General features: G+C 45.2%; 104 protein-coding genes, 1 pseudogene and 1 riboswitch (1 of these 106 running past the window's edge). Of the genes and pseudogenes, 90 read left to right on the forward strand and 15 right to left on the reverse strand.

The window, feature by feature from the left end:
• The first annotated feature begins 266 nt into the window (after positions 1-266).
• From LRL21_RS26405 to LRL21_RS26425, 5 genes are all read left to right on the forward strand, one after another.
• Positions 267-1,076, forward strand: coding sequence for a helix-turn-helix domain-containing protein (locus LRL21_RS26405; protein WP_240418766.1), 810 nt, complete (start codon positions 267-269; stop codon positions 1,074-1,076).
• 144 nt (positions 1,077-1,220) lie between these two features.
• Positions 1,221-2,051, forward strand: a complete 831-nt coding sequence (locus tag LRL21_RS26410; RefSeq protein WP_240418767.1) for a sugar phosphate isomerase/epimerase family protein — start codon at positions 1,221-1,223, stop codon at positions 2,049-2,051.
• Between the two features lie 47 nt (positions 2,052-2,098).
• Complete coding sequence (locus LRL21_RS26415) at positions 2,099-3,058, forward strand: Gfo/Idh/MocA family protein (RefSeq protein ID WP_240418768.1); 960 nt, start codon at positions 2,099-2,101, stop codon at positions 3,056-3,058.
• Positions 3,059-3,126: 68 nt separating this feature from the next.
• Positions 3,127-3,960: a LamG domain-containing protein gene (locus tag LRL21_RS26420; RefSeq protein ID WP_240418769.1), complete on the forward strand. Its 834-nt coding sequence runs from the start codon at positions 3,127-3,129 to the stop codon at positions 3,958-3,960.
• Positions 3,961-4,016: 56 nt separating this feature from the next.
• Positions 4,017-4,472 carry a hypothetical protein gene (locus LRL21_RS26425; RefSeq protein WP_240418770.1) on the forward strand — a complete coding sequence of 152 codons (456 nt, stop codon included), beginning with the start codon at positions 4,017-4,019 and terminating at the stop codon, positions 4,470-4,472.
• Positions 4,473-4,765: 293 nt separating this feature from the next.
• On the opposite strand, the gene LRL21_RS26430 is transcribed toward LRL21_RS26425, so the two are convergent.
• Positions 4,766-5,542 carry a helix-turn-helix domain-containing protein gene (locus LRL21_RS26430; RefSeq protein WP_240418771.1) on the reverse strand — a complete coding sequence of 259 codons (777 nt, stop codon included), beginning with the start codon at positions 5,540-5,542 and terminating at the stop codon, positions 4,766-4,768.
• A 239-nt stretch (positions 5,543-5,781) separates the two neighbouring features.
• Between LRL21_RS26430 and LRL21_RS26435 the strand changes: the two genes are divergently transcribed.
• The 8 genes from LRL21_RS26435 (at position 5,782) to LRL21_RS26470 (ending at position 14,758) form a co-directional block, all read left to right on the forward strand.
• Positions 5,782-6,921, forward strand: coding sequence for an amidohydrolase family protein (locus LRL21_RS26435; protein WP_240418772.1), 1,140 nt, complete (start codon positions 5,782-5,784; stop codon positions 6,919-6,921).
• Positions 6,918-7,289, forward strand: a complete 372-nt coding sequence (locus tag LRL21_RS26440; protein ID WP_240418773.1) for a Rieske (2Fe-2S) protein — start codon at positions 6,918-6,920, stop codon at positions 7,287-7,289. The genes LRL21_RS26435 and LRL21_RS26440 overlap by 4 nt, the downstream gene beginning before the upstream one ends.
• Positions 7,290-7,333: 44 nt before the next feature.
• Positions 7,334-8,263: an ABC transporter permease gene (locus LRL21_RS26445; RefSeq protein ID WP_240418774.1), complete on the forward strand. Its 930-nt coding sequence runs from the start codon at positions 7,334-7,336 to the stop codon at positions 8,261-8,263.
• Positions 8,264-8,416: 153 nt separating this feature from the next.
• Complete coding sequence (locus LRL21_RS26450) at positions 8,417-9,295, forward strand: carbohydrate ABC transporter permease (RefSeq protein WP_240418775.1); 879 nt, start codon at positions 8,417-8,419, stop codon at positions 9,293-9,295.
• A gap of 38 nt (positions 9,296-9,333) precedes the next feature.
• Positions 9,334-10,860: an extracellular solute-binding protein gene (locus LRL21_RS26455; RefSeq protein WP_240418776.1), complete on the forward strand. Its 1,527-nt coding sequence runs from the start codon at positions 9,334-9,336 to the stop codon at positions 10,858-10,860.
• Between the two features lie 178 nt (positions 10,861-11,038).
• Complete coding sequence (locus LRL21_RS26460) at positions 11,039-12,133, forward strand: endospore germination permease (RefSeq protein ID WP_240418777.1); 1,095 nt, start codon at positions 11,039-11,041, stop codon at positions 12,131-12,133.
• Entirely contained in the window at positions 12,130-13,605 is a 1,476-nt protein-coding gene (locus LRL21_RS26465) for a spore germination protein (RefSeq protein WP_240418778.1), read from the forward strand. Before LRL21_RS26460 ends, LRL21_RS26465 begins: the two co-directional genes overlap by 4 nt.
• A gap of 1 nt (position 13,606) precedes the next feature.
• Positions 13,607-14,758 (forward strand): Ger(x)C family spore germination protein, encoded by a 1,152-nt coding sequence (locus LRL21_RS26470; RefSeq protein WP_240418779.1) that lies wholly within the window; start codon positions 13,607-13,609, stop codon positions 14,756-14,758.
• 203 nt (positions 14,759-14,961) lie between these two features.
• Here LRL21_RS26470 and LRL21_RS26475 read toward each other — a convergent pair whose 3' ends face one another.
• On the reverse strand, positions 14,962-16,011 hold the full coding sequence (locus LRL21_RS26475) for a hypothetical protein (protein ID WP_240418780.1): 1,050 nt from the start codon (positions 16,009-16,011) through the stop codon (positions 14,962-14,964).
• Between the two features lie 409 nt (positions 16,012-16,420).
• On the opposite strand from LRL21_RS26475, the gene LRL21_RS26480 reads away from it, so the two are divergent.
• The 8 genes from LRL21_RS26480 (at position 16,421) to LRL21_RS26515 (ending at position 22,754) form a co-directional block, all read left to right on the forward strand.
• A complete protein-coding gene (locus LRL21_RS26480) occupies positions 16,421-17,281 on the forward strand; it encodes a cache domain-containing protein (RefSeq protein WP_240418781.1) in 861 nt (286 codons plus the stop codon).
• Between the two features lie 283 nt (positions 17,282-17,564).
• Positions 17,565-18,467 (forward strand): ABC transporter permease, encoded by a 903-nt coding sequence (locus LRL21_RS26485; RefSeq protein WP_420832488.1) that lies wholly within the window; start codon positions 17,565-17,567, stop codon positions 18,465-18,467.
• A 323-nt stretch (positions 18,468-18,790) separates the two neighbouring features.
• The gene (locus LRL21_RS26490) at positions 18,791-19,468 is read left to right on the forward strand and encodes a hypothetical protein (protein WP_240418783.1); all 678 of its coding nucleotides are present in this window, start codon (positions 18,791-18,793) and stop codon (positions 19,466-19,468) included.
• A 3-nt stretch (positions 19,469-19,471) separates the two neighbouring features.
• Positions 19,472-19,897: a type 2 periplasmic-binding domain-containing protein gene (locus tag LRL21_RS26495; protein WP_240418784.1), complete on the forward strand. Its 426-nt coding sequence runs from the start codon at positions 19,472-19,474 to the stop codon at positions 19,895-19,897.
• 42 nt (positions 19,898-19,939) lie between these two features.
• Positions 19,940-20,953: a response regulator transcription factor gene (locus tag LRL21_RS26500; protein ID WP_240418785.1), complete on the forward strand. Its 1,014-nt coding sequence runs from the start codon at positions 19,940-19,942 to the stop codon at positions 20,951-20,953.
• On the forward strand, positions 20,953-21,420 hold the full coding sequence (locus LRL21_RS26505; protein ID WP_240418786.1) for a hypothetical protein: 468 nt from the start codon (positions 20,953-20,955) through the stop codon (positions 21,418-21,420). The genes LRL21_RS26500 and LRL21_RS26505 overlap by 1 nt, the downstream gene beginning before the upstream one ends.
• A 50-nt stretch (positions 21,421-21,470) precedes the next feature.
• Positions 21,471-22,409, forward strand: coding sequence for a sensor histidine kinase (locus tag LRL21_RS26510; protein WP_240418787.1), 939 nt, complete (start codon positions 21,471-21,473; stop codon positions 22,407-22,409).
• A 42-nt stretch (positions 22,410-22,451) separates the two neighbouring features.
• Positions 22,452-22,754, forward strand: a complete 303-nt coding sequence (locus LRL21_RS26515; RefSeq protein ID WP_240418788.1) for a sensor histidine kinase — start codon at positions 22,452-22,454, stop codon at positions 22,752-22,754.
• Between the two features lie 484 nt (positions 22,755-23,238).
• Here LRL21_RS26515 and LRL21_RS26520 read toward each other — a convergent pair whose 3' ends face one another.
• From LRL21_RS26520 to LRL21_RS26535, 4 genes are all read right to left on the reverse strand, one after another.
• The gene (locus LRL21_RS26520) at positions 23,239-25,476 is read right to left on the reverse strand and encodes a M56 family metallopeptidase (RefSeq protein WP_240418789.1); all 2,238 of its coding nucleotides are present in this window, start codon (positions 25,474-25,476) and stop codon (positions 23,239-23,241) included.
• A gap of 35 nt (positions 25,477-25,511) precedes the next feature.
• Positions 25,512-25,910 (reverse strand): BlaI/MecI/CopY family transcriptional regulator, encoded by a 399-nt coding sequence (locus tag LRL21_RS26525; RefSeq protein ID WP_076228944.1) that lies wholly within the window; start codon positions 25,908-25,910, stop codon positions 25,512-25,514.
• Between the two features lie 159 nt (positions 25,911-26,069).
• Positions 26,070-27,173 (reverse strand): NAD(P)H-binding protein, encoded by a 1,104-nt coding sequence (locus LRL21_RS26530; RefSeq protein ID WP_240418790.1) that lies wholly within the window; start codon positions 27,171-27,173, stop codon positions 26,070-26,072.
• A 111-nt stretch (positions 27,174-27,284) separates the two neighbouring features.
• Complete coding sequence (locus LRL21_RS26535) at positions 27,285-28,175, reverse strand: AraC family transcriptional regulator (protein ID WP_240418791.1); 891 nt, start codon at positions 28,173-28,175, stop codon at positions 27,285-27,287.
• A 223-nt stretch (positions 28,176-28,398) separates the two neighbouring features.
• Here LRL21_RS26535 and LRL21_RS26540 point away from each other — a divergent pair, with 223 nt between their 5' ends.
• Complete coding sequence (locus LRL21_RS26540) at positions 28,399-28,671, forward strand: hypothetical protein (protein WP_240418792.1); 273 nt, start codon at positions 28,399-28,401, stop codon at positions 28,669-28,671.
• A 652-nt stretch (positions 28,672-29,323) separates the two neighbouring features.
• Here LRL21_RS26540 and LRL21_RS26545 read toward each other — a convergent pair.
• Complete coding sequence (locus tag LRL21_RS26545) at positions 29,324-30,175, reverse strand: aldo/keto reductase (protein WP_240418793.1); 852 nt, start codon at positions 30,173-30,175, stop codon at positions 29,324-29,326.
• 172 nt (positions 30,176-30,347) lie between these two features.
• On the opposite strand from LRL21_RS26545, the gene LRL21_RS26550 reads away from it, so the two are divergent.
• From LRL21_RS26550 to LRL21_RS26625, 16 genes and pseudogenes are all read left to right on the forward strand, one after another.
• Positions 30,348-30,863: a MerR family transcriptional regulator gene (locus LRL21_RS26550; protein ID WP_240418794.1), complete on the forward strand. Its 516-nt coding sequence runs from the start codon at positions 30,348-30,350 to the stop codon at positions 30,861-30,863.
• Between the two features lie 354 nt (positions 30,864-31,217).
• Positions 31,218-32,141 (forward strand): N-acetylneuraminate lyase, encoded by a 924-nt coding sequence (locus tag LRL21_RS26555; RefSeq protein WP_240418795.1) that lies wholly within the window; start codon positions 31,218-31,220, stop codon positions 32,139-32,141.
• 117 nt (positions 32,142-32,258) lie between these two features.
• The gene (locus LRL21_RS26560) at positions 32,259-32,645 is read left to right on the forward strand and encodes a VOC family protein (RefSeq protein WP_240418796.1); all 387 of its coding nucleotides are present in this window, start codon (positions 32,259-32,261) and stop codon (positions 32,643-32,645) included.
• A 374-nt stretch (positions 32,646-33,019) separates the two neighbouring features.
• Positions 33,020-34,174, forward strand: coding sequence for a mannitol-1-phosphate 5-dehydrogenase (locus LRL21_RS26565; RefSeq protein ID WP_240418797.1), 1,155 nt, complete (start codon positions 33,020-33,022; stop codon positions 34,172-34,174).
• Positions 34,175-34,365: 191 nt separating this feature from the next.
• The gene (locus LRL21_RS26570) at positions 34,366-35,361 is read left to right on the forward strand and encodes a sugar-binding transcriptional regulator (protein ID WP_240418798.1); all 996 of its coding nucleotides are present in this window, start codon (positions 34,366-34,368) and stop codon (positions 35,359-35,361) included.
• Between the two features lie 33 nt (positions 35,362-35,394).
• Positions 35,395-36,123: a glycerophosphodiester phosphodiesterase gene (locus LRL21_RS26575; RefSeq protein ID WP_240418799.1), complete on the forward strand. Its 729-nt coding sequence runs from the start codon at positions 35,395-35,397 to the stop codon at positions 36,121-36,123.
• A gap of 462 nt (positions 36,124-36,585) precedes the next feature.
• On the forward strand, positions 36,586-37,380 hold the full coding sequence (locus tag LRL21_RS26580; protein ID WP_240418800.1) for a DeoR/GlpR family DNA-binding transcription regulator: 795 nt from the start codon (positions 36,586-36,588) through the stop codon (positions 37,378-37,380).
• A gap of 160 nt (positions 37,381-37,540) precedes the next feature.
• Positions 37,541-38,230 carry a ribulose-phosphate 3-epimerase gene (gene rpe / locus LRL21_RS26585; RefSeq protein WP_240418801.1) on the forward strand — a complete coding sequence of 230 codons (690 nt, stop codon included), beginning with the start codon at positions 37,541-37,543 and terminating at the stop codon, positions 38,228-38,230.
• A 136-nt stretch (positions 38,231-38,366) separates the two neighbouring features.
• Positions 38,367-38,561 (forward strand): annotated as a pseudogene (locus LRL21_RS26590) (PfkB family carbohydrate kinase); the annotation flags it as partial.
• A gap of 51 nt (positions 38,562-38,612) precedes the next feature.
• Positions 38,613-39,653 (forward strand): ABC transporter ATP-binding protein, encoded by a 1,041-nt coding sequence (locus tag LRL21_RS26595; protein WP_240418803.1) that lies wholly within the window; start codon positions 38,613-38,615, stop codon positions 39,651-39,653.
• Between the two features lie 4 nt (positions 39,654-39,657).
• Complete coding sequence (locus LRL21_RS26600) at positions 39,658-40,536, forward strand: carbohydrate ABC transporter permease (RefSeq protein WP_240418804.1); 879 nt, start codon at positions 39,658-39,660, stop codon at positions 40,534-40,536.
• Between the two features lie 36 nt (positions 40,537-40,572).
• Positions 40,573-41,403, forward strand: coding sequence for a carbohydrate ABC transporter permease (locus LRL21_RS26605; RefSeq protein WP_240418805.1), 831 nt, complete (start codon positions 40,573-40,575; stop codon positions 41,401-41,403).
• Between the two features lie 50 nt (positions 41,404-41,453).
• Positions 41,454-42,791 carry an ABC transporter substrate-binding protein gene (locus tag LRL21_RS26610; RefSeq protein WP_240418806.1) on the forward strand — a complete coding sequence of 446 codons (1,338 nt, stop codon included), beginning with the start codon at positions 41,454-41,456 and terminating at the stop codon, positions 42,789-42,791.
• 123 nt (positions 42,792-42,914) lie between these two features.
• Positions 42,915-43,682, forward strand: a complete 768-nt coding sequence (locus LRL21_RS26615) for a glycerophosphodiester phosphodiesterase family protein (RefSeq protein WP_240418807.1) — start codon at positions 42,915-42,917, stop codon at positions 43,680-43,682.
• A 22-nt stretch (positions 43,683-43,704) separates the two neighbouring features.
• Positions 43,705-44,748, forward strand: coding sequence for a galactitol-1-phosphate 5-dehydrogenase (locus tag LRL21_RS26620; protein ID WP_240418808.1), 1,044 nt, complete (start codon positions 43,705-43,707; stop codon positions 44,746-44,748).
• 65 nt (positions 44,749-44,813) lie between these two features.
• Positions 44,814-45,029, forward strand: a complete 216-nt coding sequence (locus LRL21_RS26625) for a hypothetical protein (protein WP_240418809.1) — start codon at positions 44,814-44,816, stop codon at positions 45,027-45,029.
• On the opposite strand, the gene LRL21_RS26630 is transcribed toward LRL21_RS26625, so the two are convergent.
• Positions 45,026-45,838: a helix-turn-helix domain-containing protein gene (locus tag LRL21_RS26630; RefSeq protein WP_240418810.1), complete on the reverse strand. Its 813-nt coding sequence runs from the start codon at positions 45,836-45,838 to the stop codon at positions 45,026-45,028. The genes LRL21_RS26625 and LRL21_RS26630 overlap by 4 nt on opposite strands.
• 220 nt (positions 45,839-46,058) lie before the next feature.
• Here LRL21_RS26630 and LRL21_RS26635 point away from each other — a divergent pair, with 220 nt between their 5' ends.
• From LRL21_RS26635 to LRL21_RS26675, 9 genes are all read left to right on the forward strand, one after another.
• Positions 46,059-46,868, forward strand: coding sequence for a phytanoyl-CoA dioxygenase family protein (locus LRL21_RS26635; RefSeq protein ID WP_240418811.1), 810 nt, complete (start codon positions 46,059-46,061; stop codon positions 46,866-46,868).
• Positions 46,869-47,003: 135 nt separating this feature from the next.
• Positions 47,004-47,699 carry an SDR family oxidoreductase gene (locus LRL21_RS26640; RefSeq protein WP_240418812.1) on the forward strand — a complete coding sequence of 232 codons (696 nt, stop codon included), beginning with the start codon at positions 47,004-47,006 and terminating at the stop codon, positions 47,697-47,699.
• A gap of 224 nt (positions 47,700-47,923) precedes the next feature.
• Positions 47,924-48,889, forward strand: coding sequence for a thioredoxin-disulfide reductase (trxB, locus tag LRL21_RS26645; RefSeq protein ID WP_240418813.1), 966 nt, complete (start codon positions 47,924-47,926; stop codon positions 48,887-48,889).
• Between the two features lie 173 nt (positions 48,890-49,062).
• Positions 49,063-49,863 (forward strand): polysaccharide deacetylase family protein, encoded by an 801-nt coding sequence (locus LRL21_RS26650; RefSeq protein ID WP_420832492.1) that lies wholly within the window; start codon positions 49,063-49,065, stop codon positions 49,861-49,863.
• 51 nt (positions 49,864-49,914) lie between these two features.
• On the forward strand, positions 49,915-51,123 hold the full coding sequence (locus LRL21_RS26655; protein WP_240418815.1) for a multidrug effflux MFS transporter: 1,209 nt from the start codon (positions 49,915-49,917) through the stop codon (positions 51,121-51,123).
• A 362-nt stretch (positions 51,124-51,485) separates the two neighbouring features.
• Positions 51,486-52,379, forward strand: coding sequence for a peptidylprolyl isomerase (locus tag LRL21_RS26660; RefSeq protein ID WP_240418816.1), 894 nt, complete (start codon positions 51,486-51,488; stop codon positions 52,377-52,379).
• Positions 52,380-52,585: 206 nt separating this feature from the next.
• A complete protein-coding gene (locus LRL21_RS26665) occupies positions 52,586-52,789 on the forward strand; it encodes a hypothetical protein (RefSeq protein WP_240418817.1) in 204 nt (67 codons plus the stop codon).
• A gap of 166 nt (positions 52,790-52,955) precedes the next feature.
• Positions 52,956-53,222 carry a YkgJ family cysteine cluster protein gene (locus LRL21_RS26670; RefSeq protein ID WP_240418818.1) on the forward strand — a complete coding sequence of 89 codons (267 nt, stop codon included), beginning with the start codon at positions 52,956-52,958 and terminating at the stop codon, positions 53,220-53,222.
• A gap of 49 nt (positions 53,223-53,271) precedes the next feature.
• Positions 53,272-54,423 (forward strand): serine hydrolase domain-containing protein, encoded by a 1,152-nt coding sequence (locus tag LRL21_RS26675; protein WP_240418819.1) that lies wholly within the window; start codon positions 53,272-53,274, stop codon positions 54,421-54,423.
• A gap of 15 nt (positions 54,424-54,438) precedes the next feature.
• On the opposite strand, the gene LRL21_RS26680 is transcribed toward LRL21_RS26675, so the two are convergent.
• The gene (locus LRL21_RS26680) at positions 54,439-56,193 is read right to left on the reverse strand and encodes a sulfatase family protein (protein WP_240418828.1); all 1,755 of its coding nucleotides are present in this window, start codon (positions 56,191-56,193) and stop codon (positions 54,439-54,441) included.
• Between the two features lie 118 nt (positions 56,194-56,311).
• On the opposite strand from LRL21_RS26680, the gene LRL21_RS26685 reads away from it, so the two are divergent.
• The 13 genes from LRL21_RS26685 (at position 56,312) to LRL21_RS26740 (ending at position 72,317) form a co-directional block, all read left to right on the forward strand.
• Positions 56,312-57,853: a response regulator transcription factor gene (locus tag LRL21_RS26685; RefSeq protein ID WP_240418829.1), complete on the forward strand. Its 1,542-nt coding sequence runs from the start codon at positions 56,312-56,314 to the stop codon at positions 57,851-57,853.
• A 14-nt stretch (positions 57,854-57,867) separates the two neighbouring features.
• A complete protein-coding gene (locus LRL21_RS26690; RefSeq protein ID WP_240418830.1) occupies positions 57,868-59,568 on the forward strand; it encodes a sensor histidine kinase in 1,701 nt (566 codons plus the stop codon).
• A 215-nt stretch (positions 59,569-59,783) separates the two neighbouring features.
• Entirely contained in the window at positions 59,784-60,644 is an 861-nt protein-coding gene (locus tag LRL21_RS26695) for an ABC transporter permease (RefSeq protein ID WP_083689074.1), read from the forward strand.
• 30 nt (positions 60,645-60,674) lie between these two features.
• A complete protein-coding gene (locus tag LRL21_RS26700; protein ID WP_240418831.1) occupies positions 60,675-61,562 on the forward strand; it encodes a carbohydrate ABC transporter permease in 888 nt (295 codons plus the stop codon).
• 39 nt (positions 61,563-61,601) lie between these two features.
• Entirely contained in the window at positions 61,602-63,185 is a 1,584-nt protein-coding gene (locus LRL21_RS26705) for a type 2 periplasmic-binding domain-containing protein (protein ID WP_240418832.1), read from the forward strand.
• 27 nt (positions 63,186-63,212) lie between these two features.
• Entirely contained in the window at positions 63,213-64,232 is a 1,020-nt protein-coding gene (locus LRL21_RS26710; RefSeq protein ID WP_240418833.1) for a Gfo/Idh/MocA family protein, read from the forward strand.
• Between the two features lie 18 nt (positions 64,233-64,250).
• Positions 64,251-64,442: a glycoside hydrolase family 97 C-terminal domain-containing protein gene (locus tag LRL21_RS46840; protein ID WP_420832489.1), complete on the forward strand. Its 192-nt coding sequence runs from the start codon at positions 64,251-64,253 to the stop codon at positions 64,440-64,442.
• Positions 64,443-64,782: 340 nt separating this feature from the next.
• Positions 64,783-66,537: a sensor histidine kinase gene (locus tag LRL21_RS26715; RefSeq protein ID WP_240418834.1), complete on the forward strand. Its 1,755-nt coding sequence runs from the start codon at positions 64,783-64,785 to the stop codon at positions 66,535-66,537.
• Positions 66,515-68,137, forward strand: coding sequence for a response regulator (locus tag LRL21_RS26720; RefSeq protein ID WP_240418835.1), 1,623 nt, complete (start codon positions 66,515-66,517; stop codon positions 68,135-68,137). The genes LRL21_RS26715 and LRL21_RS26720 overlap by 23 nt, the downstream gene beginning before the upstream one ends.
• A gap of 121 nt (positions 68,138-68,258) precedes the next feature.
• A complete protein-coding gene (locus tag LRL21_RS26725; protein WP_240418836.1) occupies positions 68,259-69,155 on the forward strand; it encodes a nucleoside hydrolase in 897 nt (298 codons plus the stop codon).
• Between the two features lie 55 nt (positions 69,156-69,210).
• Positions 69,211-70,518: an extracellular solute-binding protein gene (locus LRL21_RS26730; RefSeq protein WP_240418837.1), complete on the forward strand. Its 1,308-nt coding sequence runs from the start codon at positions 69,211-69,213 to the stop codon at positions 70,516-70,518.
• Between the two features lie 74 nt (positions 70,519-70,592).
• Positions 70,593-71,462, forward strand: a complete 870-nt coding sequence (locus LRL21_RS26735) for a carbohydrate ABC transporter permease (RefSeq protein ID WP_240418838.1) — start codon at positions 70,593-70,595, stop codon at positions 71,460-71,462.
• A gap of 15 nt (positions 71,463-71,477) precedes the next feature.
• A complete protein-coding gene (locus LRL21_RS26740) occupies positions 71,478-72,317 on the forward strand; it encodes a carbohydrate ABC transporter permease (protein WP_240418839.1) in 840 nt (279 codons plus the stop codon).
• A 273-nt stretch (positions 72,318-72,590) separates the two neighbouring features.
• On the opposite strand, the gene LRL21_RS26745 is transcribed toward LRL21_RS26740, so the two are convergent.
• A complete protein-coding gene (locus tag LRL21_RS26745; protein ID WP_240418840.1) occupies positions 72,591-73,481 on the reverse strand; it encodes a helix-turn-helix transcriptional regulator in 891 nt (296 codons plus the stop codon).
• A 136-nt stretch (positions 73,482-73,617) separates the two neighbouring features.
• Here LRL21_RS26745 and LRL21_RS26750 point away from each other — a divergent pair, with 136 nt between their 5' ends.
• The 4 genes from LRL21_RS26750 to LRL21_RS26765 all read left to right on the forward strand — a co-directional run bounded on the left by LRL21_RS26750 (position 73,618) and on the right by LRL21_RS26765 (position 78,942).
• On the forward strand, positions 73,618-75,591 hold the full coding sequence (locus LRL21_RS26750) for a glycoside hydrolase family 127 protein (RefSeq protein ID WP_240418841.1): 1,974 nt from the start codon (positions 73,618-73,620) through the stop codon (positions 75,589-75,591).
• 47 nt (positions 75,592-75,638) lie between these two features.
• Complete coding sequence (locus LRL21_RS26755) at positions 75,639-77,042, forward strand: ABC transporter substrate-binding protein (protein ID WP_240418842.1); 1,404 nt, start codon at positions 75,639-75,641, stop codon at positions 77,040-77,042.
• A gap of 110 nt (positions 77,043-77,152) precedes the next feature.
• Positions 77,153-78,112 carry a carbohydrate ABC transporter permease gene (locus tag LRL21_RS26760; RefSeq protein WP_240418843.1) on the forward strand — a complete coding sequence of 320 codons (960 nt, stop codon included), beginning with the start codon at positions 77,153-77,155 and terminating at the stop codon, positions 78,110-78,112.
• Positions 78,112-78,942 (forward strand): carbohydrate ABC transporter permease, encoded by an 831-nt coding sequence (locus LRL21_RS26765; protein ID WP_076229002.1) that lies wholly within the window; start codon positions 78,112-78,114, stop codon positions 78,940-78,942. The genes LRL21_RS26760 and LRL21_RS26765 overlap by 1 nt, the downstream gene beginning before the upstream one ends.
• A 109-nt stretch (positions 78,943-79,051) precedes the next feature.
• On the opposite strand, the gene LRL21_RS26770 is transcribed toward LRL21_RS26765, so the two are convergent.
• Complete coding sequence (locus LRL21_RS26770) at positions 79,052-79,474, reverse strand: sensor histidine kinase (protein ID WP_240418844.1); 423 nt, start codon at positions 79,472-79,474, stop codon at positions 79,052-79,054.
• Between the two features lie 254 nt (positions 79,475-79,728).
• Between LRL21_RS26770 and LRL21_RS26775 the strand changes: the two genes are divergently transcribed.
• The 5 genes from LRL21_RS26775 to LRL21_RS26795 all read left to right on the forward strand — a co-directional run bounded on the left by LRL21_RS26775 (position 79,729) and on the right by LRL21_RS26795 (position 85,334).
• Positions 79,729-80,388 (forward strand): FadR/GntR family transcriptional regulator, encoded by a 660-nt coding sequence (locus tag LRL21_RS26775; protein WP_240418845.1) that lies wholly within the window; start codon positions 79,729-79,731, stop codon positions 80,386-80,388.
• Positions 80,389-80,452: 64 nt separating this feature from the next.
• Complete coding sequence (locus LRL21_RS26780) at positions 80,453-82,645, forward strand: dihydroxy-acid dehydratase domain-containing protein (protein WP_240418846.1); 2,193 nt, start codon at positions 80,453-80,455, stop codon at positions 82,643-82,645.
• A gap of 62 nt (positions 82,646-82,707) precedes the next feature.
• Positions 82,708-83,646, forward strand: a complete 939-nt coding sequence (locus tag LRL21_RS26785) for a U32 family peptidase (RefSeq protein ID WP_240418847.1) — start codon at positions 82,708-82,710, stop codon at positions 83,644-83,646.
• A gap of 110 nt (positions 83,647-83,756) precedes the next feature.
• Complete coding sequence (locus LRL21_RS26790) at positions 83,757-84,311, forward strand: SLOG family protein (protein WP_240418848.1); 555 nt, start codon at positions 83,757-83,759, stop codon at positions 84,309-84,311.
• A gap of 132 nt (positions 84,312-84,443) precedes the next feature.
• The gene (locus LRL21_RS26795) at positions 84,444-85,334 is read left to right on the forward strand and encodes an amidoligase family protein (protein WP_240418849.1); all 891 of its coding nucleotides are present in this window, start codon (positions 84,444-84,446) and stop codon (positions 85,332-85,334) included.
• An 80-nt stretch (positions 85,335-85,414) separates the two neighbouring features.
• Here the strand turns inward: LRL21_RS26795 and LRL21_RS26800 are convergent, their stop codons facing one another.
• Together LRL21_RS26800 and LRL21_RS26805 are read right to left on the reverse strand one after the other, a co-directional pair.
• On the reverse strand, positions 85,415-86,695 hold the full coding sequence (locus tag LRL21_RS26800; protein ID WP_240418979.1) for an MFS transporter: 1,281 nt from the start codon (positions 86,693-86,695) through the stop codon (positions 85,415-85,417).
• A 21-nt stretch (positions 86,696-86,716) separates the two neighbouring features.
• Positions 86,717-87,571: a polysaccharide deacetylase family protein gene (locus LRL21_RS26805; RefSeq protein ID WP_240418850.1), complete on the reverse strand. Its 855-nt coding sequence runs from the start codon at positions 87,569-87,571 to the stop codon at positions 86,717-86,719.
• Positions 87,572-87,753: 182 nt separating this feature from the next.
• On the opposite strand from LRL21_RS26805, the gene LRL21_RS26810 reads away from it, so the two are divergent.
• From LRL21_RS26810 to LRL21_RS26890, 17 genes are all read left to right on the forward strand, one after another.
• On the forward strand, positions 87,754-88,947 hold the full coding sequence (locus LRL21_RS26810; protein WP_240418851.1) for an MFS transporter: 1,194 nt from the start codon (positions 87,754-87,756) through the stop codon (positions 88,945-88,947).
• Positions 88,948-89,077: 130 nt separating this feature from the next.
• On the forward strand, positions 89,078-90,070 hold the full coding sequence (locus LRL21_RS26815; RefSeq protein ID WP_240418852.1) for a metallophosphoesterase family protein: 993 nt from the start codon (positions 89,078-89,080) through the stop codon (positions 90,068-90,070).
• Between the two features lie 213 nt (positions 90,071-90,283).
• Complete coding sequence (locus LRL21_RS26820) at positions 90,284-91,645, forward strand: sulfatase family protein (protein WP_240418853.1); 1,362 nt, start codon at positions 90,284-90,286, stop codon at positions 91,643-91,645.
• Positions 91,646-91,775: 130 nt separating this feature from the next.
• The gene (locus LRL21_RS26825; protein WP_240418854.1) at positions 91,776-92,801 is read left to right on the forward strand and encodes a LacI family DNA-binding transcriptional regulator; all 1,026 of its coding nucleotides are present in this window, start codon (positions 91,776-91,778) and stop codon (positions 92,799-92,801) included.
• A gap of 103 nt (positions 92,802-92,904) precedes the next feature.
• Complete coding sequence (locus tag LRL21_RS26830) at positions 92,905-93,786, forward strand: protein-tyrosine phosphatase family protein (protein WP_240418855.1); 882 nt, start codon at positions 92,905-92,907, stop codon at positions 93,784-93,786.
• Positions 93,787-93,857: 71 nt separating this feature from the next.
• Entirely contained in the window at positions 93,858-95,084 is a 1,227-nt protein-coding gene (locus tag LRL21_RS26835; protein ID WP_240418856.1) for an ABC transporter substrate-binding protein, read from the forward strand.
• Positions 95,085-95,118: 34 nt separating this feature from the next.
• Positions 95,119-96,336: an ABC transporter substrate-binding protein gene (locus LRL21_RS26840; protein WP_240418857.1), complete on the forward strand. Its 1,218-nt coding sequence runs from the start codon at positions 95,119-95,121 to the stop codon at positions 96,334-96,336.
• A gap of 39 nt (positions 96,337-96,375) precedes the next feature.
• Positions 96,376-97,602 carry an ABC transporter substrate-binding protein gene (locus LRL21_RS26845; RefSeq protein WP_240418858.1) on the forward strand — a complete coding sequence of 409 codons (1,227 nt, stop codon included), beginning with the start codon at positions 96,376-96,378 and terminating at the stop codon, positions 97,600-97,602.
• Between the two features lie 36 nt (positions 97,603-97,638).
• On the forward strand, positions 97,639-98,523 hold the full coding sequence (locus tag LRL21_RS26850; protein WP_240418859.1) for a sugar phosphate isomerase/epimerase family protein: 885 nt from the start codon (positions 97,639-97,641) through the stop codon (positions 98,521-98,523).
• Between the two features lie 44 nt (positions 98,524-98,567).
• Positions 98,568-100,403 carry an ABC transporter permease gene (locus LRL21_RS26855; protein WP_240418860.1) on the forward strand — a complete coding sequence of 612 codons (1,836 nt, stop codon included), beginning with the start codon at positions 98,568-98,570 and terminating at the stop codon, positions 100,401-100,403.
• Positions 100,404-100,407: 4 nt separating this feature from the next.
• Positions 100,408-101,547 (forward strand): ABC transporter ATP-binding protein, encoded by a 1,140-nt coding sequence (locus tag LRL21_RS26860; RefSeq protein WP_240418861.1) that lies wholly within the window; start codon positions 100,408-100,410, stop codon positions 101,545-101,547.
• Positions 101,547-102,344, forward strand: coding sequence for an MgtC/SapB family protein (locus LRL21_RS26865; RefSeq protein ID WP_420832493.1), 798 nt, complete (start codon positions 101,547-101,549; stop codon positions 102,342-102,344). Before LRL21_RS26860 ends, LRL21_RS26865 begins: the two co-directional genes overlap by 1 nt.
• A gap of 27 nt (positions 102,345-102,371) precedes the next feature.
• On the forward strand, positions 102,372-103,181 hold the full coding sequence (locus LRL21_RS26870) for an HAD family hydrolase (protein WP_240418863.1): 810 nt from the start codon (positions 102,372-102,374) through the stop codon (positions 103,179-103,181).
• A complete protein-coding gene (locus tag LRL21_RS26875) occupies positions 103,178-103,987 on the forward strand; it encodes an inositol monophosphatase family protein (protein ID WP_240418864.1) in 810 nt (269 codons plus the stop codon). The genes LRL21_RS26870 and LRL21_RS26875 overlap by 4 nt, the downstream gene beginning before the upstream one ends.
• A gap of 186 nt (positions 103,988-104,173) precedes the next feature.
• Positions 104,174-105,346: an asparaginase gene (locus tag LRL21_RS26880; RefSeq protein ID WP_240418865.1), complete on the forward strand. Its 1,173-nt coding sequence runs from the start codon at positions 104,174-104,176 to the stop codon at positions 105,344-105,346.
• Positions 105,347-105,591: 245 nt separating this feature from the next.
• Entirely contained in the window at positions 105,592-106,497 is a 906-nt protein-coding gene (locus LRL21_RS26885) for an aldo/keto reductase (protein WP_240418866.1), read from the forward strand.
• A 538-nt stretch (positions 106,498-107,035) separates the two neighbouring features.
• Positions 107,036-109,108, forward strand: coding sequence for a discoidin domain-containing protein (locus tag LRL21_RS26890; protein WP_240418867.1), 2,073 nt, complete (start codon positions 107,036-107,038; stop codon positions 109,106-109,108).
• A gap of 94 nt (positions 109,109-109,202) precedes the next feature.
• On the opposite strand, the gene LRL21_RS26895 is transcribed toward LRL21_RS26890, so the two are convergent.
• Positions 109,203-109,313 carry a sporulation protein YjcZ gene (locus LRL21_RS26895; RefSeq protein ID WP_240418868.1) on the reverse strand — a complete coding sequence of 37 codons (111 nt, stop codon included), beginning with the start codon at positions 109,311-109,313 and terminating at the stop codon, positions 109,203-109,205.
• A gap of 230 nt (positions 109,314-109,543) precedes the next feature.
• Positions 109,544-109,630: riboswitch (cyclic di-GMP riboswitch) on the forward strand.
• A 32-nt stretch (positions 109,631-109,662) separates the two neighbouring features.
• Here LRL21_RS26895 and LRL21_RS26900 point away from each other — a divergent pair.
• Together LRL21_RS26900 and LRL21_RS26905 are read left to right on the forward strand one after the other, a co-directional pair.
• The gene (locus LRL21_RS26900; RefSeq protein ID WP_240418869.1) at positions 109,663-109,851 is read left to right on the forward strand and encodes a Spo0E family sporulation regulatory protein-aspartic acid phosphatase; all 189 of its coding nucleotides are present in this window, start codon (positions 109,663-109,665) and stop codon (positions 109,849-109,851) included.
• Positions 109,852-110,043: 192 nt separating this feature from the next.
• Positions 110,044-111,330, forward strand: coding sequence for a voltage-gated chloride channel family protein (locus LRL21_RS26905; RefSeq protein ID WP_240418870.1), 1,287 nt, complete (start codon positions 110,044-110,046; stop codon positions 111,328-111,330).
• A gap of 85 nt (positions 111,331-111,415) precedes the next feature.
• On the opposite strand, the gene LRL21_RS26910 is transcribed toward LRL21_RS26905, so the two are convergent.
• Positions 111,416-113,455: a methyl-accepting chemotaxis protein gene (locus LRL21_RS26910; protein WP_240418871.1), complete on the reverse strand. Its 2,040-nt coding sequence runs from the start codon at positions 113,453-113,455 to the stop codon at positions 111,416-111,418.
• A gap of 250 nt (positions 113,456-113,705) precedes the next feature.
• Between LRL21_RS26910 and LRL21_RS26915 the strand changes: the two genes are divergently transcribed.
• Positions 113,706-114,626, forward strand: a complete 921-nt coding sequence (locus LRL21_RS26915; RefSeq protein ID WP_240418872.1) for a phosphate ABC transporter substrate-binding protein — start codon at positions 113,706-113,708, stop codon at positions 114,624-114,626.
• Between the two features lie 457 nt (positions 114,627-115,083).
• Positions 115,084-115,343: the 5' end (the start) of a phosphate ABC transporter permease subunit PstC gene (gene pstC / locus LRL21_RS26920; RefSeq protein WP_240418873.1), read on the forward strand. Its footprint extends 673 nt past the window's final position; only the first 260 of its 933 coding nucleotides appear in the window; its start codon is at positions 115,084-115,086; the stop codon falls past the right edge of the window.

Below are 115,343 nucleotides of genomic sequence, written 5' to 3' on the forward strand. Positions count from 1 at the left end.
ATAACTCTCAGAATTGCTTAAATAACGTTGAACAGCTGATAATTTTTCGTCTGAAGTATACTTAGCCATTAAAAAACTGCACCTCCAACTGTTAGATGATGTCTAACAATTGGGGTGCAGTTCAAAGCCGAACGGTTTTTTACTATTTTTGCGTTGATTTTATCCATATGTTCCGGTTACAGTGATATCATGAAGGATTGTTGCCAGTTAATTGCAGGGGGAAGCCGTATAAGATAAGGGGCGTGAACAAGTTGGGTGGAGGCGAGATGTTAACCAAACCGGGGTTTCATGTCCGGAGTTTTGTGGCTACTACGAATACAGATTGGGCGGATGACGGCTTTCACCAGCACCGCACCTTGGAAATCAGTATTTTGCTGGAAGGTAGAGGCGTATTCGAATGGAATGACAGTAAGCTTAATCTGGAGGCAGGGCAAGTGATTATCATCCCGCCTGCCCTGCCGCACCGGTTTGAAGGGAAGCAGTGGAATCGCTATGGGGTCATGCATCTGGAAAACATACCGGCTCGGATTATGGAGCATTTATCTGATTTTGGAAGCGGATCCAAGCCAGTCATCATAGCACTATCCCGTCTCGATAAAGAACGCTTGGAATGGCTTTTTCGCGAATTTTTGCGCATATTATCCACTCCGCTTAAGAAGCAAATGAGAACATACAGCGCATGGGTAGAGGTCATTGTTCTATTCCTGCTTGAGCATTCGCAATCGGTTCAGCATGCATTAACGATCACCAAGGCGGCGGATTATATCCGTGAAAATTTGAGTCGAGGTGTGCAAATCGCTGACTTGGCCGCATTGGCAGGACTGACCGAGGCTGGTTTTCGCCGTTTGTTCGATGAAATCTATGATATGAGCCCCAAGCAGTATTTGCAGCAATGTCGTATGGTCGAGGCCAAATGGCTGCTCAGCTCCTCTAATAAAGAATTGAATGAAATCGCCGAGCAGATCGGATTTGCCAGATTGCATTCGTTCTCGTTATGGTTCAAAAAAGTGGAAGGAATCCCCCCATCGGAGTGGCGTAAAATGCAGCAAAGAAAGACTGATGAATTTTCTATTTAAGCGGATGGCGTTTTGTGTAAATTGTGTTTCGATTTCAATAAATACAAGCGGTTCGAAAACCATTATTCTTCTAGTGTACCTAGAAAAACGATAGCATGCGTTAAGTCATGCGTCATAAGCAGGGCGGGAAGGAAGAAAAAGTGGATGCGCAAAGGAATTAATCAATGGTGTTTTCCAAAAGGTACTTCATTAGCGAATGTGTTTGAAACGAGTCGTCAAGCGGGCTTCGATGAAGTTGAACTGAATCTGTATGCACCTGGTGGTGTGGGACTGACCATGGACACCACGGAGGAGGAGGCCAAAGCCATTGGGCGGCTCGCTGAGCAACATGGGATCCAGCTGCGCTCACTTTCCTCAGAAATCATGGGACATTATCCGCTGTCTTCTCCGGATCAGGAAGTTCGCAATCTCGGAATTAAGGCCATGCATAAGCAAATACAAATTGCTGCGTGGCTCGGTATGGATACGATTCTTGTTGTTCCCGGCAGAGTGAACGAGGAAGTATCGTATGAGCAGTGTTATGAACGCAGCCGGACAGAGTTAGCCAAGCTGCTGCCGGCTCTGGAGGCCAGTCATATCCATATGGGCATAGAAAACGTGTGGAATAAGTTCATGTGGTCGCCAATTGAAATGGCCAAGTACATTGATGACTTCGGGTCATCTTTGGTATGCGCTTATTTTGATGTAGGCAATACACTGTTATTTGGTTATCCACAGCAATGGATTCGTATACTGGGTCACCGAATTCGCAAGGTGCATGTCAAGGATTTTAAGCTGGCTATAGGTAACATGAATGGCTTTGTCCCGCTGCTGGCAGGTGATGTCGATTGGAAGGAAGTACGAATAGCATTGAACGAGATCGGTTATAACGATGTGCTGACTGCGGAATTGACGGCTTACACAAGTGCTCCGGAGCAGCTCATCTTCGATACCGCTAGGCATCTTGGTGTGATCATGGGCGACAAACCGAATTAACTAAGCCTGCTTGTACAATCAAATTCCGAAGGAGTGCTGTATATATTATGGTGAAAATCGCTGTTATGGGTGCAGGCGGTATTGCTGCGGAGCATATGAAAGCTTTGAAGCCTCATCCAAAGGTAGAGATTGTAGGGATCTGTGACGTAATTCTGGAGAACGCACAAAAAATGGTTAACAAAAATGGGGGGCGAGCCTACACTGATTATGAGGAAATGCTGGATAGGGAGCAGCCGGACGGCTTGATCATCAGTGTCCCTCCTTTTGCTCATGGTGATGTGGAAGAGGCCGCAGCGAGTCGTGGTATTCATTTGTTAGTCGAGAAACCGATTGGCCTCAATATGGATGCAGTCAGGAAAAAAGCTGAGGTGATGCAGGAGGCAGGAATTATCGTCAGCACCGGATATTGCTTGCGTTATATGGAAGCCTTGCAAAAAGCACGGGTGTATTTGTCAGATAAGCCAATAGCGATGGTGCGGGCACTGCGCATAAGCGGCATACCCAAAATGCCCTGGTGGCCGATCATGGACAAATCCGGCGGGCAGCTGGTTGAAATGACTACACATAATGTAGACATGATGCGCTGCCTGGCTGGAGATATCACGAAGGTATCGGCTGATATGAATTTGCTTGTGATGAAGGATGGCGGCTTTGATATCCCCGATGTCACTTCCGCGAACTTCGTTTTTGCTAATGGGGCCGTCGGACATATCGACACTACGTTTTTTCCGCAGCCTGTCGAACGAGCTTATCTGGAGGTGATGGGACCGGGATATTTTCTGACAATTGAAGGTAAAACCTTGACCATTGTGGAGGGTAAACAAACGACGGTGTATAAAGGTGATGATGATTACTATAAAGCTCAGGACGAGGCGTTCATTGAAGCGATTGATACTGGCGACCGCAGCCTGATCCTTGCTGATTACAGCGAGGCCGTGAAAACGCTGGAGGTCACACTGGCGGCGAATGCTTCTGCTACGTCAGGACAAACGGTTTACCTAGCTTGATAAAAGGCTCTCATGACATTAGTGATATTGCGATTTACATTGTATAATAAGCAAAGTACAGGAAGAATATGTCTATCGATGCAAATCATACTTTATTCATGGGAGATGGTAATGTGACACAAGCAGGAGATCGTGCGGCTAGCGCCGTGCTAAATACGCCGGGATTGGTCAGTTTTTGGGATTTTCAGGAGCCCTCAGGAGAATCGCCAACCTCCCAGGGAAAAGAGCGGTATGTGCTGCAGGATGGGAACGGTGCTGTTGCCAAGGCCAACGAAGGTGTGTTCGGGCCAGCTGCTGCAGACATTCGCAACGGTCAATGGTATCGGATTGCTCGTGCGGATTGTCCGTCCTTGGATTTCCACGGAGAGACAGCGTTTACATTGTGTGCATGGCTGAAGCGATTCGGTCAGCAGGAGTCAACAAAATGCGAAGCGGTCGTTGGCATGTGGGACGAAACGTATAAGCATCGGCAATATTGCATGTTTCTCAATCTGCGGATTTGGGACAGCGCTCAGCAGCTATGTGGACATGTATCAGCTGAAGGCGGTCCGACTCCGGAATATAAGTATTGTATGACATCGGCTATCGGTCAAACAGAGGTTTCCTTTGAAGAATGGCATTTTGCTGTGTTCACTTTCGATGGCGAATACGCCAAAGTATTTCTGGACGGGCAGCTGGATGAAAGGGAAACGTTCAACCCCTATTTGTACCCGAAGGCACTGCACAACGGTGGTAGTGAGGGATCGGACTTTACGATTGCCGGTGTGAACCGGTCTGGAGAAATGGGTAACTTCTATGAAGGCCTGCTCGGTGGGCTGGCGGTATATGACAGGTGTTTGTCTGCAGATGAAATTACTGCGCTGTATCAAGCAACCCGGTCAATCGAGATGGATGCTTCATGATGTAGGGCCCCGAAGTACATCACCGATTGGGCGGAACGGCTGCTTCTCACACCGATGTGGAGGAGCGGCCTTTTCAGGTGAAGACTGCAGGTAAAGTATGGTGTTATAACAGATTGGAGATTGCTTGTATGGATATGAAGGATTTCATGAACAATGACAAGCTTCAATGGCTCGTGGATATCGAGAAAACTTTAAATCGGTTTCCTATTCTGCTGCGATTTAATGAGTGGACGAAAGGGACTAACTTTCATTACCAGCCTGGTGTGGAGATACATATTACTCAAGAGGGAGAGGGAACGATGGTTGTAGGCAGGCAAATCTTGCTGCAAACCCCCCGTTCTGTCCTGGTATTTCGTGGAACCGTGCCGCACCAGATGATATCCAGATCGTCTTATAAACGTGCGGTGATCTGTGTCAACTTCAGTAATGAGGATGAGGGTGTGCTTTCAAACCTGCACCGTCTCATTGATTACCTCTTACACGAACAAAAGAAGAAGTCTTCGGTTCACTAACTCAGTGAGCCGAAGACTTCTTTGTCCATATATAAAGGATTCTCAGTTATGAATACCTGAGGCAGATCGGCTTGGGTGTAAGAAGTGGAAGTCCAAACCAAAGAAGGGGCGAGGACAGGTTTTAGAAGTAGAAGACAGCACAATTGTAGGATGGAGGACATGGGTATGGGTGGAAAGTTTACGGGCCGTCTTTGAAGTCGTGTTCCCACCGCTTAGTCTCATCCATGGAACACGACTTCAACAACGGCTGCAACCCCATACCCATGTCCTCGCCAACGCACCAACGTTTGGGTTTAGACACGATAATGCTGTCTGAACGACGAAGGATTCGTCCCGATCTTGGAGCTGAAGATTCGGCTCAGGTAAGAGCCGTTCTCATATCCACATTGGATCGCAATCGATTCCATGGTATCATCCGTTTCCAGCAGCAGTCGCTTGGCCTCGTCCAATCGCAGACGAGTAACAAATTCCAAAGGAGCGACACCATAGGCTGCCTGAAACCGTCTTGTAAACTGAGGCTGCTTGATTCCGAGACTGGACGCAATTTCGTGCATGCTAAGCTCGCCGAACACATTTTTGTGAATGATTCCCGCTGCTTTTTGCATGCTGGGGTCAATCTGCTTTTTACGATTAAAAGTAGATTTTTTTTCCACATCACACAGAAATAAAAGGTCCGCAACCAGATGATTAAGAATAGGAGAGGAGACGCCGTATTTGAGCTCTGTCTTACGCAAATAAGTATAAGTGGAAGAGAGCCGGGCCACATCGTGAATCGTTATTTTGCCAACAGGTGGCCGCAGAAAAGAATCCTCTACTTCCTCGGGTACGGTAAACCGAATCATGTGAAAAGTAATTTCATTGGGTGTCCTGCGCTTTAACACGACATTCGGAGGACAAATCACGATATCCCCAAAGACCGCATGTCCGTTCAACTCCCCGACATCAAAGTCAAAAGCGCCTTTTTCAACGCCTAGGATAACATGGTTACTGTATATATCCTCGGGCAGCTGGAAGCCAGGTTGGGGTCCCGCATAGACATATCCATCTACATTTATCATGTTTTGAAGCATGGCACATTCCCCTCCTGCCACCAGATTAACCAAGCTGGCTTATTAATTTGAGAATATCATATTTCATGTATTTATTAAAGATTGGGATCAGATTGTTAGTTCTCTCCAACTACGCAAAAAAGTACAAGAGAAATGGCAAAAGCGTGTATTACAATCCGTATTTTACGATGATATGATAATAATGAAATTAGAACAAAACGTAGTTCTAAGATGACATTTGCGATAAAGGGGTGGTTCAAATGGAGACAACACAAATCAAAGGATCAGAAAGCAAGTCCAAGTTGAAGCGTTCCATTATTGACACGGATATTCATGGAAGAGCTCCACGAGAAGGTATGCTGAAGTATATGCCGCGTATTTATCGGGAACAGATTGCTACCTTTGGTTGGCGTCTGCCTGCACAAGGCGGAATGTTTTTGAATGGTGGAACCAACGGAAGTATGCAGGATGTAAATATCCCTGAGGACAGCGAAAATGAAGATACTTATCTCGATTATTTACGGAAAAACCACCTGGACACCTACAATATCGAGTATGGTATATTGACTGGGGGAGGTTATGAGGTACATGCAGCGGTCGACACCGATTTTGCGGCGGCGGTGTGTTCAGCACACAATGATTATTATTTAGAACGATATTTGTCGAGAGAAAGCAGATTGAAAGGCTCAATCCTGATTCCTAAGCAGGATCCCATCCTGTCCGCCAAAGAAATCGATCGAGTTGGGTCCAATCCCGATATGATTCAGGTCGTGGTCTCCAATGGAGCACAGAAGCCTTACGGGCACCGATTTTATCATCCTATTTATGAAGCTTGTGTTCGCCATAACCTGCCTTTTACCATTCACGTCAGTATGGAGGGTATTGGTATCAACAATCCGACAACGGGGGCCGGGCATGTTACCAGCTACATTGAATACCGCGCAGCTCGTGCTCATATTATGGCGGCCCACATGGCAAGCTTTATTTTCGAAGGGGTATTTGAGAAGTTCCCAACACTTAAAGTAGTGATGATGGAAGCGGGAATGCTGTGGATCGCTCCGCTGATCTGGAGATTGGATCAGGATTGGAAAGCTTTGCGTCACCAGACACCGTGGGTCAAGGAACCGCCAAGCGAATATTACCGTAAATTTTTTAGGGTCACCTCGCAGCCGTTAGAGCTTCCTCCGACAACTGATATGATCAAGCCAATGATGAATGCCATCCATTGCGAGACGAATCTGATGTTTGCAAGCGATTTCCCGCACTGGGATTTTGATTCCCCAACACACGCCTTCCCGAAATTGGATGAGAATATGTGGGATCGAATCTTCTACCAGAATGCAGCGGAGCTGTATGGCTTGCCGCAAAGAAAAGCGTCGAAGGGAGTGGCTTTGGCATGACCCGGTATTTGGTAGGCAGCATCTCGGAATTAACACCAGGAACCAAAAAAATTATTCAAGCCGGCGGGCGGAGTGTCGGTGTGTACAACCTGGGCGGTGAATTGTATGCGATTCGGAATTTATGTCCGCATCAAAGTGCAGGGTTATGCGAAGGAATTACGAGCTCGTTTGTTACATCCACGGGACCTGGGGAATTTTGCTTTGAGCATGAGGGTGAGATTGCGCGATGTCCGTGGCATTTTTGGGAATTCAACATTAAGACAGGTCAAATGATGGTGGACCCGAAGGTAAGAACCAAAACGTATGATGTAGAAGTAGAGCGGTTTGATGTTTCTGTAGATGAACAGCAGGTCTTCGTCCACATGTAACATCCAGAAGCTAACAGCAGGAGATTAGGGGTATCCCTACAGAAATGGCGGTGGTAGGAATTAAAGCAACATTGACTCTGCTAAAAAAAGACAAGCATCTGTATTTATTAGCGATGCCCGGCATCTTATTCTTTATTGTGTTTCATTATGTTCCGATGTATGGCATATTGATTGCTTTCAAAAAGTACAACGTATACCAAGGCTTTGCCGGCAGCCCTTGGATAGGCTTCGATAATTTTATCAAGCTTTTTCAAATGAGCGGTTTTGTGAGAGCGCTTAACAATACGATGATTATCAGCCTGTACCAATTGGTGTTCGCTTTTCCTGCTCCTATTATCCTTGCCATTATGCTAAATGAAGTCAGGCACATGCTGTATAGGAAATTTGTGCAAACCGTCATTTATTTACCCCATTTTGTCTCATGGATTATCATTACAGGCATATTATATGCCTTTTTTTCCCCGTCTACGGGCGTTATCAAGGAGATCTCCATATGGCTTGGATACGAAGGAACGGTGATCAATTTTATGAGCAGTAAGGAGTACTTCAGATCTTTGCTGGTCGTCTCGAATATATGGAAGGAAGCCGGGTTTGGAACTGTACTCTACTTGGCGACTATCGTATCGATTGATCCTCAGTTATATGAAGCAGCGAAGGTCGACGGAGCGAAAAAATGGCACCAAATTTGGCATATCACGCTTCCGGGGCTGCGCACAACGATTGTTATTTTGCTGATCTTCCGGGTAGGCCATATCCTCAACGCCGGGCTCGATCAAGTGTATGCGCTATATAATCCGCAGGTATATGAAGTTAGCGAAATATTGGATACCTTTATTTACAAGCTGGCTTTCGAAGAGGCCAAATATGATTTGTCGACAGCTACGGGTGTGTTCAAGTCAGTCATTGGCTTGATACTCGTATTGTTCACTAACTATATTGCCAAAAAAATCGACCGGGACAGCGGGATTATTTAAGCTTACGAAGTAAGTTTTGTACCAAAACGGAGTAGATGCTTACGATGCGAGTTTTGTACCAAACAGAGTAGATGCTTACGAAGTAAGTTTTGCTCCAAAACAGAGTAGATGCTTACGAAGAGAGTTTTGTACCGAAACTTTTAGGAGGCCAACATGAAGGAGACGTTCGGGGAGAAGTTCATTTATTGGCTGTTAAACGGTTTATTATTACTACTGTCCCTATGCACGCTGTATCCTTTCTGGCATGTTCTGATGTATGCCTTAAGTGATCCCAAGCTATCGATGGGTGGAGGCATATTCCTTCTTCCACGGGGATGGTCGCTATCATCTTTTGAAATTTTATTGAACAGTAAGGGGATCTATACCGCCTACGGAAACTCCTTGATCAGGCTGGTTGTGGGAACCTGTGTGAATCTGTTATTTACGGCGATGCTTGCTTATCCGCTGTCGCTGAAGCGTTTTATCGGCAGAAATGCGATCACACTGATGATCTTTTTTACGATGCTGTTCAGCGGCGGCATGATTCCCAGCTATTTGCTTGTTAAAGAATTGGGACTATTGGATAGTATCTGGGCGCTCATTATTCCAGGTACGATCAGTGCTTGGAATTTGCTGATTATGAAAACGTATTTTCAGAACATTCCTCCTGAGCTCGAAGAATCTGCGAGCATAGACGGAGCTTCGCCCATGAGGGTGTTAATTTCCGTTATACTGCCTGTCTCCATGCCGGTGATTGCTGCGATCGGTTTGTTTTACGGAGTCGCGCATTGGAACTCCTATTTTGACGCTATCCTTTATATCAACTCACAGAGCCAACAAGTATTGCAGGTGTTCCTGCGGACGATGCTCAACAGCAGTTCTTTGCAGCAGATACAGGGCTCGGAGGCTTTTGCCAGCAATATCGGGATGGTAACCGAGGAATCGGTCAAGATGGCAACGGTCATTTCATCGGTACTGCCTATGCTTCTCATCTATCCATTTTTGCAAAAGTATTATGTAAAAGGAGTACTAATCGGTTCAGTGAAAGGATAATGAAATGTGAATTCGGACAAATAATTAGGGGGCTGGCTATGATTAATAAATCTTGGAAATCCATCGTATGGGCAACAACAACAATAATTGCGGTTGGAAGTTTAAGCGCTTGCAGTGGAGGCGCGCAGGGAACGGGTACCAGCTCATCGGGACAACAGCAAACCAAGCCTGGAGAAACGCCAACCGTTACGATTCTTATGAGCAAGGGCACCAATTTCCCTGAAGCCAATCCGGTTATAGATCAAATCAGAAAAAAGACAGGCGCCAACGTGCAGGTCATTGCGGTGGATCTTGGGGATTACGAAAATAAATTGAATGCGATGATCGCTTCCGGCAGCCCACCCGATATATTCAACAGCTACAGCAAGCCCAAGATCAAAGATCTGGTGGACAATAAAGCCATTCTTGAGCTTGATTCCTTATTAGAGAAATCAGGAAAAAACATTAGTGAGAACAAAGGCAAATATTTAAAGGGCATTGGCTATATTGACGGGAAAACATATGCGATCCCGAATGCCTACGGACTTGGTAACGGACTTGCCATCCGGCAGGATTGGCTCGATAAGCTTGGGCTCAAGGTACCGACAACACTGGATGAATATGAAAATGTTCTGAAAGCCTTTGTCACCAAGGACCCGGATGGTAATGGCAAGAATGATACCATCGGTCTTGGATTATCCGTCTCCATTGATCAGACATTCGAGCATGTCTTCGCGGCTTATGGGGTGCCACTTAAGAGGGGTGTGCTAGTTGACGGTAAGGTGACTCCGTGGGCACTAGCCCCCGGTTATCTGGATGCTGTCAAATACTATAACAAGCTGTACAAGGAAGGGCTGCTTGAGCCTGACTTTGCAACCGTTCCAGCGATGCAGGAATATGAAAAGCTGTGGAATGGGAAGATGGGTGCCTTCCAGTTTAATCCCCCAGGTACAACGCAAAACTGGATGACCCGATATATTGAAAATCCTAAACCGAAGTTTGTGTATACTACGCTCAAGGGACCGAATGGTCAAGGCGGCAATGTTCGTTTTGTCCGTGAGGATAAGGGCCCATGGACGCACATCTCCAGTAAATCCAAAAACCCTGAAGCTGCGATGAAGGTGCTTGATTTTCTGATCAGCGAAGAAGGCGATCGTTTGACATGGGCAGGCATTGAAGGAACAACCTATACCATGAAAGACGGCAAATTCGAATGGATCAAGCCTTATGACGATGCTGTTCAGCTGAGAAATCAGGGAGGCTTCGCCTATTCTGCTATTATTCAACGCCTGGACGGTATGGAGTTTCAACTTATGAATGATACGACGCGCAAAGGGATCGAACTATCGTATAACAGCCCAATCCCCGATGCTTATCTGTTTGGGGTACCTGACATTGAAAGAGACAAAAAGAAGGTTCTTGACGATATGGAGCTCGAGTTTAGAACCTCTGCCATCGTATCGAAGGGCGATCTGGATAAGCTCTACGCAGACTTTAAGAAAAAATATTTAGCCGAAGGCGGAAGCACGTGGATTGAGCAGGCAACGGTTATCTACAACAAGGAAAAAGCGGAATTGAAAAAGTGATATTTAATCAATTATCCGTAAATTACTAAAGCATGAATAGCACACAGCACAAGCTGACAACGGTATTAGACCGGGGTCAGCTTGTTTGTATGATGGTTGTAAATTGGATAGATATGCATAATATTCGAACATCTGGATAATCTATTACCGTTATAACAGACGGATGGTGAATAGTGTCATGGATAAAGGTATAGGTAAAATTAACTTTTTGCAGGTGTGCATGATTTTGATGCTGATGAATGGACTTATGACTCATGTCGTTGTGAACCCAATGCTAATGGAGGCATCCGGCAGGGATGCCTGGATTTCTGCTTTATTGGCAGGGGTATTGTTTCTACCGTGGTGTGCCCTCCTTGTCATCTTCATGAACAAATCAGGTCAACAGAGGCTCCAACCTTGGTTGGCTAGCAAGACAAACTCCATGATCTCTTGGCTGCTTGTCATTCCGATTTGTTTGCAATTGTATCTCATCGGAGGGACGACGGTTATACACACCGCAACATGGACCATTATTAATAACCTGCCGGGTACGCCCAAGCTTGCCTTGGTTTTCACTTTATGTCTGGTCAGCTTGTATTACGCCATATCTGGTATTCGGATGATAGCGATTAGCGCGGGCATCTTATTGCCCATGGTCATTGTACTGGGGTATTTTGTGAGCTTCGCCAATATGCCCAAAAAAGATTTCACCCTCTTGCAGCCGGTTCTGGAGTATGGCTGGCAGCCTGTTATCCATGGCATGCTTTATGCGGGAGGCGGCTTCATAGAGCTGATTATGATCATAGCGATTCAGCATCGAATCAAGTCCCGTGTTCGGCCATGGCAGCTGATGATCCTTGCAGCTGTTATGGTGTACATCACGGTAGGTCCCATTATAGGTGGAATTACGGAATTTGGGCATAGGGAAGCCGCCAAGCAGATGGAATCACCCTACGAGCAATGGAGATTGGTGAAGCTTGGTAACAATATCGAGCATGTGGATTTTTTATCCGAATTCCAATGGCTCGCCGGCGCGGTGATACGAGTCAGCTTCTCACAGCTATTAATAGGAGAGCTGTTGCCTTTTCGAAGCTTGAAAAAGAAAAACCTTCTAATTTTATCCATTTCGGTCAGTTATATTGTGTTCACGCTGCTTCCATTGGAAAGCTATTCCATTTATTTATGGATGTATCAATATTATATGCCGATTTCATTCACAGTGGCTTTGTTCATATCACTCGTATGCATCGCGATTGCACTCATTTCCAGGAAGGTAAAGGAGGAAGCTGCATGAAAGGAAATAAGCTTGAACCGTCGGAAAGCTGGAGCGAATCTAAACTCAAGGCGTTATTTCCTCACTCGGCGGACGTCCAGATTCATAATTTCCAATTGGAGGATGATGCTGGTTCAAAAGTCATTCTCATTTATAGCGAGGGCTTGTGTGATACGACTCAAATTGGTAGGGTCGTTCTGCCACAGCTTAATAATATGTATCGCCAGTATGGTTTTACAGACTTGCAACGGGACAATGTATACGGTACCCTGCCTATACATCCAATAGAAGCCGAAGCCACTGCTGTAGAAATAGCCGAATTATTATTTCAGGGTGATCTCCTGCTGCTGTTTCCTCAAACCTCTGCTTTATTTAGAATGTGTATCGGTCAACGCTCTGAGCGCACCCCCGAAGAATCAAGTACAGAGATATCGATCAAGGGTCCCAAGGATGGATTCGTAGAAGATATCATGGTGAATGTGTCATTGATCCGCAAACGGATTCGCAGCAATTCTCTCTGCTATGAGACCTTTACGCTGGGAAAACGAACTAGAACAAGAGTTGGTTTGCTGTACATTGATGACATTATTTCTCCTGAAGTGTTGAATGAAGTGAAGAAAAGGCTTAACAAGATTGATGTGGATGGTCTTTATAGTATCAACCAGCTTGAGGAAATGCTTGTTGACGCCAAATATTCGATGTTTCCTCTACTTGATTACAGCGGTCGACCTGACAAAGCGTTAAGCAGTCTATTGGCGGGGAGATTTGTCATCATCGTGGATGGGAATCCCATGGTATTAGTGGGGCCTACGACCTTTTTGCTTCTGATAAAATCACCTGAAGATCTATATTTGAATTTCCAAAATGTATCGTTCGCACGTTTGATACGATTGTTCAGCTTTTGTATATCTATTTTGCTGCCTGGTATTTGGGTGTCGTTGTCTTCCTTTCACCAGGACCAAATTCCCTTTCGACTGATGGCAACCATTGCATCAGCACGTATTGGTTTGCCCTTTACCGCACAAGCAGAATTGTTAATTTTACTGGTGCTATTAGAGATATTTAGAGAAGCGGGTCTTCGACTACCGAATTCAATTGGACAGACATTGACCGTTGTTGGCGGATTAATTATTGGTGATGCATCTATTCGAGCCGGCTTGGTTTCTCCAAGCGTTGTTGTCGTTGGTGCCATTACAGTAGTTGCAGGAACTACTTTAGTCAATCAATCGTTAAGTTCAACCGTCAGTTTCATGCGATTTTTGATGTTTATGATTTCTTCTTTTCTTGGCATGTACGGACTCATCCTTGGGATGCTGCTGATTATAGGTTATATGAGCCAGCTTCGTTCCTTCGGTGTGCCCTATATGGCACCGATTTCCCCTCCGCATTTTAAAGAAATGTTAGGCGCGATTCTTCGACTTCCCTGGAGCAAATATAAAAAAAGACCTCAATCATTACACACCATAGATTCGGACCGACAAGGGGAGGATTAGCGTGGCTGTAAGCATAAAATGGGTTCTCATACTGGCTGTACTCCTATTGGAGTCAGGCTGCTGGGATTCCAAGCCTATTCAAAATATGGTCTATGTAACAGCTATTGGTCTGGATTATGAGAAAGGCAATTTTATTGTCCATGTGCAGACAATAAATTTTAGTAATGTGGCCAAGAGTGAAAATTTCGAAATTGGTAAAAATGTACCTGTGTGGATAGGAAAGGGAGAGGGAAAAACGGTCAGTGAGGCTTTATCATCAATCTATGCGACCTCACAGATAAGAGTATACTGGGGACATGTCAGAGCGATCATTTTCAGTGATAGAATGCTTAATGCGACAGATTCGGTTAAGCATGCCTATGACGCCATAAACCGTTATCGTGAGGTTAGATATAACATTTTAGTGTATGGTACGAAAGAGCCCATGACCAAGATCCTTACACAAAAGTCAATTTTCAATTTTTCACCATTAGAGAGCATCATGGATACCCCGGAAGATAGCTATTCTCAAAGGTCCTTTATTCCTCCCCAGTATGGTTACAGGCTCATCGCAGAAGTGAGCGAGCCCGGAAGGACGGCCATGCTTCCATCGCTTGCCACCGTAGACAATAGCTGGACGGAGGATCAAAAGAAAAAATCAATGTTTGAGGTGGACGGAGCCTACATGGTGAACACGCAGAAAATGAAAGGTTGGTTTTCCGGTGACGATCTCAAGGGAGCCAGATGGCTATATAAAAAAATGAAACGTACGATCGTTAATATTCCCGGTAATGGGGACCCGATCGCGGCATTAGTCCTGAAGCTGCCTAAACATCGTATAGAGACATACCTTGAAAATGGGGAATTGCGCTTTAATATCACCGTCGAGGTTCAAGCTTATGTAGATGAAATGGTACAAGACGCATCTAAAAGGAAGATGGAACAGGAAGCAGAAGTGGTTGTTCGAGAAGAAATCAAATCGACCTATTTAAAGGGAGTTTCGAGGCAGACGGATATTCTGAACTTACTGGGAGAACTTTATGAAAAAAAATATAAAATATGGAAAAACTTATCTGACGAAAATCAGCTGGTATTAAAAGAAGATACCTTGAACAAAATCGATGTTCACGTAAAATTCACCAACACAGGGACCTACAAAGGCAAGGCACGTTAATTTACAATAGCACATCGTTAAAGCACGTAGAGGAGACCGTATGAAGCAGCTATGCAATTCCGACGTTCCAAAAAGCGTAGACAAATAGTTCAAAAAGCCGGAGCCCCCTTACTTTTTAAAGGATGCTTCGGCTTTTGTCAGCTTGTGGTTGCATGATGTACGTAAGGTTCTGATTGAAGTGAACTCTCATACAGGGCTTCGGATTACTTCCCGGCAGCGTTAACAGCTGCTTTAATGGCATCCGTCACTTTCTGTAGGAAATCAGTCGAATCTTGTGCAGACAGGTGATCTGAAACAGCCTGCATATCACTACTCCATAAGTTCAAAATACGGGATGCCAGCTCATCAGCTGATGTTGCAGTAAGACTTGTCAGGCTGCCACCTTGTTTATAGGCATTCTTCAGTTCATTATATTCCAGATCATCCGTGTTCACGACAAGATAAGCATCGTTAAAGATCGACGCTAGATGTTTGTTTATAAATGCTTGAATATCGAGTTTGGAATTATTTTGATTATGATCGTTGTAAGGCGTTGAAATAGCTGATGCAATAGTTTTGTTTGCCTGAACCTTCAAGTCCGCTGCTTCAGAGGCTGTTAGCAGATTTTCCTGAGCTGCCTTATCAATATCTTGTACAATCGGCGTAATCAAGGCATTAGTTAAAAATTGTTGATTCAGACGAGTCGCCTCGACAAGTGAGCCTCCTTGAATCAAACGGTCCTGGATATCCATATAATCTTCTTCTGAAAGAATTAGAGCATCTGCTTTTAATTGGCTTATATACTTATCCATAAGGGCACCGTAGTTAAAACGGTTTTGGTCACTTGGGGACTTGTAGCCGGGTGTGGATATGGCAATTTGAATACCGTTGTATAAATCAGATTTCAAAGCAATTAGCTGCTCATTAGTAACCGTATAGTTTTGCAAGGTGTTGGCTAAATCTTGATCGATTGAAGCTCCCAGCTTGGCTGCCAGCAATGAACTGTCCAGACCAGATGCTTGTGCTAAGTTCTGTCCATGTAGTAAGGCATCGTAAATATCCGTAGACTCTTTTTCCGAGAAAGAAATGGTCATATTAATCAGCTTGTTTAAACGATCTGTTATGTACTGCTGTCTATCCAATGGGGCTTTGACTCTTTCAATGGCTGGATAATCATCGTCATCCGCGAATGCTTTTGGGGCTAAAGTAAGGGCGCCACTAAATAATAATGCAGTAGAAAGTATTGCAGCCATCCATGGTTTTCTGTTATTCATTTTAACTCCACCTTATCTCTATAGTTTTTCATTAAACATTTCGCTAACGAAATGTTTCTGTACGAAATATATCACTTTATGTTTGAATTGTAAATAGTATCTAAACAATAATAAGTGAATAAAGTTTGAACAATTTTCAAGAAAAAGTTAATGCCACAATCTGGTACCAAGGATGTCTAACTAGTTATTGCTAGAGTGCTCATAATGTTCTACAATATATTGTGAAGTAACTAACTTCTATGTAACGTAAAGCGGTGTATGGTGGTGTAAAGTGCGGTGTTAGAGATCATAGAAATCGTCGTACCTCACATCCAAAGATGGCCAGCATCGTTTGATCGTGCAAGAATCAAGCTTCGTTTTGATAACGCTTTCAAAAAGGGGATCGTAAACAGGTATGCGCATGGCCAGCATGTTGTCAAACAAACCAGTAATGAAACTGATGCTGTTAGTAGGGGGATTAGGTCTAATACTACTTATCGTTAGCGGCGCGGTACACTTCGTTTCCTCTCAGATGATGCAATATGAAAAAAAAGAGAAAACGATGAGAGCGCTCAAGCAAGTGAAGCAAACCATGGACAATGAAATCAAGCAGATGAATCGGGTATACCTGCGAGTTGCTTCTGACCCGAATGTTCGTGATTATTTGTATGCTCAGGAGCCTTCACTGGTCAGCCAAAAGGCCGCCGACGAGCTTGTGATGAAAAGCTTGAACAGGTATAAAGCAGCCAATCCATCGATACTGGATGTGTACATGTACGTCAAAAACAATCATGCAATCGTAAGTACACAAGCTGTGGACACGCCTGAACAGTTCTTTTCCACCCGGTCGTACACCTCCATGAAATATTCAACATGGCATCAGCTGATCAAATCGTACCAGAACAAGAACTACCTTCATATCGGCCAGACCTCGAAGGATAGCTTTAAGGGAACCGGGCTGGCTCTTTTTCAATCGCTGCCATTGACGGACCCAACCGGACCGGATGCGACGATCGTCATTGTCTTCAAGGCGGCCCCTTTACAATCGATCTTGGATACTGTCGATCCGGCGCTGCAGGGCACTGTCATGATTACGGATAAATACGATGAGGTTTTGCTATCCTCCCAAGCAAGAAGGGCCCCTGCTCCAGAAGTGCTGGATGGAATGACCAATGATAACGGCGTTCTATACATGGACGAGAATGGTACGAAGGTTGCCGTGTTTTATATGAAATCTTCTGATCCGGAGCTGACTTATATGGCTTTTATTCCCGAGGATTTGTTGAGTTAAAGTAAGTTTTTCGTTCGGGGGTACTCCTGTACAATTGGGCATTGAACGTCCAGTTTACGAGTGGAGATGCCCCTGAATTTCGTCTACGCTTCATTCACTCATTTTACCGCCGCATGCAACTCCCCCTAATCATTGAAAGTGAAATTACTTCCAATATTGTTGTACTCTTCCATAGATTTACACCCATCTTAAAAAAAGATAAGTATGTTTAAATTACGGACTCCCTCTATTCAGACCCCTGCTGTAAGATTCACATATAACAACAACGATGGGATGTGTGAATGTGAGTTTGTTAGCCTACTACAACCGGTATAAAATTCTTTATCTGCTATCCCTACCGGGAATACTTTATTTTGTAGTTTTCAAGTATATTCCTCTGGCAGGCTCGATGATGGCGTTTCAAAATTACAGTATTTTTGAGGGCATTTGGAAAAGTGAATGGGTAGGACTGGCTAATTTCCAGCGTATGTTTGAGTTCGCAGACTTTTGGAGAATTTTGAAAAATACATTAGCTATCGGTGTTTACACGCTGGTCTTTGGGTTTCCGATTCCGATTATATTAGCTTTAATGATGAATGAGCTGCGTAATCAGCTCTATAAGCGATTTGTCCAGACAGCGGTGTATTTGCCGCATTTTTTATCATGGGTCGTTGTTGGCGGAATTGTGATAGAAATCTTGTCACCTACCCATGGTGTGGTGAACCACGTCCTTGCCTGGTTTGGACAGGAGCCGATCTACTTTATGGGTGAGGACTCCCACATTCGTACCATTATCGTAAGCTCGGGAATTTGGCGGGATGCGGGCTGGAGCACAATCATTTATTTGGCCGCCATGAGCGGCATCAACCCCGATCTGTATGAGGCTGCGCAAATGGATGGAGCGACTCGGTGGAGACAGACGATCTCCATCACGATTCCTTCGATTATGACGACAATTACAATATTATTTTTGCTGCAGATCGGGAATTTTCTGGATCTCGGCTTTGAGCGGGTATTTGTGTTTCTGAATCCGCTGACGAATTCAAATGGGGATATTCTCGATACGTACATTTACAGGGTGGGACTCATTCAACGGGAGTACAGCTATACGACGGCGATTGGGTTGTTTAAATCGGTGATTGGGTTTGTATTGATTGTTACGGCGAATACGTTTAGCAAGCGAGTAACAGGTGAGGGGTTGTATTAAAGGTTCGGTGAGCAGAGTGTGGTGAGGAGCGTGTGGTGAGAGCGTATGGTGAGGGGGACGCTGCGCGGCCGAAGTGTTCTTCCGATCGCTGTTGTTCATGGATTTCCTGATTGGATAAGAGATGTATCGGTAGAAATCCATGAACAAAGGCGAACGCTACGCTTCTGCAGAATACCACGGCCGCTCCGCTGCGTGCTCACCGAACCTTTAAGACAGAGTAGAGATTAGGGAAAAAGGAGATTGTCCTATGTCTTTTGGACAATTAACTACAATATAAAGTTCAGATCATAAATACGAAGTTAGTTTGCTAAGGAGATAAAACCATGTCACCATCCAACAAAACAAGCCGATTGGCGCTGCTCAATCCATTGATTTTATTACTGATTAGTTTGACGATGCTGCTGCCGATTCTGAATATTATCGCGCAATCACTGAGTGGTTCGGTTGCGCTTAGCACTGGCAAAGTGATTTTATGGCCAGTGGAGTTTACCATGGCGAACTACGCAACCGTGTTGCATCAGGCTGCGATATGGAGAGCTTTTGGGATCAGTGCCATGATTACCGTTTGTGGGACTTTGATCAATCTGATTGTTCCTAAGTTTTTCAAGGTCGAAGCCATGCAAAAGGCGTTGCAGGTGTACAAGACGATGTATGACGAGGGCTTAATGGCGAAGGATTTTGCCAGTCTGGACGGTAACAAATGGACAAATAATATCAATGCCGGTAAATCGGGTGTCTGGAATCATAATGCCAATCTGCTGCTCAACTGGATCAACACCACCAAGCCAGCGAATGCCAAATCCGAGGTCATCATCATACCTTCACCTGTAGGGGATGACGGCAAAGGCGGCATGATGAAATACAGCTACACAGGCGGACTTTCTTATATTAAGAGCAAGGTCAGCAAAGAAAAGGCAGCAGCCATCGTTAAATTCCACAATTATATGATTACCGAAGCGGGCGACAGATTTTTCAACTTTGGTATTGAGGGCGACACATAAACGATGAAGGATGGTAAGGTAGCTTACAAGCAGCCAACCACACCGGAGGGTACCCTGGAGGAGCAGTTCCGTTCCGTTATGCTGAGATTGGTTGAAGATACGGCCTTGAATCGGACCTTGCTCAATACGACAGAGGATGGTAAAAAGCTGGTTCAGCAGTTCGATACTATTGTAACGAAGGAAGGTCGTAACGGAATTGCATTCCAGCCTGAGCTCGCAGCGAGCGCCAAGTATACGGATGCCGGTCTTAAATTCTCGGACATGCCGCCGGTTATACTGGATCATATGCTGAAAATGGTATACGGCAAGGAGCCGATTTCCGATTGGCCGAAGGTGCTGGAGGAATGGAAATCCAAGGGTGGGAATGATATCATAAAAGAAGCAACTGACCGTTATAATCAGAAATCCGGCGTCATCATGGGAGATTAACGCATCCAGACTTTGATCCCTGGACACAATGGAGGACGGCACATGAAGCATATTCTGGTTGTAGATGATGAGCCGCTTATACTCAAAGGTCTTGTTGTTATGCTGAAGCAGCATTCGCATACCTTTGATTCCATTCGAACAGCCAGTAACGGTTTGAAAGCACTCCAAATGATTGAGGAATCGATGCCTCAGCTGCTGTTTACGGATATCCGAATGCCCAAGCTGGATGGTCTTGAGCTGTGCAAGCAGGTTCATGAGAAATACCCTTTGATTCAAAAGGTGATCATATCCGGATACAGTGATTTTGAATACGCGCAAGCCTGCATCTCGTATGGGGTTAAGGAGTACGTGCTGAAGCCGTTTATTCCCTCCAAAATTCACAGTCTGCTGGATAAGCTCGTATACGAAAGCAATCATGCTGTCTTTTCCATATCTCGTTATAAGGAATGGATCGAAAAAATTGTTGAAGCGATCTGGTCCTTGCGGATTGAGGAGGTTGAGCTGCATTTGGAGCAGTTAAGGTCATATTGCAGTACGGCCGCGACCTCCGATTCGGATTTCATTCAGCTGTTGAAGGACTGCCTGACGATGCTCAAGAAACGTTTATCCGTCAAAGGCTTTCACCCGCAGGGTGAGGAAATCCCGGACGCTGTCGATAAATTGCAATATTTTGCACGGCTTCAAATACAAATCCTGGAAATGATTGATGAGTTGGCCCTGCAGCGGGGTGGGCAGGATTTGATGCAGAAGGCCAAGTACTATATGGATTCGCATATTACGAAGGACTTGTCGCTTGAGGATGTGGCTGAATATCTCGGGATTACCCCGCCTTATCTAAGCCTGCTGTTCAAAAAGGTGCACAAGGAAAACTTCGTTCAATACCGGATTATGAAACGAATCGAGCTGGCCAAAAAGCTGCTGGAAATTCCGCACTATCGGACTAACGATATTGCCTATGAGGTCGGCTACGAGAATTATCCGCATTTTTCACGCATGTTCAAGAAGGTCACCGGATTGTCGCCCTTGGAATACCGGCATATGATGGGAATCAAATAATGAAGCCAACGCTCGCCAGAAGTATTTTTGCCTATATTGCATCCGTTGTCATCATCACCGCGGCTTCGATCGGATTTTTCTCTTATCATATTTCGTCCAAGAAGCTTAGTGAACAGAATGAGCAGCATCTTAAGGAAATCGTCTCGAATGCGGTCAATCATACCGATTTGTATTTGAAATTGTATGAGCGGGCCCATTTATCTCTGTTCACCAATACGGACGTTAAAAAATTTCTCGATGCGCCTCCACAGGGAGATTACGAGTATTATGAGTTTACGAATAAGCTGAAGGTTAATGTGATTGATCCGCTGTTTATCAAATCTCCTGAGATCATGACGGTATATTTGATCGATTACAACCATAACTGGGTGTATTATGAGAATCCGGCGCTGAAGCCGATTGCCGATCGCTGCCTGAGGTTACACTGGAGGAGCTGGATAAAGAGGCCGATGCGCAGGGAAATCTGACGATTATTAACAATAGCGTATTTGCCGGAAGCAGCAATCAGTTTATTACGTTGGCACGCAAAATCCACGGTGAGGTGTTTAACGAATTCAAAGGGATTTTGGCGATTGAGATCAAATCCAATGAATTTTCAACGCTATGGCGAGGGATCTACCTTGGACCCAACGGGTTCTTTTCCATTGTCGATAATGAGGGACGGATCGTCTATCATCCGGATAAGAAGCAGATCGGCAGCTTTGTCGACAAGCAGCTTCTGAGTAAGCTGGAGTCGAACCCGCTGGAAGCGTTCATCGATACCTCCGGTGGTGAGGAGCGAATGGTGGTCAGTCTGAAGTCTGCATACTCCGGCTGGAATCTGATGGTGTCGTTGCCGACTGCTGATATTAACGAGCCGCTTTCGAGTATTCGGATGTCTTCCATCTGGGTGGGAGGCATTACGCTGCTGATCGCTTTGCTGCTATCGTATCGATTTGGCCGCAATATTACCAAGCCGATCCAGATATTGAAAAAGGGCATGCGCCAAACTGAGCAGGGCAATTGGGTCAAGATCCCGCAGCTTCGAACTCGTAATGAGCTGGATGAGCTGATTGAACGATATAATTTGATGGTTGTGAGCTTATCCGAGCTGATGGATACGTTATACCGGACTGAATTAAGTAAAAAGGACGCCGAGCTGGAGCATCAAAAGGCGCAATTGCAATCCCTGCAGCTGCAAATCAATCCTCATTTTCTGTACAATACTTTTGAAAATATTATTTGCTACGCTGTGATCCAGCAATCCGAAGAAATCACCGAAATTGTCGATGCCATCGCCTCGATGTTTCGTTATTCCGTACAAACCGATATTGAAGAGACGGCTATCGTGAATGAGCTAAAGCATGTGCTCAATTATATGATGATCATGAAGCATCGCATCGGTCGGGAGTTTGAGCTGGATGTGCGGATACCTCCACAGTTCTTTTTGAAGAAAACGGTCAGGCTGACGCTGTAGCCTTTAATTGAAAATATTTTTCAGCATGCCTTTGCGGATGGTTTGGAGGAGCATCATTTTATTCGGCTGGATGCCTGGATTGAGGACGATGATTTGGTGATGGTAGTTGAGGATAACGGAGTGGGCATAGCTCCTGATCGTCTTGCTGTTCTGCAGAGTCAGCTGGATACGAACCAACTGGCTGAATCCAATCTGTCTGGTGGCAAGGGACATGGCGGGATTGGCATGATGAATGTGCATCGCAGAATTCAGCTGGTATTTGGAGAGAAATACGGCTTATGTATGGAGAGTGAGCAGGGTAAGGGTACCCGCTTGTTCATACGTTTTCCTGATTTGGCAACGTGAAGCGTCCAATGCTCTTGTGTAGAGCACTGGACGTTTTTTCATCCCCATAACAAAAATAGCAAAGAACGAATTTAGGACTAGGTACTCGCATAAAATGAACCGAAGTAATTATGAAGTATTATGGAGGTCATGTTAATGAGCTTTCAATATCCAGCAACACAGCATCAGGTTTTATATCAGGCAGACCCGGGCGTAGTACACACATTAAGAACAATTCGTAATCGTATACATCATATTTGCAGTTCTCATGTTAATCGTTCAGTTCGTATTCAGACAATAGACGGTCATGTTTACGAAGGTGTAATTGTAAATTGCGATTCCGCCCATATTTATTTAAGAGTTTCTAATCCCGTAGTACATCGCGCATTTTATGGGCCAAGTGACGCTGCAATCCTTACTTTAGTTCTATTCGAGTTGCTTGTCATAGTTTTGTTGTCATAAAAGGTGCAACACACCTTCATTGGTAAGGTACAGCCTTATATACCTAATTCATTTTGTTAAGGTCTGCAGCCTTTGCGTTTATCAAGTAAGCTACAATTTCATTTTGTTGTGATTCATTTTCCTTAAAATTCACTTGAAAGCACACATCATTTTCGATCCAGAAATAGCTTACAAAATCCGCCTCATTCGCACCACTTAATGGACCGTCGATTTTGTACTTCTCTGTTTTGAGCACTTCCATTCCTGCTACCTCTATGGGGCTTACCTTGACCTCATGTTTTTGCCCGTCTATACGATAGAAGTCAACATATCCGCTGTTTTTGATATCTTGATACGTATGTCCGTTTTTGATTTGCTTGAAAGAAAAACTGTTTACAGTACGATTGTTATTGTCAGTCTTTTGGTATCTAATGCTGAGAAGTCTTGTATTCTTATCCTCATCGTCTATTGGATAGCTGAAATTGACCTTTTTGGTGACAAAAGCATTCGTTGCTTGAAATTGTCCCAATAGCTGCAGCGGAAATTTAGGTGTAAATCCGATTAATTCCGGTGCCTGCTGTAAATCATCTGTATCATAGATTTGAATGTTCAACATATAGTCGCTTGTATAACGTTCGTTCATCTGTTCATCAGGATATTTCATAGAGCCTATCATCGTAAGGAAGTCTTGATTTGAAACGTTCCCGTAAAGCTGGTACTGGATATCCTGGTCCTGCCATATATAGTACAGCTTTTCTCGCTTTCCTGAACCTACTGTTACCTTTAAAACGTCCATATGCTGAATGATCAGGGGTTCTTTCTTTATTTCAAATTCACCTATTTTGAGCTGTTGCTCGGATTGCTCAATTATCGCATATGCGGCTTCCAGTCCGTTTCCACCAAACACTGCGTTTAGTTTAAAATTTCCATAATTTTTGTTTCCTTGACGAGCTTCATAAAACAAAGATGCTTTGGTTAACTTGCTTTCTTCAGGTTGTTTTGAATTCAGATGTACGCTCTCAAATTTGTAGTCCTCAGGCAATATATTTGGGACTTTAAACTTAAAATCAGCAATCCGAGCGGCCTTATCCAAACGGTTATAATCCCGGAAAGGGGAATCAAACAGAATTCGATCTTTCATTGTGGTTTCGGCTGCTGCGAGCGTGTTATCCGTACTGATGGCCAGGAGGGGATTGTGAGAATTCGTTAACGTTACAGCAGCCAGGATCGCCATGCCTATGATCGCAATCGCTGATAGTTTATACGATCCTTTTTTAAAAGACTTGATCATTGTCATCCTCCTTGCAATTTGATTATGGTTGTTCGATTCGTGAAAATATAGCAGGTTCGGCTGATTTCTTTTGGCAGAAAATCGCTTGAGAAATTCAATAATCGTCAACCCATACGGTATAGCCTCTGCTTCTCCCAGCACCTCCAATACGTAAGCATCACAGGCGAGCTCTCTGTCTGCCTTCATCATCCTGATACAAATCCAGACCAAAGGATTCATCCAGTGGATCGCAAGAATCAAGCTTCCGATTGTATTCCAGGCCATATCTTTTCTTCGATAATGGGCTAATTCATGAGACAGGACATGTGAAAGCTGAGAGGGGCTCAATTCCTTGCCGATTGCTTCCGGTAAATAGATCCACGGATGAATCACCCCTGATATATATGGACTTATACCAAAATTTCCTGTGTATACTGGGATCGGTAACGAAATGCCGAATTTCGCTCTGCATTCATCCATTACTTGCATGATCGAAGAGTCTGTGACCAATCGGAGTGTGCTGAATCTTCTTCTCATCTTTACCATGCAATATATCAAGTACGTAAGGATGGTAACTACGCCTATAAGCCATACAGGCGCCAAGATTTTTAAACCGAAGTTATGTGATTGTACAGAAGCAGGTTCAGAATCTTCCATCCTTTGTGTTGATAGAGTTGGCTCCATGTGAACGTAATCCTGACTTAACCTGCTGTTATCATTGGGAAGTAATTCATCTTGTTGGTTGATTCTTGTTCCATTGTTAGATAGATCGATTTGCACAAAAGAAACGATACCGGCAGCAGCCTTACTCAATTCGGTTGCGAACGGCACCATATTAAAAATACTGACGTCGCTGTTTGGGAAAACGGGCAGCAGCAATCGGATCAGTACAATCAACCATAACGCATGTCGAATGCGGGCATTCATATAACGGTGAAATAACTTCTGAATCGAAATCACCAACAAGGCAACAATACTTGCCGCAAAGGTCGCATACACAAACCATACAAAAATGTTATTTACAATATCCATAGGTTTACCTCTTTACATGTACTTGGGCAGCTTCATTATGCCTGTGGCTTGTTATCGGCTTTATCCTGCTTGTCCGTCAAAATCTTCTGCAGCTGCTCGATCTCCTTATCGGACAAATGCGCCTCCTCCAAAAAATTGGTAACCATACTGCCTGCGACACCACCAAAAACTCTTTTTATAAAAGACTGACTTTCCGCCTTAACGCATTCTTTTTCGGAAAATAGGGGGTGATATTTGTAACCTCTTCCTGATTTCTCAAAGCCGATTACTTTCTTTTTCAATAGCCTGTTCACAAAGGTGCGAACAGTTTGCTCGCTCCATTGAATCTCATCGGGCAGCTGAAGCAGGATTTGCTCTGAGGTGATCGGGCTGCTTTTCCAAATGACTTTCATAATTTCCCACTCGGATTCCGATATTTTGGGAATCGTGCTCATAATGGAACCATCCTTTCTGATATTTCATTTACGAATGTAAATATAACCTGTTGAATTTGATATTACAAGCATAAATGAAATTTGTCAACTATTGGAATGTGAAAGAAATGTCTGGATACGACGAAAAAAGAGCCGCAGTAGATGCGACTCTTGGGGGTGTCAAAGGTCATGCTGGAGGATGAGACGAAGCAGATTTTTCCTGAAGGCGTACATCACCCAGATATGTACCTTGGCCTGTGTGAAGCTGTATAGGAACCAAGGCAAGGAGGGCACATAATCGTGAATCGCAACGATACATTCCTGAGTGCCTGGAATTTGCATAAACTCGAGCCTACCGTGGAGTGACTCTTTGGTGTTTACGAACGTGCCGCCGGTAATCTGGTATACAGCATACGCCGATGCGCTACTTGGTGAGGAATAAGTCAGCTCCAGCAGCGGTCTTCGGTCGCATGCAATATAAACACGGCATATCCCGGAGTCATCGATTATGGTTCTCAGCAAGGGCTTGGCGAAGCTCGACAGCCAGGACAAATAATAGGCGGCAGTCCAGGTGGCGTTCTTACCTTCCGGCAACAGGATACGCTGAACAGAACGTACATCGGATTTTACCGTATGCTTCCGCATTATGCGCTCCACCTCGGCTGTTTGCTTGAGCATTTCCTCATAGGTCGTGACATCAAGCCCTCCGATATCCATCGTTTTTCCGAACAGCTCTTCATTGCCAATACTATGCTCTAATGTGTTCATTACTTCGGAGAGCGATGAGCTCTCAGGCTCATCAATCAAACCTGTACGAATCGTCGTAACTGGAATCCCAAAGGATTCAAGGATCTGCTGCACCTCAAGTCGACTGTGCAAGAAGCGGGAAAGTGCGTTCTTCTTCGTATCAGGTGGAACAAGGCCGCTCCAATACACGATTTGCTTCACGCCATTCTTTTGAGCCGCGCGTCCAAAATGCTCAGCGAGAATGACGTTTATATCCTCAAATTTGGCCTGTGTCAGCCTGGCGGTCGACAGCATGGAAGGAATTAAATATACGGCGTAATCCGTACCCTCAAGACCCTTCTCCACATCATCTATAGAGAAAAAATCGCAGGCTCGCCACTCTGCGTGCTCCCTATGCTCTCGTTTATCGACATATCTGGATAATGCGATAACCTCGGCTTGTCCTGACAATTGCTTGAGCAGGCTATATCCTATATATTCGTCCACTCCCGTTAAAGCGATCGTTGGACGTTGATGATTTTCGTTATTTTTCATCATGCATAATGCCCCCTTGTAGATGCTTAGTGCTAGACCACTGATTCCCGTGACCCGATAGTCATCTACACGACGATCAGCAATCCGACGGCTGTGCCAGCGGCATCAGCATCATCACTTTTGAGGGAGCAGCCGTTTCTGGTGCTGGCTGTCACGGTAATCTCTGGCGCCCATACCCTTTATTTTGTGGAAAATACGGCAGAAGCTCGGATACGAGCCGAAGCCCGCTTCCACCCATACCTCTGCGATCGGCATATCTGAGGAAAGCAGCAGACTGCAGGCATGTCGAACACGCAGCTCATGGAGGAAATCGACAAAGTGGATACCGTACTGTTTATGAAACAAATCGCTAAGGTAAGCTGGAGTGATGTGAAAATGCCGGGCTACCTGTGCAAGCGACAACGGCTCCATGTACTGCTGATACATATATTGAACGATGGCTGTCACGAGCTTGGCTTTTGCAGATATGCTGGAGAGAGGGGCAGCCTGATCATCTGCTGATGGTATTGAGCGATAACGAAGGAACAGTGCCAGCGCTTCAAGCAGCTTTCCTTTCAAAACCAGATGCTTATAGGGGGTATCCGCTTCAAATTCACTCAGCGCCTCATCAAGTAGACGACATATGCGGGTCCGGTCGCTTTCAGGAACCATTACAAACGAGCGAGAACTATCCTCCTGAACGGTAAGCAGATGCGCCAGACCAAGCTCGGCTTCCTTTCCTTCCGTCAGCAGGTCAATAGGAAAATTGCAGGTATACAGGGTGAGTGATTCACCAGGAGTAGATCGAAAGCTGTGTATGTGAAAAGGAAGCAGCAGGACAAAGGTTCCGGGAATCATCGCATGCTCGCTTCCATTAATGATTTCCTGACCGCTGCCTGCGGCAACGTAAGAAAGCTCAATAAAGTCGTGTCTATGCGGAGCCACCGCTTGATACGATTTTTTTTTCATGTAAAAGGGAAATAGAGTCTCACGATTCGGATATTCGAACAGGTAGTCGGGATACATGGAGCTGCCTCCTTTACTCGTAATCTCATTATAAAACAAATTCCCGGTTAAAAATATGAGAGGTTAATAATAGGCGAGTTGATGACCAAGTCAGCAAAATGTTTGACAGACCTTACAGTTACATACAAAATAAATATATCTAAAGTTAGTAAGGTTTACTTTCTGTCGATTCAATTGGTAGTTCACTAAACAGGGATATGAGATAGAGAAGGAATGAATACATATGAAATCAGAAACGGTATGGGGAATATTTGTTGCTAGTGATAGTAGTAGATTTCCTAATTTTTTTCCGATCGGGCTGTATACTACTCAAGAAAAAGCTCTTACTGCATTGAATTCTTTACCAAGGGATACAAATTACCAGCTACTTAAATTACCTCTCAATAAAAACTTTGCATATTACCATAAAAAAAGCGGCAATCTTGTAGGGATGGATGATATCTGTCACGAGCATTTTCATTACAAGGATGCTAATAACAATGAAGGTATGGTTTAGTCGATATGAAGTTTCCCTTAACGAATCAATAAGCATAACTGGCACAATTAACAAAGTCGAAACTACAACGGAGTGCACTAAAATTATTGTACAATGCTCAGATAGTGATGAATTAGAGATATGGAGCATGCTTCAGTTAAAACTTGAACAAATTGAATTTTTACGTGCCTAAAATTGAATTCAAGTAAATAGGGCGCATTCCCAATAGATGTTATTTTTCAAATACCCGGTCAATTTTACTAAAAGGTAGTGATAATATAAATGCCTCGAGAACAAGAGCTTATACATCCCTATTTTATTATTTATTGCTAGACATACGAAGTGCATCCTATGCCCGGATCAGATGGTCGAATCTTAAATCATGGGTACAAGCTAAAAAGGATATGGCTGAGATCAATATTATCGCAGATGTATTTCACAATCTACCTGATTTATTGGTAAACAGACCTAATGATTTTGATGAAATATGGTTCTGGAATTATATCAGTAAGAGACTTCCTTCTAGATATGAGTTTTACCATAAAGAGTTCATCCAAAAGATAGATGAAGATGGAGAATCCCCAGCTGACTTTACCAGATGGGGGCTATTTGACGCTTACGCATATGTGCATATGAGGATGAATCATCGATGATTTTGGGGTTCTATCAATGGTTACAGATCGACTCTCAAGGTGCCCAACGCCTTGGCGACTTCCGGGTCGTTGAGCGATAAGAAAAGACTTTCCCCCGAATCGAGGGTGGAAATCGATGCGATATCTTCCGTGCTCAACTCAAAATTGAAAATATCGAAGTTCTCGATGAGCCGCTCTTTGCGCACTGATTTGGGAATAACAACGACGTCGCGCTGAACAAGCCAGCGCAGCACAACCTGGGCGACGGATTTGTTGTGTTTTTCTGCAATTGAAGTCAGCACTTCGTTGTCGAACAAGTTGTTACGTCCTTCGGCGAACGGTGCCCATGACTGGTGTTGCACCCCCTGGTCTTTCATGAAAGCAGCGCTCACGATCTGCTGTTGAAACGGATGCGTTTCGATCTGATTGACAACGGGCACGACTTCATTATGAACGATGAGATCCATCAGACGGTCAGGCAGGAAGTTGCTGACGCCGATCGCCTTGATCCTGCCTTCGCGGTACAGTTCTTCCATCGCACGCCACGCGCCGTAGTAATCGCCGAACGGCATGTGAATCAGGTACAGATCAAGATAATCGAGCTGCAGCTTCTTCAAAGATTTGGCAAATGCCAGCTTGGCACTTTCGTAGCCGGCATCCTGAATCCAGAGCTTGGTCGTGATGAATAGATCTTCCCGAGGTACGCCGCTTCGCTTGATTGCGCGTCCAACCGCTTCTTCGTTCAGGTAACCGGCGGCGGTATCGATCAGGCGATATCCAGCCTTCAGCGCTTCAAATACAGTGTTCTCGCATTCTTCAGCATCGGGAACTTGGTAGACACCGAAGCCGATGATCGGCATTTTCACTCCATTGTTCAAGGTTACGGTTTGCATATGAATTCCTCCCATTGTTCAAATGTAAATCTGCAAACGGTCGCGTTTCCCAGAAATCGGGCACCGCAGCGGGGATTCCGCTTCCGGCCGATTTGCGTTACAATAATCCTATCGCCTTCGTGTAACACGAAGTCAAGCCGTCTTCAATATTTTTTTCCAAGGAGGATTGCACATGTATACGGTCCAAGATGCCGCTCAGATAACAGGACTTACCGAGCACGCCGTACGCTTTTACACGGATAAGGGCCTGGTGCCAAGCGTACAACGAAATAAAAACAACATTCGGCTGTTCGACGAAGAATCGATCAATTGGCTGTATGGTGTCAAATGCCTCAAGCAGACTGGGCTGCCGATTGAAAACATCAAAACGTATGTCGACCTCTGCCTCGAAGGTGATTCCACCGTTCCACAGCGCTTCGCACTTATGATGGAGTATAGGGAAGCGGCACTGGTTCAGCTCGAAGAAGCCAAGGCCCGCGTTGCCCATTTGGAAGAAAAAGCCCGCCAATATCAGGACATTCTGGTCGGGAACATCCCGGACATGACCAATCCCGGCAAATGGGAAACAAATCGGGAGGAAACGGACAATTGTCCGGCATCCAGGTTAAAAAATCCCAGTATTCCCGAAACCGGAACTTCGGTCCAATGCCCAGCAGCCGCTTTACAGAAGCCGATCGAAGCATTTTAGAATACTTGACACCAAAAAATAACCGAGCAACTTCGCGATTTATCGCTTCGTTTGTTCGGTTATTAATTTTGGGTGCAGTGGTCGATAAAAAGCCCACCTCTTCTGGTACACAGTTTCGTATGCAACAAGGCTGAGTAGTTCTGCTGCATTCCAAAAATAAATTCACTGTACATAACTCGGATTACTCGGATTATATTGGCCGTGAACGAATAAGCAAAGCTGAAAAAATGAAAACATACTATCGAAAAAATCGAATTCTTAAAAATATGAGAGGTTTATTAGAAAATATGAACACCTTGGAGGTCCCACGTCCTGTACGCTAATACCTAAGATAACGAGAGGAGCAATAACAAAATGGCGAACAGCAAACGGTTTCACGGGATTTTTACAGCGTTGGTTACCCCTATGCATGAGAACGGAGGTATTGACCTCCCCTCATTGGAACAATTGGTACAGCATCAAATCACACATGGCATTCACGGGTTTTATGTTGGAGGCAGCACTGGAGAAGGCTTCCTGATGACGCGGGAAGAGCGTAAGCAGGTACTAGAAACGGTCATTCAGGCGTCTGGCGGCAGGGCGCGTGTTGTTTCACACATCGGCAGTATGAGTACGATGGAGTCCGTTGAGCTTGCCCAGCATGCGGAAGCGGCGGGAGCAGAAGCAATCTCTGCGGTTGTGCCCTTTTACTATAAAGTAGGAGTCAGAGAAATTAAGAAGCACTATGAAACGATTATGGCGGCCACGAAGCTGCCAATGATTATTTACCATTTCCCCGGTGCCACAGGCGTTCAACTCTCACTTGATTTCTACGAAGAGATGGCGAAAAATCCGCAAATCATCGGAGTGAAGTTCACCTCGCTGAACCTGTTCGAAATGGAACAGATTCGTTCCAGGTGTGGGGACGATTTCCTGATCTGGAACGGTCATGACGAGGTTTTCGCAGGGGGGGCCTTAATCGCAGCGGATGGTGCTGTGGGCAGTACGATGAACATGATGCCCAGTCTGTATACGGACATGTATACGTCCATACAGGGTGGACTATGGGAGGAAGTCCGCTCCCTGCAAAGTAAAGCCAACGCTATTATCTCGCATCTGATGAATTTTGACGTGATACCCTACGAAAAATATGTATTATACCAGCAGGGGGTTATCAGCACACCTACAGCCAGACAGCCATTAAGACAATTTACATCGGAGGAAAACGAGCAAATCCATCGCTTTCTGCAGAGCAATGAAATATTGAGCCGTCACAGTAAAGTGAACAACCCTTCCTGATGAACCTAAGTCTAAGTTCTGGTCCGAATCACCGCAATCGATAAGAAATTCTCCCTCTTCAGTCATGCTATAATGGCAATGAACATACCCAATAACTGGTTGGAAGGATGATGGAGGATGGCAACACTTATACCATTCCTATTTTCGGAGGATTCCAGAACGCAAGCGGAGTTCTATATTGGAGCGCTTGGCGGGGAGATCCAGTCCGTTATGACGCATGGTCAGGCACCAGAGCCGAATGAGGCGATCAAAGACAAAGTCATGCACTTGTGTCTGCTTGCCGGAGGAATCAACTTTTTCATGGCCGATTCCATCGGTCCACTTACGCAGGGGAACGGCATCAGTCTGAATTTGAACTTCGAATCCGGAGCCGAAGGCCGGGAAGCGTTCGATAACCTCGCGGCAGGCGGCACAGTGAAACATCCGCTCGAGCCGGTATTCTGGGGTGGCATGTACGGGCAAGTGGAAGATAAATATGGCGTTAATTGGATGATCAGCTGCTAAGCTGAAGAAGGCTAATCCTGACCGGAACGAGGCTTCCGATAGGGCCATACCATCGAAGAATAGGGCTGATGCAGTCCTATTTTTTTTGTTTTTAGCAAAAAGTGCAATAACTGTAAAATTGTACGATTACCAACCAATGAAGAAGAAGGGCCGTGATCTTTTATCATATCAACCAAGGAGCTTTACCAATGAGAGGTTTTGGAAAGCATGGACAGCAAGATTAATCATTATACAACGGTCTCCAGCAGCTTCCAATTCGGTATTGCGGCAATTCGTTTGTGTGTGATACAATGAATTCAACTTGGTCAAATGCTATATTTTGGACATTTGCTCAAAATATGAATCGTGTTGGGAAGTGGTAATGGAGTGTGATCATGAGAGCCGTACATTTTGGTGCAGGCAATATTGGCAGAGGATTTATCGGACTGCTGCTTTCCCGTTCAGGTTATACGATCTGTTTTGTGGATGTGAATGATAAGGTAGTATCACTGCTTCGTCAAAGAGGGAGCTATACGGTTTCATTGGCAACCGAGTCTCACGATAGCATGGAGGTCAATGGTGTATCAGCGATTAATGGTAATGAGGTTGCACAGGTTATCCAGCAAATCGCCAGCGCCGATCTGATAACTACAGCGGTAGGGGTGAATTTGCTTGGATCGATTGCCGATGTCATTGCGCGAGGCATAGAACAAAGGATTAAGAACAGCTTGTCAGGTCCACTTCAGGTCATAGCCTGTGAGAATGCAATCCATGCAAGCTCTTTATTGAAGAAGCAGGTGTATGAACGGTTAAGCCGTGAAGCATGCAGCAGGGCGGATGAAGCTGTATTTTTTACTAATACGGCTGTGGATCGGATCGTGCCCATTCAAAGTCATGATGATCCGTTGGAGGTAACCGTCGAGCCCTTTTATGAGTGGCTGATCGATCGTAAAGGCATGCCGCCGGGAGCTGTCCAGATACAGGGGGCGGGTTATGTTGATCAGTTGGAGAGCTACATCGAGCGCAAGCTTTTTACCGTCAATACCGGACATTGCTGTGCCGCTTATTTGGGCTATCTGAACGGTTATGCAACGATCCATGAAACGATGGCTGATCCGGCTATCTCTATTCAAGTCAGGCAGGTGCTGGAGGAAACGGGCTCCTTGCTGGTTAAGAAGCATGGTCTGAATCTGCAAGAGCATACACAATATATCCAAAAAATTATGAGCCGTTTTGGCAATGCTTATTTATCTGATGGGGTTGTCCGTGTGGGTCGCTCACCGATCCGTAAGCTTTCCCCGAATGACCGATTGGTTCGCCCCGCGCTTCAAGCCTTTCAATTGGGGATAGAGCCTTATCATTTATCAAGGGTCATCGCGACGGCACTGCTGTTTGATTACAGTTCAGACGAGGAAGCTGTACAAATCCAAGCGAAAATTAAGGCTGTAGGGATTCATCAAGCTGCTGCCCATTTTACCGGAATACCGATTGGACATCCTGTCCACGACCTGATTATACTTCACTATGAAACATTGACACAGCCGATATAAAATGCGAAATCATATACCTTCTATGTGGTTAACACAAGGTTGTAATCGTTGTGCTGACATGATAAAATGATCGTATATTTGAGCATTTGTGCAATTATGGACGTATGATTAGGTTGATTTGGAGATCAAGGATATTCGAAAGGCATTCTGGGAATGGGAGGCGGTGCAATCGGACAATAATTATCCTATAGTTGGATATTTTGTTGAAGGATTGGGCCAATTTGAATCATATGAGCGGAAATAGTAAAAATGAGCATTTGTCAAAAGAGAGCTTTCTGGAGAGGGTAGCACGGATGTACTACGTCCTTGGCATGAGCCAGCAGGAAATCTCTGTGCAGCTAAATATCGGAAGATCTTCGGTTTCCAGATTCTTAAATGAGGCGAGGGAAAGAGGGATTGTACAAATCCAAATTCGTTCCGACCTAGACAGCTGTCGGCATGAGCCCTTGGAACGCAAACTTACCAAGCTGTACGGCTTGAAGGACTGCGTAGTGTTTCGGGGCGATCAAGGAGCAAACCCTTTTGAGGCCATGGCGACTCAATATCTGGATTCCGTACTGCCCTCACACGGGGCCATTGGGCTTGGGTGGGGGAAGACGCTGAACGCAATCGGCACCCAGCTGCATCTGTGCGATTCGCGTCCGGGGCTGAAGGTTTATCAGCTGATAGGCGGTTTTGGTGCCAAGGAAGATCAGATTCCTGCCTCCTCGATCATTCAGATGTGGGCTCAAGCGCTTCGGGGCAAAGCTCATTTGTTTCCAGCACCTGCGATTGCCGGCAGCGCTGAAAGCAAGGAAAGCTTTATGAAGGACCCGAGCATACAGGAGATCATGCTGGAAATCCGCAAAATGGAAACGATTGTGTTCAGTATTGGCCACGCTGGTGAAGATTCCACCTTATTGGCGTTAAATCTGGTATCCGGTTTAACCTATGAGGAGTTAAGTGGAGCCTCTGTAGGAGAGATTCTGTTTCATTGCTATGACAAGCAGGGCAAGTTCTCCCTTCCACGCATCAGCGAAAGGGTCGTAGGCACCTCGACGGAAGATTTGATGAATATCGAGTTGCGTATTTGTGTGGCGCAAGGCGCGCACAAGGTGCAAGCTATAAGCGGTGCTTTGCAAGGAAAGCTGCTGAATGTGCTGATTACAACGGAAGAAACGGCATTGCAGGTACTTGAACTCAAATAAATCCAATAAATTGATATTTAAGGAGATATTATTGTGAAAATTAAAGGTGTTGCTCACCGGGGCTATCCGGTCAAATATCCGGAAAATACACTATCCTCCTTTCAAGCTGCTGTTGATTTGTCTTTTACGCATCTGGAGCTTGATGTTCATTTGAGTAAAGACGGTATTCCAGTCCTTATGCATGATTATTCGATTGAGCGGATGACGGATGGTAAGGGCTTTATCCGTGATTATACCTTGGATGAGCTTAAGTATTTCCGCGTTAAGGAAGTAGAAACGATCCCGACCTTAGAAGAAGCATTGAACCTGCTTAAGGGTAAAATATCGATATTGGTAGAAGTGAAGCAATGTGGCGAATTTTATTCCGGAGTGGAAGAAAAGACACTGGAGATTATACGCAAAACGGACACATTGGACCAGTGCAGAATCATTGGTTTCGACCATTTTTCAATTGCCAAGACAAGACAGCTGGATAAAGATATTAGATTGGGCATTATCGCTAGTGGCAGTATGCCTTACGTGTTTCCGTTTATGGAAGAAGTCGACTGTGACTTTTTGGGTGTACAGCTTCGCTTCATGACACCGCAATATTCACAAATGATGCAAGAGCGGGGCATTATTTCCGGGCCTTGGCCCGTCGATACGTTAGCTGATATGGAGCTTATCGCTGCCAAATACCCAACGGATCTGATCACGACAAATGAACTGGAGCGTTGGGCCGAATTTTATCGCAACCATCCCGAGCTGCATGTAGGTGTATAGCACTTTATTCTACTTTATTTTCACATAATAGAAAAAACGGAACAACAAGCTTCTGCTTGCGGTTCCGTTTTTTTGTGTAAGTCAGGAATGAATCAGGTTCCTGTTACAAGAGCATCTTTGTAAAAGATGTTGGCGTGGCGTCAGCAGACCGTTCTTCATATCGATATTGACGGTTGTCCGGTCCGCTCCCACTACCGGGGCGTACTTGGTAATGGACGAGTCCGTATTGACCATTTTCATTTTACTTCAAACCACAAAAGATGCCCAATCAATTGTTTTCATGTGGACATATGTCCAAATTTACTAAACATTAATTTATTTCAATTGTTGCGGCATTGCCCTTCATTCAAAGATGAAGTAAAATGATTAACAATGGAGTCTGTAAAACGGACATAAAAACTCACAAAATAAAGATTCTTTGATGGGATATCACAATAATAAGCATAGGGTAAGGTGGTAAATGTGGAAAACAATACATCCAGGAGAGTGGAGACCTTAGCGGGTAATGATCGAAAAAAAGAAATTGTGAATCTGCTGGAAGAATTGGGTGTAGTCCGCGTATCTGATATGAGCAAAAGATTCGGGGTTACGGAGGAAACGATTCGCCGTGATCTGGAACGGCTTGAGAATGAAGGCTCACTGCTTCGTACACATGGCGGCGCTGTGCTTAACCGTAAAGAAGGCCCGGAGCTCCCTGTACTGCAGCGGGAATTGGTGCAAGCGGAAGAAAAAAGGGCCATAGGCGAGTACGCGGCCTCCTTGGTTAAGGACGGGGATGTGATAGCCCTTGATGCCAGTACGACCTGCCTGCAAATGGCCAGATACTTTCCAAACAAAGAGGTTACGGTTATCACCTACTCCATTCCCATAGCTTACGAGCTGATCAAAAAAACAAATATCCAAATATTTTTGATTGGTGGTTATCTGGATAGGCATTCGTTAGGCAATACCGGTACTCCAGCCGAGAAAATGCTGGATGGCTACCATGTGGACAAGTTCTTTTTCTCTTGCCAGGGCTTTGATTTGCAAAGAGGGATCAGCGAGCCCTATGAAGCACATGTACAATTAAAAAAAAGCATCGCCTCCATTTCGGACCAGCTGATTTTATTGGCAGACAGCAGTAAGTTTCAAAGAAAATCCTTAGTCCGATTAATAGGGCTGGAGGAAGTAAGCATGCTTGTCACCGACAATCATATGCCAGTTGAAGCCTTACAAGAAATGGATTCAAGTGACATCAATGTCGTAGTAGTCAGCTAAGCATCGCCTCCTTCATATAATTCTGTATTAAAAAGAAATCAATCTGTGATTGGTTTCTTTTTTGGTAATAATTATGTTGAAAACAAATAATATATAGTATATAATCTTCCTATTGAGTTGATTTCGAAGAATGATTTGTTGAAATGAATAATTATGTGCTTTGAAACAGACAAATGGGGTGTGGACGATGGCGATGATAGGACCCTCATTAATGTGTGCAGATTTGGGGCGTTTAATAGAATCTGTGCAAATTTTGAATCAGGGAAATGTTGATTTTTTTCATTTTGATATTATGGATGGAAGCTTTGTTCCTAATTTTAGCATGGGACCCGATATGCTGAAGACACTGCGTCCGCATACAAGCAAACCGTTTGATGTGCATCTGATGGTTGAGGAACCGGAACGATTTATAGACATGTTTGCAGATGCGGGGGCCAATATGATATCAGTCCATGCAGAGTCCAAAATCCATTTGCAAAGAGTGCTTCAATCCATTCGGGATCGAAACATTCAAGCAGGCATAGCCCTTAACCCGTCAACTCCCCTCTGTATTTTGGATTATGTGATGGATACTGTAGATTATGTTTGTTTAATGACCGTTAATCCGGGATTTGCAGGCCAGAAATTTATTCCAAGCACGCTCGGGAAAATCGCAGATTTGAGACAAAAAATTAATGCCTCCAGTATGGATATATCGATTCAGGTTGATGGAAATATCAGCTTGGCTGCGATTCCTCAGGTTATGGAAAAGGGGGCTGACATGCTCGTATGCGGAACATCAAGTTTATTCATGCAGGGCGTGAGATTGGAGCAAGCGGTTGCAGATTTGAGGGAGTATTGCCATAAATAGCCGTTCAGTTCTATAGGGAAAGGAAGTGTGAGGTGACGATTACTGTAGTGGGGAGCATCAATATGGATATTGTAGCTCTAACCGATCATTATCCTGGTCATGGAGATACATTATTCGGAAATGAAATCCCGTTGATACCGTGGTAGCGGGAGATGCGTTTGCAGGTGCGTTGGCTTGTGCGATTGCTGACGGTGAAGCCTTGGGTAGCGCTGCGAGGTTTGCAACGATTGTAAGCGCTTTAAAGATAACGAAATTAGACGCTCAGGACGGTATTCCAACGATGGACGAAGTCAATGAATTTTGCGCTTCAAGAAATCTGCGACAACGATAACGTAGAAAAGTAATGACGTTTAAAATTTTACTCATATAAGGAGGGGTCCAATTGGCATCTATAGAGTTTGTAAAGGTTACGAAATCATTTGATAAGCACGATGTTATTAAAGACCTGGACTTGAAAATTGAAGATGGCAAATTTACCGTTCTGGTAGGTCCGTCAGGCTGCGGGAAAACGACACTTCTAAGAATGATTGCCGGTATTGACCCCCAGACATCCGGATCGGTGCTTATTAATGGCAAGGACGTAACGAAGATTGCACCTGGTCAAAGAGGAGTTGCTATGGTGTTCCAAAACTATGCGATCTACCCTACGATGTCGGTGAGGGAGAACATTGAATTCGGCTTGAAAAATAACAAGGTGCCCAAAGAAGAGCGGACCCGTTTGGTGGAATCGATCAGCGCTACGGTGGGGTTGTCCGAATATCTGGATCGTAAGCCGTCGACATTATCTGGCGGTCAACGTCAGCGTGTCGCGCTGGCCCGGGCTATGGTCAAGCAGCCATCGGTATTCCTGATGGATGAGCCATTGTCCAATCTGGACGCCAAACTCAGGGTGCAGATGCGCATTGAGCTTATCGAGCTGCATAAGAAGCTTGGCACTACATTTGTGTATGTGACTCATGATCAGGTAGAAGCGATGTCTATGGCCGATACGATCGTCTTGATGAATAAAGGGCTTATTCAGCAGGAAGCACCGCCGGATATTATGTATCGTAAGCCGGGCAACAGGTTTGCTGCGGAGTTCATCGGAGTTCCACCGATGAATATTGATGATTTGGGTGTTGATGGAATCAAATACGGATTTCGCCCGGAAAGTGCTGTTTTGTCTAAACAACCTGGGGGACTGCACTTTTCGATCCGTGGAGTCATTGCCACCAGGGAAATGCTCGGATCTGAAACGGTTTATCAAGTAAAATATCAAAACAGCTCTTATATGATTAAATGCATTGAGGATCATTTCACCGTGGACCAAGAGGTATATCTGGAAGTGGCAGCCAACAAAATATTTTTCTTTGGGGCAGATGGAAACCGTATTGGCGAGGAAGATGGACGCTTTCATGAATACATAGAAGCATTGAGAGGTTAATCGCATGGATAAAAAACTAATATGGAGTAAACTCCGTCCTTATCTCATGGTTTTGCCTGCCATGATAGGTATTTTTACCTTTGTCATTTACCCGATGCTGCATTTGATTTATTTAAGCCTTTTTAAATATAACCTGATGAATAAAGCTAAAAGTACATTCATTGGCTTAGACAATTACAAAGAGGTCTTCCTGCGTGAAGATTTTTACAAAGCATTGGGCAATACGTTTGTTTACACCATTGGTGTTGTCGCGTTGACGATGATTGTATCACTGCTTTTTGCTGTATGGCTTAGCAAACAAAGCAAGTTTAACAGCATCGTGCAAGCTGGCTTATTCACGCCGCATATCATCTCTATTGTGTCAATTGCTCTTGTGTGGCTTTGGCTGATGGAGCCCAACCTGGGTTTTCTCAACTTTGTTTTAAAAGCCCTTGGTCTACCGACATCACAATGGCTGCAGAGCTCTAAGACAGCAATGATCTCCGTCATTATTGTATCGGTATGGCACAGTGTAGGTTATTATACTTTGATCATAGTGGCCGCTCTCCAAAGCATACCGCCAAGCATCTATGAGGCAGCCGAGCTGGATAATGCGAAAAAGTTTAAGGTATTTTACAAAATAACATTACCCTTAATTTCACCGCAGCTGTTTTTCATCTTAATCATTATGACGATTGGTTCTTTTAAGGTATTTGATACTGTTAGAATCATGACAGGCGGAGGACCTAATAACGCAACCAGTACATTGGTTTATTACATTTATAGCTTTAGAACGACGAATATTGGTTTTGCTTCCGCAACGGGAGTTGTGCTGATGGCCATTATTGGGATTCTTACATTTATCTACTTCCGCTTGCTTTCCAAAAAGGTTCATTATCAATAATACCTGGATTACCCAGAGAAAGGGGGTTGACGATTCATGACATTTGAACTAAAGCACCTGTGGTCGACATTAAATACGTTACTTAAATTAGCAGCTCTTGCGATTTTCGTTTTTCCATTCTTATGGATGATTTCCACGTCGCTACAGACTATTCAGGAGACCTTGGCGATACCTCCGACTATGATTCCGGCAATACCTCAATGGATTAATTTTGTGACGGCGATGAATTCGGGCCCATTTTTGACTTATGCCCAGAACTCGATTATCGTCACTCTTTCCATCATATTATTGCAGTTTGCTGTGATGATACCGGCTGCCTATGCTTTTGCCAAATATAAATTTGTAGGTAAAGAATTCTTGTTTGCTATGGTACTCTTGGCGTTTATGATTCCTGGTCAAGTAACCTTCATCCCTGTCTATCTGATGCTCGCTGATTGGGGAATGATCAAAACCTTATTGCCGCAAATTATTCCGTTCATGTCCAATGCATTTGGTATCTTCCTTTTACGCCAATATTTCATGCAGACTCTTGAAGAAATTATTGAATCGGCTAAATTGGACAATGCTTCCGAGTTCAAGATTATTTGGAAAATTATGATTCCGATGTCCATGCCAGCATTGGCAACGATCGCACTATTCAGTTTTGTGAGTCATTGGAATGATTACTTCTGGCCGCTCGTGATGACAGACTCAAACCCGGTTCGTCCACTGACACTCGGAATCGCGATGTTAAGAGAGACAGAAGGTATCAGTAACTGGCACACTATAATGGCGGGTAACGTTGTCTTGGTAGTCCCAATTCTGCTCGTTTATCTGATTTGTTCCAAACAGATTGTCAAGGCATTTGTTTATTCAGGGATTAAGTAAACAATTAATCTCTTCCGAATAATAGTGAACACAAAAAGGGAGGAAGAAAAATGAAGAATAAAAATATGACAATGCTTATGGCATCCACGATGCTGATTGGTGCACTTGCAGGCTGCAGCTCAGCACCTGCAGCAACTGGAACAACCGGAACAACCGGAACTACGGGAACTACTCCGGCACCTGCAGCAACGCCGGCAAAGGCAGGCAAGACGACGATTCAATATTGGCATTCCATGGGAGGGGCAAACGGTGAATTTACAGATGCGATGATCAAGCGTTTTAATGCCTCCCATCCCAATATTGAGGTTGTTGGAACCTTCCAGGGTGGGTATGATGAAGTGGTTACCAAGCTTCAACAGGCAGCAGCAGCGGGTTCAGCACCGGATGTTACTATGCTGGAGCGTTCTTTCGTACAGTTGTTTGCAGATGCGGACGTGCTGGAAGATTTAACACCGTATTTAAAAAAATCAAATTTAAGCATGGATTACTTTGTTGCCGGTCTGATGGGTCACTCCACCTTTAATAAGAAATTGGTAACACTGCCTTTGAACCGTTCCACTCCGATCATGCATGTTAACAAAACGATGCTGGATGAAATGGGACTGAAGATTCCTACCACTTGGGAGGAACTGAAAACGGTCACCAATGCGCTTGTCATTAAAGATGGCAGCGGTTATAAACGCCAAGGTATAACTATTCCGTTTGATGATTGGTATCTCCAAGGGATGATAACCCAGTCTAAGAGCAGATTCTTTAGTGAAGATGGCACTAAAATGGAATTTATTGATGCTGGAGTAGGAAACAAAGTATTTAGTTATCTGAAAGATCTTCAAAAAACAGGAGCATTGTTCTACCCTCCGACTCAGGATTCAGGAAATATTGCTAACCAGATGTTCACTGAAGGTAAGGTCGGTATTTTATACCAATCAACAGGTAGTATTGGCGGATTACAAAAAAATGTGAAATTTGATTATCAGACCGCCTTCCTACCTAAAAATGAAGTATTCGCCACTCCAACCGGTGGAGCGAACGTCGCGATGTTTGCTTCTTCCAAAAACAAAGATGCTGCATGGGAGTTCTTGAACTGGTTGATGACGGATCCTCAAGGCGGACAGCAGTTCGTAATTGACACAGGTTACCTGCCTTTCACGAAGAACATGGTAGAATCCAAAGAAATTAAAGAGTTGTTTGCGAAAGAACCGAATCGCAAGGTGGCCTATGATCAGCTTCAATACGGCATTGACACCAATAAGCACTTGGCATGGACGCCAATTATTCAAGAGTTCCGTTCTACTATGGAAGCGATTATGTATGATAACAAAGATATTAATACGACTCTGGCTACATTCAAAACAGCAGCCGAAAAACTTTTGAAGAGTACTAAGTAACCTTTTCAGAACCCACAAGGCCTTTCAGGAAAGCAGACAGACCGAGTTGGAGCTTATCCATTCGGCCGTCTGCTTTCTCTATGCTTAAATAGCTAGATCATATAAGAAAGGGATGCAGCCCACATGCTAGAACGTCTTGTAAATAGTCCTTCCATTAATATTGTCGGACATAGAGGATATAAATCTGCTTACCCGGAAAATACACTTCTTGCTTTCCAGAAGTCACTGGAGATGGGGGTAGATGTTCTTGAATTTGATCTGCGTTTTTCCAAGGATAAGGTCATCATGGTTATCCACGATGAAACACTGGATCGCACAACCAATGGCTCGGGCAAAGTGAGTGACTATACGATGGCAGAGCTTCAACAACTGGATGCTGGAGGATGGTTCGGCAAACCATTTGAGGGGCTCAAGATACCAACCTTTGAGGAGCTGTGCCAGCTGTTGGCCTCATATCCCGATACTCTGCTAAATGTAGAAATTAAACCAAGCAGTCAAGCCAAGGAAATTGCCGATCTAGCTATTGAAAAATTGGGAAAATATGGATTTTTATCACGTTGTATATTTACTTGTTTTGATGCAGAGATCATTACTTATATTTACGATACTTACGAATTGAGAACACAAGGCTTTCCTGAAGAGCTTATGTCAAACTTCGTTACAGGTAAAGAAGGTACCTACTCTAAAATGTGGTCAATAGGTATCAGTTTGAAATTGTTAACTCCTGCATTAGTTAAAGAGTTTCAGGAAATGGGTCTTCTTGTCGGTTGCTGGAGTACGGATAATGAGCAACAGGTTTACTATGCGCTGGGATGCGGTGTTACTTTGCTAACCTGCAACGATCCACAAGCAGCTATGCATGTTCGCCAGCAAATGGGTGGCATTCGGTAGCCAGTCAGAAAGGAAGATGAAGATGAAAGCTTGGCCTTTGTATGCCATCGGAGACATTCGATTGGAGAACAGAACGAAACCGCATGCGAGTTCAGGGGAGGTTCTTCTGAAGGTGCGTGCGTGCGGCATTTGCGGTTCCGATATTCCCCGAGTCTACTCGAAGGGAACGTATTCGTTTCCGACGATACCTGGACATGAATTTTCCGGTGAGATCGTAGAAGTAGGCGAAGGTGGGGATGAGTCGCTAGTTGGCCGCGGTGCCGCGGTGTTTCCATTAATGCCCTGCCGGAGCTGCAGCGCATGCGAAATTGGACAGTTTGCGTTATGCGAGAATTACAATTATATGGGCTCGCGATGCGATGGAGCTTTTGCCGAATATATCACAGTACCCTTATGGAACCTGCTGTTAATGCCAGAAGGTGTGTCCTATGAAGAAGCGGCAATGGTGGAGCCGGCAGCTGTGGCCCTGCATGCGCTCCGACAAGCCAGTGTGGACATTGGTGATACGGTGCTCATTTATGGAGCGGGCCCGATTGGTATGATGCTCGCCCTGTGGGCTCAGATTTGGGGTGCAGGCCGTATACTGCTCGTCGATATCGATGAAGCGAAGCTGACATTCGCGCAAGGGCTAGGCATTACGAATACGTGTAACGCTGCCGTAACTGACACAGGTGCCTGGGTACATGAACAAACGAACGGGCGTGGTGCAGACGTGACGATCGAGGGCGCAGGCAGCTCGGTTTCCTTTGAGAATGCGATGCATACTACACGTCCCTTTGGCAAAGTTATACTTATGGGTAATCCAGCTGGTGATATGAAGCTGACGCAGAAGGGCTACTGGAAGATTCTTCGTAATAATCTTACGGTTATCGGTACATGGAATTCGTATTATGCGAATTTGCCAGTTAACGAGTGGCAGCTGGTGCTAAACTTTATTGCCTCGGGAAAGCTTCGGCTAGATCCTTTAATAACGCATCGTGTACCCATAGAAGGAATTGGTAATGCCTTGCAGATGATACGGGATCGCAGCGAGTTTTCCGTTAAAGTGATGTATATTCATCATTAAGGATTTATTAATAAATTCCGGTCAAATAAGAAGGAAGTGCAATTCGTGAACAACATTTCGCAAATATGGTACATCTCACACGGGGAGCTGCTTCTCCGAATGGTCCTTGCCGCTGTCTTGGGAGGGCTACCATTCAATTCATTTTCAACCTGAAGGTGCAGGAGCAGACCAAGCTGCTCTTGGCCGTTGATCAAATTAATTCCTATGATTTTATTCTCTATATGGAATCTGGCCGCAGCTTAATGAGTCCGCTTGGACAAGTAGCAGAACATGCAAATTAGTTGTCCCCAAACAGTGAAGATGCCGATCGTTTGTGCTTCATATAGGAACTCGGATTGACGCCATACCATTTGCGAAATTGATTCGTAAAATGATTGTAGTTCTGAAACCCGACGTCGAAGCAAATCTGGGATGCGCTGCGCTCGGTATGCTCGAACAATAGCGCAGCCTGCTGAACACGCATTCTGTTCAATGTATCAACAATGCTTTGTCCTGTAATTGTTTTGAAGAGGTGGGACAATCGTGAAGCTGACAACCCTACCGCATGGGCCAAGTCATCTATTCGAATGTGCTCCCTCATCCGCTGAGAGAGCAGTGAGAGCGTTTCTTCGATCCTGGCATCCATAACGTGACTTTTCTTTTGAGCCAGCAGCATAATAATCTCACGAAGTGCATTGCAGCACAATTCATTCCAGTATTCCCCGCGCTCTCTGGAATCCGAAATCACTCTGGCGAAGGCATGACGGATGCGTTGTCGGGCTGATTCATTTTCTATGGACTGCATAATCAAATTATCGTTGGGCAGCAGGCTCGTTTCAATAAGACTTGAGGGAAAGTGGGCCCATACAAATTGCCATGTATATCCGCGTCGTGTACCGTATTGATGAGGGATACCAGGCTTGAGCAAGGTCACATCTCCGAATTGGCAGTTTAACTCATGTCCCGGCACTTTAAAATAGCCTTCACCCTCCAGCGTGAATGTGATTAACCAATCATTTCTGCCACTCGGCCTGTTGATGAAATAAGTTTCAGTCTCCTGAAAATGTCCGGCGATAACCGTATCGTAGGTATAGCCTTTGTATTGGCTCATTGGTCCAGATTCCATACAAACCCAGCTTTCGATTGAGATATAGAAACAGTTTGGTTTATGATTGAGGATTACTTTCTGATTAACAGCATATAACAAATCCATTCCTTGTGCTACTTATATAGCAGGATTGTATGAATATATAGCATCATTGTTACTGTTCGCTGGAGTGTAATTCGCTTACGATAAGCTTATACAAATACAGCTTACAGGAGGCAAGGCAATGGACTTACAATTGCACAGATTAACACAGGAGCAGAAGCATCATTTTGAAACGGAAGGATATCTCGTCGTAAAAGGATTATTTGGTCCGAACCAGTTGGCAGAGATCGACAGCACCTTTGAAGAGATCAGCTATCAAACGATATCCGGTTTTTTTGAACCCGATCTGAATGAGGGTACAACAGATCCGCTGAAACGATATCCACGGGTCATGCACCCTCACCGTTTTAACGAGACAGCCAAAAGATATATGCTGCATCAGCCCGTGCTGGAGGTTCTGACCGATTTGTACGAGGAGGAGCCGCTCGCCGCTCAGAGCATGTTTTATTATAAGCCGCCGGGATCACGTGGGCAGGCTTTGCATCAGGATAATTTTTATTTAAAAGTCGATCCCGGAAACTGCATTGCGGCATGGACCGCCATTGATGCTGCTGATGAGGATAATGGCGGCCTGCTGATTGTGCCGAAGACGAACCAGCACGAGATTGTGTGTCCGGAGCTGGCCGACGAGAACGAATCGTTCACAACTCATTATGTGAAGCCGCCCAAGAATCAGAAAGCCATTCCGGTGCTTATGGACAGAGGCGATGTGCTGTTTTTTAATGGAAATCTGATTCATGGCTCATACCGGAACAAAACGAAGGATCGCTTCCGCAGAGCTTTTATATGCCATTATGCAAATCAGTCGGCAACCAGCATTAGCAGCCACTACCACCCTTTGTTCCGACAGGACGGTACGACGGTGGAGCTGGAGGTCAATCCCGATGGGGGACCGTGCGGTATTGAGCACCAAAATGTGTATCCTCATTAGTGTTGTGCTGACGCCCAAATGGTGACCTTCTCATTTGGTATGCCTTCTATATGAAGCGTGATCTATTTTTGTTATATTGAAATGTGCAGAGACAGCGCAATCACGCTCATATGAGAAATAGAAGGAGATGCCAGCATGAATCTTGAAAATCAACGTGTAGTGATTATAGGTGGAAGCACTGGTATAGGATTAGCTACGGCCCAGGAGGCGGTTCTACAAGGCGCTCGTGTCATCATCGCTGGACGTTCCTTGGATAAATTGGAGAAAGCTAAAGCAACCATAAATAGCGAATTACTGGAGATCCGGCAGTTGGATAATCAGAGTGAAGATTCGATTAAAGCATTTTTCGATGAGGTTGGGAAGTTTGATCATCTGTTTACACCAGGGGCTTCTTACGTGCTCGGGCCCATAACAGCCAGTACGGATGTAGCCGAAAGCTGCTTCAAAGCCAAGTTTTGGCCGCAATATTTTGCTGCCAAATATGCAGTTCCCCATATTTCACAGAATGGATCTATCGTTCTGATGTCGGGAGCGGCTAGCCAAAGACCTATTCCTGGTGCAGCTTCTTATGCCGCTTGTAATGGAGCCATCGAGAGTCTGGGCAAAGCATTGGCTGTTGAGCTGGCTCCTGTTCGGGTCAACGTCGTTTCTCCAGGTACGATCCGAACTGAAAAAGAACGGACAGAAGCATACGAGGCTTACCAAGGCATGTGCCTGCTGAAGCGGGTAGGGAGTGTTGAAGAAGTTGCACATGCTGTTATTTACTTGATGACGAACCGATATACGACAGGAAGCACGCTATTCCCTGATGGCGGGTACGTATTAAGCTAATCTTATCTTATATAGTTCATAAGCATCCGTTTGCTCCTTTTAGGATAAAGCGGGTGTTTTTTTCTATGTTTTAAAATGGCTAACTGCATATTACCTCGTATTTCATCGGATCTTCATGCGAATTTCACGATACCTTCATGAGGCAGGATTTGGATTCTGGTAATATAGACATATCGAAGAACAACTCAATCCAAACCTAATCGTAAAATAAAGGGGAGCTTACCATGAGTACATCCGTATATAAATCAGTCATTATAGGGACAGGTCCAGCAGGACTAACAGCAGCTATTTATTTGGCCAGAGCCAATCTGGAGCCATTGATTATTGAAGGTCCGGAGCCGGGCGGTCAGCTAACCACGACAACAGAGGTCGAGAATTTCCCCGGGTTTCCCGAAGGGATCATGGGACCTGAGTTGATGGACAATATGCGCAAACAAGCGGAAAGATTCGGTGCTGAATTTCAGACAGGCTGGGTTAACAAAATTGATTTCTCCAACCGCCCGTTTCGCATTTCCATTGAAGGCCGGGAAGAAGATATTGTAGCAGAGACGATCATCGTATCCACAGGCGCCTCAGCCAAATATTTGGGCATTGAAGGTGAAAGAGAAAATGTTGGCCGCGGTGTTAGCACCTGCGCAACTTGTGACGGATTCTTTTTCCGCAACAAAAAGATTATCGTAGTCGGTGGCGGTGATTCGGCTATGGAAGAAGCCAACTTTTTAACTCGCTTTGCGTCCGAGGTAGTTGTGGTCAATCGCCGCAACGAGCTTCGCGCATCCAAAATTATGCAGGACCGGGCACGCCAGAATCCGAAAATCAGCTGGGGCTTGAACAAAACCCCGCTTGAGGTACTTACCAATGATCGCGGCGTTACCGGCTTAAAAGTTAAGAACAATAGCACGAATGAGGAAGAGGTTATTGAAACAGATGGCATCTTTATCGCTATCGGTCATACGCCTAACACCAAATTTCTGGATAATCAGCTGCAAACCGATGATCAGGGCTACCTGCTGGTTAATCCAGGTACAACTGAAACGAATATCCCTGGCGTATTCGCCTGCGGAGACGTGCAGGACCACCGTTATCGCCAAGCAATCAGCGCGGCAGGAACCGGCTGCATGGCGGCACTGGATTGCGAACGTTTCCTGGAAGCTGCCGAGAGTGCGCATTTGCAAACGGCTGTTCGTTAATCAATCCTAAGTGGAGGGGCATAAGCCTCTCTTTTTTTGCTTGGAAATTTTGCTGGGTCCCTCCCACTTTTACATATAAACCATTCGTCTCATATTGTCATCCCTGAATTGATAAGGTAGGATAGACATGATCATTCAGCTATTCGATTCCACAAGTAAAGAGGGATGTTATGATGAAAGTTCGTTTCGACCGCTTTCCAGGGGGCACCATGAAGGCGGTCACGTTAAGCTACGATGATGGGCGAATCCATGATCGCAGACTGGTGGATATTATGAACCGCCATGGCCTCAAAGGAACGTTCCATTTGAATTCAGGCAAGCTCGGTCAGGACTCGTACATTACAGCGGAAGAAACAGCCGCACTGTTTGCAGGGCATGAGGTATCAGCTCATACTGTGAATCATCCGCATCTGGAGTTGATTCCACCGGAGCGAATCGTGATGGAGCTTGTAGAAGACCGTCAGGCGCTCGAAGAGCTGGTAGGCTATCCGGTTCGGGGTATGTCATACCCGTTCGGTACCTGGAATGATCAGGTTGTTACTATACTTCCTTCATTAGGCATCGAATATGCGCGCACGGTCCAGAGTCATGGCGAATTTAGGATGTCGGATAATTGGCTGCTCTGGTCGCCAACCTGCCACCACAAGTCAATGCTGGAGTATGGAGAGAAGTTTCTTGCGCACCAGCCCAAATATTCAAGGCAGTCTCTACTGTATGTGTGGGGCCATAGCTATGAATTCGAGAATGATAATAATTGGGAAAGGATGGAGCAGTTCGGCGAGCTGATCGGGAATCAGCCGGACATCTGGTATGCAACGAATGCGGAGATTGTGGCTTACATGACAGCGTCAAGGCAGCTCCGCTTTTCGGTATCGGGCACGATTGTGCATAACCCAACGGCATTATCCGTTTGGATAGGTGTAGATGGTGAGTCCGTAGAGATTGCAGCCGGAGCGATTGTGAAGCTGGCGTAACCATTGGTAATCTGCAATAAATTTAGGGTGGATAACAAGGAGAATCATACGATGAATATAGAGAAAAAGAAACGAAATCAACTGCGTTTTGCTTTACTACTGGGTACATTTTCAGCTCTGGGGCCTTTTACTATTGATATGTATTTACCTTCATTTCCTGAAATCGTAGCACAATTCGGTACGACAGCTTCACTGGTGCAGCTTAGCTTAACGGCATGTCTGTTAGGACTCGGTCTGGGACAATTGGTGATGGGAACTTTAAGCGATGTACACGGAAGACGCAAGCCGCTGCTGATTTGTATGATCTTGTATTTGGCAGCTTCGTTCACATGTGCCCTGGCACCGAATATTGAATTTTTTATCGTTGTCCGGTTTCTTCAAGGCTTTGCCGCATCTGCAGGTATCGTTATTTCAAGAGCCATTGTTCGCGACGTTTATAACGGTCATGAGTTAACAAAGTTTTTTTCTTTGCTCATGCTCGTAAGTAATTTGGCTCCGCTCGTTGCACCTGTGGCAGGCAGTGGCATCATTTCCTTTACAACATGGGTAGGTGTATTCGTTGTATTGGGCTTAATCGGCATTTTCTTGAGCATCATGACAACCTGGAATCTGGAAGAAACCTTACCTGTGGAGCAGCGTGTTCCCAGTAACTTTATGCAGGTATTAATAAATTTTAAATTGCTGTTACAAGATCCACAGTTCGCTGGCTACGCGCTCGCGCAAGGTATTATGATAGCCGGAGTATTTGCTTATGTATCAGGGACGCCATTTATTTACCAAAATATTTATGGAGCATCACCGCAGCTGTTTGAAATTTTATTCGGCTCGAATGGCATCAGTTTAATCATCGGCTCTCAAATCGTAGGCCGGCTAACCCACAGGTTCTCAGAACGCAGCTTCCTGTTGACAGGACTGCTCTTAGCTGGCTGCTCCAGCGCGGCCGTATTAATTGCAGCCCTTGTTCATGCTCCGTTATGGGCACTGGTTATCCCACTCTTTTTCTTTGTAGCTTCGATCGGGATGACGGCAACAGCATCATTTTCATTGGCTATGGAGCATCAAAGCCATGTCGCGGGCAGCGCGGCAGCACTTCTCGGATTGATTCCCTTTATTTTGGGTGCGGTGGTTTCCCCTCTTGTCGGAATCGCAGGTGAGCATACGGCCGTTCCCTTGGGTGTGATTATCCTCTCTACGAGTGTAATGGCTTTACTTGCTTATCTCGGTCTCGTAAGAAGGCCAAGGAAAGAGCTGGCTGGATAAGGAAACTTCAGCTGTTAGTAGTAAGTTAAAGTATCATCGTCGGCCATGGCTGACGTATAAAGCATCGTTAAAGGACAAATATTTTCCTTTGCGGTGCTTTTTGCTATGCTGTCAGGTTGGAAGAATGGTTTATTCTGTATTCAGGATTCATTCAGTTAACGGTCAGTTCTTATTCAGGTGGACGAATTATAATACATAACGTAACGGAGATAAGCATCCATCCATCAAGGAGGTGTATTCATGTTAAGAGCCTATAGTTCCCAATACTCGCTGCCGCTGCGTTCTCTCATAATGATCACCTTATTGATCGTCCTATATAACCTCATCTGAGATGAAATTCAACCAGAGAAAGGAAGTTAACTATGATAACCAAAAAAACGAACTATAAGTGGATCACTGCCACTATATTATTGTTAATCATCCTTATTACCTATATGCTTTTTTACCCTCCAGTTATTAAAGGGCAAGAATCGGTTGCAAAAGTAAATGGAGTTTCCATAGCCAAGGAACAGCTGTATAATGCGGTATTAGCTTCGAGTGGTGAAAAAACACTGCAAAATTTAATAGATCAGGAATTGATCCAGCAGGAAGCTAAGAAGGCGGGGGTTCAGGTGCAGCAAACGGATATCGACAACGCACTTGAATCAACCAAAGGACAATTTTCATCAGAAGACGAATTTAATCAGGCGTTGGCCACATACGGAATGACATCCGATCAGCTAAAGCAAAATATACAAACAGAGCTGCTGATCGAAAAGATTTTAGAGCCAGAAATAACAGTTACCGATGATGAAATTAATCAATATTATACAGCTAATCTGGAAACATTAAAAACACCGGAGCAAGTGAAAGCTTCGCATATCTTGGTTGCAACTAAAGAAGAGGCTGATGCCATTGAGCAGCAATTGAAGAATGGTGAGGACTTTAGCACAATCGCTCAGGATAAATCGTTGGACACAGCGACCAAAAGCAAAGGCGGAGATTTGAATTACTTTGCTAAAGGCGAGATGGAGGAACCGTTTGAGGCAGCAGCATTCAAGCTTGAGACCGGAGCCATCAGCGACGTTGTTCAGACAACAAACGGCTATCACATTATTAAAGTAACCGATCATAAACAAGCAACTACACCAACCTTGGAAGAGAAGAAGGAAGAGATCCATACGACGTTGATGAAGCAAAAGGTAACAGACAAAGCTTCGGGCTGGCTTGAGGAAAAGAAATCGGGAGCTTCTATCGAGAACTATTTGACCAGTTAAGCATGAGAACGTCAGCTCGACCGAGTATTCGGTAGGCGGTAACTATGTTCCTTTTACAAGGAACTCACAGTTGCCGTCTTTTTGTTGCAGAGCTATAATGTGGAGACATCTATTTGGGATATAAGGATTAATTTCAAGAGAGCCCACTTAAAATGACCATTATAAGAGAACTGTATACATATGGTTCATTTCGAGGAGGAGGACATATGATAACCAACACGAGCACCTTGACAGAGATGAAACTCAACAATGAACAAGAAGCTTTGATGATTCAGACAATGAAAGAAGAACATACGAAGCTATGTAACCAAATGGCTCAACTGGATGAACTGCTGCTGCGACTAGAAAACAAAATTAATAGACTTGACGATTGTATAAATTTCACGCCCAATATTCAAGCATCAGCATAGAAAGACCCTCAACTCCATGATCTTTTCGGCATCGAATAACCAATTTCGAGAGAAGAGAGGGAAATGGAATGAGGGTCTTTTTGTCTACTTGGCTTTTTCGTTGGGGTTCTCTATGGATGGCGATATGTTATAATAATGGAAAATGGAAAAGAGTGGGGGCTAAGCTTTGGAATGCCGATTAGGTTGTGCGGCCTGCTGCATAGTCATTTCAATTTCTTCTTCGATCCCTGGGATGCCTAATGGAAAGCCGGCAGGAGTCCGATGTATACAGCTTTCCGATCAAAATAAGTGCAAACTATTCGGTTCATCCGAACGCCCGGCTGTGTGCAGCAGTCTACAGCCTTCCGTAGATATGTGCGGGTTATCCAACATAGAGGCTTTCCGTATTTTATCAGAACTCGAACAAGCAACTACTCCAGCATCAATAATATAGTTAATCGTTGTACTACTAATTGATTTCCAAATTGAAAGGGGTTAATGAAATGGAACGTTTACAACGCTTGACGCCATTGCTGAAGAGCTTTATGGAAAAAGGACCTGCTGGCTGTGCCATTACTGTTGTCAGAAGCGGAGAGGTATTGTATCAGGAAAGCTTTGGCTATGCAGATGTGGACAAGAAAAAGAAGCTCGATTCAGATACAATCTATCGGATCTACTCGATGACCAAAGTGCTGACCTGCGCCGCGGCTCTTATGCTTTACGAAAAAGGAATCTATATGCTTAACGATCCACTGGAGGATTACTTGCCGGAATTTAAGAATCCTTCGGTGCATCGCTATAACGATTTTGGATTAAGATCGATTTCTCCCGCATCTGGACCGATACGGATCAAAGATTTATTCACCATGTCCTCAGGGCTTACCTACGGGGGGGATGGTACAGAAACCGAACGGCTAACACGAGTCGTCATGGAAAATGCCACCGCTACGATGGATATGAGAGCGCTGTCCAAAGCGCTAGCGACGGTTCCTCTGGCTTTTGATCCGGGAACCCATTGGAAGTATGGTACAAGCCACGATGTTCTGGCTGCCTTGATTGAAGTGTGGTCAGGTGTTTCTTTCGGAGAGTTTCTGCAAAAGGAAATTTTCGAGCCGCTGCAGATGAAGGATACTTCATTTCGGATTCCAGATGACAAAAGAGACCGTCTCAGCATGATGTATAATCTAGCAGAAGACGGTACGCTGACCCCTAATACGGAGCGAGACGCTCCTTATCAGCAGGGATGTATTCACGAAAGCGGTGGAAGTGGGCTGCTGTCAACGCTAGGTGATTACAGCCGATTTGCGCAGGCATTGGCAAGGGGCGGAGAATTGGATGGGGTACGGATTCTTGGACGGAAAACCGTACAATTGATGGCGACCAATCATTTGGGACCCCAGCAGCTTAAGGATTTCAATTGGCTGCAGATGAAGGGCTTTGGTTATGGTCTGGGGGTTCGAGTCTTGATTGACCCAGCAGAGGGCGGTCTTAACGGTTCGATCGGTGAATTTGGCTGGGCAGGTCTGGCCGGGTCATGGGTGTTAATCGATCCTAAGGAGCAATTATCTGTCGTTTACATGCAGCAGATGCTGCCGAGTCTGGAGCCTTATATTCATAATCGTCTGCGGGCCGTCATTTATGGAGCTTTGGAGTAAAGATATGGTTTGCAATTAAGACTTGGTTTGATTCGGTACGAGTCGCTTTTGTTTCCGCTGCTCATTCAGAAGCTGTGTCATAAACTCCTGAATAGATTTCGTTTCCTCTGTCGCAAAAGCATTATGGGCGAGATTGCGAGCTTCGAGAGGGTCCTCAGATAAATTATACATTTCGTATTCATCTGCGACTGGTTCTGTTTTGATAGAAACGCTGTAAGTCTGGAAGCCACCCTCGGGATGCGGATAGACACTCCCAACAGGAGTGAAAGACTCATCCCGGATACCGGGATGGCTCCAAAATTGATCGTTGTCAAAGTAACGGGAAAATTTCCACAAATGCTGCTTATCATTACTTGTGATAAAGGCAATCACGGTTTCGATATGGTTGGGCTGGATAACGGAAGTATAGGGGATACCCAGCGGATTTACTTGATGTGGACCGCGCGTCACATCGTCATCAGTCATAAAGTAAATCGGTTCATCCACACGTTCACACTCAACGCCGAACAGGCAGGATGACAGATCACGCCCGACAAAGGGGTGAACTTCGCTGAATTTTTGGCGCAATCTATTTTGAATGCCTTCCAGATCAACGTCGGCCAATCCGAGCATGGTTGGAATGATATCCAGATGACTTGTCAGTTTATCGAAATGTGCTTCCTGGGCAAATAATCGTTTGTTATGAATAATCAAGGGCACATGAACGAATTCTTCGTAAGCACAATACCATTTCTGATGAAGATAGCCGTGAGCGCCAAGCAGATCTCCGTGATCCGAAGTGAATATCACAATCGTTTCGTCATAAAATGACGATTTGGTGAGAGATTCGAAAACCTTGAGCATTTGCTGATCGGCATTCTTTTGCAGCTGGTAGTAGAGCTTACTGTAATGAGGCTGGTTAAATATGGGCTGCAATGCCCGCGGATATACATCACGATAGCTTGCCTGGCATCGGGGTTTTGTGTGTAAAGACTCGTGAATGGTTGGCGGTGGGCCAGGCTGCGGCATTGGTTCCACTGCGAAATTAAACATCGGATTATGGGCTGTCAGTGCTCCATACAATACAATATCGTGCGGGTTCACAAAGGAGGCAACCAGCAGCCAGGGCTCTAGATGCCCGTCGTTGCGTTTTTTGTGATCCAGTGCTTCGATAAGCTCAACCACTTCTGCAGCATAGAACTCATCTCTGCCGCTGACTCCAATTCCAGCTGAAGAAGCGGAATTTCGGGGATTTTTCCCGTGCGGCTCCGGTCCAATCCAACTGGAGAATCCGAAGTCAGCTAAAGGATCGGCATGAAGATACAAATCTACTTTTTCCTTATTGGGTATACCGGTTACGGGATCATAGCTTAATAGGCCATTGTGAGTGCCGGGGATGATAATATCTTCGTAGGAAACATGCCATTTTCCTTTATAATAGGTTTGATAGCCAGCCTCCCGGAAATAATGGCCCATTGTCGGAACCGTGTTTCTGTTAAGCCAAAACATATCCGGATCGGAGGCTTCCTTGGCGATTCCATTCGTCTGACTGACGCCATGAAGGGACGGATACTGTCCGGTAAACATTGTCGCTCGACTGGGACAGCAGGCAGCACTTCCAATATAATGCCGATCGAACTCTAGTCCGTTCGTTCTTAGCAGCTCCTGTGTAACGAGATTGTGTGTACGCCATTCTCTGATGTCACGGTTCTCATATACAGGGGGATACCTCTGCTCATCAACGAGTATAACAAGAAAGTTAGGCTTCTGAATGTTCCTGATGTGTGTCATTATTCACCCCGCCAATATGTCATGTCTAAGTAATATGCGTCAGGCTGTTGTCCTATGAAGATAGATGAATGGAAACTGCACAGAGCTATAGTTCAAACTGGAAGTAGAAGGTGATTCGATGTATAAGGCTTTGATCGTAGATGATGAAAAAATCGAGCGGGAGGGTGTCAAGTTTTTAATCGAAAAACTAGAGCTGACCCTGCAAACTGACGAAGCGGAAAACGGTGTCAAAGCGCTGGAATATTTGCAAACGCATGAGGTAGACCTATTATTCACCGATATCCGTATGCCGTTCATGGACGGGTTAGCGTTGGCAGCGAAGGCGAAGGCGCTATATCCCAAGCTTAAGGTTATTATTGTAAGCGCATACGGCGATTTTGAATATGCTAAGCAAGCCATCCACATTCAGGTGGTCCACTATTTGTTGAAGCCTGTTGAAGTATCCGAGTTTCTTGAGGTCGTGACAGAGGTTATCCGTTTATGTGATGAGGATCGTGAGCAGAGGGCAAGATCGCAGCAGCTGGAGCAGGTGTACGAAATCGGGAATCGCTATGTGCAGGAGCAAATGCTGTTTGATTTACTTCAAGGAACCCAGTCTGCAGAATATGCTGGAACTGGACGAAATCAACAAGGCTGGCTAAAGGAGGGTACGGCATTTCGGCTCCTTCTTTTGGATACACGGAACAAATTATTCGATACAGTCGGGGAAGGGCTACAATCGCAATTGACAAGTGTACTCCCATGGGATTGTATGTATTTGAACCTGAATGAGTATCAAAGCGTGCTTTTCGTACGGTTGGAGGGAAATTGGGACAAGAAGCAGCTGGAGCCATATGGAAAGAAGCTTCAGGAGATTCTCATAGCACATTACGAAGTCGATAATGTGATCGTATTCAGCGGCTTACTGAACGATCTTCAACTGGTTCCTGCCGAATATCAGGAGATGGAGAAAATATTGGAATACAAATTTTTTCTGCCTGCTTCGGCTGTATTGTTTTCAGAGGATATGTGTGCATCCCTGCAGGAAGTACCTGCGGACCTCAACCATATGCTTGAGGAAATATCGCGGTATATCAGCTACAGCGAGTCTCATTTAATTCTGGATGTGATTGAGAGGCTGTTTGTTGAGCTGTCCTTCAATAACCAATTGTCTACCATTTATGTGAAATACATATGTGCCGAAATTGCCAAAAAATATGTCGATAGCTTCAATCGTGACACTGACATGTCCTTTCAATGGTTTGCCGAGCACATATTTAAGTCAGGCAGCCTGATGCAGCTCAAGGATCTAATGATCCAGATGGTTGAAGAGAGGTCGAGGCCAGAAGTCGAGCCTTCCAGAAAGGTGATCGGCGAGGTGCTTAAATGGATTCACCGTGATTATCAAAAGGATATCGGCCTGGATTCCCTGGCGGACAAGGCAGGCTTGTCTCCAAGCTACTTAAGCCATCTGTTCAAGAAAGAAACCGGCTCCAGTCTCATCAAGTACATAATCAGCTATCGGCTGGAAAAAGCGGGTGAGCTGCTTAGGACCACCAATATGAAAATTGCCGATATTACCAATGAGGTGGGTTATACGAGCTTCGCTTACTTTTGTTCCATATTCAAAAATTATTACGGCAAAACCCCCGCCAAATACAGGGAAGGGGATTCCGTATGAGTCACCCGCTGCACATGTTCAGAAATATGCGTTTCAAGCAAAAGCTCATTTTATCTTACCTGATCGTAAGCTTAATTCCGATCGCGCTATTGGGGACTTATTCTTACAACCAGTCCAAGCTGTTTCTTCGCAAGCAGGCCGTCCAAGGCTTACAGGATACGGTCGGTACGATGGCAAGAGGTATGAACGAAAAGACGGTGCAATACGAGCGAACGGTCGATTCCGTTGTGATGAATACAGGACTTCAGCGTATTTTCGGTACCCAATATAAAAGTCTCACGCTGCTCTCCGAAGATTTAAGAAAGTATGTGGACCCTTATTTCAGCATGATCAAGAGCTTGAATAAAGACATGCTGCAGCTCACCGTATATATGCCCGATACGATGCCGGAATATGGCGATTCTATTCTTTCCATGAACAGGCTAAAGGGTAATAGTCTATGGTATAACGCTGCTATGCAGCAAAAGCAAACGGGCTGGTATCATAATAATGACGAGCTCGTTGTATATCGACAATTTCCGACAATACTATACAATAATATGGAAGGTATTTTGTATTTGAAATTGAACAAGGAACTTTTTTTTGAGTCGCTTTCGTCGGTTTCTTCGGTTGATTCGGCACGTGACGGACTTTTTATTTCCGATGGGCAGCACAACGTCGTCTATTCCAATCACCGTGACGCTGCCATATTTCAACACCAAATCATACAGCTGCCAACGCAGCCTGAGAATACAGCCGATATCGGGGGCATTCGATATATTGTCATTAATGTCCCTCTTCATCATTCCGATTGGACGCTTCATTATTATATACCGGAGCAGGACATATCGATGGATGCTACCAGCATTGTCAAGGCAACAGTCATACTCCTTATTGTCTGTATCGCCATATTGTTCGCGCTCATTTGGATATTTTCACATACCATGATCAAACGGATTTATCATTTGAACAAACTAATGAAACAAGTTCAGTACGGAAATATGCAATTGGACATACGCAGCGAGAGCAGGGACGAGATTGGTGAATTAACGAACCGCTTCGGCAGCATGCTGTTTCGTATTAATGAGCTGGTGACAGAGGTATATCAAAACAAAATTATTCAAAAGGAAGCCGAGTTTAAAGCGCTGCAGGCCCAAATTAATCCTCACTTTTTGTACAATACGTTATCTATCATCAACTGGAAATCGCTGAAGATTGGCGCAACCGATATTAGCCATGTCGTGACTACACTATCCCGATTTTACAGAACCTCTCTCAACCGGGGAGAAAGCATGACTACCGTCAGGGACGAGCTGCAGAACACCCAGTCGTTTGTGGAAATTCAATCCGTGATGCACGATCATAGCTTTGATGTGAGCTATCATATCGATGATGAGGTGTATCAATACGATACGGTGAATTTATCGATACAGCCGCTTGTTGAAAATGCGATCCTGCATGGGATTGACCAGAAACAAGAAGGTAGAGGACAGCTGGTAATCACCGTTCGAGCCCATAAGGAATGGATTGAATTTGTGGTGGAAGACAATGGACCGGGCATCCCAAAGGAAATACAGGACGATATTTTGATCCAACAGTCCAAGGGCTATGGATTGAAAAATGTGAATGAGCGGATCAAGCTCGTGTTCGGTGATGAATATGGCATTACGGTATTCAGTGAAAATGGTCAAGGGACTGCAATGATCATGATCATTCCCAAATATAGAAAGCAATAAAACGATAGTTTTCAAAAAAATCTGATAATTAAAATAAAACAGCGCTGTGCTATATTAATTAAACAGGAATGAATGCGCATTCATAACTTAAATATCTGGAAAGGAGAGAGGTTATTATTGCACGAATCATAACAGCCAATCAGAAGACTGAAACCGTTTCCAAAACGAAAAGTGAGTTCAGAAAGAAATTAAAAAATTATCAGGTTCTCTACTTGATGCTGCTGCCGGGTCTCCTGTACTTTATTATTTTTCATTATGTTCCGATGTACGGTGTTGTCCTCGCCTTCAAAAATTTTAAAATTATGCAGGGTATTATGGCCAGCCCTTGGGTCGGACTTGAGCATTTTTACAAAGTATTCGCCGATCCGAACTTTTATCGAGTCTTGAACAATACCCTTATCATTAGCCTTTATAAAATCGTATTCGCCTTCCCCATTCCAATTGTATTCGCCCTTCTGCTAAGCGAAATTACAAGTGAGCGGTTTAAAAAGCTCGTCCAGACGATTTCGTATTTGCCGCATTTTATGTCCTGGGTCATTATGGCAGGTATTTTTATTAGCATTTTTTCATTGAACGGTCCTGTCAACGCCATAATCAAGCTGTTTGGCGCTGATCCGGTATTGTTTATGGCAGATGACCGTTATTTCCGTACGATTCTGATCCTCACGGACATTTACCAAGGCTTCGGCTGGGGCTCGATCGTTTATTTTGCCGCCATCGCCGGGATCGACCCGCAGCTTCAGGAAGCAGCTATCATGGATGGAGCCAACCGATTTAAAAGAATGATCTATATTACGATCCCGATGCTGTTACCCGTTATTTCCATCATGCTCATTCTACGGATGGCGCACGTACTGGATGCCGGCTTCGATCAAATTTTCAACATGTATAATCCTAAAGTATATGGAGTATCGGACATACTGGATACTTTCGTTTATAGAAAAGGATTGGTGGAAACGAACTACAGCTACGCGACGGCGGTAGGCCTGTTTAAATCCGTTGTTGCTCTAGTGCTCATCGTACTCGTCAATAAAGCAGTGCACATGATGGGAGGAAAGGATCATACCATTTGGTAATTCGGCGTATCTGATGGAGGCATGTTGACTATGATAAAAACGAAAAAAACGTCCGCAGAGAAGATAGGCGAATTCTCGTTGTATTTGCTCATGATCGTGATTACTGTCATCACCTTGTATCCGTTTTGGAACCAGGTGATTACGTCGATCAGTGCGGAAAGCACCTTATATACAACCGGTATGCTTCTTCTCCCAAGCAAGCTTTCCTTTGAAAGCTATCATGTGATTTTTCAATATAAAGCCATATGGACCGGCTACGGAAATACGATATTGCGTACGATACTCGGGGTAGGTCTCAGTCTGTTCTTCACTGCGCTGTTCGCTTATCCCTTATCCAAAAAGGACCTGCCGTACAATCGCACGATCACCTCGTTCGTCTTGTTCACCATGCTGTTCAGCGGAGGCTTGATTCCCAATTATTTGCTCGTTAAGCAGTTGGGTATGTTTAATTCAGTCTGGGCGCTTGTGCTGCCAAGCATGATCAGTGCGTTTAATACATTAATAATGAGAAATTTTTTCAGGTCGATACCGGACAGCCTGGAGGAATCTGCACGTGTGGACGGCGCCGGGTACTTTTTTATTTTTCGTAAAATTATCGTACCGCTCTCCAAACCGGTGCTGGCTACCGTGGCCTTGTGGATTGCAGTTAATCATTGGAATGCCTGGTTCGATGCCATGATTTATATTACCGATTCGAAAAAGCAGGTACTGCAGGTTGTGCTCAGAAAAATCATCGTGGACAATAATATGGACCAGCTGAACACGATGCTGTACCAGTTTGATCAGAAGGATATGTTTTCCACGCGCCAGCTGCAGGCTACAGTCACCATGTTCTCGGTCCTGCCGATGCTTGTGATCTATCCTTTTGTGCAAAAGTATTTTGTCAAAGGGATCATGATCGGCGCGGTTAAAGGGTGAATCAGATTCCAGTATTCGACTAAAGAAAGGGTGGTTTATATGAAAATAATAATGCCGTTGACGTTAAGTGCAGTCTTAATGGGAGCCGTTCTTGCAGGCTGCAGTTCGGAAACAAGTACAGGCGGGGAAAAAACCGAAGCACCCCAGGCAGATAAAAAATACAAGCTGACCTATCTGAATCAAAATTTTGATAAAACGGTCAAGGATTCATACGCCGTTAAATATGTGCAGCAAAAATTCAACGTCGAAGTGGAGCAGCTTCCAAGATCCAAGGATAATTTCAAGGATGAGCTCCTGCTGAAGGTGGCTTCCGGGGAAATTCCGGATGTGTGGGTGGATTTGGGCTTTCCCGAATACGAAAAGCTTGTCAATCAGGGTGCGGTAGCGGAGATTCCCCAGGAGCTTATCGAGAAAAACGCCCCGCGTTATTGGGCCTGGCTGAAGAAGCACTTGGGTGATGATCCGTTGAAGCTGTACCGAAGAGACGGCAAAAACTATTCGATGCCGATCATCCAGACGCTGGGTCCCGACCGTACTGTCGTAAGTCTCCGTAAGGACTGGCTTGACAATGTAGGTATTACGAAAAATCCCGAGACATTGGAAGAATTTGAAGATGCCATGCGCAAATTCCGCAACAATGATCCCGACAAGAACAGCAAAAAGGATACATACGGATGGACAGGTCAAGCTGCAGGGGTTAAAGATATATTCAGTCCTGTATTTGGTGCATTCGGAGTATTCCCCGGTACGTTCACCGATAAGAACGGTAAGATTATTCGGGGTGAAATTGAGCCAGGTGCCAAGCAGGCGCTTACGCTGCTCAATAAATGGTACAAGGAGGAGCTGATTGATCCCGAATTCGTGCTGAATAAAGGCCCGAATGTGGACGATAAGGTCATTTCCAGCAAAGTCGGAATTGTCACTGGTTCCTGGTATCAGTTTATACAGCGGGCGGCTTTTTTTGATGGCAAGTATTATGAGAAGCTTCGTGCCAATGTGCCGAATGCCAGCTGGTTATTGACAGCGGGGCCTAAGGGACCGGACGGTCAGCAGGGCACCGTGCAGTTAAATCCGATTGCAAGCTCCGGTGGACAATTCGGCAAGCATATGGAAAAAGATAAAGGAAAGATGGCCAAATATTTGCAGGTTGCCGATGCAACTGCCTTCGATGCGGAGACATTTGAAAATATCGTTTACGGAGAAAAAGGAAAAACCTACAAAAAGGGTGATAAAGGCGATTATATTTACCTGCCTCCTTATGATAAAGAAGAGGAGCAGATCAAGTTCGGGATTGGACAGCAGTATACTTTCGTAGGTAAATCATTCAACGATTATGAATTTCAGACTCCGTACATGACCCTTAATGAGATGATGCCTATCCGCAGGGCCAATGAACACATAGGTAAAGGTAAATATGATATTTTACAGCCGATTCAAATTCCAGCATATAACGAAAATGTCGATACGCTGGATCAAATGACGCTAAAATATTTTATCGATATGATTACCGGACAGCGACCTGTCAGTGATTTTGATAAGTATGTTGAAGAGTGGAAAAAAGCGGGCGGTTCCAAGGTAATGGAAGAGGCCCAGAAGAAATACGAGGAGAACTTCAAGAAGTAATATGCTGATGGGGGAGGGTGGACGGCTTTGGAACCATTAAAAGTAATTCAAATCGGCGTTGGGGGATTCGGCAGATCGTGGCTGAAAACTGTACTTAAGGAACCGGATGTCGATCTGGTAGCTATCGTGGATGTTGCCGATGATAATTTGAAATATGCGGGAGAGCTTTTACAAGAGATGGCCATTCCGATGTTCCACGATCATAATGAGGCATTGAGCAGCGTACATGCGGATGCAGTCATGATCATTACGCCACCACAGACGCACATGACCATTGCCTTCGATGTGATGAAAGCAGGCCTTCATATCTTTCTTGAGAAACCTCTGACTTATTCCTTCGAGGACGCAGTGGAGCTTGTTCGCAAGTATGAGCACTATGACAAGAAAGTGATGATTAATCAGAACTATCGCTGGACACCCGAGATTCAGGCGATGAAGCAGGCAATTGCGAACGGCTCCATCGGAGACATCGGATATATCGACTATAGCTTCAGAAGGCTGCACAATTCGAATGTCGATACATGGCGCGTACATTCCGGGGAATTTTTGTTCACTGATGTCAGCATTCACCACTTCGATCTGATCCGATATTTACTGGAATGTGAGCCTGAGTATGTCACCGCACAAGGCATTCGTCCATCCTGGAGCTGGTGTGAAGGCATTACAGTGGGCGGTGCCATCTTCGAATTTCCTAAGGGCATACTGATGAATTATTTTGGAAGCTTGTCCGATTTCGGATCTTCGACTACCTGGAACGGTAAAATCCGCATAACTGGAAGTGAAGGCGCAGTCGAGCTATGTAATGATATTCCGTATTGGAGTGGGAAGGGTGGAGAGAGGCAGGAGCTTCCATTACCCCAGATGCAGTACAGCAGTCAAGGCTATTCACTGCACCAGTTCATCAATTCGATACGGCATGATACGAGACCCGTTACCGATCTGATGGACAATATTAAGAGCCATCTTATGGTGTATACGGTCATCCAATCCATTCGCCGTAATGAACGGGTGGCATATGACGAATACCTTCAAGCGCTGAATCCATAAAATTGGCAAGGTGTTACCTTGAATCAGGCTTGTAGTGGAGGGTACTGGTTTGTAGGTGCGATCTGTGCGGCGAGCGGAAGAACGGCTCACGTGAGCCTCGACTTCTTGGAGGAGGCGTTACATACTTGGCTGATATTTACAAGAGACGGTCACGAAGCTAGATGCACTTTATCTGAAGCTGAAAGTAAACGGCGGCAGCGATCCGATTAAGGAAGGCTGCAAAGTAACGACACTGGCTAACGCAATCCTGCGTTAGCCTTCACTTTTATTCACGACAAAAAGTGCTGATGCTCTTCCCTCGAACAGCCCCGCTATTACCATCAACTGATAATCATTCCGAAGATCGCCAAAACCCTTGCAAAATCAAGGGCTATTATACGTGGTGTCGATTTACACAAATTTCCATTTTTTCAATATGTTTTTTGGAATAACGATTAAACTAATAATTTATAATGGTAGAATGATCTATAAATATATTATAATTGCCACGTGTTGCGAGAACAGAACAGGGTGAGGATGGAAGGACAACAACTGTGCAAAGGGGACTCCAATGATAATCAAAAAAAATATTTTTTCAAAAATCAATGCTGTCATCTTTATATTTCTCATACCGATCTTACTTCTTTACGGCCTATCGAATCAGGTTAGCGTTCAGGTGGTGGAGGGACTGCTGCAAAAGGAAAAAAGCAATCAGCTGGAGTTTTTCCGCAAACAATTAGATTCGATAGCCCTAAGCTTAGCTATGAATGCGATCACACTTACGAGAGATACAACGGTCCTGGGCATGGAAAGAATTATGTTGGCTGGTGAACAACAGCTTTTCAATCAGATTGAATCGACCGTTCAGGAGAAGCTGACTCTTCAAAGCTCTGCCAACAGCTGGTACAACGATATTACACTGTATTTTCCATCCGTTCACAAAACGCTGTCTACCACGTTGCGTCAAGTTCCTTATGACGAGCAGAAACTGGATACAAATGTAAGAAATTCCGGTTGGAGCTACAGGTCAGATCCCTTCCGTCCGGATATGTCATCCTTCATATACTATGCTGGCGGACCGATAAATGAAAATGGAACACTGGATCAAAGTGTGGTTATTGTGGAAGTGGCGTTTTATGAGCAAAATATGACTTCTCTGCTGGATCAGTTGAAGGCGGGCAGCAAGGGCGATCCGTTCATGGTTGACAGGCAACATCATATCAGCTACAACCGAACCTCGGATAAACAAACTACAAATACGGTAGTGGATCACCTTTTTAAAAACCTATTGGAGGATAAGGGGGATTTTGTTACTGAAGTCGGTAAAAAAACCTATCTGGTCAACTACGTCTATTCACAAGCGCTTGGGTATTATATTGTCGATTACACACCGCTAGAGCAAATTTTATCTCCCATTACCAAGATTCGAAACTTCTTCTATGGCTTTATTATGTTATTGCTGGCGGTAGGAATACTGGCTTCCTTCCTGTTGTACAAACATGTTCAGGCTCCCCTGCACGCACTTACCGGTGTATTGAAAAAATTCCAAAATGGCGATTTCAGTGTGAGACTGAATCAATGGTTTTATAATGAATTTGATTTTGTGGTTGTTCGATTTAATGATATGGCTGGGCAAATTCAGCACTTGATTGAAAATGTATATGAAGAAAAGAACCGATCTCGATTGGCTACGTTGAGGCAGCTTCAGGCGCAAATTAATCCTCATTTTCTATACAACTGTCTAAACTTCATCATTAGTTCTGCAAGTCTTGGCCGCAAAGAGTCCGTTATCGCGATGGCTTATAACCTGAGTGATTATTATCGTTATATCACCCGGCTTGATGACCCCGATACATGTTTACGGGACGAGCTGAAATTAGTAAAAAATTATTTGGAAATTCATTTGCTAAGGCTGCAGCGGATTCAATACGAAATTAACGTTCCCGAAGAAATGATGGATATACGTATGCCAAGGCTCCTCATCCAACCTATTGTGGAAAATGCCATTGTTCATGGTCTGGAGCCGAAGTTGGGCGGAGGAACCATTGTTATAAGCGGAGAGAGGGTAGGGGAAAATGTTTATTTAACGATTGAAGATAACGGTGTTGGCCTTTCTGTGGATAGGCTGCAGCAGCTAAAGGAACAGCTTGATCAGCCTATGGATGAAACCATCGGATATGGGCTTTGGAATGTGCATCAACGGTTGAAATATTGGTACGGGGAAGGTTCCGGATTGGACGTGAGAGCTGCACCAAGCTTGACAGGATTAACTGTAACTATTTATTGGAGAGAGGGTTACCAACATGATTCGATTGCTTCTGGTTGATGATGAACCAGTTATTTTGGAGGATTTGGAAGTTTTTATTACCCAAACCATGAACTTTGAACAAGTGTATACGGCTGCATCTGGATCGGAGGCCGTGCAATTTATTGAACAATTTCCCATTGATATTGTGATCACGGACATTCGCATGCCAGGGATGTCAGGACTTGAGCTTTGCCAATATATCAAACAAAAACAAATGGATATCGAGTGTATACTCTTATCGGGTTATGCCGAGTTCGAATATGCACAGCAGGCGTTAAAAACCAATACAGCGGCGTACCTGCTCAAGCCTGTGAAGAAGGACGAGCTGCTGCAAACGATTCTTCAAACGGCGGAGGCTTTACAGCAAAGAAGGAAAGCTACAGTATCAAATCAAAAGGCTCACGAAACACTACGATCTCATTTGGTGCACTTACAGGCGTCGCTGCTGCTCGATTTACTCAAAGGGAAGGGTTTGGCCCCAGAGAAATTGATAGAAGAAATGGAACGGTTAAATATTCCCTTCTTCACAGGGGATCGGGTGGCCGTCATGCTGCTAAGAATTGAAAATCGTTTTCTGGAATATGACGAGCGCAGCATTTCTTTGTTTGAATATGCCGTCGTTAATGTTACTGAGGAAGTACTGCAAGAGCATTTTGAAGTCTGGGCATGCAAGGATGACAGTCATTACCTGGCTTTCTTAATCAAAATGAAAAATAGTGATGTGTCGGACGTTCCAGGAAAAAAGGCTATCGAGCAGTTAATCCCGCAATTGCAGCATTATATAACGATATATTTGCAAGGGAAAATCTCGGTAGTTGTCAGCGACTTCGAAGCTTTCCCTTTATGTCCCGCGGAGTTATATCAAAAATCTCTGCAGCTGTTCAGAAGGCTGCCCGGCAGCGAGCAGGAGCTCTTTCTTCGCTTATGGGATCAACCCCCACAAACACCATTGCGCCCTCTACAGCGCTTGCATGAGCCTCCAACGTTTTTACAGTTGATTGAAACGGCTCGGTGGCAGGATGCGCAGGAGAGATTAAATTATATTATCGAAGAGTTAAGCAGCAATGGTATGGACACCGCGGAGTATGTAGCGGAAGTATATTTTGCTTTAACGAACGCTTACACCTATGTGATTCATATGAACGGACTGCAAATAGCGGATGTGATAGAGGAGCAGTATATGACAGGGAATCACGTCACCACATTTCGTACGGTGAAGCAGCTTCATGGGTGGGCTATGTTGGTTCTCGAACGAATTCATGAACGCATTACCGACGGCAGTAAGGTAACGAGGGGCTCCTATGTTTTGCAAATTCATCAATATATTGAACGTTATTTATCCGAGGATGTAACCCTGCAGGCGATTAGCGAGCATGTGCATTTGCATCCAGCCTACTTGTCGGTAACGTACAAGCAAGAAACGGGTGAAAACCTGAGTGAATATATATACCGGTACCGCATGGAGAGGGCTGCCTACTTGTTAAGAAATACAAAGGCCAAAATCTATGAAATTTCCGCCCAGCTCGGTTATCAATATACCCCCTATTTCACAAAATTGTTTAAAAGCTATTATGAAGTATCGCCGCAGGAGTATCGTGCCATGTCTGGCCGGGAATAACATTATCTTTAGATTGTCATCTATGATCTTAAAATATCATCCGTATTCGTCTCCCCCTATTCCATCTATACTTTAGTTATGAATCGCTAATAACTTACACAATAATTAGGGGGACACAGCAATGAATCGCATGATACTTGACACAGATATTGGAACAGACTCAGATGATGCCGTCGCATTATCGCTTGCACTTAGATCACCGGAAATTCAGCTTGAAGGCGTGACAACGGTATACGGTAACGTACATATCCGTGCGAAGATTGCCAAAAAAATTATGGCGTTGTGCGGCGACATCGAGGTCGACGTTTATCCCGGAATTGTACAAACCCTACTGCACAACCGTGAAGTGTTCTGGGCAGGGATTGAGGGCGAAGGGCTGGATATTGAAGATCAGAGCATGAAGGATGGCAAACACGCTGTTGATTATATCATCGAAACGGTTATGAATAATCCGGGAGAGATTAATTTAGTGACCATCGGGCCTCTGACGAATATTGCTGCAGCCATTATACGTGAGCCACGCCTTGTCAAGAATGTCAAGGAAATCATCATGATGGGCGGGGTCGTACGATTGGGCAGCAGCGCTATTGAGCTCCCTGCAATTGAACATAATGTAAAATGTGATCCCGAAGCGGCATCACTGGTATTTTCGAGCGGAGCTCCGATCCTTATGGTAGGGCTTGATGTTACGAGACAGGTGTCCATAACGAGACAGGACAAAGACGATTTGGCAGCCTCGGGAACCCCGCTGGCGGTTACGTTGACCAAACAAATCGAAGGCTATATGGATTACCGGAAAAGAGATTTTACCTTTATGCATGATCCCTTGGCTGTTGCGATGCTGGTAAATCGCCAATTGGTAACAACCAGAAGGATGAGCATCCAGGTTGATTACGATCATAGACACCCGACGGGAATTACGGTTGGGGAGCCGAATGAAGAGGGGAATGTTGAGGTTTGCCTTGAAGTGGACCGCGACTCCTTTCTGAAGCTGTTAAAAGAAAGAGTGTTTTGCTGACACACATTCATTTAGATAAGGGGGATTTACTCTGAAAAAAATACAAACCAGTATCTTGTGCTCTCTTGCTCTGCTGCTAGCTGCAGGATGCTCCAGTGCTCCTGACAAAGGTTCTCAACCCGCCAAACAAGCAGATAATTCTTCAGGAACGACTGAAATATCGTACTTGGCTAACTCGATCTGGGAAAAGCCTATCAAAAAGGTTATCGAAGAGTTTGAAAAGGAAAATCCTAATATCAAAGTTAATCTACAGCTCAGTCCTTCGACCAAACTGACCGAAACGATTGAAATCAAGCTTGCTTCCAAAGCTCAGGATCTGGATGTGATCTCTGTCGATGTCCCACTGACAATGGGCTATTCGTTAAAAGGATATTTGGAGCCGCTTGATGCTCTGCTTGGCGCTGATGCTAAGCAAAAATGGATACCCTCGGCAACAGATGCAGGGTCTTATCAGGGACAATTAATGGCAGCGCCGATGAACACCTCCAGTGTCGTCCTGTTTTACAACAAGGAGTTATTCCAGAAAGCAGGCGTTTCGTTTCCATCCGATCAATTGACATACAGAATGACTTGGGAGAACGTACTGGAAATCGGCAGGAAACTATCCAAGGATACGAACGGCGATAATCAAAATGATCAGTTTGGCTTCAGCTTCGACCAGGTTGGCAAAGCTTATCAGCTTATATCTCTTGGACAAAGCAAAAATGCGAAGGTGCTGAGTGACAACGGTCTGATAGCCAAGGATTACACGAATTCGCCGGAAATGGTGAGCGCTTTTCAGTTCTACTCGGACCTGTTCAATAAAGAGAAGATTAGTCCGAAAATCAAACGTGAGGAAGCATTGGATTACTTTATTTCCGGTAAAGTGGCGATGTTCTTGGCTTCAACCCAAAATATGCCCCGGATTAAAGACGCAGGTATGGATTTCGGGATAGCTCCTCATCCGTATTTTGCAGGAGGTAAAGTTGCGACTCCTACCGGTAGCTGGCATGTGGGTATTTCCAAATATTCAACTAAAAAAGAAGCAGCAGCCAAGTTTATCAAGTATTTGACGTTAGGAAAAGGCTCACAAATCTGGTTCAATGAAAATGGTGCGCTGCCAGCCAGCCTGGAGTTGCTGGATCAAGTCGATAAAGATCCCAAATATAAGGACTTCCCGAATAGCATTATGAAATTAGCTGCAGGCGAAGCACGCGAAACAGCAGTTGTGCGCCCGAAAACGCCAGGTTATCTGGAGTGGGAAAACAACGTGAACAAGGCATTCGAGGATATCAAAAATGGAACGGATCCGAAGAAAGCATTGGATGATGCCGCAACTTTAATAGACAGTCAATTAAAGAAATATCAATCCGTGGTGAAGTAACTACCGCGCTGGGATGGGGAGCCCATTTCCTCATCCCTTTCTTTTTGGGTTGTTAGAAATCTGGAGGATTGAAGGTGATTGGTATTAACGCAGGGAGAATAACCCCTTATATATTTTTATTTCCAGCCATTGTCGGCTTGTTGATGTTCAAGCTGTATCCGGTATTCAAGGGTTTGGAGGACAGCTTTTATGCACCGTCTTTTTTAAACGCAGGCAAAGCGTTCATCGGCTTGCAAAACTACAGCTTTCTTTTTACAGATCCGGTTTTTTGGAGTTCTTTGAAAATTACCCTGCTCTTCAATGTATTCGTTAATCCGATTCAGGTCATTCTTGCTTTTATGCTGGCCCTGCTGCTTAATGCCAAACTCAAGCATATCGCGCTGTTTAGAGGGATTCATTTTGTTCCTGTTGCCGTTTCGGTTTCGACCGCTTGTATCCTGTGGAACATCATGCTGAGTCCTGAACAAGGAGTTGTCAATTCCATGCTGGTTGGTCTGGGAATGGAGCAGCAGCCTTTTCTGACTGGCGCTAAGCAAGCTCTTGCTTCCATTATCGGCATAGCGACCTGGAAAGGCATCGGGTATTGGGCTATCTTTTTTCTGGCCGGTTTGCAGGAGGTTCCCGTGTCGTTATACGAGGCGTCATCCATGGATGGAGCATCCCGCTGGCAGCAGTTTAAACAGGTCACTTTTCCGATGATGAAACGTTCCATCACCTTTGTTGCGGTATCCGTAACGGTATCCAATTTCTTGTTATTTTCCCCGATGTACATTCTTACCCAGGGAGGACCGGAGCACAGCACGAATGTCCTGATGCTGGAGAGCTATAACAGTGCTTTTCTATACTCCGATTCAGGCAGGGCTTCTGCGATTGTTATTATTTTGCTGTTATTAACTTTGAGTATTGTTGCCTTGCAATTCAAATTTCTGAAGGCAAAGCACTAGAGAGGAGGAGATTCCATGAAACGTAATCAAGGCTCGATTCCTTTACTGTATCTCGCACACATCCTTCTGGGGTTAATCATTCTGCTTCCTTTGGCGTTTGCACTTGTATCCTCGCTGCGACCTCTGGATGAGATTTTTCGCTATATGTCTCCTGTTTCCTGGAGAACGTTTGTCCCGACTCAGATTACTTTTGATGCATATACCTCCTTATTTGTAGAAAGAGGCTTCGGTCGAATTTTCTTTAACACGTTTTATGTCTCCGTTGTTAATGTTGTGGTGGGGCTGGTCATCGCTTCTATGGCTGCTTTTGCTTTTGTATATTTTGAATTTAAGGGCAGAGCTTTATTGTTCTTCCTCGTTATTCTCACTTTTATGATACCTTTTGAGGTTATCGCAATTCCTCTGTATGGTTTGGTAGACAGCTTGGGGTGGATTGATACTTACTCCGGCATCATTGTTCCGGGCTTAGCTAATGGTTTAGTCATTTTTCTTTACAGGCAATTTTTTCTGGATCTTCCCAAGGCTCTTATCGAATCGGCTAGAATTGACGGGGCTTCGTGGTTTAAAATATATGCGGGCATCATCCTGCCGTTGTGCAAGCCTGTTACCGTAAGCGCGGGATTGTTAATCTTTATCCATCAGTGGGAGTCTTTCATGTGGCCGTTGATCGCAACCCGCTCAAAGGAGTATAAAGTTATACAGGTTGCTTTAAGCGATTTTGTTACCGAGTTTGCAACCTATTGGAACGAGATGTTCGCCGGGATTATCATAGCTGTAATCGTACCTGTCCTTGTTTTACTGCCACTTCAGCGTTATTTTGTCAATGGTATCGCAAATACGGGGTCAAAGGAATAGTGACTCGAAGCGGACAAAAAGGAGATCGTTTTAATGGGGAATATCGTGGTTGTAGGCAGTATTCATATGGATTTTATATGTTATATTCGCAAGCTTCCATTATATGAATAAACAGGAAAAAGCTATCTTTACACTATTGCGGTGTCACGTGCTGGAGCTCAAGAATCTATCCCAAGTGCCGACGAAGTTGCCGTTTTCTTGAGCGAATATAACAAGCAGAAGCCCGGATGAGTTCATCGGGCTTCTGTTTGCTGTCATTAATTAAGCATAAGCCTATGCATGTCTGATAAACTTCTTGCGGTAGTTCAGCGGCGAAATTCCCTCCTTTTGAGAAAAACACGAAGAAAAATAAGAACCGTGATGAAATCCGACCTCCTCGGCAATACGGGTAACCGACCACTCGGTTTGTATTAGCAGCTTTTTGGCTTGCTCAATCCGATACAGCTGTAAATAATGGATCGGCGTTGTGCCGTAAACTTTAAGCATACATTTTGCCAAATAATTAGGGTGGTAATTCATTTCCTTGTGAAGCAGGGCATTGGTTATCGTGAGTGTATAATTTTGCCGTATAAACAATTCGACTCTTTCCGCCACATGAATAGCTGCCGCATCGGTCGTAGCCGCCATTTGACGATCCAAATGCTGCATGAAAAGCTGAAAGGAATTTTGCCTTTTCCAATTTCGAAGTGATCGCGGCTCCAAATCCAGCAGAAAAAATTGCTGTAAAATCTCTATAGCTTTCGGAGTCAGCTTCATATATTTGGGAATAAAGATTGAACACACTTCGCTATGATTCAGATAGGCGGTTTGTTTGTGCTTGTGGATCAGGCTGGATTGATTTTCAAGGCAATCACTCATGCTGCTGCATTCATCCCAGGCACCGAAGGTGTGAAAGTGTATCCAGATAATATCGGTTTCCTCCTTGCAAGGCTCAGTCCCGTAATGACTGGCATCCGGTCTTAAAATACAAGCCTCCCCCTTGTCAACCCTCCACTGATCATTTCCCTCCCCAAGAAATAAGGTCCCCCTCGTAACCACGATCAAATCGAATACACCAATTTGCTTTCTACTGATATGACGTTCGCCAATCCGATAAAAGTCCTTACCGCAATCAATAAAATAAGGGACAGGGGGAGAAATAAAATGAAGAATAGGTGAGTTCAACGGGCATCCCTCCAAAAGGTTGATATTTTTAAAAAACAGGTTGGTATTTATTGTATTAATTCCATAATATAACATGTATGATAATCAATAAAGCGCTTACTTGAAATATTCAAAACAAACAAAGGAGCTGCGCATCATGAACCAATTATTAAGCTCCAAACCTATTCCACTCAGCCATTTGCGCATTCAGGATGATTTCTGGTCCGAGTATGTCCGGCTCGTTCGGCATGTTGTCGTACCTTATCAATGGGAAGCGCTGAATGATCGGGTAGAAGGAGCGGAACCAAGCCATGCCATACAAAATTTTAAAATCGCGGCCGGTCTGAAGCAGGGAGAATTTTATGGCATGGTGTTTCAGGATAGCGATGTGGCCAAATGGCTGGAGGCCGTCAGCTATTTGCTGGAAACCGGTCCAGATCCCGAATTGGAGGCTGTGGCCGACGGGGTCATTCAGATTATTGCCAAAGCCCAGCAGGCAGATGGATATTTGAACACCTACTTTACGTTAAAGGAGCCAGACAACAAATGGACGAATTTAGCGGAATGCCATGAATTGTACTGCGCTGGCCATATGATCGAAGCCGCTGTGGCCTACTATCAGGCGACTGGGAAAAAGTTGATCCTGGATGTTGCCTGTCGTTTGGCGGATTGTATCGATGCGGTCTTTGGTGAAGGAGAGGGCAAGCAAAAAGGCTATGACGGCCATCAGGAGATTGAGCTTGCGCTCGTTAAACTGTACCATACGACATCACAAAAGAAATATTTGCGCTTAAGTCAGTTTTTTCTCGACGAACGGGGGCGGGAGCCGGATTTTTATGAAATGGAATTTGCGCGCCGTGGACGCAAGACCCATTTTCCAGCTTTGGATATGGTGCATGACAAGGCATACAGCCAAGCTCATTTACCGGTGAGACAGCAAAAGTCTGCCGAAGGTCATGCCGTGCGTGTCGTTTATATGTGCTCGGGGATGGTGGACGTAGCGCTTGAAACAGGCGACACGGAGCTGCTTGAAGCCTGCAAAAGCTTATGGCGCAATATTGTGAGCAGGCGCATGTATATTACCGGCGGGATCGGTTCATCGCCTTATGGTGAAGCTTTTACGATGGATTATGATTTGCCCGGTGATACTGCTTATGCAGAGACGTGCGCTTCGATTGGCCTGATTTTTTTTGCACAAAGAATGCTTCAATTTGAACCGGATAGCGAGTATGCCGATGTGATGGAGCAGGCACTATATAACACCGTAATCAGCGGGATGTCCAGAGACGGCCGACGTTTCTTTTATGTGAATCCGCTGGAGGTGTGGCCTGATGCCTGCGATAAGAATGCCAATGTGCACCACGTTAAGTCGGAGCGTCAAGGCTGGTTCGGATGTGCTTGCTGTCCACCGAATATTGCAAGATTGCTTGCCTCGCTTGGCCGTTATATATATTCGCTTCAGGACCGAATCATCTATACGCATTTGTATATAGGTAGTGAGGTGTCCATGAGCTGGGAAGGAGGGGATGAGGTTAGTTTGGTACAGGATTCACGGTTTCCATGGGAGGGTGCTGTTCGGTTGGAGATTACAACAAGAAAGGAGACCGAATTTACATTGGCACTTCGCATTCCCAAATGGTGCAGAGCAGAGAAGGGGCTTAGCGTAAGCATCAATGGCACAGACATTGCTTATGAGGAACAGGTGCATCACGGCTATTTGCATCTGAAGCGAAATTGGCAGTCGGGAGATGTGGTTGAGCTGCTGCTGCCCATGAAGGTTAGTCGTGTACGAGGGCATCCACTTGTCCGCGAAACGCTTGGAAAGGTAGCGCTGCAGCGCGGACCAATTGTCTATTGTATGGAAGAAGTGGATAACGGATCGAATTTACATCAAATCATACTGGAAAAGCAATCGGTGGAAGAGGTGCGCTACGAATCGGAGCTTCTGGGAGGGGTTCCGGTCATTACGGTTCCGGCTCTAAGGGTCCAGGATACGGACTGGGAAGGACAGCTGTATCAAGCCGATACGGAAGTCGTAACCCTACCTGTGACAGCGCGGTTCGTTCCTTATTTTGCCTGGGCTAACCGAGGACGCAATGAGATGACAGTCTGGGTTAAGGAGGAGCTCTGAAAGACTTTCAAGCCAATAGAAGCAATTGATATTATCTGGAGGGATATATGATGGGAACGATTGGGCAGTTTTTAAAAATGGGAACCATTTCGGCATTTGCATTAGCTTTGGCAGCGGGATGCACCTCGGCAGGTACGCCGGCAGCAGGAACAACGACGACTGATACCAAGCAAGCAGGCAGTGAGCAGGTCACGATCAAGTACATCGATTGGGGCGAAAAGGAAGAGCATGCGGCCAATGCTATTGGGATCGCAAATTTTGAAAAGGCGCACCCGAATATCAAAGTGGATTACCAAAGTATTCCCTATGACCAGTACAACACGAAGCTGAGCGCCATGGCTGCATCCAAGACATTGCCGGATCTCGGGAATCTGCTGGAGGCGCAAGCTTTAAAATGGGCTGAATCCGGCGTCCTGCTGGATCTAACGCCCTACTATAAGGACGGTTCGGTGAAGCCGAAGCTGGAAAGCAATAAATTTACGACACCTGACGGCAAGGTCGTAGGCTATAGTGTGGCGAACGAAGTCGTTTTGCTGCATTACAATAAGGATTTATTCGATGAAGCCAAGGTGCCTTACCCGCCAGCCGAAACGGAAAAGGCTTGGACATGGGATCAGATGGTGGATGCCGCCAAAAAGCTGACGAAGGATAAAAACGGCAAACACCCGGGAGAGAGCGGCTTTGACCCGAAAAACATTGTGCAATACGGGATACAAATGAGTACTGGCGCAGATTTCTTCTGGACCCCGTTTGCAATCAGCAATGGCGGCGGAGAGGTCAGCCAGGATGGCAAGCAGCTGCTGCTGGACAAACCGGAAACGATAGAAGCCATTCAAAAAGTCGCAGATCTGGCGCTGGTCGAGTATGTCTCTCCAAATCCCGCGCAGGCTAAATCACTGCCCGGTGATGTAGGGACAAAGCTATTCACCAAGAAGGTAGCGATGGTCGAGTCCGGTCAGTGGGAGCTATCCAATATCGGACCCCAGGTTAGCAAAGGCTTGAGGAACGGTATAGGTGTACTTCCGATCTTCAAGAAGCCGGCAACGACCAATACAGGAACGCCGCTTGTTATTTTTAACACATCCAAGCATGTCAAGGAAACCGTAGAGCTTTATAAATTTTTGATGGACCCCAACAATAACTTGGCTTTGATTGATAATGGAACCTGGATGCCTGCTGAAACGCAGTGGTATACCGATCCTGAATTGATCAAAAGATGGACGCAAAACCCTGTACATCCTCCTGAGTACAAAACTGCTGTTATTGATTATGCACTGAAAGCCACTTATCCGACCCCATGGTTTTTTCTCCCAACATATGGTAGAATTTCGGATGTACTGAACCCTGGACTGGATCCGGTATGGTTAGGTACGAAGACAGCCAAGGAAGCTATTCTTAATGATATTATGCCTAAGGTCAAACCGATATTTGAGAGCGGCAAAGCGAATTAACTATACATGACTGCCACTGAATCGCAGGTGTGCTGAGACCTCTATGAATGCGAGTCTCAGCATGCTTCGATTTGGAGCATTCATTTCCAACAACCTTGAGGAGGATCTCCATGTCTGTGTCAAAGCCAGCTGCAATCCAGACCGCGGCAAGCAAGACTTATACTTCAAAGCCAGCCAGCTACAAGAGTTTTTACAGGCAGCGGGTATGGGTGGGCTACATTTGTATACTCCCTGCCATACTTGGGATCTTCCTGTTTACCATAGGTCCGATGCTGTACAGTTTGTATTTGAGCTTTACGGATTGGAACATACTAACCGATGCCAAGTGGATCGGGCTGGCCAATTATACGAACATTTTTACACAGGATTTGTTTTTCTATAACTCCCTGAAGGCTACAGCTATTTATTCCGTAGGCGCTGTCGCGGCTTCGATGATCTATGCGTTTATTATTGCGTTGTTTTTGAATCAGAATATTAAGGGAAGGTCGTTGTTTCGGGCCATCTTCTTTATACCCTCGATCATTCCTGTTCTGGCGAGCAGTATACTATGGACGTGGCTGTATGATGTGGATTTTGGTGTGATCAATCATATTCTGGGCTGGTTTGGAATCGAGAAGCAATTGTGGATAGGCAGCCCGCAAACCTCGGTAATGTCGCTGATTATTCTTGCTGTGTGGGGCTCGGGTAATGTGATTGTTATATTTCTCGCAGGCCTGCAGGATGTACCCCAGCATCTGCATGAGGCAGTTGAAATAGACGGTGGAAATTGGTGGCACAAGCTAAGAGCGGTTACGATTCCGCTGATGACGCCAATTATTTTTTATAATGTGATTCTGGGTCTGGTTAACTCCTTCACGACATTTACTCAAGCCTATACGATGACCAAGGGTGGACCTGAGGATTCAACGCTGTTCTACGCATTTTTTATACACCGCGAAGCCTTTGAGCATCAGAGTATGGGGTACGCGTGTGCGCTGGCCTGGATTCTGTTTGTCATCATTTCACTACTAACCTATCTGCTGTTTAAATCATCTTCAGGCTGGGTTCATTACGAAGGAGGCAAATCCTGATGAACTCTCGAACATTAGGCGCTATTTGCACGTATGTCTTTCTCATACTAATGTCCGTTTTAGTGTTTTTGCCGATCTATTGGCTGCTTCGCAGTTCCCTTATGGATACCATGGAAATTTATGCATTTCCACCGATCTGGTTCCCGCACGTTTTTAGATTTGAAAATTATACAGAGGCGATGACCCGTGTTCCGTTCCTGCTTTATTTCAAAAATACACTGATTATTATCATCCCCGTCCTGATAGGTGTGACCTTAACCAGCGGTTTAGCTGCCTTTGCCTTCGCGAGACTGGAATTCCCGTTAAAAAACCTTTGGTTTACCATTGTCATTATGACCATCCTGCTGCCAAGCATTGTCACGCTGATCCCCACTTACATCGGTTGGTCCCGAATAGGCCTCGTTAATACATTTTGGCCATTGATTATTCCTGCTTTTTTCGGTGGGGGAGCCTTTAATATATTTTTGCTCAGACAGTTTCTGCTTACGATCCCGAAGGAGCTGGATGAATCGGCGGTTATTGACGGTGCTAATTATTTTGTTGTTTATTTAAAAATCATTCTTCCCTTGATCAAGCCAGCGATGGTAGTTGTGCTGCTGTTTACATTTGTTGGCGTTTGGAACGATTTCCTCGGGCAATTGGTTTACCTAGGTGATCAGCAAATGTTTACGGTCGCACTCGGCCTGTTTCAATTCAGAGGCAATTTAACTACGGCATGGAGTCTGCTGATGGCCGCGGCCGCGGTACTGATAGCACCTGCTGTTGTGGTTTTCCTGATCGGGCAAAGATACTTTATCGAAGGACTGACGATGACGGGAATCAAAGGATAAGGTTATACCTTCACAGTCGTATGCATTCATATAATCCAGCTTTCCTGTTTAAGGGATTGCTGGATTATTGTTTAATTTACAGCTGTAAAGCACCAACGGATGACAGCTGTTAATCATTGCGGGGATCATCCGAGCTTCCTTCTGTCAGCTCTGCTGCTTCATCACCGGAAGGTCGGGTTATTTTAATAACAATATCCACACGTGTCCAGCGTCCCCACTCGGAGGTAATTACCATACCGCTTGATGGTTCATTTTGTGAATATAATCGGATACGTTCATGAACATTGCAAAGTCCGAAGCTCTGGATGGTGGCTGGTTCCGCAGGTGGTTCAAGCAGCGTTTCAAGACGCTCTGGCGTGATGCCTACACCATCATCCAGCACTGAATGTAGTGCCCGTTCTGACAGCTGTGGACGATCAGGAGCTGCGGACATGGACGGTTCCGGCACATACTGTAATGCTATTGCAATGCAGGAAGATGTCTGCCGAGGCCGTCCAAGGATGATCGACCGCGATTTCAGCTGAATGTACACACCTGCTGCAGGATTTAAAATATAAGACCATCATTTGCCCAAAGCAAAGCTTCCTATACCGCTCAAAAGTGGAATAGAAGACTTTGCTTTTTCGGCGTTTGGATTTCAGAAAATTGTTCAGGACAGTTAAAAGGCAGCATCCGTATTTTGTTAAATTGGATATTGTGAACTTGAAATTCAAGTGTTATTATAACTTTATATACATATCATATGAGTTGGTGACTACGTTGAAAGAGCTTGCGAGCACGAGAATATTGAATGAATTGTTACATCGCATCGATCAGGAGGTGTGGAAAGCGGGCGAGAAGCTGCCGTCTTTGGCGGCATTGGCCAAGGAATTACAGGTCGGAGTTTCCACCGTTAGGGAAGCGCTGCGTATATTGGAAAATAAGGGTTATTTGCTGATTGAGCATGGTCGGGGAATGTTTGTGCGCAGCCGGAATCATTGGAGGCAGGACAGCGCTCTTGATCTGACCTCGCTTCCTGTCGGGGACCTCTTCTCCCTGTTGGAATTTCGTTGTGTACTGGAGCCTGAGATGGCTGCGCTTGCGGCAGAAAGAAGCTCACCGGGGCAAATTCGTAATATTAAAGACGCCGCGGCCCAAATGATCGCAGACCTGGCCTCAGGTGAGGATTATTTTGCGTCCGACATTGCTTTTCATGATCATATTGCGGAGGCTTGCTCCAATGTGGTGATGGCCAGTGTGATGAAAGGAATCTCGGAGCTGCTGTTGGAAAGCCGCAGAAAGACTACACGTATCAAAGGCAGTGCGGAGAGAGCAGCGCACTTTCATATGCTGATTGCCTTGGCGATTGAGCAGAGAAATGTTCAGCTGGCGAAGGACATGATGAGGTCGCACCTGCTGGATGTGAAGCAGGACAGCATGAAGCTTAAGGAAAGCCTGGAAGGATAGCATAAGCTTAAATGAGTCTGGAGTTCAGGCTTTCTGCATGCATGAGTCAGGGAGCTGTTTGTAGATGATTCGGAAACGGGGAAGCGATATGAAAATAACAATTCAGAACAAGGTTAATTCCTATCAGGGCAATGTGCAGGGAAAGGCCAATGAACCGATAACGGTTGCGGGTCTGCTGGATCGCGCCAGGCGGGGGCTTGATGGTTATTATGGGGGCGGTGAGCCTGATTGGACGCTGGAGCATATATACGATCGACTGGAGCATAATGCACCGAGAATCGCCATCATTGGAGGGTCATCCGACCATCCGGCGCACATTTTGGATCACGAGACCGTATACAAGGCTGCTTTAAAAATTTGGCAGGAGGGCGGTGTGCCTTTTTATTTCAGCACCCCGGTGCTCTGTGACGGAACGGCCCAGAACAATATCGGCATGTCGTATTCGCTGCAGAGCCGCAACGCCATAGCTGAGATCGTTGTCAATCAAATGGAAGCGCATTCTTATCATGGTGCCTTTGTGATACAGGGCTGCGATAAGCAGCCCCTCGGTATTTTAAGCGGGCTTGCGCATTTGGATCGGGTTCGCCGTTACCGTGGGGAGCATCATGTATTTGCAACGTTTAGTCCTTCCCATGTGTTGATGGGCGGTACGATTCCCGACGATTTGAAGCGGGAACTGGCAGAGCTGGCATCACAGGCCGACACCGCAGGCTTTGACGACATAGGTGCCGATATCCGCGAGGCTGTCAGCTATATTTTGCAATGCTCCTCCAATACATCCTTTCAGGGCGTGTTCCAACGTGCCGTGGAGCGCGGGCTTATGACGGAAGAGCAGCACCTTGATTTTGAAAAAAGACTGGCCGTTAATACCTGTGATTCCGCAGGCGGGATTTGTGCGTTTCATGGTACAGGCAACAGCTCGCGGGATATCACCGCAGGCTTCGGCATCGTAAGCCCTGTTCTGGAGCTGCTGATTGAGCCGCCTACCCAGGTACAGGTCGACAAAGCGATTGAGCAATTATTTTCCATTATCCAGCGGCCGGAATGCAGTGTGAGTGAATTGGTACGAGCGAATATTGGCAATACGATCAAGCTGCACAGCGCCGGAGGCGGCTCGACGAACCTGATGATGCATATTGTCGGTGCGATGATTTATGCTGGATACGATTTTCGCTTGAGTGATCTGGAGGCAATTGTGAATTCCCATCCCATTCCCGATTTGTTCGATTACAGCCTGACGGAGGGCAGGGACATCTATACCTTGGCGCAGCAGTGCTGCTCAGGGCAAATCCGAGGCATGGAAACCTTGATCTATGAGCTGTCACGCAATGGAGTCCCCATGGATTTGGATGCACCTACAGTAACGGGCCAAACATGGCGGCAGCGGCTGTCAGACACAACCAATCTAAGTGCGGATGGCGTCAAGGAAAATCGGATTATTTTGAGCACACCAAGAAGAAGCTTTAGCGGTGTCGATGTGCTGAGCAGCAACTTTTTTAACAATGCAGTCGTGAAGATTAGCGGTATGCCGACCAAGCAGCTGGATTTATTTGATCAAAGAATTGCATTCGTGCTGTATTACGAAAATGAAGAGGAGGCTAATCATCATCTGCTGGATGTGAACCTGCTGGATGGATTGAAAATGAGCAGGTTATTCCGTCTGGAGCATATGCGGCAAATGGCCTATCATAACGCAGCGGTTCCCCTGGATCAGCTGAAGGATATGGATTATGATGAGCTGTTTGATCATATGATTCAGCAGGAATGGCTAAGACTGGCTGTCATTATATCCGGACAAGGGCCTGAGGCATTTGGAATGCCGGAAATGATGACGCCGATGCAGCATATTAATGCAGACCGCAAGCTGAGACGCCTGACTACTTTAATCAGCGATGGACGATATTCGGGTGTAACCTTTGGAGCTGCGGTCGGGCATGTGACTCCGGAGGCTTATCATGAGGGGGGGCTGCTGTATATGCAGGAGGGAGATCTGCTCCATCTGCAGTTTCGCAGCAAAAGAATTGATTTGCTTGATTCTGAAGCCTTCATTACTGGGGAAGTAGCGCTTTTTCAAGGAGAGCTTCATGTGCAGCGTAAGGAATTGGGTATGGCAAGACTGGAACGATTACGCCACCGTCAGCGGATGGTAGCGGCATCTAACCGTCTGCGGGATTGTACAGATGCCTCACGTGGGGTTGTTCCAATGGGGGTGGCGCTGGATGCGGACATGAAGTGGCCGCCCAGCAGTAAGCTGTAAGAGATGCAGTACCAGTAAGCAGCCTTCAGGTAATTATCAGCAAAGGAAGGGAATGTGATCACATGGATAAATCGAGAGCGCTATTAAAATCATTAGGCTTTCTGGAGCGGGAGGCTTACGACCTTCCGAATTCATCAAAAAGGTTTCCAGACGGTGCGCAGTATCGGGTGGAAATTCCAAGTGTTGAAGGACCGGAGGCGTTAAAGGCCGTCTTTGAGGAAGCGGACCGTTACGGGATTGTGATTCATCGCGTATCTCAAGGGAGCGGCATTATGCTGCTTACAGATGCGGAAATTTCCGAAATGGTCGAGCTCTGTGCAGCACGCGGCGTTGAGCTCAGCTTATTCGTCGGACCGCGCGGAACCTGGGATATTAGCGCGCTGCCGCTAACACCTGCGGGTAAGGTCGTTGCACTGCGCCATGAGGGTATAGATCAGCTTGTTTATGCTATGGAGGATTTACAGCGGGCTAACCGTTTGGGAGTACGTGGTGCGTTGGTCGCAGATGAGGGCTTGCTGCTGCTGACCAAAGAAATGAAAAAGCAGGGATTAATCGCAGCGAATTTTGTCGTCAAGGTATCGGTGCAAATGATGGCGGCGAATCCGGTTTCGATCAAGCTGATGGAGGATATAGGTGCAGATACGTACAATTTACCTACAGCATTGACACTGCCCAAGCTGGCCTCAATCCGTCCGGCTGTCGATATCCCGCTGGATCTCTACGTGGAAGCACCGGACGGCTTGGGTGGGTTTATTCGTCATTATGAGATACCGGAATTCATTCGTGTGTTGTCTCCGGTCTATATCAAGTTTGGTCTGCGTAATCATCCGGATGTGTATCCGAGCGGACAGCATCTGGAGCAGATTAACATTAATTTATGCCGGGAGCGTGTTCGGCGGGCTTATATGGGCCTCGAGCTGCTCAAACAGTATGTACCGGATTTGATAACCTCCGAGCTCGGCGCAGCAGATTTGGGAATTCCGATTCCCCCCAGGCCGTAGAGTCTTTTCATTGTTACCTTCTTTATGCTAAGGTGTTAATAGGAGTCTGACCGGCAAAATGTGGTTTGAGTTTTGTGGAGAAGACTCTTAGATAAGGAAGTGTGGAAGCCATGAAAAGGGTGCTCATAACAGGGTACAAGGCAACGGAGCTGGGTATCTTTTCGCAGAAGCATCCGGGAATTGCCATTATCAAGAAAGCGATCGCCAAACAAGTGACGGCTTTAATGGACGAAGGTCTGGAATGGGTCATCGTTAGTGGTCAATGGGGCGTCGAGGTGTGGGCCGCTGAAGCGGTGATTGAGCTCAAGCAGCAGCATCCCAATCTGCAGTTGGCAGTAATAACCCCATTTCTGGAGCAAGAGGAAAAGTGGAGTGATGACAAAAAAGAAATTTATAATCATGTGCTGCAGCACGCCGATTATGTTAACAGTGTAACGAAAACGAAGTACGAGGGGCCGTGGCAGTTTAAGGAAAAAAACAGGTTTTTGCTGCGTAATTCCGATGGTATGATAATACTGTATGATGAAGAAACCGAAGGCTCGCCCAAATATATGAGGGAACAGGCATTAAACCAGGCGGCAAAAACCAATACGTATACACTTTATACAATTACAGCCTTTGACTTGCAAAGTATCGCAGAAGATGAAATGAATCGATACGATTAAAAGGCAGGAGGAATAACGATGCCAAGAAAAAAAATCCCCCGTTAATCTCGTGGTCCACCTCTTCTTCTATTTATTATTGAAACCTGTTCAATATAAGATAAGGAGAGGATGACAGCGATGTGGCCAAAAGCTGTGGATTGGAAAGCCCTGAAATTTGGCATTGAGATTGAGTTTGTAGGTGGTAATCCAGAAGACTTGGAGCTTTTACCTGATTGGGTTATGTCGTTGGATGAACTTCAGATAGACGAGACAGGATCAGAGTCAGGCAGCGAGCTTAAACCGCCACCGATCCTGTGGGAGGATAGGGACCAAATACGAGTCATGTTGAACCGGCTGCAGGAGCAAGGTGCTACAGTAAATTGGAGCTGTGGTTTTCATGTTCATATTGGTCTGGAGCCATGGGGACAAGACATTGTGCTGCCGCTAATCGACGCAGCGCTGCTGTATCAGCAGGCTATTCAAGAAATAGTGAGTACCAGCGAGCATCGGCTGCTGTATTGCCCTCCGCTTACTTCGGAGATGCGAAGTGAGTTTGTTGTAAATCCGGGTCCAAGGGCGGTTCGTCATCGGGGACGTCCACAATCTCATCGCTGCGGAATCAATACAGCAGCTTGGTTTGATATCGGGACTGTGGAAATTCGTTATGCTAACGGTACGATGAATTATGAGGAGATCCTCAATACGATTGAGCTTTATTTAAGGTTCGTGTCAGCGATAGGTGCTGGTCGTAAGCTTTCTCGCGATCCGCACAGCCTGGCAATTGAACTTGAGGCTCCTGTTAAGGGGTACCCGGCACCAATGCCGCCTCCCAGATGGTATCAAGAAAGAACATGGCTTGATGAAGCGATGATTCCCGCATTAGCTACTCTTGCCAACGAGCTTGTACCGGATGGCGAAATCCATCATGTGCTGCCCGTAGCTGACGGGATTCTATTAGCGATAGAAAACAATGAGGGCAAGCTGTCCAAATATGTTGTTCAACCACCTGCAGAGGGGTGGAAGCTTATCCGCAAAATCTATTGATGTAAATAAATGGTAAAAAAACAGACCCATTCGTCATAAAGACGGAGGGGTCCTTTCTTTAGATACCTATAGCGGCTTGCTCATTCCACACTTTTTGCTCGGCCGGCACCTGCCCAGCGCATAAGCCTTGGTGTGACGATCAGTAGAAAGCATAAGGAGCCAAGCACACGGAAGGTGCCTATTAAGGTCATACTCGCGTCATAATTAACCACAGTAAACAGCTTCATACCAACAATTGGAGCAAATATAGCTGAAATCTGCGATAACGTCGTATAAATCGCGATGCCTCTTTGTCGGCCCTGCTCGGGGACAATTTCCAGCAGCCGATTAAAGACCGATTGCTGAAAGCCGGCTGTTGCAATCCCGCCTATAAAATCATACAGATAGACCCAATTCATATTGGGAGCGTGCAGCCAGAAGTAAGGGGTAAGTCCAAGCACCAATGCAGAGACGAATACGGTCCAGGCCGTACCTCTGCGATCGGCATAACGGGCAAATAAGCGATAACCCAACAGGGCGCCGAGTGCCCCTGCAATGACGTCAATGCTGATCATTGTATTGGTGGCGAGCAGCGTATCCGCTTTGATTTTGGCGTAAATCGGCCAAGCCGCCTGCCAGGCAAATATATATACGATCGCGCTTCCACAGAACAAATAGTAGGTTCTTCCCTGATTCAGCTTATACCGATCGATCCAGCTATTGGACTGAAGGCTTTGTTTATCCGGGATGATCTGTTCAATAATTTGATTGTGGGGAATGATTTCTTCACTCGGTATGCGAAGTCTCATGAAATACCACGTTTCAATGAAAGCAAATACGAAGCCAACGGAGAAGGCAACCTGGTAGCCAAAAGGATAAGTAAGACTGTCGATGCCCCAGCCTGCAATAAAAGCAACCAGGCATCCGCACAATCCCGTCCACATGTTACGTTGTGCAAATACCCGGTTGCGGTAGCTGGCGGGAATAATCTCGCCCATCATCGATTGCCATGCTACGGCAATGACCGAATTGGTAGCATTGTAGAGGCTAACCAATAGAATCAATGCCGTGATGGAGGACACACCCATGTAGGGGACGAATATTAACAAAAAATAAAACAAACGGCAGATCATGATCATACTGGCAATGATCCGCTTTTGTTTGTGAAAGCGCCCGATAATAATGGAAGCTGGTATAACAAGCAAAATGGTAAACAAGGCAGGAATGGATGAAAGCAAGGCATAATCATTGTTCGTGGCACCTAAACGGGCAGCCAGCACAGCAATGAAAGGAGTCACGCAATTGAATCCGATTGACCAGGCAATTCCGTTCCACAGATTATTATGAATATTATTCCGCAGAACCTTGTATTCAGCTTTCATCAAGTCACCTGGATTCCTTAGTTATTGGTTAGGCACATTTTGTGAAATCAGGTTAGAGACGGTCACGAATTGATAGCCGTGTTCTTTTAAATAAGCAATGATTAGCGGCAGCGCCTGAACCGTGTTGGACAGATTGCCATTTTTACCGCCAGCCGAATGCTGCAATATAATGGCACCGGGTCTTACTTCTTTTTTTATATTTTGCAGGATCCGATCCGTGGAAATACCCTCCCAATCTCTGGAATCCACCGACCAGTTGACGATTTTGTGCGATTTTTCCGCGTATTCGATCACCTGCTGCGATACAGCTCCATAGGGAGGACGAAGCAGTGTGGTAGGTTGGTTCGTTAAGCTTTGGATGACTTCATCGGTTTTGTCAATTTCCGCTTCCAATTGCTGCTCATCGAGCTTGGTCAGATCTGAATGACTCCATGAATGATTGCCAATCTCATGCCCAGCGCTAATGATTCGCTTCATGACGTCTTTGTGTGCAGCAGCATGCTCTCCTATGACGAAGAAGGTTGCTGTTATATTTTGTTTTTTTAATAGATTGAGAATTTGATCCGTATACTTTGAATCAGGTCCATCGTCAAAAGTTAGGGCTACTAACTTCTTTTGGTTGCTGCGGGCACCCGAATATGTCACATGCTCCTTGATGTTGTAGGCCGGACTTACGGTTAGAGCTGGACCCATGACAACAGGTGCTGGTGTGGGTGTCGGCGCAGTTGCGGAGACAGGTGTTGGTGCTTCGATAGGTTGGTTTTCCACGCTGGGTGCAGGACCCACAGCGGCTGGAGCGGGATCGACAGGGTGTCCACAGCTGGTTAGTACGAGCAAAAGCGTTAGCATAATAATGGTAATAATCTTAGGTTGCATGAAATCATCTTCTTTCTTAAGCCTTATATCACCATTATAATAGATTTGGAGAAAATTGTCGTTTATTAAAATAAAAACTCAGATCATAGTTGTTCAATGTCTGAAAGATTGCTAGCATATGGATAACAGACGGTTTTGCCATTCTGAACAGGGTATGGGAAAGGAATGGTCAGGGTATGACCTTGTTTCAAATATGGGCGATTGCTCCACGGAATATTAAGGTATTGTATGTGACGATTTTTATGATGAACATGGGTTTTTATGCACTTATACCCTATTTGACGCTATATCTGACAGGCAGCTTGATGTGGTCGATGGCACTAACAGGCGTAATGCTCGGCGTGCGCCAGTTTTCCCAGCAGGGCATGACCTTTATGGGAGGACTGATGGCTGATCGGTGGGGCTGCAAGCAAACGATGGTTTTGGGTCTGGCTGTGCGATCCATTGGATTTATGGGTTTTGCGGTTAGTCTGTACCCGTGGCATTTTTTTGCCGCCGCTATAGTTGCGGGCTTGGGCGGAGCCCTCTTTGAGCCTGCGATCCAGGCTGCATTCGCCAGATTAGCGCCTGAGGCTCATCGAAAGCAGCTTTTTTCGCTGAAAAATATGATTGTTAATATCGGCATCATCGCTTCTACGTTAATGGGCAGCATGCTGCTTTCAGTTGATTTTCATTATCTTGGTATTTTTGCAGGTTCGGTATTTATGTTCCTTGCTGTATATATTTATGTGGTACTGCCCCCTTTGGACATTGAAATCACAAAAAGTCATTTTCGCAAGGATATCGGCAGTATTCTCAGGGATGCGCCGTTTGTAGGCTATACGATTATTTTGATCGGCTATTTTTACTTATATATGCAGCTATTCCTCACCATTCCGAGGCTTGCGGTATCTGTGACTGGAGATCCCTCCAGTGTCGCTTATGTCTATGGTACGGTTTCAGGGGCCGTTATATGCTTTCAATTGGCAGTAACCCGTTATTTTGAGCGCTATGCTAATCGATTTATTTTGATTGGCTTGGGCGCTTTGCTAATGGGAATCGGACTTATGCTGTTTGGCTTATCGAAGGGACTGCTGATGCTCTGTATAGCCTCTGTGTTATTTGCGCTTGGCACGATGATCTCTGCTCCCCTGATGCTGGATGTGGTGCAAATGTTTGCTCCACCCCGGCTCATTGCCTCCTATTATGGTTTTAACGGGTATTCGATGGCACTTGGCGGAGCACTCAGTACGAGTCTTGGCGGCTGGTTCTATGATTTGGGGCAAGCCAAAGGCATGCCGCTGCTGCCGTGGAGCCTATGTCTCGCAGTTTCAGTTCTGGTGATGGGTGGCATGTGCTTTTTCAAGGAAAGGAGTGGAGTTCAGCTTACGAAATAATCTGACAATATGGTGACAACAGCAATCGGAGGAACACTTTGACCACGCAGCGGAGGCTTTGTCACCGTACTTGGAACTGGAAGCTTACGAAGTCAGTTTTGCTACTCAAAACTTTAAGGAGGAAACAAGCATGTCTACACAGCTGCAATTTCGTCAGGATGGAAGCTTTACGATCGTTCAGTTCACCGATATTCACTGGAAGGATGGAAGTGCTAACGATTGGCGCTCGGATGCCTTAATACGTGAGGTTATTGCAGCAGAAAAGCCGGACCTTATCGTCATAACCGGTGATGTCATTCACAAGAAAGAAACCCCTCAGCCCTTGATCGCATTCAGACAGGCGTTATCAGCGATAACTGATAGCGGGATACCATGGGCATTTGTATTTGGCAATCACGAATTGGAGGCGGAGGTGGAGCCTGCTCAGTTGGTTGATATTTTACAGCAGCTTCCTAACAGCTTGTTCGAGACTGGACCCTCACATATTCAGGGCTTATCCAATTATGTGCTGCCTATCCGTGGAAGTCGGTCTGAGGCAACTTGTGCCTTGTTGTACTTGCTCGATACGGGTGCCAAGACGAAGATGCCTTTTGGCGGAACGACATGGGTCCACCGAAATCAGATAGATTGGTACCTGCGGCAATCGGCGGCAATGACCGAGAGGAATGGCGGTAGTCCGCTGCCTGCGTTGGCTTTTTTTCACATTCCACTTCCCGAATACAACGAAATATGGGATTTTCGGATTTGCTACGGAAGCCAGAACAAAGGCATAGACAGTCCCCGAATCAATTCAGGCTTGTTTGCGGCCATGGTAGAAATGGGCGATGTGATGGGTACCTTTGTCGGGCATGACCACCTCAATGATTTTTATGGGGATCTGCACGGCATTCGGCTTTGTTATTCACGATTGAGCGGATTCAGCGGCAAAGCTCCCGAGGATTTCTTACGGGGAGCGCGGGTGATCAGGCTTCACGAAGGAGAGCGCAGCTTTGAAACCTGGCAGCGGCTGGATGATGGCAGTGTGCTGAGCGAAGTACCTGTGCATCTTCCTGAAGGCATAGACCGTTTCGGTAAGCGTTTATTGGGAGCAGTGGTTGAAAAAAATGAAAAAGGTGAGGAGTAGCTACTGGCAAATCATAAAGGCGTGGGCAAAATAACGAATAAAAGTAAATTGACAAAAAAGGGAATTTGGTTTACGATTTTGGTAACGTTTCCGGTAACGTTACCAATTATATATTTCTACATATTTCAATCCAGTAAAATACTGAGCTATTGCTTCCGAGATAAGTGTATAAAGCTGCACTTCGCTCATTTGAAAGGTGGTTGCAGAGTCACCATGAATATATTGCTTATAACAGTTGATCAACTGCGCTGGGATGCGATATCCTGCTCCGGCAATCATGAAATTGAAACTCCGCATATCGATCGGCTCAGCAGCCAAGGGGCCCGTTTCACTCATGCCTTTACGAATGCGCCAGCCTGTATGCCTGCGCGATCATCGCTGTTGACGGGGAGATTCCCTCATGCGCATGGTGTTCGGGGAGGCGGTGTACGATTATCTGAGCAGGAAGTCACCTTTCCCCAAATATTAAGTCAGCGTGGCTATCATACAGCGCATATTGGCAAGCTGCATGTGCAGAATCATACTTATCGTGATCATACTTCCCCGCATCCCAGCTACGGCTATCGCACGCTTCAGGTGACTGACGAGCGAGGGACCTATCGGGATCCCTATACCCAATGGGTGGAACGGCGCTATCCTGAATATGCCAAGGCTGTTCGAATTGAGCCTGGTGCTTCGAGAGTAAGAAATGGAACGGATCATATGTCCTCAGAAGGTAGCTTTCCGGCCAAAGCCTCACACAGCAGATGGGTGAGTGACACCTCAATCGAGTTTTTACAGGAGCATGGCGGTACGCCTTTTATGCTGTGGGCGAGCTTTTTTGATCCCCATTCACCTTTTATCGTACCTTCGGATTGGGTTAATAAATATGATCCTTACAGCCTGTCCTTGCCCAGAAACTGTGAGATCACTCCAGAGAACGAAGACGTTATACGCAGCAAAAAAGCCGCTTATTATGCTTTGGTATCCCATGTTGATGATTGTATCGGAAGATTGCTTCATTATTTGGACGAATCCGGACTTGCTGAGCATACAGCGGTGATGTTATCGAGCGATCACGGAGAATTTCTCGGTGATTGGGGCCGTTGGGGCAAGGGGAGATCGGAGGATGAAAGCATACGAGTTCCAATGGTAATTCGAACTCCGGATATGAAAGGGACACCTCGCGTTATTGAAGATGTTGTCCAACTGTTCGATCTGGCTCCGACCATCTGTGACTTAACAAACAGCATGAAGCCGCAATCGATGCAGGCCCGATCGTTGCTGCCCTTACTGAGGGGGGAGTTGGATAAAGAACGTACACCCTTCGCCTTGGTGGAAATCAACATGGAGGTTTCACGCATAAATACGACCGAAGTTTTTGAAAAAACATATCGCAGCAAGGACTACCGCTTAACTCTGTGGAGCAGCCGGCAGGAGGGTGTATTGTATGATCTGAATAAAGATCCGCTGCAATTAAATAATGTATGGGGGCAGCCTGATTATAAGGATATTCAGGCCGAGCTGATTTGGCAGCTGCTGCAGAGGCTTATGGAAACAGAGAATACGCTGCCGGCCCGAACCCATCCATTTTGAGAGAAATTATACGTTCGTTAAGCTTAGGCAGCTTATGTGTAAAATGCAATGCAAGTTTTAATTGACAAATACGGGGTTCTGTTTTACAATTTCGGTAACGTTACCGGAAACGTTACCGAAAAGGAAGTGAATGATGATGCCGACGATAAAAGACATAGCAAAAGAGCTGGGGATTTCCGTCTCTACCGTATCCAGAGCATTAAATAATCACCCTGATATACGTCAGGAGACGAAGCAGGAAGTGCTTGACGCGATGAAGCGCTTCAACTATACACCTAACGCTGTAGCTAGAAGCTTAATCCAGCGAAAATCGAATACGATCGGATTAATGATCCCCGACATCACGGACCCTTTCTTTTCGGCAATGGCGCATGATGTAGAAGAAGTATTGTCAGATAGTGGTTATCAAGTGGTCTACGTGAATACGTCCAGACGTCCTGAGAAGGAGAAAAGATTTCTGATCAGCGTATTGGAGCGAAAGATGGATGGTATCATTGTAACCCCGGATTTTCTTGATGAAGAGGCTATTGAACTGCTGCATCGCTTGAAGATACCAGTTGTGTTTCTTCGCAGAAGACCTCCGCAGGGCTTGAATGTGCCTTTTGTCGATGTTGACCATTACAAAGGTGCCTGCAATGCAATGGACTACTTGTTTTCACTGGGTCATAATCAAATCGGGTTTATAGGGATGCCGAAATATTCCTTCACTGGTAAAGAAAGATATCGTGGTTACATGGACAGCTTGAACAGGCGCGGACTTGAGGCTGATCCCAGAGGTGTGACCTTCGATGGTAGGACCATGCAGTGCGGATATCGTGCGATGGACAGCTTAATGGACAAATACCCATCCATGACAGCCGTGTTCGCAGCTAACGATTTGCTTGGAATCGGCGCGTTGGAGTGGCTGGCTGAGCACAACATTTCCGTTCCTGGACAGATCAGTGTCATTGGCTTTGATAATTTGGAGGTAGCGAACCTGCATTGGATTAAGCTCAGCACGGTTGCCCAGCCTCGTAAGGAAATGGGAAGGAAAGCGGCAGAGCTGCTTATGGAGATGCTGCAATCCAACGAATTGACAGCGGAATCCATTTTATTGGATACAAATCTGGTCATCCGGCAAACCTGCTCGGAAGCTCAAATTGTCCGCTCAAGATAAAAAGGTGCCGAAGGGCACCCAATCATTTTCACGAAATGAGAACGCTTACTTGTGGCTTGGCTGATGGATTCAGAAGAATTACATTCATGAGAGGAGAATGCTCGTGCCTGAACATACTAATGTGCAAGCAGAAGAAACTGGCGTTTATTTGGTTGTAGAAAGGGACAATGATAAGGACGAATTGCCCAAAAGATTTCGGATGTGTACCTCGGAAATCAGCGGACAAGATAGCGTACTCGCCGGACAGCAAAGTTTTGCTGAATTGAAGGCGTCAGCAAGTGGTCAGTATTCGCAACGACAGCTGCAAACGATGATAAAGAGTATTGGCAACGTTCCAATTATACTTGTTGACTTGCGTCAGGAAAATCATGGATTCGTTAATGGAATGGCTGTTAACTGGTTTGGCCTGCATAATGGAGCAAACAAAGGGATGAGTAATGAGGAAGTGCTCTCCAAGGAGCAGCAGCTGCTGGACGATTTAAGGGCGCAGCCTTCCATTACCTTTGATCAGGTCAAAGGGAAATCAGTGGATATCGGGGGACCTGTGCACGAGCCCAAGCTGATTATGAGTGAAGCACAGCTGGCAGAGCAAGAGGGGGTAGGCTACAAGCGATTTTTCGTTACGGATCATCACCGGCCTTCCGATGCGGAAGTCGACCGTTATGTGGAGTGGGTGAAGACACTGCCCAAGGATGTATGGCTGCATTTTCATTGCAGAGGCGGGGTTGGGAGAGCCAGTTCCTTTTTCTGTATGTATGATATGCTGAGGAATGCGGATACGGTAGATTTCGACACTATAACACAACGTCAAGTTCTGATCGGTGGCAGGGATTTTCAAAGAATGGATCCGAGTGAAACCTATAAGTATGGTGCGGCATTGGAACGTTTGGCTTTCATAAAGTCATTTTATACGTATTGTTCAGAGCATATCGGTAATCAATTTGATAAATCGTGGTCACAGTGGCTTGAGGAAACTAATTCCTGATAGAGCTTGTTATAAGGAATTGTAAACACATTTAGATTAAGCGCTTAACCGAAAAAAGAGGGGGCAGTACAATGAATTCGAAAAAGAGATTTACGGTCAAATCGGCTGTTGCTGTGATGCTGTGCAGTACGGTATTGATGGTAAGTGCATGTGGCTCCAATACAGCGAATCCGGCAGCCAGCGGCTCTGACAAAGGTGCAGCGGGAGGCCAGGCAGGTACAGCGTCCGCATGGGCGGAAAAGGCAGGGCTTAATAAAACAGAAACAGCAGATGAGCTGTACGCCAAGGCCAAGGAAGAGGGCTCGGTAGTCATCTACTCCATGTCAAGCCGGATCAGCGATACGAAGGATTCGTTTGAGGCCAAATATCCCGGCGTTAAGGTGGAAGCGTACAATGTCAGCTCCGTCGATATGCTGGAGAAGCTGATCAGGGAGCACGGCGCAGGCATTTACAATGCTGACGTAGTTTTTACGAAGGATACGGGCGGTACGTTCACGTTGGAGCTGTTGAAGAAAGGGATCGTTCATAAGTATATGCCGAGCGATCTGGTATCCAAGATGCCGGAGCCTTACAAGAGTCAAGTCGAAGGCTTGGTGCCTTACGTCGAAGTCAGAGGGATTTTCTATAACACGGATGTATACAAGACACCGCCTGTAACGAATTGGTGGGACCTGACAACACCGGAATGGAAAAGCAGAGTTATGCTGAGCGACCCGATGAAATCAGCGGATACGATGGACCTGTTCCTGGCGATGATTCAAAATGCCGATGATATGAAGCAGGCTTACAAGGAAAAATTCGGCAAGGAAATTGAATTAAACGGATCCCCTAATGCCGGCTATGAATTTATTAAACGATTGTCCAAAAATGATCTGATTTTGACCAACTCCGGTGGAGATATTGTAAAAGCGGTCGGTAAGACAGGTCAGGCCAAGCCGCCTATCGGTTTAGCAGTTTCCACCAAGCTTAGGGAAGGACAAAGCCAGGGACTCAAGCTCGGTGTCTCGTATGACGTCAAGCCCAAGGTATCGCAGGTTGAGCAGGCGCTATTGTACGTCGGGGATCAATCGAAGCATCCGAATGCAGCCAAGCTGTTAATTCGCTGGATGGCTGGGGAAGCGGATGGCAAGTCAGCAGGCTTGAAGCCGTTTAATCTATCAGGATCGTGGCCGACAAGGTCCGATGTTACACCTGTTGAGGAATTGCCGTTGGCAAAGCTCAATGTGTGGAAGTACGATCCTATATTCTTTTATGAGAATTCTCCCAAATTACGCGATTTTTGGTTGAAGCAGCAGTAAATCGGTTCGTTAATCAATCGGAGGTAAGGTATAGATGAAAAAGCGAAAGTCTTATGGCTCATGCTTGATTGCTTTATCCTTAATGATAGCGCTTACTGCTTGTAACCCCAAGTCTACAGACACCAAAGCAGCAGATACAGCTAATAAATCTTCAGCAAAAACCGATGTCAGCGCGGCAGTTACATGGGCTGAGACCAACGGCTTGAACAAGACGGAAACGGTCGATGAGCTGTACAGCAAAGCGAAGCAGGAAGGCAAGGTCGTTGTTTACTCGCAATCCAGCCGGATTAAGGATGTAAAGGCGACATTCGAGGCCAAGTATCCAGGCATCAAGGTGGAAGCTTTTAATATGTCAACGAATGATATCGTGGAAAAAGTCATTCGCGAGCAGACGGCCGGTATTTATAACGCAGATGTGATTTTCGTCAAGGATGCCAGCGGAGCGGTAACGACCGAGCTGACAACGAAAAAGCTGGTGCATAAGTACATTCCCAAGGATCTGTCCGAAAAAATGGTTGAGCCTTATAAAAGCAACAGCAGCGGCTTGGTGCCTTACTTCAGCTTACGGGCGATCTTCTACAATACGGATGTATATAAAACATCGCCGGTTACGAACTGGTGGGACCTGACGATGCCGGAGTGGAAGGGCAAGGTGCTGATGAATGATCCGATAGACTCTGCGGATATGATGGACTTGTTTTTGGCCATGATCCAGCATTCGGATGAGATGAAGCAGGCCTACAAGGAGAAATTCGGCAAGGATATTGTGCTGGAGGGAACGGAAAACGCCTCGTATGAATTTATTAAACGTTTTCTTAAAAATGATCCTGTATTAATGAAATCCAGCGATGAGGTAGTGGAAGCCGTTGGAGTTTCAACGCAAGGAAAGCCGCCAATCGGGATCGGGGCATCCAGTAAATTAAGAGATGTCATTGAAAAAAAGCTCAGTATTGCGGCTACGTATGATGTATTACCGAAAATTTCGGTTGTTGGTCCTTCGTACTTGTATGTTGCTGATAAAGCGCCGAACGTGAATGCAGCCAAATTAATGATTCGTTATATGGCAGGCGAGACGGATGGCAAATCCGATGGCTTCAAGCCCTTTAATGTCATGGGCTCCTGGTCAACCCGGACGGATAATGGCCGAACCGATCAACCGTCAATCGACAAGCTGAAGGTATGGAATTATGACTCCGATTATTTTTATAAAAATTTTGTGAAGTTTCGTGAGTTTTGGCTGAAGATGCAGTGAGGGTTAAGGATGAAAAAAATGGAAAGCAGGGATAATTTCATGAAGATAACAAGAAATGCTCTTCCCATATTAATGACTTTCACCATCGCGCTAGCCGCCTGCAGCAATACAGCTCCCGTAGTCAACAATGAAAAACCGGCCGGAGGAGCAGCAGCCTCTGCAGCCCCCACAGCTTCCGCAGCAGCTCCCAAATCGGAATGGGCAGAAAGCGCCGGCTTGTACAAAACAGAAACCGTCGATGAATTGTATGAAAAGGCGAAGAAGGAAGGGAAAGTATCGGTATACTCCACCTCAGGCAGAATCAACGATGTTAAAAAAACTTTTGAAAAGAAATATCCAGGCATTGATGTCGAGACGTTCGATTTAAAATCCAATGTCATTATGGATAAGGTCATTCGTGAGCAGGCAGCCGGAATTTTTAATGCCGATCTCGTTTTAACGAAGGAAGTAGGCGGGGCGATTGAAGAGGAGCTGGTGAAGAAGGGCATGCTGTTCAAGTATTTGCCAAGTGACATTGCAGCCAAAATTCTTGAGCCTTATAAAAGCGAAGGGATCGCCTTCGTGCCCTACTTCGAATTCCGTACGTTGTTCTACAACACCGAGCAAAATAAAACACCTCCTGTCAACAACTGGTGGGACCTGACTACACCGGAATGGAAAAACAGAGTGCTGATGGTCGATCCGCTCCAGTCTCCTGCCCAGATGGATATGTTCGTTGCCTTTGTAGTCAATTCAGAGGATATGGCCAAGGCATACAAAGAAAAGTTCGGCAAGGATATCGTGCTGAATGGCACCAAAAACGCAGGCTATGAATTTTTGCAGCAGTTCTATAAGAACGTGATTTTGGTCAAAAGCAGCGGGGACGGCCAGGATGCAGTGGGTAAAGCGGCACCTAACAAACCGGCTCCGGTATTCATCGGGGTATCCGGCGATATTCGGAAAATGTCGGAAAAAGGCTTGAAGGCAGACATTATATGGGATTTGAAGCCGAAGCTGTCGGTGGTGGATGAAGGTCTGCTTTTTGTAGGTAACAAGGCACCGCATCCTAATGCTGCGAAGCTGCTGGTTCGCTGGATGGCTGGTGAGGCCGACGGCAAGGGTGAAGGAACGGTACCGTTTAATGAAGTAGGTTCCTGGATGACACGTACCGATGTTCAGCATAAGAATAGCAAAAATATTAATGAGCTGAACGTATGGCAGTACGATAGCGAGAAATTTTACAAGGTATATCAGGATGTTGTGAACTTTTGGATCAAGAATCAATAAGAAGAACAATAACCAAGAGAGATGGGATGAAGGAATATGCTGGGATTTTCAATTCAGGCCCCCGTATTTTTGGGCAAGGCAAGCAAGGACAGCACGAATGACCTGATTGCGCATTATGACAACGTAGAGAAGCTGCTGGATGCTTTAAAGACCGCAGGTGTGGGTTCGATTGAGGTTCGCATTCTTCCTCGCGGTGCCGATGAGTCGGCTTACCGTGAAGTGATCCAGTTAATCTGGAATGCCGGCCTGCAGATCTCGATTCACGGGCATGTGGCAGGAGATTTCGCGGGCAGTCGTTTTGCTGAGATTTATCCGTCGATGAGCTACGTATTAACCAATTATCCTAAATACCAAACAGGCTTGACCATGGCGCTTCATGCTTTTGACGCCAAGACTGGTGTCGAAGAGGAACTGCATCAGCAAACCGTCAAGCTGCTGCATGAATGGGTGGCGATAATCGATGCCGAGCAGCTTCCTCTGCGAATTGCTGTGGAAAATAACCGCAAGAAGTCGAGCAAGGTAGACCCGGGTGATTCGATAGACGGTGTGCTGCGGATTGTTGAAGAGGTGAATAGTCCACATGTAGGCATCACGTGGGATATGGGGCATTTTTATTCCAATTTGATGGATACGCACGGTCTGAAGCTTCCTCCGGAAACCTATCTGGAGCAGCTTCCGCCGGATGCTTTTCTGGAAAAGGTTATCCACACGCATATTCACGGACTTGGAGCAACGGGAACCCACAATCCTTTGACAGACCGCAGGAGCTTGCCTCTGGAGCTGTATGTGAATGCCCTTCAGCGGGTCAGATACTCAGGCTTGTACAATCTGGAGCTGACCATGAACAAATTTGATCAGGATCAATCTCTCGGTGAGCATGTGCTGGCATCTGTCCGCAGATTGAAAGAGGCCACATCATGAGACGACATAGGATCAGCCCATGGCTGAGAAGGGGTGCATAGCCAGTGAGTAAACTAGAATATTCGAGACCTGCCTCCAGGTTCACGATGACTCGAGCTGTTAACATTCTCAAAAGTATTGTCACAAATCCACTGCATTTGATTAGCATTTTTGCAATTGTATTTCTCGGCTATACGATTGTTATTCCGATGTGGGAGATCGTGTCCCATACCATGACCTGGCATCCTGAGGACATCCGGGCCAATCCGCAAGCCGTACCCGGCAATCTTACGCTTAATCATTGGCTTCACGTGCTATACAGCGATATCAGTCAATCGATTTTTTATAAGCCGCTGTTAAATTCGTTTAATATTGCTGTGTTCGTTTCATTTTTCTCCATGGTCATCGGGGGAGGGCTGGCTTGGCTTGTCACCCGGACAGATCTACCGTTCAAAAAAACGTTTGCGTTTCTGGCCATCATTCCTTACATGCTTCCTTCGTGGATCAAGTCGTTTGCCTGGCTGATTGTTTTCAAAAACGATCGGGTTGGCGGCACTCAGGGCATGCTGCAGTATGTATTCGGTATTAATCCGCCGGATTGGATCTCTTATGGTTTTTTACCCATCTCTATCGTGCTGGTTGGTCATTATTATACGTTCTTTTACCTGCTGATTGCAGTTTCCCTTAGCTCCATCAACAGCAGTTTGGAGGAAACCGCCGATATTCTCGGAGCGAGCCGGTTTACGATTTTGCGAAAAATCACATTTCCACTCGTGCTTCCGGCCATTTTATCGGCATTGATTCTGACGTTCTCCAAAAGTATGGGAACCTTTGGCGCCGCCGCATTTCTCGGACTTCCGGTCAAATATTATACGATTGCCACGATGCTGTACGGCAGTATGAAAAACCGAATGATATCCGACGCTTATGTTTTAAGCTTGATTCTGATCATCATTTCCGCATTAACGATTTACTTTAATCAGCGTGCAATTGGCAAAAGAAAAAGCTATGCCACGATAAGCGGCAAGGATTCACGGAAAAACCTGAATCCGCTCGGCATATGGAAAATTCCTTCGGTCATGCTGGTCTTCCTGTTCATGTTCCTTGCCGGTATTTTCCCGCTATTGCTGCTGTTCTGGCAAACGTTTATGCTGCAGGACGGCAACTACAGCCTGAGCAATTTGACCACGCACTACTGGTTCGGTGATTCCGATTTCGCGATTGCCTCCGGTGAAGTGGGCATCCTGAAAAGCGATTCGATTCTGTTAGGCTTGAAAAATTCACTGCTTATCGCACTGGCTGCTGCGTCGGTTGCAGCGGTGATGGGACTTATATTCGGCTATGTGATTTCGAAGGGGAGAAAAGCGCTCTCCTCCAGGCTGGTTGAACAATTATCGTTCATGCCTTACCTGATTCCGGGTATTTCCTTCGCAGCGATCTACCTGTCCATGTTTGCTCAGCCTCACTTTCTGCTGCCGGCATTATATGGAACCCTGTCGATCGTCATTCTGATCACGATTGTTAAGGAGCTGCCGTTTGCCACGCGATCAGGAACCAGCACCATGCTGCAGATTAGCGGAGAGCTTGAGGAAGCTGCCAAGCTGCACGGCGCATCGTTCATGCTGCGGTTTTTCAGAATTATGCTGCCGCTCAGCCGCAAGGGCTTGATCAGTGCATTCCTGCTCCTGTTTATAAGTGCGATGAAGGAGCTGGATCTGATCATCCTGCTCGTTACGCCGAAGACCAGCACCTTAACGACACTTACGTTCCGCTATGCAGAGAAGGGCTATCAGCAATATGCGGACGCTATCGTCATTATTATTATCGCATTAATCATGATTACACATTTTGTGGCAACGAAGTGGGGCAAAGCAGATCTTTCAAAAGGCATAGGAGGCTAAACATATGAGTGGAATCAGACTGTCGAAGATTAATAAATATTTTGATAAAAACCATATTTTGAAGGATGTCGATTTGACGATTGAGGAAGGAGACTTCATGACGCTTCTGGGTCCCTCCGGCTGCGGCAAAACGACAACACTGCGGGTGATTACCGGTCTGGAAAATCCGGAGGAAGGCATCATGACGATCAACGGCAAGGAAATGATCAACGGTGCCAAAAACCACTATACACCACCATCCAAACGCGGCTTGAATCTCGTATTTCAGAGCTATGCGTTATGGCCGCACATGACCGTGTTTGACAATGTCGCTTTTGGACTTGCGATTAACAAAATGCCCAAATCGGAAATTCGCTCCAAGGTGGAAAGCGCACTGGAAAAAATGCGGATATCCAAATATAAGGATCGCTATCCTTCTGAATTATCCGGCGGCCAGCAGCAGCGGGTAGCGATAGCACGCGCAATTGTAACCGAGCCGAAGATTTTGCTGCTGGATGAGCCTCTATCCAATCTGGATGCCAAGCTGCGTCTGGAAATGAGAGCGGAGCTGAAACGGCTGCACCGTGAGTTGAAAACAACGATTATTTATGTCACGCATGATCAGGTCGAAGCGTTGACGCTGTCAACCAAAATCGCGATCTTTTTCGAAGGAAATCTCGTTCAGGTCGATACGCCAAGAAATATATACCGTCATCCCGTTGACCTGAGAGTTGCCGATTTTATTGGAAATCCAAAGATCAATTTCGTGGATGCTGACTGTACGTATCACAATGGGATGCTGATGACGGAATCAGAGCTGGGTAAGCTGGCGATTCCTTGCACGCAGCCTCCTTCCGGTAAGGTTGTTCTGTCCATCTATCCCGAGGACATTCGTATTTCCGCAGAAAAGGTGGAGAACGGCATTCCACTGAGAATTTATTCAGTCATGCCTGCGGGCTCGGAAACATTAATTCAAACGACGAGCAATGGTGAAAACCTGATTCTTGTTAAGGTAATCGGGGAACTGGACTATGAGATTGGCAAGATGGTATGGGTCACATTCCCGTTGGATAAAGTCAATGTATATGATAAGCAGACTGGTATTCTGGTGAACCGGGAGCCGATCGACACCTCTACAATTGCCCCTAAGCAAATATACGCATGATGGATCCAGCAGATTGGGGGTGGGCCGGGTTGTCATTCGCAACGGCAAGTGTTTGGGAAATCACACATCTGGAGCTGGCGCTTCGTATGATATTAGCGGTAGTGCTTGGCGGCTTGATTGGGATTGAAAGGGAATGGAGTAATCATGCGGCTGGCTTTCGTACCCATATTCTCGTCTGTCTCGGCTCGGCTACGATCATGCTGCTGTCCAGCTACGGGTTCTCGCAATTCGTTAATGAAGGCAGTGTAAGGATGGACCCTGCACGTCTCGCGGCGCAAGTGATCAGCGGCATCGGATTTTTGGGTGCAGGAGCGATTTTGCGTAATGGCAATATGATCAAGGGATTAACGACCGCTGCTTCGGTATGGGTGGTGGCGGCTATCGGATTAAGTGTCGGAGCAGGCTTCTATATGGGAGCCATGCTCTGCACCTTTCTCGTACTGATCAGCTTGTATCTGCTCAATAAATGGGAGAAGAGCTTAATGGGAACCCGCAGATACCAGGAAGTGGACATTCAGATTATTGATAATCCCGGCTCGTTGGGCAGGATCGCGACGATATTCGGGGAGTATGATTTGCAAATTGTTAACTTAAAAATGATTCCCCATGAAGAAGAAGCAGGTGACGATGCATCGGCCCTTTCCATGCATATGCATTTCAGTCTGAAAATCCAAAAGCAGGAGAAGCTGGCCGCTGCATTGGAACGAATTGCCGCCATGGACGTGGTACTTTCGTTGGAATCGCATCATTTGTCTATAAGGAATTACGCATCAAAAGAGAATTCATTATCCACATAATTTAAGTAGGCTGGGTGGTTGGAGAACTTGAACAAAATACTGCTGGTTACCGATCTGGATGGAACCTTACTGGATAGACAACAACAAATTAGTATAGAGAATGAAACGGCAATTCGACGATTCAAGGAGCAAGGTGGCTTATTTACCCTAGCGACAGGAAGAATGGAAGCAGCAGTTCTGCCCATTATTCATAAGCTCGGGATTGACCTGCCGGTAATTCTGTACAATGGGGCCAAAATTTATTGTCCGGTCACCGATACCGTGCTGTATGAGAAGCAGCTGACGATCCCACCCGTACTATGGAGCATCTTGATGGAGAGCTTATCGGATGAAATCACCCTGCTTGCCTATCAGAATGGTCAGGTATATGCACCGCTGCGAAATGCACTGCTGGAAAAGCACGAACGCAAGGATGGCGTTCAATGTCTGCCCTTTGAAGACAGAATCTTATCAGAGCCTGTGACTAAGGTAATGATTATTAATTCGAATTTAGACAAAGCCAAAAGGCTGGAGCAAGCGGTTCTGGACGATGGCGTTCCTTGTGAAATGGTATATTCGGAGTCCAACTATTTGGAAATTTTACCGCAGCATGCTACGAAAGGAACTGCCTTAAAGGAACTGATCCGTATCCTGCAGGTAGATGAATTGTATACTGTAGCTGTAGGCGATAATTTAAATGATTTGACCATGATCATCGAAGCAGATCGCGGATATGCGGTTGAAAATGCCAATTCGCAGCTGACTCAGGTTGCCGATGCAGTAACCGTACACCACGAGAGTCATGCGATCGCGGCTATCATTGCCGAATTTTCGGAAAAGAGGAGAGAATTGGCATGACTGTTATAGAAACTGCGAAAGCAATAGCGAGAGAAGCGGGTGCGATGATTAAGTCGCATATGGGTTCCGGATTTATTACGGAGACAAAAAGCTCGAGCTTCGATGTCGTTACCGAAATCGACAAGGCCTCGGAGCAGCTTATTCGGCAGCGTCTAGCTGAAGCTTATCCTGACCATGCTTTTTTGGGTGAAGAGGAGTCATTTGCGCATACCGGGCAGCTTCAGGAGAGGCTGGAGTTGGCCAAATCAGAGCCATTTGTATGGATTGTTGATCCGATTGACGGTACCAACAATTATGTCCAGGGGATTCCGGGCTTTACGGTCTCTATTGCGCTGGCGTCTTATGGGGAGCTGATTGCTGGGGTCATCTATGATCCATGCCGTGACGATATTTTCTGGGCCGAAAAAGGTAAAGGTGCTTTTCTGAATGGAGAGCCTATTCAGGTGTCAGCCTCGGAGTCATTAGGACAAAGCGTCGTATCTACAGGATTTCCGTCTAACACGAAGATGCGTCAAGCCGTTCTGGACAGTCTGGAAGGAATTGCACCTCAATGTCGTTCGATCCGTTCACTTGGTTCTGCTGCACTGCATTTGGCCTATGTGGCCTCGGGAAGATTGGGAGCATTCTGGGAATATGGCCTTAATGCCTGGGATATCGCAGCAGGCGTGCTCATTATTGAAGAAGCAGGCGGTAAGGTCAGTGATACGCTGGGAAATTCATATTCATTAACAGTTAAACATGTGGTTGGATCTAATGGAAGGATTCATAACGCAATAATGGAAACTTTGAAACCGATAGGAATTTGAAAAGTGGAGATATCCAGCGAAAAACTAAGTTTTTAACTATGAAACAGACCAATAAAGCGTTTTATTGGTCTGTTTATATGTTTGTAATAAAACCTAACATACATCTATAATCCTCTTAGTGATCATCTTTTATGTTATGTTTAATAACATAAAAATGAAAATACATACAACTAGGAGGTTTGCATTATGATACTTACACCAGCTTCATGGATTAAAACGACTTTTGTAGCAGGACTTGCGTTAACTTTGTTATTTCCATCAGTTTCGGTACTGCCGATTTCCAGCGCTTATGCTGCTGAAGCAGTAGCAGAGCAAACCTTGCCTGTCCCATCCGTGCCCGCGTTGCCTAAGGTTCAGGTTATTGCTACAGGAGGCACGATTGCAGGCAAATCTGTTGACGAAACCAGCTTCCAGAACTACAAGGCAGGAACATTATTGATGGAGGATATGGTTAAGGCGTTACCGAACAAAGATCAAATCGCGGATGTATCCACCTTTCAATTTGGTAATGCAGGCTCCGGTTCTTATACGATGCAGCAATTATACAATCTCTCTTTAAAAGTAGATGAAGTACTCGAAACCCAGGATGGTGTAGTTGTCACAACGGGTACAGATACGATGGAAGAGATCGCTTATTTCCTTGATTTGACGGTACGCAGCCCTAAGCCGGTTATTATCACAGGCTCGATGCGTCCTTGGACAGTAATCGGTAGTGATGCTCAAGCGAATTTGTATAATGCCATTAAACTTGCTGCAAGCGGTAAAACCAAATACTATGGTACCGTATTGATGCTGAATGACGAGTTCCATGCAGCAAGAGACGTAACCAAAACCAATGCGTATCGGACTGATACTTTTGAAACTCCGAAGCTTGGCATGCTTGGATATATCGATGAGAAAAACATTCGTGTGTATCGCGCCAATGCGAGATCGCTCATGAGTGCGGACAAATGGGCAACACCTTTTGATCTGAAAAAAATTGCTGATACCAGCTTGGCGAAGGTAGAAATTGCTTATGCTTATCAGGATGCAGGCGCAGGCGCTATTACAGGCTTCGTGATGGACGGTGCCAAAGGGATTGTTACCTCAGGGACAGGTGCAGGCGGAGTGTCCAAGGCAATGGGTGATGCCCGGACGAAGGCTTTCAAGGAGCAAGGCGTGATCTTCGTGGCCACCACTCGCACAGGTTCGGGCAGCAACTACACAACAGGCGATGGCATTATTGCGGGTGACAGCTTGAATGCGGCCCATGCAAGAATTTTGTTAATGCTCAGCCTGTCATTCAGCAGTGATTTTGACACGATTAAAGGCTGGTTTAATACGTATGGCTCCGGTCAAGTTGAGATTCCAGCTAAATAATTATAGTGGATTGTAACGCCCCTTCTGGCCGCAAGGACATTAACTGTTCTTGCAGCTCGAAGGGGTGTTTTTTCATTGATGACGCAGTCGTGGCTGCTTGATTGTAGACGAAAATGCTAGCTGTTAGCCCTATCAGTTACTTTAGATTCACTAGCGCACCTTTTTTTCCATTCTTGTTGAGGTTTGGAAACTTCCCTATAATGGGTATTGTTACTTAGCATTGAATTCGAAGGAGCTGATGTTACATGAAATACCGCAGACTTGGACAAACGGAGCTACAGGTTTCCGTGGTAGGCGTAGGCACATGGCAGTTTGGTGGAGCCTGGGGAAAGGATTTTACACAAGATGAAGTCGATGCAATTCTCGATAAAGCCGCAGAGCTCGGGATCAATCTGATCGATACGGCAGAATGTTATGGTCATCACCTTTCGGAGAGCTTTATTGGAGACTATATCGCACGCAGAAAAAGCAGGTCAGATTGGGTAATCGCAACCAAATTCGGCCATAACCATGCAGATAGAGAGAGCACAACGATCAATTACTGGTCGCCTGAACAAGTGCTTATTCAATTGGAAAATTCATTGAAAGCTTTGAAAACCGACTATGTCGATTTGTATCAGTTCCATTCAGGGTCTGATGAAGTGTTTGATAACGATGCCTTGTGGACGATGCTGGACAAGCAGGTGCAGGCGGGAAAAGTGAGAAATCTCGGTATTTCAATCGGCAGCAACGATAATTTACATCAGACAGATGCGGCGTCGAAAGTGAATGCCAAAGCGATTCAGGTCGTATACAATCGATTGGATCAAACACCTGAAAATCGCGTGTTTCCATCCTGTGAACGTCAGGATCTGGGTGTGCTTGCTCGTGTGCCATTGGCAAGCGGTTACTTGAGCGGCAAGTACAAGCCTGGTGCGGAATTTGCCGATAACGACGTGCGATCCCGACATAACAAGGAGCAGACCTTGATCAAGCTGCAAAAGGTGCAGGAGATACAACAAAATGAGCTGCCGGAAGGCGTGAATATGGCAGAGTGGGCCTTGGCCTGGTGCTTGAAGCACCCGGCGGTGACCAGTGTAATTCCGGGCTGCAAAAGTCCGGAGCAGGTGGAATCCAATGCAAGAGCAGCGGATTTTGATTTTGTTAAATAAGAGGGATATGATCTCCAAGAGACTCACTAAAGAAGCCTCCAATCCACATTTTGCGAATGTGTACTTGGAGGCTTTAATTATTCGATAGGGGATTCTATAGCAAGGGGCTCGACGGGTTGTGCGTTTTTTTATAATCCAGCTCAGCAGACTGATCCCGGTTCACTGTTACATGAAAATCCCCTTTAACACAACCGCTTCACAAAATGATAACAGAACTCAATATCACGAATAAAGCCATTTTGTTCATATGTACCCCATATATCTATCATTTGGAAAAATTAACCATTGGATTATATAAATCTATATTAATCTATCGTTTTCGATTCCATACTGATTACTACAAGAACAAAATTCAGTTCAGTTTTAAAATCATACTCCTCTTGGTCAAGGCTTCTATTTATTTACCTATAACAATCATGAAAATATGATCCTTTATTAACAATATATGGTTATATATGTTCAGACATCTGATGTAAATTATTGTAATCTACTATTTGTCTTATACATAATATATTGGAAAATAAGGGAGAGATTTGTTTTGAAAAAGAAATTGATAGCTTTAATTGGATTTGTGTTAATTTTAATGTCTATTTTTGGAGTCGTGGTTTATGCAGAAGATGAATACTCAAGTGATTTAACAGATGGATTGCCAACTACTGCATTTACTGCAAGTTCTACCTATAGCTCAAACTATGAAGCGCCAAAAGCCTTTAACAATATTTGGGATGGATATAATTCTCCTAATTCATTTTTTTCTGCTAGTGGGGCTAATTCGTGGATTAAGGTAGATTTCGCAACGTCCAAAGCGATCGCTAAACTCAAATATCAGGCTGATGCAGTAGGTAATTATGGAGCAGGTATGAAAAACTTTAAAGTTCAAGGTTCCTCGAATGATATAGATTGGGTAGATCAGTTTACTGGAGTAGCACTTCAAAATGGAAGCAAGCAAGAGTTTTTTTGGACTCCAACAAATAGCTTTAGGTATTGGAGAGTATTTTGGATTGATACACATACGATACCAAGCTATGTGGCTATTGCAGAAATGGAAATGTCGGATCGACTAACTTACCCAACTAATTTAGTGGCGGTTACAGGTGATGCTTTAACAAATTTGTCTTGGAAAGCTTTAGCTACAGCTGTAGGTTACAATGTGTATCGATCAGAAACAATAAATGGAAACTATACAAAAATAGCCTCTAACGTAGCAGCGGCCTCCTATACTGATAATACAGTTCTAAATGGGGTTGAATATTATTATAAAGTTACTGCGTTAAATCCAGATGGAGAAAGTCGACAATCTGATAGTGCTTTCTCATTTCCGCAAGCTAGTGCCCTTCCCTATACAAACAATATCATTCCGATTATGACTTCCAATACATCTTCTGGTGGAATTGTGACGGCGAGTGATGAATATACAGGACGGGACGGTACTTTACCTGCTTGGAAAGCTTTTGATGGAATAAAAAAATATTCTTCTTCAACTAGTAATTATAGTGCTTGGGGAACCCATGCAACGCAAGGATGGTTGGCCTATGAATTTCCATTGCCTAAGACCGTAGTTAGGTATGTTCTCGATTTTGGTGCTTATTCAAATGTTCCCTATGCTAACGATGCACCTAAAAAGTGGACATTTGAAGGAACTAACGATAATGTGAATTGGACAATACTCGATTCAAGGGATAATATAACCCATTGGGTAGATGGTGATTCTAAAGCTTTTACATTTGAAAACAATATTGCTTTTAAAAAATATAGAATTAATATAAGTGCCAATAACGGATCAACTACCTATAATGTGAATCTTGATATTCACGAATTGGAAATGATGGAGAGGGCGGTTCCCTCCATACCGGCAATAACAAATTTGGTAGCTACAGCAGGAGATGCCCAGGTTATTCTGACTTGGTCCTCTGTAACTGGAGCAACTGGCTACAACGTCAAACGTTCTACAACTGCAAACGGCCCATATGCCACGGTTGCCAGCAACGTTTACGGTTCGCCTTATACAGACACCACAGTTACAAATGGAACTAAGTACTATTATGTAGTCACAGCTTTAAATGCAGGTGGAGAAAGCATCAACTCCAACGAAGCCTCAACTACACCTATGGGTACAAGCAGGGTTATCCTTACCACAACCATGACAAATGGAGATATCTTTGAATACAATATTTCCAAAACGGAATTAACGGCTTTTCTCAATTGGTACGATTCCAAAGCGGCAGGTACAGGTCCGGCCAAATATACTTTCGTTAATCAGCACCTGAAAGGTTCTTTCTTAGTGCGTAATAACAACCTGATTTTCGACAAGATTTTAAAATTTAATTATGATGAGTACGGCATTAGCGGAAGTGGAACACCTACAGAAGCAGCTGAAATTACTACAGGAACTGCTTTAAGTATTACTTTAACAAATGGCAAAGTAGAGGAGTTTATCCTTTCTTCAGCTGATTATAATGCCTTCGTAGCTTGGCATGATGCCAAATCTGCGGGTACAGGTCCGGCACGTTACACATTTGAAAACCCATTGAAAAAGGGTCCGTTCCTAGCGAGACATGAGGTCGTGATATTTGATAAGATTTCTTCCTATGATTCCGAAGATTTTAACTAATGGCTTTGTGTTTTTCGAAATTTCATGTTCACACACCAAAATGGTAGTCAGTAACCACCTCCCGAGTTGATTGGGAGGTGGTTAGATCACTGCTTTAGAATGTTCTTAAAATAATAACAAGCAGAATATAGAGAACCAGAATAACGGCTGTAGTAGTTCCAAAACCGTATCCTGCACAGCTTCCGCCAACTCCGAGTGCACCCATGTTTATCCCTCCTCGCGCCTTGTATAGTGCATATTATGAATGTCAGCGGAAAAGTGATTGGACTGATGCCAATATGGGTGTTTGTCATTGAAAGAAAAGCGAATTCCCCAATTTTAGAATAATAATATATGACAAAAAATTTAGTAAAAGCGCAAATAATGTCGAGCAACTAGTGCTTTAATTCTATTTAAATTAGCGATATTTGTAGTATAATAGAATAGCATACGCAATATCGAAAAAGGCAAAGCCATTGAAAAATGGGGACGCAAAACTATTAGGGGCTAAAGTCTATAAGACTATGCCAGCCAGTTACCGAAATACTCTTTTCACAACCAAAGGAGGAATGTGTATGGAGCTTACGAAAAGTCGACAGCTTCAAAAAGTAAGATTGGTTTTGCTTGTTGCAGAGATTGAAGCCTTAAAAAATTGCATGATCAATGTGTACGATCAAACGGAAAGTTTACACGATCCTCTCTTGGTCCAGCTTAGTGTAATGCTTGATCGAAAATTGAATAAATTTATTAAATATCAAAGCTAACTCTCATACATGTTAGAGCTGTAGAAATGCAGCTCTTTTTTTGATGCTATTAACGGTACAAATGTCACATTCTATCGAAGTTGATGGTGATACCTATTCCGAATGATGTTCTAATACGGATTAATTTCTTGCGCATGTATTTCATGAGAAGTATTATTACGTGAAAGAGTGTTCGGGGAGTGAAAGTGGAATATGAACTACTGGCTGGATAAATGGGGGGCGCACTTGGGCTTCATCAAGTATGTACTGTGGTGGTTAGTGCTTGCGGGTGTGGTAGGCGTCTTGACCGGCTCGGCCTCGGCGTTATTTTTGTTGAGTCTGGATTCGGCTACAAGCTTGCGTTACGAACATCCGTGGCTGTTATATTTATTACCTTTTGGTGGAGCTTTGGTCAGCTGGATATATCACAATTATGGCAGCAATAGTATAAAAGGCAACAATCTCATTTTGGAGCAAATCCATAATGGACGCGAAACTATACCATTGCGTATGGCTCCCTTTGTGCTGATCGGCACGGTGTTGACTCATTTGTTCGGCGGCTCGGCAGGTCGTGAAGGGACGGCGGTTCAAATGGGGGGCAGCTTGTCCGAATATCTGGGCAAGCTGTTGCGTATTCACCCGGATGATCGTAAAATTTTGCTAATGTGCGGGATTAGCGCAGGCTTCGGGTCCGTGTTCGGCACACCGCTAGCAGGGGCTCTGTTTGGAATGGAAGTGTTAATCATCGGTCTGATCAGCTATGAGGCCATACTTCCGTGTCTGATAGCAAGTCTGGTTGGACATGCGGTGACGCTGGGATGGGGAGTGACACATGCTCATTACTCAATGGGGCAAGTGCCGCCGCTCAGTGCGGTCGTCCTGTTGAAGGTTGCTGCTGCGGCGATTATCTTTGGCTTAACCAGTCGCTTGTTTAGCGAGCTGACCCATAAACTGAAGGCTATATGTACACGAATATTCAAAAATGCCGCGCTGAAATCCTTTGTCGGCGGTTGTATGATCATCGTGCTGACGTTGGCTATCGGTTCCCGGGATTATCTGGGACTGGGATTGCCGCTGCTAGAGGATTCCTTTCAGGAAACAACGGCATCTTTTGCCTTTTTATGGAAGCTGATTTTCACATCGATTACGCTTGGAACTGGTTTTCAGGGTGGAGAGGTGACGCCGTTGTTTGTGATCGGTGCAACTTTGGGGAATACGCTGGGTGCTCTTTTGCAGCTGCATGGTCCATTTTTGGCGGGAATTGGCTTAATTGCCGTATTTAGCGGCGCAACGAATACTCCGATTGCATGCTTCCTGTTGGGCATTGAGCTGTTTGGCTCTGAGGCGGCAGTCTATATGTTTGTGGCTGTTGTGATCAGTTACTTATGCTCCGGACATACAGGTATTTACACGGCTCAAAGGTTGAAGGTTGGGAAGGGGCGCAGGCTTCCAGAGATGGATGACCATACAACTCTTGGGAATTTAAAATCCAAGCGCTAAACAAACGTTATATTCTGCTGTATACCGATGTGCTCGAACACACAAGCCCCGCTCGGAATTCATATCCGGTGCGGGGCTTCCTCTGTTAACCGATAGTTATGAGTTTTTTTTCTTTGTCTTCTTCTTCCTCTTGCACTTTACTTTTATTAGAATCTACATTCACCGTATCGGCTGATTTCGAAGCCAATTGCTCGGCAGTAAGCATCGACATATTCTCTGATAAATTTTGACCGTTTTCATTGGCTGCTGCTGTATGCGAAAGCGGCTCCTGCTCCGGGCAGGTGTTTTCAAGCTCACTCCATTCATGGAGATTAGCAACAACATCCTCCTCCTCAAGTAAGACTTCACCAGCTTGACTCGAATCAGCATGTTCCAATAGTGTTGGATTTCCAATCTGGAATCGATTCACTTCATTAAACAGCTTTTGCGATAACAGCATCATATCATCGGCTTGTGATGCAATTTGCTGAATGGCTGCATTTTGCTGGATAGATGAGGAGGTAACCTCTTCAACGCCTGCTGCTGTTTCCTGAGCGATGGCTGCAACGATTTGTACAGAATCAATCAGGCTTTCATTTTTTTTCTGGGCAAGGACGATTTGGCTCTGGATCTGATTAATATCCTGTGAGAGTGCATCCATGGAGCTGCGGATTTCCTGAAAAGCTTCGACACTTTCATTCATTTTACCATTTTGCAGAATGAATGATTTACGTGCTTCTTCTATATATAGTTCCAAATCTTTCGTTTGTGCCAGCAGCGAATGTATGATCGAGGCAATTGATTTTGACGAATCATTTGTCTGTAGGGACAGCTGCCTTACTTCCTCGGCAATAACCGAGAAGCCTCGACCGTGAACGCCAGCCCTCGCCGCTTCTATTGCAGCATTCAGAGAAAGCACATTGGTTTGTTGAGAGATATCGGTAATCGTATTGACAATTTTGTTGATTTGTACCGAGCTGGCAGATAGCGATGTCATGGTCTGATGTACTTTATCAAGTATGCTTTCAGATATTTGGGAAGCACTGCGGAGAGCCTCCATGGAGTTTGAGCCCGTATGTGTATTGAAGGCAGCTTCGTTGCTTCTTTCATGAACGGCTTTGGACAACCCGGAGATCAGCTCGATTTCCTGGCCCAGCTCGGCAATGATATGAGTGCTCTGTTCAGAATGAGAGGCCTGCTGCTCGGCGCCTGTCGATATTTCTTGAATGGCACGAACGATATCTGCATTTACATTAGCCGTTGACCCTGAGAAGCCTTGAGACATTTTGGAATGCTCAGATAAGGAAAGCGCAATCTCCTGGGTATGAGCCAGCATGCTGCGGACCTGATCGGTCATATGGTCAAAGCTGTTGCTTAAGGCTCCAAGCTCATCCTTTGAATGACTGTTGATTTTATTGCGCAAATCACCATTAGCCATAGCATGTACTGCGTGCTGCAGCCTTTTGATGGGTTTAACAAATGAACTGATCAGTAAGAATGCAATAGCAATACTGGAGATAACGACGATGATCGAGCAGATGAGCATCATGGTTACTGTATTGTTAAGCAACTGCTGGGTATTGGCGACTGCGTTCTCAGCATCCTTTGAATAAGCAACATAGAATTGATCCACATTGACGAAGATATCGCCCATGAGCGTTTGTGATTCATTGTATAGATATTCCATATTTTTGTTAAGATCGTCCGCTGTCAGCTTATTTTCCTGTACCAGCTTGGCCGCGACGTCAAATGTATTTGTATAATCGACTGTCAGCGAGATCAGCTTGCTGCGCCATTTGGCTTGTTCAGGTGTAGTAGCTGTGTCACCGACACGTTTGATCATTTTATCGAAAATGGCTCTTTTCTCATTATACTTCGGTATGTAATCGGCTTTCTTGGAAATTTCGAGTCCGGATGCAATAATATTCAGCTCCTGAACCATTTCTTTTAGCTCTAACGCCATCAGCTTGAGCTCGACCTTATCATTTTGCTGACTGAGCTGAATTTTGATGTCGTTAACCTGCTGTAAATTATAAAGCGCCATTCCCAGGAATAGTACCAGCATCCCGGCAAAACCAAGCATCAGCTTTAATTTTAGGGACAACGCAGGAAATGAAATTGTCTTCTTACTTATTAGAATGCTCATTTAATCCCTCCATTATTAAAATCAATAGTCCAAACGATACAATTGGGCATTCGTGATTTGTTTCCTATTATGCGAGTTGATTATTAAATACAAGTCCATAGTTTGTAAAAAAATGATTAAATTTAGCTAAAACTCGACAAAAAAACTTTTACATTCCGTTAACGTTTTGAGGGTTTAGACTTTACACTCGCTTGTTAAGATGTTCAAGTAAACAAAAAATACTAGAGGATAAAAGGGAGGACATGCAAAGATGTTGAAGCATTTCTCAAGAAAAGGCAGTCTTGCAATGATGACAGTATTATTAATGGGGGTACTCGCAGCGTGTGGTACTCAAACGGCAGCTCCAAATACGGATACAAAAGCACCAGCTACTAATGCAGCAGCACCGGCAGCTCCTGCTAAAACAGAAGCACCTAAAGAATTAACAGGCACAGTAACAGCTTCCGGTTCCAGCGCACTTCTTCCATTAGTGAAACAAGCTGCAACTGAATTTATGGAGAAAAATCCTAAAGTAACCGTTAACGTAACTGCCGGTGGATCTGGCACTGGCTTGAAAAACGTTGCAGACGGCACTTCCGATATCGGTAACTCCGACGTTGCTGCTGGCGACGAGTACAAAGACAAAAACCTGGTAGACCATGTTGCGGCAATTGCACCTTTTGCATTGATCGTTAACAAAAATGTTCCTGTTGACAATCTTAGCAAGCAGCAAGCTGCTGATATTTTCATGGGTAAAATCACGAACTGGAAAGAAATCGACGGCAAAACAGATGCTAAAATCGTGGTTGTTCACCGTCCAGACAGCTCCGGCTCCAGAACACTTGTTAAGCAAATCGTGCTTGATAACAAAGACTTCACTAAAGATGGCGTTACTCAAGAGTCCAGTGGTGCAGTTGCAACTACTGTAGGTTCTACTCAAAATTCTATCGGTTATGTGGACACGCCTTACCTGAACGATACGATCAAAGCCTTGAAATTTAATGATGTAGCTTTCAGCAAAGATTCAATTAAAGATGGCAAATACCCTTTGTATGGTGTTGAGCATATGTACACTAAAGGTGAAGCTAAAGATGCTGTTAAAGCATTCCTGGATTACATCACAGGTTCTGAATTCCAAAGCAAAAGAGTTGAAGAGTTGAAATTCTTACCAGCCAACCTTTTGAAAAAATAAGTACTTCTTAATCAAGTAGGATGCGGAGCGATCTCCGTATCCTTTTTGCGTTGTGCGATTGCTCTTGCTTTTCCCTTGCTCTGCCCTTGCTCTTAGGGAAGCGGCAACGCAATGCTTCCCCCGTTCTCTACGACAACCCGGAAGTGCGGTGAATCAGGCGCGGAGGGGACGAAAGTGTTCTGGAGAAGCGGAGCGTTCGCCTTTGTTCAAGGATTTCCACCTCTAAATCACTTACATAATGAAGAAATCCTTGAACAACAGCGATCGGAAGAACATTTCGTCCCTGCAGCGCCACTTATTCACCGAACTTCCTCCACTTTTTACATTCCCTTAACAATTGAATTGTATGGGATTAACAATTGTCCTCTATGATGAATAAAGAACATTCAGGCCGAGCTCACCACTGTACGTATACTTGAAGGCTCGTATGCTAATTTATTTGAGGGGGAAACATCCTGTGAATTCTTTCGCTGATCAACTCACTGAAAGAGCAGCTTTAAAACACAAACAAGTAAGCCAATGGACCAAACGGCAAAATCGAACCGATCAGATGATGAAGCTAATTTTTGTCGGAAGTGCCATTATTGTATCGGCCATTATTTTCTCCGTCATCGCATTCGTCGGAATCCAGGGTGTTAAGACGTTTAGTGATGTAACACCATGGACCTTCTTCTTTTCTCCAGATTGGACACCAACCAAAGGGGAATTCGGAATCTT

Origin of the sequence: Paenibacillus periandrae, from assembly GCF_022458865.1 — a bacterium.
Lineage (GTDB): Bacteria > Bacillota > Bacilli > Paenibacillales > NBRC-103111 > Paenibacillus_S > Paenibacillus_S periandrae.

Bases quoted from the DNA above. Each gene is read 5' to 3' on its own strand.
- LRL21_RS26405 (WP_240418766.1), top strand. From the start codon at position 267: ATGTTAACCAAACCGGGGTTTCATGTCCGGAGTTTTGTGGCTACTACG.
- LRL21_RS26410 (WP_240418767.1), top strand. From the start codon at position 1,221: ATGCGCAAAGGAATTAATCAATGGTGTTTTCCAAAAGGTACTTCATTA.
- LRL21_RS26415 (WP_240418768.1), top strand. From the start codon at position 2,099: ATGGTGAAAATCGCTGTTATGGGTGCAGGCGGTATTGCTGCGGAGCAT.
- LRL21_RS26420 (WP_240418769.1), top strand. From the start codon at position 3,127: ATGTCTATCGATGCAAATCATACTTTATTCATGGGAGATGGTAATGTG.
- LRL21_RS26430 (WP_240418771.1), bottom strand. From the start codon at position 5,542: ATGCTTCAAAACATGATAAATGTAGATGGATATGTCTATGCGGGACCC.
- LRL21_RS26435 (WP_240418772.1), top strand. From the start codon at position 5,782: ATGGAGACAACACAAATCAAAGGATCAGAAAGCAAGTCCAAGTTGAAG.
- LRL21_RS26440 (WP_240418773.1), top strand. From the start codon at position 6,918: ATGACCCGGTATTTGGTAGGCAGCATCTCGGAATTAACACCAGGAACC.
- LRL21_RS26445 (WP_240418774.1), top strand. From the start codon at position 7,334: ATGGCGGTGGTAGGAATTAAAGCAACATTGACTCTGCTAAAAAAAGAC.
- LRL21_RS26450 (WP_240418775.1), top strand. From the start codon at position 8,417: ATGAAGGAGACGTTCGGGGAGAAGTTCATTTATTGGCTGTTAAACGGT.
- LRL21_RS26455 (WP_240418776.1), top strand. From the start codon at position 9,334: ATGATTAATAAATCTTGGAAATCCATCGTATGGGCAACAACAACAATA.
- LRL21_RS26460 (WP_240418777.1), top strand. From the start codon at position 11,039: ATGGATAAAGGTATAGGTAAAATTAACTTTTTGCAGGTGTGCATGATT.
- LRL21_RS26465 (WP_240418778.1), top strand. From the start codon at position 12,130: ATGAAAGGAAATAAGCTTGAACCGTCGGAAAGCTGGAGCGAATCTAAA.
- LRL21_RS26475 (WP_240418780.1), bottom strand. From the start codon at position 16,011: ATGAATAACAGAAAACCATGGATGGCTGCAATACTTTCTACTGCATTA.
- LRL21_RS26480 (WP_240418781.1), top strand. From the start codon at position 16,421: ATGTTGTCAAACAAACCAGTAATGAAACTGATGCTGTTAGTAGGGGGA.
- LRL21_RS26490 (WP_240418783.1), top strand. From the start codon at position 18,791: ATGTCACCATCCAACAAAACAAGCCGATTGGCGCTGCTCAATCCATTG.
- LRL21_RS26495 (WP_240418784.1), top strand. From the start codon at position 19,472: ATGAAGGATGGTAAGGTAGCTTACAAGCAGCCAACCACACCGGAGGGT.
- LRL21_RS26500 (WP_240418785.1), top strand. From the start codon at position 19,940: ATGAAGCATATTCTGGTTGTAGATGATGAGCCGCTTATACTCAAAGGT.
- LRL21_RS26505 (WP_240418786.1), top strand. From the start codon at position 20,953: ATGAAGCCAACGCTCGCCAGAAGTATTTTTGCCTATATTGCATCCGTT.
- LRL21_RS26520 (WP_240418789.1), bottom strand. From the start codon at position 25,476: ATGGATATTGTAAATAACATTTTTGTATGGTTTGTGTATGCGACCTTT.
- LRL21_RS26525 (WP_076228944.1), bottom strand. From the start codon at position 25,910: ATGAGCACGATTCCCAAAATATCGGAATCCGAGTGGGAAATTATGAAA.
- LRL21_RS26530 (WP_240418790.1), bottom strand. From the start codon at position 27,173: ATGATGAAAAATAACGAAAATCATCAACGTCCAACGATCGCTTTAACG.
- LRL21_RS26535 (WP_240418791.1), bottom strand. From the start codon at position 28,175: ATGTATCCCGACTACCTGTTCGAATATCCGAATCGTGAGACTCTATTT.
- LRL21_RS26540 (WP_240418792.1), top strand. From the start codon at position 28,399: ATGAAATCAGAAACGGTATGGGGAATATTTGTTGCTAGTGATAGTAGT.
- LRL21_RS26545 (WP_240418793.1), bottom strand. From the start codon at position 30,175: ATGCAAACCGTAACCTTGAACAATGGAGTGAAAATGCCGATCATCGGC.
- LRL21_RS26550 (WP_240418794.1), top strand. From the start codon at position 30,348: ATGTATACGGTCCAAGATGCCGCTCAGATAACAGGACTTACCGAGCAC.
- LRL21_RS26555 (WP_240418795.1), top strand. From the start codon at position 31,218: ATGGCGAACAGCAAACGGTTTCACGGGATTTTTACAGCGTTGGTTACC.
- LRL21_RS26560 (WP_240418796.1), top strand. From the start codon at position 32,259: ATGGCAACACTTATACCATTCCTATTTTCGGAGGATTCCAGAACGCAA.
- LRL21_RS26565 (WP_240418797.1), top strand. From the start codon at position 33,020: ATGAGAGCCGTACATTTTGGTGCAGGCAATATTGGCAGAGGATTTATC.
- LRL21_RS26600 (WP_240418804.1), top strand. From the start codon at position 39,658: ATGGATAAAAAACTAATATGGAGTAAACTCCGTCCTTATCTCATGGTT.
- LRL21_RS26605 (WP_240418805.1), top strand. From the start codon at position 40,573: ATGACATTTGAACTAAAGCACCTGTGGTCGACATTAAATACGTTACTT.
- LRL21_RS26610 (WP_240418806.1), top strand. From the start codon at position 41,454: ATGAAGAATAAAAATATGACAATGCTTATGGCATCCACGATGCTGATT.
- LRL21_RS26615 (WP_240418807.1), top strand. From the start codon at position 42,915: ATGCTAGAACGTCTTGTAAATAGTCCTTCCATTAATATTGTCGGACAT.
- LRL21_RS26620 (WP_240418808.1), top strand. From the start codon at position 43,705: ATGAAAGCTTGGCCTTTGTATGCCATCGGAGACATTCGATTGGAGAAC.
- LRL21_RS26625 (WP_240418809.1), top strand. From the start codon at position 44,814: ATGGTACATCTCACACGGGGAGCTGCTTCTCCGAATGGTCCTTGCCGC.
- LRL21_RS26630 (WP_240418810.1), bottom strand. From the start codon at position 45,838: ATGAGCCAATACAAAGGCTATACCTACGATACGGTTATCGCCGGACAT.
- LRL21_RS26635 (WP_240418811.1), top strand. From the start codon at position 46,059: ATGGACTTACAATTGCACAGATTAACACAGGAGCAGAAGCATCATTTT.
- LRL21_RS26640 (WP_240418812.1), top strand. From the start codon at position 47,004: ATGAATCTTGAAAATCAACGTGTAGTGATTATAGGTGGAAGCACTGGT.
- trxB (WP_240418813.1), top strand. From the start codon at position 47,924: ATGAGTACATCCGTATATAAATCAGTCATTATAGGGACAGGTCCAGCA.
- LRL21_RS26650 (WP_420832492.1), top strand. From the start codon at position 49,063: ATGAAAGTTCGTTTCGACCGCTTTCCAGGGGGCACCATGAAGGCGGTC.
- LRL21_RS26655 (WP_240418815.1), top strand. From the start codon at position 49,915: ATGAATATAGAGAAAAAGAAACGAAATCAACTGCGTTTTGCTTTACTA.
- LRL21_RS26660 (WP_240418816.1), top strand. From the start codon at position 51,486: ATGATAACCAAAAAAACGAACTATAAGTGGATCACTGCCACTATATTA.
- LRL21_RS26665 (WP_240418817.1), top strand. From the start codon at position 52,586: ATGATAACCAACACGAGCACCTTGACAGAGATGAAACTCAACAATGAA.
- LRL21_RS26675 (WP_240418819.1), top strand. From the start codon at position 53,272: ATGGAACGTTTACAACGCTTGACGCCATTGCTGAAGAGCTTTATGGAA.
- LRL21_RS26680 (WP_240418828.1), bottom strand. From the start codon at position 56,193: ATGACACACATCAGGAACATTCAGAAGCCTAACTTTCTTGTTATACTC.
- LRL21_RS26685 (WP_240418829.1), top strand. From the start codon at position 56,312: ATGTATAAGGCTTTGATCGTAGATGATGAAAAAATCGAGCGGGAGGGT.
- LRL21_RS26690 (WP_240418830.1), top strand. From the start codon at position 57,868: ATGTTCAGAAATATGCGTTTCAAGCAAAAGCTCATTTTATCTTACCTG.
- LRL21_RS26695 (WP_083689074.1), top strand. From the start codon at position 59,784: ATGCTGCTGCCGGGTCTCCTGTACTTTATTATTTTTCATTATGTTCCG.
- LRL21_RS26700 (WP_240418831.1), top strand. From the start codon at position 60,675: ATGATAAAAACGAAAAAAACGTCCGCAGAGAAGATAGGCGAATTCTCG.
- LRL21_RS26705 (WP_240418832.1), top strand. From the start codon at position 61,602: ATGAAAATAATAATGCCGTTGACGTTAAGTGCAGTCTTAATGGGAGCC.
- LRL21_RS26715 (WP_240418834.1), top strand. From the start codon at position 64,783: ATGATAATCAAAAAAAATATTTTTTCAAAAATCAATGCTGTCATCTTT.
- LRL21_RS26720 (WP_240418835.1), top strand. From the start codon at position 66,515: ATGATTCGATTGCTTCTGGTTGATGATGAACCAGTTATTTTGGAGGAT.
- LRL21_RS26725 (WP_240418836.1), top strand. From the start codon at position 68,259: ATGAATCGCATGATACTTGACACAGATATTGGAACAGACTCAGATGAT.
- LRL21_RS26740 (WP_240418839.1), top strand. From the start codon at position 71,478: ATGAAACGTAATCAAGGCTCGATTCCTTTACTGTATCTCGCACACATC.
- LRL21_RS26750 (WP_240418841.1), top strand. From the start codon at position 73,618: ATGAACCAATTATTAAGCTCCAAACCTATTCCACTCAGCCATTTGCGC.
- LRL21_RS26755 (WP_240418842.1), top strand. From the start codon at position 75,639: ATGATGGGAACGATTGGGCAGTTTTTAAAAATGGGAACCATTTCGGCA.
- LRL21_RS26760 (WP_240418843.1), top strand. From the start codon at position 77,153: ATGTCTGTGTCAAAGCCAGCTGCAATCCAGACCGCGGCAAGCAAGACT.
- LRL21_RS26765 (WP_076229002.1), top strand. From the start codon at position 78,112: ATGAACTCTCGAACATTAGGCGCTATTTGCACGTATGTCTTTCTCATA.
- LRL21_RS26780 (WP_240418846.1), top strand. From the start codon at position 80,453: ATGATTCGGAAACGGGGAAGCGATATGAAAATAACAATTCAGAACAAG.
- LRL21_RS26785 (WP_240418847.1), top strand. From the start codon at position 82,708: ATGGATAAATCGAGAGCGCTATTAAAATCATTAGGCTTTCTGGAGCGG.
- LRL21_RS26790 (WP_240418848.1), top strand. From the start codon at position 83,757: ATGAAAAGGGTGCTCATAACAGGGTACAAGGCAACGGAGCTGGGTATC.
- LRL21_RS26800 (WP_240418979.1), bottom strand. From the start codon at position 86,695: ATGAAAGCTGAATACAAGGTTCTGCGGAATAATATTCATAATAATCTG.
- LRL21_RS26805 (WP_240418850.1), bottom strand. From the start codon at position 87,571: ATGCAACCTAAGATTATTACCATTATTATGCTAACGCTTTTGCTCGTA.
- LRL21_RS26815 (WP_240418852.1), top strand. From the start codon at position 89,078: ATGTCTACACAGCTGCAATTTCGTCAGGATGGAAGCTTTACGATCGTT.
- LRL21_RS26820 (WP_240418853.1), top strand. From the start codon at position 90,284: ATGAATATATTGCTTATAACAGTTGATCAACTGCGCTGGGATGCGATA.
- LRL21_RS26825 (WP_240418854.1), top strand. From the start codon at position 91,776: ATGATGATGCCGACGATAAAAGACATAGCAAAAGAGCTGGGGATTTCC.
- LRL21_RS26835 (WP_240418856.1), top strand. From the start codon at position 93,858: ATGAATTCGAAAAAGAGATTTACGGTCAAATCGGCTGTTGCTGTGATG.
- LRL21_RS26840 (WP_240418857.1), top strand. From the start codon at position 95,119: ATGAAAAAGCGAAAGTCTTATGGCTCATGCTTGATTGCTTTATCCTTA.
- LRL21_RS26845 (WP_240418858.1), top strand. From the start codon at position 96,376: ATGAAGATAACAAGAAATGCTCTTCCCATATTAATGACTTTCACCATC.
- LRL21_RS26850 (WP_240418859.1), top strand. From the start codon at position 97,639: ATGCTGGGATTTTCAATTCAGGCCCCCGTATTTTTGGGCAAGGCAAGC.
- LRL21_RS26860 (WP_240418861.1), top strand. From the start codon at position 100,408: ATGAGTGGAATCAGACTGTCGAAGATTAATAAATATTTTGATAAAAAC.
- LRL21_RS26865 (WP_420832493.1), top strand. From the start codon at position 101,547: ATGGATCCAGCAGATTGGGGGTGGGCCGGGTTGTCATTCGCAACGGCA.
- LRL21_RS26875 (WP_240418864.1), top strand. From the start codon at position 103,178: ATGACTGTTATAGAAACTGCGAAAGCAATAGCGAGAGAAGCGGGTGCG.
- LRL21_RS26880 (WP_240418865.1), top strand. From the start codon at position 104,174: ATGATACTTACACCAGCTTCATGGATTAAAACGACTTTTGTAGCAGGA.
- LRL21_RS26885 (WP_240418866.1), top strand. From the start codon at position 105,592: ATGAAATACCGCAGACTTGGACAAACGGAGCTACAGGTTTCCGTGGTA.
- LRL21_RS26895 (WP_240418868.1), bottom strand. From the start codon at position 109,313: ATGGGTGCACTCGGAGTTGGCGGAAGCTGTGCAGGATACGGTTTTGGA.
- LRL21_RS26900 (WP_240418869.1), top strand. From the start codon at position 109,663: ATGGAGCTTACGAAAAGTCGACAGCTTCAAAAAGTAAGATTGGTTTTG.
- LRL21_RS26905 (WP_240418870.1), top strand. From the start codon at position 110,044: ATGAACTACTGGCTGGATAAATGGGGGGCGCACTTGGGCTTCATCAAG.
- LRL21_RS26910 (WP_240418871.1), bottom strand. From the start codon at position 113,455: ATGAGCATTCTAATAAGTAAGAAGACAATTTCATTTCCTGCGTTGTCC.
- LRL21_RS26915 (WP_240418872.1), top strand. From the start codon at position 113,706: ATGTTGAAGCATTTCTCAAGAAAAGGCAGTCTTGCAATGATGACAGTA.